118 protein-coding genes (2 of these 118 cut by a window edge) are annotated in these 114,969 nt (G+C 45.2%); 96 read left to right on the forward strand and 22 right to left on the reverse strand.

The features are described 5' to 3' along the window. The 12 genes from ACK1LH_RS01905 to rlmD form a co-directional block, all read left to right on the forward strand. Window positions 1-1,539 carry the 3' portion of a beta-galactosidase gene (locus ACK1LH_RS01905; RefSeq protein ID WP_029566458.1) on the forward strand. The gene continues 414 nt to the left of window position 1, outside the view, so only the last 1,539 of its 1,953 coding nucleotides appear in the window; its start codon lies off the left edge, out of view; its stop codon occupies window positions 1,537-1,539. Then, entirely contained in the window at window positions 1,536-2,717 is a 1,182-nt protein-coding gene (locus ACK1LH_RS01910) for a galactokinase (RefSeq protein ID WP_029285524.1), read from the forward strand. Before ACK1LH_RS01905 ends, ACK1LH_RS01910 begins: the two co-directional genes overlap by 4 nt. Continuing rightward, window positions 2,714-3,712: a UDP-glucose 4-epimerase GalE gene (galE, locus tag ACK1LH_RS01915; RefSeq protein WP_029285526.1), complete on the forward strand. Its 999-nt coding sequence runs from the start codon at window positions 2,714-2,716 to the stop codon at window positions 3,710-3,712. The genes ACK1LH_RS01910 and galE overlap by 4 nt, the downstream gene beginning before the upstream one ends. Beyond that, window positions 3,709-5,262: a UDP-glucose--hexose-1-phosphate uridylyltransferase gene (galT, locus tag ACK1LH_RS01920; protein WP_411334335.1), complete on the forward strand. Its 1,554-nt coding sequence runs from the start codon at window positions 3,709-3,711 to the stop codon at window positions 5,260-5,262. The genes galE and galT overlap by 4 nt, the downstream gene beginning before the upstream one ends. Continuing rightward, window positions 5,213-6,250 carry an aldose epimerase family protein gene (locus ACK1LH_RS01925; RefSeq protein ID WP_203289430.1) on the forward strand — a complete coding sequence of 346 codons (1,038 nt, stop codon included), beginning with the start codon at window positions 5,213-5,215 and terminating at the stop codon, window positions 6,248-6,250. The genes galT and ACK1LH_RS01925 overlap by 50 nt, the downstream gene beginning before the upstream one ends. Before the next feature lie 36 nt (window positions 6,251-6,286). Beyond that, the gene (locus ACK1LH_RS01930; RefSeq protein ID WP_029566454.1) at window positions 6,287-7,279 is read left to right on the forward strand and encodes a LacI family DNA-binding transcriptional regulator; all 993 of its coding nucleotides are present in this window, start codon (window positions 6,287-6,289) and stop codon (window positions 7,277-7,279) included. 323 nt (window positions 7,280-7,602) lie between these two features. After that, a complete protein-coding gene (locus ACK1LH_RS01935; RefSeq protein WP_411334336.1) occupies window positions 7,603-8,526 on the forward strand; it encodes a glycerophosphodiester phosphodiesterase in 924 nt (307 codons plus the stop codon). 97 nt (window positions 8,527-8,623) lie between these two features. Continuing rightward, the gene (gatC, locus tag ACK1LH_RS01940) at window positions 8,624-8,914 is read left to right on the forward strand and encodes an Asp-tRNA(Asn)/Glu-tRNA(Gln) amidotransferase subunit GatC (protein ID WP_203289432.1); all 291 of its coding nucleotides are present in this window, start codon (window positions 8,624-8,626) and stop codon (window positions 8,912-8,914) included. Between the two features lie 17 nt (window positions 8,915-8,931). Continuing rightward, window positions 8,932-10,389, forward strand: a complete 1,458-nt coding sequence (gene gatA, locus ACK1LH_RS01945) for an Asp-tRNA(Asn)/Glu-tRNA(Gln) amidotransferase subunit GatA (protein WP_203289433.1) — start codon at window positions 8,932-8,934, stop codon at window positions 10,387-10,389. 12 nt (window positions 10,390-10,401) lie between these two features. Then, window positions 10,402-11,832: an Asp-tRNA(Asn)/Glu-tRNA(Gln) amidotransferase subunit GatB gene (gene gatB, locus ACK1LH_RS01950; RefSeq protein WP_203289434.1), complete on the forward strand. Its 1,431-nt coding sequence runs from the start codon at window positions 10,402-10,404 to the stop codon at window positions 11,830-11,832. Between the two features lie 171 nt (window positions 11,833-12,003). Further along, window positions 12,004-12,915 (forward strand): diacylglycerol kinase, encoded by a 912-nt coding sequence (locus ACK1LH_RS01955; protein ID WP_203289435.1) that lies wholly within the window; start codon window positions 12,004-12,006, stop codon window positions 12,913-12,915. A gap of 81 nt (window positions 12,916-12,996) precedes the next feature. Next, complete coding sequence (gene rlmD, locus ACK1LH_RS01960) at window positions 12,997-14,382, forward strand: 23S rRNA (uracil(1939)-C(5))-methyltransferase RlmD (RefSeq protein ID WP_411334337.1); 1,386 nt, start codon at window positions 12,997-12,999, stop codon at window positions 14,380-14,382. Window positions 14,383-14,471: 89 nt separating this feature from the next. Here the strand turns inward: rlmD and ACK1LH_RS01965 are convergent, their stop codons facing one another. After that, a complete protein-coding gene (locus ACK1LH_RS01965) occupies window positions 14,472-14,597 on the reverse strand; it encodes a hypothetical protein (protein ID WP_411334338.1) in 126 nt (41 codons plus the stop codon). Between the two features lie 388 nt (window positions 14,598-14,985). Here ACK1LH_RS01965 and ACK1LH_RS01970 point away from each other — a divergent pair, with 388 nt between their 5' ends. Then, a complete protein-coding gene (locus tag ACK1LH_RS01970) occupies window positions 14,986-15,984 on the forward strand; it encodes a tRNA dihydrouridine synthase (RefSeq protein WP_411334339.1) in 999 nt (332 codons plus the stop codon). A gap of 145 nt (window positions 15,985-16,129) precedes the next feature. Continuing rightward, window positions 16,130-16,525, forward strand: coding sequence for a VOC family protein (locus ACK1LH_RS01975; RefSeq protein ID WP_203289438.1), 396 nt, complete (start codon window positions 16,130-16,132; stop codon window positions 16,523-16,525). 44 nt (window positions 16,526-16,569) lie between these two features. Here the strand turns inward: ACK1LH_RS01975 and helD are convergent, their stop codons facing one another. Further along, complete coding sequence (gene helD / locus ACK1LH_RS01980; RefSeq protein WP_411334340.1) at window positions 16,570-18,903, reverse strand: RNA polymerase recycling motor HelD; 2,334 nt, start codon at window positions 18,901-18,903, stop codon at window positions 16,570-16,572. 737 nt (window positions 18,904-19,640) lie between these two features. On the opposite strand from helD, the gene abc-f reads away from it, so the two are divergent. From abc-f to ACK1LH_RS01995, 3 genes are all read left to right on the forward strand, one after another. Beyond that, window positions 19,641-21,533, forward strand: coding sequence for a ribosomal protection-like ABC-F family protein (gene abc-f / locus ACK1LH_RS01985; protein ID WP_411334342.1), 1,893 nt, complete (start codon window positions 19,641-19,643; stop codon window positions 21,531-21,533). A gap of 121 nt (window positions 21,534-21,654) precedes the next feature. Then, window positions 21,655-22,131, forward strand: coding sequence for a DUF1456 family protein (locus ACK1LH_RS01990; RefSeq protein ID WP_411334343.1), 477 nt, complete (start codon window positions 21,655-21,657; stop codon window positions 22,129-22,131). A gap of 2 nt (window positions 22,132-22,133) precedes the next feature. After that, entirely contained in the window at window positions 22,134-22,841 is a 708-nt protein-coding gene (locus ACK1LH_RS01995; RefSeq protein WP_411334344.1) for a M48 family metallopeptidase, read from the forward strand. Window positions 22,842-22,966: 125 nt separating this feature from the next. On the opposite strand, the gene ACK1LH_RS02000 is transcribed toward ACK1LH_RS01995, so the two are convergent. Further along, window positions 22,967-23,932, reverse strand: a complete 966-nt coding sequence (locus ACK1LH_RS02000; protein WP_411334345.1) for a quinone oxidoreductase family protein — start codon at window positions 23,930-23,932, stop codon at window positions 22,967-22,969. Between the two features lie 136 nt (window positions 23,933-24,068). Here ACK1LH_RS02000 and ACK1LH_RS02005 point away from each other — a divergent pair, with 136 nt between their 5' ends. Next, window positions 24,069-24,521, forward strand: a complete 453-nt coding sequence (locus tag ACK1LH_RS02005; RefSeq protein WP_411334346.1) for an SRPBCC family protein — start codon at window positions 24,069-24,071, stop codon at window positions 24,519-24,521. Between the two features lie 53 nt (window positions 24,522-24,574). On the opposite strand, the gene ACK1LH_RS02010 is transcribed toward ACK1LH_RS02005, so the two are convergent. After that, window positions 24,575-25,543, reverse strand: a complete 969-nt coding sequence (locus ACK1LH_RS02010) for a M20/M25/M40 family metallo-hydrolase (protein ID WP_411334347.1) — start codon at window positions 25,541-25,543, stop codon at window positions 24,575-24,577. Between the two features lie 171 nt (window positions 25,544-25,714). Here ACK1LH_RS02010 and ACK1LH_RS02015 point away from each other — a divergent pair, with 171 nt between their 5' ends. Continuing rightward, the gene (locus ACK1LH_RS02015; RefSeq protein WP_411334348.1) at window positions 25,715-26,041 is read left to right on the forward strand and encodes a hypothetical protein; all 327 of its coding nucleotides are present in this window, start codon (window positions 25,715-25,717) and stop codon (window positions 26,039-26,041) included. Window positions 26,042-26,090: 49 nt separating this feature from the next. On the opposite strand, the gene ACK1LH_RS02020 is transcribed toward ACK1LH_RS02015, so the two are convergent. Continuing rightward, window positions 26,091-26,867 (reverse strand): hypothetical protein, encoded by a 777-nt coding sequence (locus ACK1LH_RS02020; RefSeq protein ID WP_411334349.1) that lies wholly within the window; start codon window positions 26,865-26,867, stop codon window positions 26,091-26,093. 92 nt (window positions 26,868-26,959) lie between these two features. Between ACK1LH_RS02020 and ACK1LH_RS02025 the strand changes: the two genes are divergently transcribed. Then, window positions 26,960-27,562, forward strand: coding sequence for a vWA domain-containing protein (locus ACK1LH_RS02025; protein ID WP_411334350.1), 603 nt, complete (start codon window positions 26,960-26,962; stop codon window positions 27,560-27,562). Between the two features lie 57 nt (window positions 27,563-27,619). On the opposite strand, the gene ACK1LH_RS02030 is transcribed toward ACK1LH_RS02025, so the two are convergent. Continuing rightward, entirely contained in the window at window positions 27,620-28,507 is an 888-nt protein-coding gene (locus ACK1LH_RS02030; RefSeq protein ID WP_411334351.1) for an endonuclease/exonuclease/phosphatase family protein, read from the reverse strand. A 219-nt stretch (window positions 28,508-28,726) separates the two neighbouring features. On the opposite strand from ACK1LH_RS02030, the gene ACK1LH_RS02035 reads away from it, so the two are divergent. Next, window positions 28,727-28,903 (forward strand): amino acid transporter, encoded by a 177-nt coding sequence (locus tag ACK1LH_RS02035; RefSeq protein WP_411334352.1) that lies wholly within the window; start codon window positions 28,727-28,729, stop codon window positions 28,901-28,903. Between the two features lie 19 nt (window positions 28,904-28,922). Then, window positions 28,923-29,534 carry a DUF2441 domain-containing protein gene (locus ACK1LH_RS02040; RefSeq protein WP_411334353.1) on the forward strand — a complete coding sequence of 204 codons (612 nt, stop codon included), beginning with the start codon at window positions 28,923-28,925 and terminating at the stop codon, window positions 29,532-29,534. A gap of 50 nt (window positions 29,535-29,584) precedes the next feature. On the opposite strand, the gene ACK1LH_RS02045 is transcribed toward ACK1LH_RS02040, so the two are convergent. After that, on the reverse strand, window positions 29,585-30,247 hold the full coding sequence (locus tag ACK1LH_RS02045; RefSeq protein ID WP_411334354.1) for a YesL family protein: 663 nt from the start codon (window positions 30,245-30,247) through the stop codon (window positions 29,585-29,587). Between the two features lie 221 nt (window positions 30,248-30,468). Between ACK1LH_RS02045 and ACK1LH_RS02050 the strand changes: the two genes are divergently transcribed. From ACK1LH_RS02050 to ACK1LH_RS02095, 10 genes are all read left to right on the forward strand, one after another. Further along, entirely contained in the window at window positions 30,469-31,398 is a 930-nt protein-coding gene (locus ACK1LH_RS02050; RefSeq protein ID WP_203289462.1) for an ABC transporter ATP-binding protein, read from the forward strand. Further along, complete coding sequence (locus ACK1LH_RS02055; protein ID WP_203289463.1) at window positions 31,395-32,483, forward strand: ABC transporter permease; 1,089 nt, start codon at window positions 31,395-31,397, stop codon at window positions 32,481-32,483. Before ACK1LH_RS02050 ends, ACK1LH_RS02055 begins: the two co-directional genes overlap by 4 nt. A 231-nt stretch (window positions 32,484-32,714) precedes the next feature. Continuing rightward, window positions 32,715-33,776: a cyanophycinase gene (locus ACK1LH_RS02060; RefSeq protein ID WP_203289464.1), complete on the forward strand. Its 1,062-nt coding sequence runs from the start codon at window positions 32,715-32,717 to the stop codon at window positions 33,774-33,776. A 163-nt stretch (window positions 33,777-33,939) separates the two neighbouring features. After that, a complete protein-coding gene (locus ACK1LH_RS02065; RefSeq protein WP_029566426.1) occupies window positions 33,940-34,362 on the forward strand; it encodes a GNAT family N-acetyltransferase in 423 nt (140 codons plus the stop codon). Window positions 34,363-34,377: 15 nt separating this feature from the next. After that, window positions 34,378-34,803, forward strand: a complete 426-nt coding sequence (locus ACK1LH_RS02070) for a DUF1801 domain-containing protein (protein ID WP_411334355.1) — start codon at window positions 34,378-34,380, stop codon at window positions 34,801-34,803. Window positions 34,804-35,106: 303 nt separating this feature from the next. Further along, complete coding sequence (gene lepB / locus ACK1LH_RS02075; protein WP_342825666.1) at window positions 35,107-35,649, forward strand: signal peptidase I; 543 nt, start codon at window positions 35,107-35,109, stop codon at window positions 35,647-35,649. Window positions 35,650-35,781: 132 nt separating this feature from the next. Then, window positions 35,782-36,600, forward strand: a complete 819-nt coding sequence (locus tag ACK1LH_RS02080; protein WP_411334356.1) for an SDR family NAD(P)-dependent oxidoreductase — start codon at window positions 35,782-35,784, stop codon at window positions 36,598-36,600. A gap of 139 nt (window positions 36,601-36,739) precedes the next feature. After that, window positions 36,740-37,180 (forward strand): DUF2243 domain-containing protein, encoded by a 441-nt coding sequence (locus ACK1LH_RS02085; RefSeq protein WP_411335057.1) that lies wholly within the window; start codon window positions 36,740-36,742, stop codon window positions 37,178-37,180. Window positions 37,181-37,182: 2 nt separating this feature from the next. Next, window positions 37,183-37,971, forward strand: a complete 789-nt coding sequence (locus ACK1LH_RS02090) for a cytochrome c oxidase assembly protein (RefSeq protein ID WP_411334357.1) — start codon at window positions 37,183-37,185, stop codon at window positions 37,969-37,971. Between the two features lie 13 nt (window positions 37,972-37,984). Next, a complete protein-coding gene (locus ACK1LH_RS02095) occupies window positions 37,985-38,821 on the forward strand; it encodes an NAD(P)H-hydrate dehydratase (RefSeq protein ID WP_411334358.1) in 837 nt (278 codons plus the stop codon). Here ACK1LH_RS02095 and ACK1LH_RS02100 read toward each other — a convergent pair. From ACK1LH_RS02100 to ACK1LH_RS02110, 3 genes are read right to left on the reverse strand one after another with little or no spacing between them, the layout of a single operon-like run. Next, window positions 38,818-39,024, reverse strand: coding sequence for a hypothetical protein (locus tag ACK1LH_RS02100; protein WP_411334359.1), 207 nt, complete (start codon window positions 39,022-39,024; stop codon window positions 38,818-38,820). The two genes, ACK1LH_RS02095 and ACK1LH_RS02100, sit on opposite strands and share 4 nt — an antisense overlap. Next, complete coding sequence (locus tag ACK1LH_RS02105) at window positions 39,021-40,013, reverse strand: sensor histidine kinase (protein ID WP_411334360.1); 993 nt, start codon at window positions 40,011-40,013, stop codon at window positions 39,021-39,023. The genes ACK1LH_RS02100 and ACK1LH_RS02105 overlap by 4 nt, the downstream gene beginning before the upstream one ends. Window positions 40,014-40,025: 12 nt before the next feature. Continuing rightward, entirely contained in the window at window positions 40,026-40,724 is a 699-nt protein-coding gene (locus ACK1LH_RS02110) for a LytR/AlgR family response regulator transcription factor (RefSeq protein WP_411334361.1), read from the reverse strand. A gap of 190 nt (window positions 40,725-40,914) precedes the next feature. Between ACK1LH_RS02110 and ACK1LH_RS02115 the strand changes: the two genes are divergently transcribed. The 5 genes from ACK1LH_RS02115 (at window position 40,915) to ACK1LH_RS02135 (ending at window position 46,347) form a co-directional block, all read left to right on the forward strand. Beyond that, complete coding sequence (locus ACK1LH_RS02115) at window positions 40,915-41,664, forward strand: ATP-binding cassette domain-containing protein (protein ID WP_029566416.1); 750 nt, start codon at window positions 40,915-40,917, stop codon at window positions 41,662-41,664. Beyond that, window positions 41,654-42,811, forward strand: a complete 1,158-nt coding sequence (locus ACK1LH_RS02120; RefSeq protein WP_411334362.1) for an ABC transporter permease — start codon at window positions 41,654-41,656, stop codon at window positions 42,809-42,811. Before ACK1LH_RS02115 ends, ACK1LH_RS02120 begins: the two co-directional genes overlap by 11 nt. 258 nt (window positions 42,812-43,069) lie before the next feature. After that, window positions 43,070-43,912, forward strand: coding sequence for a pyrroline-5-carboxylate reductase (gene proC, locus ACK1LH_RS02125; RefSeq protein ID WP_029566414.1), 843 nt, complete (start codon window positions 43,070-43,072; stop codon window positions 43,910-43,912). Between the two features lie 28 nt (window positions 43,913-43,940). Continuing rightward, a complete protein-coding gene (gene proB, locus ACK1LH_RS02130; RefSeq protein ID WP_411334363.1) occupies window positions 43,941-45,062 on the forward strand; it encodes a glutamate 5-kinase in 1,122 nt (373 codons plus the stop codon). 19 nt (window positions 45,063-45,081) lie between these two features. After that, complete coding sequence (locus ACK1LH_RS02135; protein ID WP_029285646.1) at window positions 45,082-46,347, forward strand: glutamate-5-semialdehyde dehydrogenase; 1,266 nt, start codon at window positions 45,082-45,084, stop codon at window positions 46,345-46,347. A gap of 219 nt (window positions 46,348-46,566) precedes the next feature. On the opposite strand, the gene ACK1LH_RS02140 is transcribed toward ACK1LH_RS02135, so the two are convergent. The 3 genes from ACK1LH_RS02140 to ACK1LH_RS02150 all read right to left on the reverse strand — a co-directional run bounded on the left by ACK1LH_RS02140 (window position 46,567) and on the right by ACK1LH_RS02150 (window position 48,340). Then, a complete protein-coding gene (locus ACK1LH_RS02140; RefSeq protein WP_029285648.1) occupies window positions 46,567-47,181 on the reverse strand; it encodes a TasA family protein in 615 nt (204 codons plus the stop codon). Between the two features lie 72 nt (window positions 47,182-47,253). Then, window positions 47,254-47,799, reverse strand: coding sequence for a signal peptidase I SipW (sipW, locus tag ACK1LH_RS02145; protein WP_411335058.1), 546 nt, complete (start codon window positions 47,797-47,799; stop codon window positions 47,254-47,256). Next, window positions 47,768-48,340: a DUF4047 domain-containing protein gene (locus ACK1LH_RS02150; RefSeq protein ID WP_029285652.1), complete on the reverse strand. Its 573-nt coding sequence runs from the start codon at window positions 48,338-48,340 to the stop codon at window positions 47,768-47,770. Before ACK1LH_RS02150 ends, sipW begins: the two co-directional genes overlap by 32 nt. A gap of 234 nt (window positions 48,341-48,574) precedes the next feature. Here ACK1LH_RS02150 and ACK1LH_RS02155 point away from each other — a divergent pair, with 234 nt between their 5' ends. From ACK1LH_RS02155 to ACK1LH_RS02280, 26 genes are all read left to right on the forward strand, one after another. Next, window positions 48,575-50,287: a M4 family metallopeptidase gene (locus ACK1LH_RS02155; RefSeq protein ID WP_029285654.1), complete on the forward strand. Its 1,713-nt coding sequence runs from the start codon at window positions 48,575-48,577 to the stop codon at window positions 50,285-50,287. Window positions 50,288-50,480: 193 nt separating this feature from the next. Then, complete coding sequence (locus ACK1LH_RS02160) at window positions 50,481-51,728, forward strand: helix-turn-helix domain-containing protein (RefSeq protein WP_029285656.1); 1,248 nt, start codon at window positions 50,481-50,483, stop codon at window positions 51,726-51,728. A 137-nt stretch (window positions 51,729-51,865) separates the two neighbouring features. Further along, complete coding sequence (locus ACK1LH_RS02165; protein ID WP_235728249.1) at window positions 51,866-54,268, forward strand: carbohydrate binding domain-containing protein; 2,403 nt, start codon at window positions 51,866-51,868, stop codon at window positions 54,266-54,268. Window positions 54,269-54,634: 366 nt separating this feature from the next. Next, window positions 54,635-54,955, forward strand: coding sequence for a WXG100 family type VII secretion target (locus ACK1LH_RS02170; protein ID WP_029285660.1), 321 nt, complete (start codon window positions 54,635-54,637; stop codon window positions 54,953-54,955). Window positions 54,956-54,972: 17 nt separating this feature from the next. Continuing rightward, the gene (locus ACK1LH_RS02175) at window positions 54,973-55,140 is read left to right on the forward strand and encodes a hypothetical protein (RefSeq protein ID WP_161781225.1); all 168 of its coding nucleotides are present in this window, start codon (window positions 54,973-54,975) and stop codon (window positions 55,138-55,140) included. 372 nt (window positions 55,141-55,512) lie between these two features. After that, entirely contained in the window at window positions 55,513-56,742 is a 1,230-nt protein-coding gene (locus tag ACK1LH_RS02180) for a hypothetical protein (RefSeq protein WP_029285662.1), read from the forward strand. A 21-nt stretch (window positions 56,743-56,763) separates the two neighbouring features. Beyond that, complete coding sequence (locus ACK1LH_RS02185; RefSeq protein WP_411334364.1) at window positions 56,764-57,531, forward strand: hypothetical protein; 768 nt, start codon at window positions 56,764-56,766, stop codon at window positions 57,529-57,531. Between the two features lie 14 nt (window positions 57,532-57,545). Then, a complete protein-coding gene (locus tag ACK1LH_RS02190; RefSeq protein WP_029285666.1) occupies window positions 57,546-58,106 on the forward strand; it encodes a DUF5381 family protein in 561 nt (186 codons plus the stop codon). Window positions 58,107-58,162: 56 nt separating this feature from the next. Next, window positions 58,163-58,711, forward strand: coding sequence for a DUF5381 family protein (locus ACK1LH_RS02195; protein ID WP_029285667.1), 549 nt, complete (start codon window positions 58,163-58,165; stop codon window positions 58,709-58,711). Window positions 58,712-58,735: 24 nt separating this feature from the next. Further along, the gene (locus tag ACK1LH_RS02200) at window positions 58,736-59,308 is read left to right on the forward strand and encodes a DUF5381 family protein (protein ID WP_051865737.1); all 573 of its coding nucleotides are present in this window, start codon (window positions 58,736-58,738) and stop codon (window positions 59,306-59,308) included. A 436-nt stretch (window positions 59,309-59,744) separates the two neighbouring features. After that, window positions 59,745-60,011, forward strand: a complete 267-nt coding sequence (gene gvpA / locus ACK1LH_RS02205; RefSeq protein WP_029285673.1) for a gas vesicle structural protein GvpA — start codon at window positions 59,745-59,747, stop codon at window positions 60,009-60,011. 40 nt (window positions 60,012-60,051) lie between these two features. Next, window positions 60,052-60,543, forward strand: a complete 492-nt coding sequence (gene gvpT, locus ACK1LH_RS02210; RefSeq protein ID WP_411334365.1) for a GvpT/GvpP family gas vesicle accessory protein — start codon at window positions 60,052-60,054, stop codon at window positions 60,541-60,543. A 25-nt stretch (window positions 60,544-60,568) separates the two neighbouring features. Further along, window positions 60,569-61,057 (forward strand): gas vesicle protein GvpQ, encoded by a 489-nt coding sequence (gvpQ, locus tag ACK1LH_RS02215; protein ID WP_411334366.1) that lies wholly within the window; start codon window positions 60,569-60,571, stop codon window positions 61,055-61,057. A gap of 3 nt (window positions 61,058-61,060) precedes the next feature. Then, window positions 61,061-61,321: a gas vesicle protein GvpJ gene (gene gvpJ, locus ACK1LH_RS02220; RefSeq protein WP_029285679.1), complete on the forward strand. Its 261-nt coding sequence runs from the start codon at window positions 61,061-61,063 to the stop codon at window positions 61,319-61,321. 76 nt (window positions 61,322-61,397) lie between these two features. Continuing rightward, a complete protein-coding gene (gene gvpO, locus ACK1LH_RS02225) occupies window positions 61,398-61,661 on the forward strand; it encodes a gas vesicle protein GvpO (protein WP_029285681.1) in 264 nt (87 codons plus the stop codon). 22 nt (window positions 61,662-61,683) lie between these two features. Continuing rightward, complete coding sequence (gene gvpN / locus ACK1LH_RS02230) at window positions 61,684-62,595, forward strand: gas vesicle protein GvpN (RefSeq protein WP_029566401.1); 912 nt, start codon at window positions 61,684-61,686, stop codon at window positions 62,593-62,595. A 19-nt stretch (window positions 62,596-62,614) separates the two neighbouring features. After that, on the forward strand, window positions 62,615-63,382 hold the full coding sequence (locus ACK1LH_RS02235) for a GvpL/GvpF family gas vesicle protein (RefSeq protein ID WP_411334367.1): 768 nt from the start codon (window positions 62,615-62,617) through the stop codon (window positions 63,380-63,382). Window position 63,383: 1 nt separating this feature from the next. Continuing rightward, window positions 63,384-63,647: a gas vesicle protein GvpG gene (locus ACK1LH_RS02240; RefSeq protein ID WP_029566399.1), complete on the forward strand. Its 264-nt coding sequence runs from the start codon at window positions 63,384-63,386 to the stop codon at window positions 63,645-63,647. A 3-nt stretch (window positions 63,648-63,650) separates the two neighbouring features. Further along, a complete protein-coding gene (locus tag ACK1LH_RS02245; RefSeq protein WP_282034400.1) occupies window positions 63,651-64,454 on the forward strand; it encodes a GvpL/GvpF family gas vesicle protein in 804 nt (267 codons plus the stop codon). Window positions 64,455-64,475: 21 nt separating this feature from the next. Next, window positions 64,476-64,745: a gas vesicle protein gene (locus tag ACK1LH_RS02250; protein ID WP_029285691.1), complete on the forward strand. Its 270-nt coding sequence runs from the start codon at window positions 64,476-64,478 to the stop codon at window positions 64,743-64,745. Next, window positions 64,717-65,001, forward strand: a complete 285-nt coding sequence (locus tag ACK1LH_RS02255; protein WP_029285693.1) for a gas vesicle protein K — start codon at window positions 64,717-64,719, stop codon at window positions 64,999-65,001. Before ACK1LH_RS02250 ends, ACK1LH_RS02255 begins: the two co-directional genes overlap by 29 nt. A 21-nt stretch (window positions 65,002-65,022) precedes the next feature. Beyond that, a complete protein-coding gene (locus tag ACK1LH_RS02260) occupies window positions 65,023-65,355 on the forward strand; it encodes a gas vesicle protein (protein ID WP_320155011.1) in 333 nt (110 codons plus the stop codon). Window positions 65,356-65,370: 15 nt separating this feature from the next. After that, a complete protein-coding gene (gene gvpT, locus ACK1LH_RS02265; RefSeq protein WP_411334368.1) occupies window positions 65,371-66,129 on the forward strand; it encodes a GvpT/GvpP family gas vesicle accessory protein in 759 nt (252 codons plus the stop codon). Window positions 66,130-66,156: 27 nt separating this feature from the next. After that, the gene (gene gvpU / locus ACK1LH_RS02270; protein ID WP_029566395.1) at window positions 66,157-66,570 is read left to right on the forward strand and encodes a gas vesicle accessory protein GvpU; all 414 of its coding nucleotides are present in this window, start codon (window positions 66,157-66,159) and stop codon (window positions 66,568-66,570) included. Between the two features lie 321 nt (window positions 66,571-66,891). Further along, window positions 66,892-67,548 carry a 5-bromo-4-chloroindolyl phosphate hydrolysis family protein gene (locus ACK1LH_RS02275; RefSeq protein WP_234703388.1) on the forward strand — a complete coding sequence of 219 codons (657 nt, stop codon included), beginning with the start codon at window positions 66,892-66,894 and terminating at the stop codon, window positions 67,546-67,548. Continuing rightward, entirely contained in the window at window positions 67,548-68,561 is a 1,014-nt protein-coding gene (locus ACK1LH_RS02280) for a toxic anion resistance protein (protein ID WP_411334369.1), read from the forward strand. The genes ACK1LH_RS02275 and ACK1LH_RS02280 overlap by 1 nt, the downstream gene beginning before the upstream one ends. A 54-nt stretch (window positions 68,562-68,615) precedes the next feature. On the opposite strand, the gene ACK1LH_RS02285 is transcribed toward ACK1LH_RS02280, so the two are convergent. The 6 genes from ACK1LH_RS02285 to ACK1LH_RS02310 all read right to left on the reverse strand — a co-directional run bounded on the left by ACK1LH_RS02285 (window position 68,616) and on the right by ACK1LH_RS02310 (window position 75,862). Next, on the reverse strand, window positions 68,616-70,067 hold the full coding sequence (locus tag ACK1LH_RS02285) for a carbon starvation protein A (protein ID WP_029566392.1): 1,452 nt from the start codon (window positions 70,065-70,067) through the stop codon (window positions 68,616-68,618). A gap of 155 nt (window positions 70,068-70,222) precedes the next feature. Beyond that, window positions 70,223-70,954, reverse strand: coding sequence for a LytR/AlgR family response regulator transcription factor (locus ACK1LH_RS02290; protein WP_029566391.1), 732 nt, complete (start codon window positions 70,952-70,954; stop codon window positions 70,223-70,225). After that, window positions 70,947-72,692 carry a LytS/YhcK type 5TM receptor domain-containing protein gene (locus tag ACK1LH_RS02295; RefSeq protein WP_411334370.1) on the reverse strand — a complete coding sequence of 582 codons (1,746 nt, stop codon included), beginning with the start codon at window positions 72,690-72,692 and terminating at the stop codon, window positions 70,947-70,949. The genes ACK1LH_RS02290 and ACK1LH_RS02295 overlap by 8 nt, the downstream gene beginning before the upstream one ends. 111 nt (window positions 72,693-72,803) lie before the next feature. Next, window positions 72,804-73,193: a hypothetical protein gene (locus ACK1LH_RS02300; RefSeq protein WP_411334371.1), complete on the reverse strand. Its 390-nt coding sequence runs from the start codon at window positions 73,191-73,193 to the stop codon at window positions 72,804-72,806. A gap of 103 nt (window positions 73,194-73,296) precedes the next feature. Further along, window positions 73,297-74,811, reverse strand: a complete 1,515-nt coding sequence (locus tag ACK1LH_RS02305) for a UDP-N-acetylmuramoyl-L-alanyl-D-glutamate--2,6-diaminopimelate ligase (RefSeq protein ID WP_411334372.1) — start codon at window positions 74,809-74,811, stop codon at window positions 73,297-73,299. 88 nt (window positions 74,812-74,899) lie between these two features. Beyond that, window positions 74,900-75,862: a D-2-hydroxyacid dehydrogenase gene (locus tag ACK1LH_RS02310; RefSeq protein ID WP_203289480.1), complete on the reverse strand. Its 963-nt coding sequence runs from the start codon at window positions 75,860-75,862 to the stop codon at window positions 74,900-74,902. A 160-nt stretch (window positions 75,863-76,022) separates the two neighbouring features. On the opposite strand from ACK1LH_RS02310, the gene ACK1LH_RS02315 reads away from it, so the two are divergent. From ACK1LH_RS02315 to nadE, 8 genes are all read left to right on the forward strand, one after another. Next, the gene (locus ACK1LH_RS02315; protein WP_139015485.1) at window positions 76,023-76,316 is read left to right on the forward strand and encodes a hypothetical protein; all 294 of its coding nucleotides are present in this window, start codon (window positions 76,023-76,025) and stop codon (window positions 76,314-76,316) included. A 128-nt stretch (window positions 76,317-76,444) separates the two neighbouring features. Further along, window positions 76,445-77,788 carry a DUF6612 family protein gene (locus ACK1LH_RS02320; RefSeq protein WP_203289481.1) on the forward strand — a complete coding sequence of 448 codons (1,344 nt, stop codon included), beginning with the start codon at window positions 76,445-76,447 and terminating at the stop codon, window positions 77,786-77,788. A 45-nt stretch (window positions 77,789-77,833) separates the two neighbouring features. Further along, a complete protein-coding gene (locus ACK1LH_RS02325) occupies window positions 77,834-78,064 on the forward strand; it encodes an excisionase family DNA-binding protein (protein WP_029285714.1) in 231 nt (76 codons plus the stop codon). 421 nt (window positions 78,065-78,485) lie between these two features. Next, a complete protein-coding gene (locus ACK1LH_RS02330; RefSeq protein ID WP_029566387.1) occupies window positions 78,486-79,259 on the forward strand; it encodes an NUDIX hydrolase in 774 nt (257 codons plus the stop codon). A 54-nt stretch (window positions 79,260-79,313) separates the two neighbouring features. Further along, window positions 79,314-79,862 carry a cysteine hydrolase family protein gene (locus tag ACK1LH_RS02335; RefSeq protein WP_411334373.1) on the forward strand — a complete coding sequence of 183 codons (549 nt, stop codon included), beginning with the start codon at window positions 79,314-79,316 and terminating at the stop codon, window positions 79,860-79,862. 16 nt (window positions 79,863-79,878) lie between these two features. Continuing rightward, window positions 79,879-81,354, forward strand: coding sequence for a nicotinate phosphoribosyltransferase (locus tag ACK1LH_RS02340; protein ID WP_029285717.1), 1,476 nt, complete (start codon window positions 79,879-79,881; stop codon window positions 81,352-81,354). 27 nt (window positions 81,355-81,381) lie between these two features. Beyond that, window positions 81,382-81,996 (forward strand): nicotinate (nicotinamide) nucleotide adenylyltransferase, encoded by a 615-nt coding sequence (gene nadD, locus ACK1LH_RS02345; protein WP_411334374.1) that lies wholly within the window; start codon window positions 81,382-81,384, stop codon window positions 81,994-81,996. Window positions 81,997-82,008: 12 nt separating this feature from the next. Then, complete coding sequence (gene nadE, locus ACK1LH_RS02350) at window positions 82,009-82,830, forward strand: ammonia-dependent NAD(+) synthetase (RefSeq protein WP_411334375.1); 822 nt, start codon at window positions 82,009-82,011, stop codon at window positions 82,828-82,830. 645 nt (window positions 82,831-83,475) lie between these two features. Here nadE and ACK1LH_RS02355 read toward each other — a convergent pair. Further along, window positions 83,476-85,146: a glutamine--tRNA ligase/YqeY domain fusion protein gene (locus ACK1LH_RS02355; RefSeq protein WP_029285722.1), complete on the reverse strand. Its 1,671-nt coding sequence runs from the start codon at window positions 85,144-85,146 to the stop codon at window positions 83,476-83,478. Window positions 85,147-85,478: 332 nt separating this feature from the next. On the opposite strand from ACK1LH_RS02355, the gene ACK1LH_RS02360 reads away from it, so the two are divergent. The 17 genes from ACK1LH_RS02360 (at window position 85,479) to ACK1LH_RS02440 (ending at window position 104,762) form a co-directional block, all read left to right on the forward strand. Then, complete coding sequence (locus ACK1LH_RS02360) at window positions 85,479-85,802, forward strand: hypothetical protein (RefSeq protein ID WP_029285724.1); 324 nt, start codon at window positions 85,479-85,481, stop codon at window positions 85,800-85,802. Between the two features lie 42 nt (window positions 85,803-85,844). Beyond that, window positions 85,845-87,167, forward strand: a complete 1,323-nt coding sequence (locus tag ACK1LH_RS02365) for a hypothetical protein (RefSeq protein WP_411334376.1) — start codon at window positions 85,845-85,847, stop codon at window positions 87,165-87,167. Then, window positions 87,160-87,564: a hypothetical protein gene (locus ACK1LH_RS02370; protein ID WP_029285728.1), complete on the forward strand. Its 405-nt coding sequence runs from the start codon at window positions 87,160-87,162 to the stop codon at window positions 87,562-87,564. Before ACK1LH_RS02365 ends, ACK1LH_RS02370 begins: the two co-directional genes overlap by 8 nt. Beyond that, window positions 87,561-87,947 (forward strand): SseB family protein, encoded by a 387-nt coding sequence (locus ACK1LH_RS02375; RefSeq protein ID WP_029285730.1) that lies wholly within the window; start codon window positions 87,561-87,563, stop codon window positions 87,945-87,947. Before ACK1LH_RS02370 ends, ACK1LH_RS02375 begins: the two co-directional genes overlap by 4 nt. A gap of 321 nt (window positions 87,948-88,268) precedes the next feature. Next, entirely contained in the window at window positions 88,269-90,965 is a 2,697-nt protein-coding gene (locus tag ACK1LH_RS02380; protein WP_411334377.1) for a GTP-binding protein, read from the forward strand. A gap of 628 nt (window positions 90,966-91,593) precedes the next feature. Next, window positions 91,594-92,355, forward strand: a complete 762-nt coding sequence (locus ACK1LH_RS02385; protein WP_029567161.1) for a threonine/serine exporter family protein — start codon at window positions 91,594-91,596, stop codon at window positions 92,353-92,355. Between the two features lie 14 nt (window positions 92,356-92,369). Continuing rightward, complete coding sequence (locus tag ACK1LH_RS02390; RefSeq protein WP_029285736.1) at window positions 92,370-92,816, forward strand: threonine/serine exporter family protein; 447 nt, start codon at window positions 92,370-92,372, stop codon at window positions 92,814-92,816. A 254-nt stretch (window positions 92,817-93,070) separates the two neighbouring features. Beyond that, window positions 93,071-93,682 (forward strand): glycerol-3-phosphate responsive antiterminator, encoded by a 612-nt coding sequence (locus tag ACK1LH_RS02395; protein ID WP_411334378.1) that lies wholly within the window; start codon window positions 93,071-93,073, stop codon window positions 93,680-93,682. Beyond that, window positions 93,669-94,781, forward strand: coding sequence for an ABC transporter ATP-binding protein (locus ACK1LH_RS02400; RefSeq protein WP_411334379.1), 1,113 nt, complete (start codon window positions 93,669-93,671; stop codon window positions 94,779-94,781). Before ACK1LH_RS02395 ends, ACK1LH_RS02400 begins: the two co-directional genes overlap by 14 nt. Next, window positions 94,778-95,710: a carbohydrate ABC transporter permease gene (locus ACK1LH_RS02405; protein ID WP_203289488.1), complete on the forward strand. Its 933-nt coding sequence runs from the start codon at window positions 94,778-94,780 to the stop codon at window positions 95,708-95,710. Before ACK1LH_RS02400 ends, ACK1LH_RS02405 begins: the two co-directional genes overlap by 4 nt. Further along, window positions 95,707-96,519 (forward strand): carbohydrate ABC transporter permease, encoded by an 813-nt coding sequence (locus ACK1LH_RS02410; protein ID WP_029567160.1) that lies wholly within the window; start codon window positions 95,707-95,709, stop codon window positions 96,517-96,519. Before ACK1LH_RS02405 ends, ACK1LH_RS02410 begins: the two co-directional genes overlap by 4 nt. A 23-nt stretch (window positions 96,520-96,542) precedes the next feature. After that, complete coding sequence (locus ACK1LH_RS02415) at window positions 96,543-97,886, forward strand: ABC transporter substrate-binding protein (protein WP_407656393.1); 1,344 nt, start codon at window positions 96,543-96,545, stop codon at window positions 97,884-97,886. A gap of 87 nt (window positions 97,887-97,973) precedes the next feature. Beyond that, complete coding sequence (locus tag ACK1LH_RS02420; protein ID WP_411334380.1) at window positions 97,974-98,705, forward strand: glycerophosphodiester phosphodiesterase; 732 nt, start codon at window positions 97,974-97,976, stop codon at window positions 98,703-98,705. Between the two features lie 208 nt (window positions 98,706-98,913). Then, window positions 98,914-100,413: an alanine/glycine:cation symporter family protein gene (locus ACK1LH_RS02425; RefSeq protein ID WP_051827397.1), complete on the forward strand. Its 1,500-nt coding sequence runs from the start codon at window positions 98,914-98,916 to the stop codon at window positions 100,411-100,413. Between the two features lie 215 nt (window positions 100,414-100,628). Further along, on the forward strand, window positions 100,629-102,371 hold the full coding sequence (locus ACK1LH_RS02430; protein ID WP_411334381.1) for an ABC transporter ATP-binding protein: 1,743 nt from the start codon (window positions 100,629-100,631) through the stop codon (window positions 102,369-102,371). Continuing rightward, window positions 102,352-104,175, forward strand: a complete 1,824-nt coding sequence (locus ACK1LH_RS02435; RefSeq protein WP_411334382.1) for an ABC transporter ATP-binding protein — start codon at window positions 102,352-102,354, stop codon at window positions 104,173-104,175. The genes ACK1LH_RS02430 and ACK1LH_RS02435 overlap by 20 nt, the downstream gene beginning before the upstream one ends. 65 nt (window positions 104,176-104,240) lie before the next feature. Continuing rightward, window positions 104,241-104,762 carry a type 1 glutamine amidotransferase domain-containing protein gene (locus ACK1LH_RS02440; RefSeq protein WP_411334383.1) on the forward strand — a complete coding sequence of 174 codons (522 nt, stop codon included), beginning with the start codon at window positions 104,241-104,243 and terminating at the stop codon, window positions 104,760-104,762. Between the two features lie 56 nt (window positions 104,763-104,818). Here ACK1LH_RS02440 and ACK1LH_RS02445 read toward each other — a convergent pair whose 3' ends face one another. Next, window positions 104,819-106,024, reverse strand: coding sequence for an MFS transporter (locus ACK1LH_RS02445; protein ID WP_411334384.1), 1,206 nt, complete (start codon window positions 106,022-106,024; stop codon window positions 104,819-104,821). A gap of 215 nt (window positions 106,025-106,239) precedes the next feature. On the opposite strand from ACK1LH_RS02445, the gene ACK1LH_RS02450 reads away from it, so the two are divergent. From ACK1LH_RS02450 to ACK1LH_RS02465, 4 genes are all read left to right on the forward strand, one after another. Further along, window positions 106,240-106,572: a DUF485 domain-containing protein gene (locus tag ACK1LH_RS02450; RefSeq protein WP_029567156.1), complete on the forward strand. Its 333-nt coding sequence runs from the start codon at window positions 106,240-106,242 to the stop codon at window positions 106,570-106,572. A gap of 15 nt (window positions 106,573-106,587) precedes the next feature. Further along, window positions 106,588-108,114 carry a cation acetate symporter gene (locus ACK1LH_RS02455; RefSeq protein WP_411334385.1) on the forward strand — a complete coding sequence of 509 codons (1,527 nt, stop codon included), beginning with the start codon at window positions 106,588-106,590 and terminating at the stop codon, window positions 108,112-108,114. A 220-nt stretch (window positions 108,115-108,334) separates the two neighbouring features. Then, window positions 108,335-108,865 (forward strand): RNA polymerase sigma factor, encoded by a 531-nt coding sequence (locus ACK1LH_RS02460; protein WP_029567155.1) that lies wholly within the window; start codon window positions 108,335-108,337, stop codon window positions 108,863-108,865. Then, window positions 108,855-109,892, forward strand: coding sequence for a DUF4179 domain-containing protein (locus tag ACK1LH_RS02465; protein WP_081870234.1), 1,038 nt, complete (start codon window positions 108,855-108,857; stop codon window positions 109,890-109,892). The genes ACK1LH_RS02460 and ACK1LH_RS02465 overlap by 11 nt, the downstream gene beginning before the upstream one ends. A 121-nt stretch (window positions 109,893-110,013) precedes the next feature. Here the strand turns inward: ACK1LH_RS02465 and ACK1LH_RS02470 are convergent, their stop codons facing one another. Continuing rightward, the gene (locus ACK1LH_RS02470; protein WP_051827396.1) at window positions 110,014-110,202 is read right to left on the reverse strand and encodes a hypothetical protein; all 189 of its coding nucleotides are present in this window, start codon (window positions 110,200-110,202) and stop codon (window positions 110,014-110,016) included. A gap of 201 nt (window positions 110,203-110,403) precedes the next feature. Here ACK1LH_RS02470 and ACK1LH_RS02475 point away from each other — a divergent pair, with 201 nt between their 5' ends. The 4 genes from ACK1LH_RS02475 to ACK1LH_RS02490 all read left to right on the forward strand — a co-directional run. Beyond that, a complete protein-coding gene (locus ACK1LH_RS02475; protein ID WP_411334386.1) occupies window positions 110,404-111,657 on the forward strand; it encodes an ATP-binding protein in 1,254 nt (417 codons plus the stop codon). A gap of 108 nt (window positions 111,658-111,765) precedes the next feature. Continuing rightward, window positions 111,766-113,841 carry a carbon starvation CstA family protein gene (locus ACK1LH_RS02480; protein WP_411334387.1) on the forward strand — a complete coding sequence of 692 codons (2,076 nt, stop codon included), beginning with the start codon at window positions 111,766-111,768 and terminating at the stop codon, window positions 113,839-113,841. After that, window positions 113,834-114,037, forward strand: coding sequence for a YbdD/YjiX family protein (locus ACK1LH_RS02485; RefSeq protein WP_029285770.1), 204 nt, complete (start codon window positions 113,834-113,836; stop codon window positions 114,035-114,037). The genes ACK1LH_RS02480 and ACK1LH_RS02485 overlap by 8 nt, the downstream gene beginning before the upstream one ends. Window positions 114,038-114,634: 597 nt before the next feature. After that, window positions 114,635-114,969, forward strand: the beginning of a protein-coding gene (locus ACK1LH_RS02490; protein WP_411334388.1) for a helicase C-terminal domain-containing protein. It continues 1,945 nt past the right edge of the window; 335 of the gene's 2,280 nt are visible here — the first part of the coding sequence; the start codon lies at window positions 114,635-114,637; its stop codon lies beyond the right edge, outside the window.

A 114,969-nucleotide genomic window follows, 5' to 3' on the forward strand; every position in this document is an offset into this window, starting at 1 on the left:
ATTGATAACGAGCTTGGCCATGAAGGCAGTGACATGTGCTACTGCGGCGAGTGCAGAGAAGCCTTTCACCGGTTTCTTGAGAGAAAATATGAAACGGCTGAGGAGCTGAACAAACGCTGGGGCACGATTTTCTGGGGGCAGACGTACAACGCATTCGATGAAGTCCCTGTCCCGAAACCGACAATTACGGTTCATAACCCGGCTATGATGCTTGACTGGGCAAGATTCAGAAGCGAATCTCTCAGCAGCTTCGCGAAAATGCATCTGAATCTCGTAAAAAAGCTGAAAGGCTCACATCAGGAAGTCACGACGAATCTTCCTGGCGGCTTTTTCGGAAAATGGTTTGACCATAACGAGTTTTCAAGAGAACTTGATTTCGTTTCCTATGACAACTATCCAGTATGGGGAGGACTGACGAAACCGGTATCGCCTGCTTTTCTGTCATTCACTCTAGGATTTGTCCGCGGCATCAAGCGTGAAAACTTCTGGATCGTTGAGCAGCTGATGGGTGCACAGGGACATGATATCATCGGCTACCTGCCAAGACCCGGCCAGGCGCAGCTTTGGTCCTATCATGCATTCGCACACGGGTGCAGCAACATGCTTTACTTCCGGTTCCGCGGCATGAACAGAGGGGCTGAGCAGTATTGCCTCGGCATTCTTGATGCAGACAACACGCGTTCCCGCAAATTTTACGAGGTGCAGGAAGTATTCAAAGAAGTCCGTAAGCATGAAGAGGTATTCCATGCGCCGATTGAGGCAGATGTTGCCGTTCTTTATGACTTTGACAACGTTTGGTCAATGCGCATCCAGCAGCAGAGCTCGCAGCTTGAATTTACAAACGAACTGATGAGGCTCTATCAGCCTTTCCATGATGTAAATGTACCGGTTGACGTCCTGCGGTACGATCATGATTTTTCATCCTATAAAGTTGTGCTCGTCCCGGTGCTCACACTGGTTGACGACGAACTTGCCGCAAGACTGAAAGCTTTTGCTGAAAACGGCGGAACGGTGATTTTCTCCTTCCGTGCAGGCATGAAAAACAAAGACAACAATATCCCGTTCGGTGAAAAGGCACCTTATCAGCTGAAGGATCTGCTTGGAATTGAAATCGATGAGGCTGAGTCGCTTCACGGCGGCCAGCACGTCTCCATTGTTTCAGCCGACAGTAAAACAGAAGCGTCAGGCAGCGTATGGAGAGACCTTGTCCGTCCGGCAGCAGCGGAAACCCTGTATACCTACAGCGACCGTTTTTATAAAAACTATGCCGCTGTTACGGTGAACAAATTTGGGGAAGGAAAAGCCTATTACGTCGGAACCGGTGCAGAAGAAAAGGTGCTGGGTGAGCTTGCATTATCTGTTTTGAACGAGTCCGGCATCTCCTATATCGAATCAGCTCCTGGTGTCGAAGTGGTCATCAGAGGAGAGCATGCCATCGTCATGAACCACAATGATGAAGATGCGGTCTTTGAAGGAGAAGTGCTGGAGCCGTTTGAGACGAAAATTCTGGCACGGTCAAAAGGGGGACACACACAATGAATGCGGCTGAACTGGAAACATTATTCCAATCGACATTTGGAAGCGGGAGCTACCGCAGTTTTTTCGCTCCGGGACGCATTAACCTGATCGGGGAACATACGGATTACAACGGCGGACACGTCTTTCCATGTGCGATCACGTATGGAACGTATGCCCTTGCGGCAAAGCGTTCAGACCGAATGATTCGCATGTACTCCGTGAATTTTCCTGACAAAGGCATTGTGGAGTGCCCGCTTGACGATTTAGCTTACAGGTCCGAAGACGATTGGGCGAACTATCCGAAAGGCATGATAGCAGCCCTTAAGGAACGCGGATACGCCATCGAAGAAGGGCTGGACCTTTTAATCTACGGAAACATTCCGAACGGGGCAGGGCTTTCTTCATCCGCATCGGTTGAAATGGTCACAGGCGTCATGCTCGAAAAACTGTTCAATTTGAAAATCGACCGGATTGACATGGTGAAGCTTGGGCAGGTCGTTGAAAATCAATATATCGGAGTCAACAGCGGCATCATGGATCAGTTTGCCATCGGCATGGGGAAAAAAGCGTGCGGGATGCTGCTTGACTGCCAGACACTGAACTACCGCTATGCACCGATTGAGCTCGATCACCACGTAATTGTCATCATGAATACGAACAAACGGAGAGAGCTTGCTGGTTCAAAATACAATGAACGCCGCGGGGAATGCGAAGAGGCACTCCGTATTCTGCAGGAAAAAGTGCCTGCGCAGTCACTTGGCGAACTATCAGCTGAAACGTTTGAACGCTATGCATCCGCAATCAGCAGTGAGACCGTCCGTAAGCGCGCGCGTCATGCTGTGAGCGAAAATGAGCGGACGATTCAGGCTCTCGAAGCGCTTGAAAGGAACGACCTGTATACGTTCGGCGAGCTCATGAACGCGTCCCACCGCTCCCTTCGCGATGATTACGAAGTAACGGGAAAAGAGCTTGATGCATTAGTGGAAGCTGCCTGGAAACAAAACGGCGTCATTGGCGCGCGGATGACGGGAGCAGGCTTTGGCGGCTGTGCGATTGCCATTGTAGAGAAAACGGCGGCTGAAGACTTTTTAAGAGAAGTAGGCCGTGCATATCTCTCTGAAATCGGCTACGAAGCGTCCTTTTACATCGCAAACATCGGGGACGGAGCATGCGAAATCGAATTGGGGGTTCACATATGAGCGTATTAGTTCTTGGCGGGGCCGGCTACATCGGCTCCCATGCCGTCTACCAACTCATCGGCCGGGGGATCGACACGGTTGTGGTCGACAATCTGCAGACCGGGCACAGAAAAGCCGTTCACCCTGAAGCAAGCTTTTACGAAGGGGACTTAAGAGACGAATCCTTTTTAAACAGCGTTTTTGAAAAAGAGACTATCACCCAGGTGCTGCATTTTGCTGCAAGCAGCTTAGTGGGCGAATCAGTGGAAAAGCCGCTCAAATATTTCCGGAATAACGTTTACGGGCTCCAGGTCCTGCTTGAAGTGATGCAAAAGCACGGTGTAAAAGAGATTGTCTTTTCGTCTACGGCAGCTGTTTACGGCGAACCGGAGACTGTTCCGATTACGGAAACCGAACCGGCAAACCCGACAAATCCGTACGGCGAATCCAAGCTGATGATGGAGAAAATGATGCGCTGGTGCGAGCAAGCATACGGCATCCGTTATGTGTCTCTCCGCTATTTCAATGTGGCGGGCGCGCGGGCAGATGCTGAAATCGGCGAAGATCACACACCTGAAACACACCTGGTGCCGATTATCCTGCAGGTGGCGCTCGGACAGAGAGAGCACATCTCGATCTACGGAGATGATTACCCGACGCCTGATGGCACATGCATCCGTGATTACGTTCACGTAGAAGACCTGATTGATGCACACCTTCTTGCCTTGAACTATTTGAGCAGACAAGGGGAGAGCACCATTATCAACCTCGGCAGCAGCCGCGGCTTCTCAGTCAGCGAGATGATTCGGGAGGCGCGCGAAGTGACGGGCCATCCGATTCCTGCTGCCGCCGCACCTCGCAGAGCAGGCGACCCGAGCACGCTCGTCGCTTCATCCGGTAAAGCAAAAGCCATTCTCGGCTGGGAGCCGGCGCGAACAAACATCAAAACGATTTTGCAGGATGCGTGGAACTGGCATCAAACAAAACCACACGGATATGGAGAGGATTCCAGATGAACATGTCTTCATTCGTCAATCAATTAACAGAGCAAGCCATCCAGAAAAAATTCATCACAGACAGAGACCGCGTGTACGCACGGAATCAGCTGATCGGACTGCTTGGGATTGATGCCTATGAAGAATGCGGTCTGCCTGAGACTCTATTGACAGTTCCGGATCTCCTGGACGTTTTGGTTGAAGACGCAGCCAGACGCGGGGTGGTTGAGGGAACCTTTGATGAAAAAGAAAAACTGTCTGCAGGCCTGATGAATGTCTTTTTAGATAAACCATCCCACATTCAGCAGACATTCGAAGAATACTACAGCCTGTCGCCTGAAATTGCGACCGATTACTTTTATAAACTCAGTCAGAACAGCAATTACATCCAGACAAAACGGATTGCGAAAAACATCCATTACAAAACCCCAACTGAGTACGGGGAGATTGATATCACCATCAATCTCTCAAAACCGGAAAAAGACCCGCGCGACATTGCAAGAGAGAAGGCTGCCAAAAACGATGCAGCCTATCCGAAATGCCTCCTTTGCGCAGAAAATGAAGGGTACGCGGGGCGCATAGGCCATCCGGCACGCGCCAATCACCGGATTATTGAACTTTCGCTAGAGAGCGAGAAGTGGTATTTCCAGTACTCTCCGTATATTTACTACAACGAGCATTCCATTGTTTTATCAGGAGAGCACCGGGACATGAAAATCAACGGGGACGCCTTCAGGAGGCTGCTTGCGTTCGTTGAGCAGTTCCCGCATTATTTCATAGGTTCAAACGCAGATCTTCCTATTGTCGGCGGCTCGATTCTATCGCATGACCACTATCAGGCAGGGCGCTATTCATTTGCGATGGCGGAGGCACCGGATGAAGCAGTATTTGAAATTCCGCATTTTCCTGATGTGTCGTTCGCAAGAGTAAAATGGCCAATGTCTGTGCTGCGTCTGCGTTCTGCGGACAAAGCCCCGCTTGTTGAGGCAGCAGAGCACGTGCTGAATACGTGGAAAACGTACTCGAACCGTGAGGCGGATATTCTGGCCTTTACAGGAGATGAACCGCACCAGACGGTCACACCGATTGCCAGAATGCGCGGCGGCGAGTTTGAGCTTGATCTTGTTCTGCGCAACAACCGAACGAGCGAAGAGCACCCGATGGGCATTTTCCATCCGCATGCGGACCTCCATCACATCAAAAAAGAAAATATCGGCCTGATTGAAGTCATGGGACTTGCTGTCCTTCCGGAGCGGCTGAAAAACGAACTTCAGCAGATCGAAGCTCACCTGCTTGGTGAAGGCGGTTCTGTTCCTGAACACCACCTCCAATGGGTCAATCAGCTGCAGGCCAAATACGGAACTTTTGAAAAGAAAACGATCGATGCTGTCCTGAAAAAAGAAGTTGGCATAAAATTCAGCAGGGTTCTGGAGGATGCGGGCGTTTTTAAACGAACTATTGAAGGGAATAAGCATTTTAACCACTTTATAGAGTGTTTAAAAACAGAGAGGAACGATACGCATGAACATCCTTCACGAAACGATTCTCAAGCATCCGCAGCAAAACATTGAGAAATACACCCTTGAAAACAGCCAGGGATACTCAGTCAGCTTCCTGAACCTCGGCGGGACCATCACATCCATTATGGCACCAGACAAAAACGGAACCTTTGAAAATGTTGTTCTCGCATATGACCACGCGGAACAGTATCTCGAAAATCCGTATTACCTCGGTGCTCTGATCGGTCGCGTTGCCGGCCGCATTCAGGACGCGCAGCTTGGTCCTTACAAGCTTGAGGCAAACGAGGGGGAGCACCAGCTGCACGGCGGTCCGCACGGTTTTCACAGTGTTTACTGGAACGTCAGGACGGAAAAGCGGGATGATGCAGCTGTTGCTGTCCTTACACACTTCAGCAGGGACGGAGAGGGCGGATATCCCGGCAACCTTGACGTGCAGGTGACCTACACGCTTGACTGCGACAATACGTTTACGATTGACTATGAAGCACGGTCTGACAAGGATACGTGGTTAAGCCTGACAAATCATGCGTATTTCAATCTGTCTGCAGACAGCGGGCGGGACGTGCTCGGCCATGCGCTGCAGCTGAATGCAGAAGGCATCGCAGAAATGGACGAGGATCAGCTCCCGACAGGAAAGTGGATTCCTGTAAAAGACACCCCGTTTGATCTGAAAACTGGTAAACTGGTAAGAGAAGCAGCAGAGTCAGACAATCGGCATATTATTAATGCCGGAAACGGGTATGATCACCTTTTTCTTCTTGAACAGCGCGACCTTAACCAAATCATCGTTCAGGAAGAAGAAAGCGGCAGGAGGATGACGGTGCAGACGTCAGAGCCTGCAGCGGTCATTTATACGGCCAACAAAATGGACACAGTGCATCCGCTGAAGGCGGAACAGGCTAAAGGGCCATATGCGGCAATCTGCGTTGAAACGCAGCGGATTCCGGAATCACTTCTAGTGCCGGGGCTGCATACTCACAGGCTTGCAGCACATGAAGCGTACAGATCCAGAACATCATTTACATTTGGACTGGTTTAAACAAGAAGATATTGAGTGAACAAAGGGGTAAGGTATATGGCGGCTACAATTAAAGATATAGCTGAAAAAGCGGGTGTTTCCATTGCGACAGTTTCAAGGGTGCTGAATTTCGACGAAACGCTGTCTGTCGGGGACGAAACAAAAAAACGCATATTCGAAGTGGCCGAGGAACTGTCTTATAAAAAGCGGAAGACAAAAAAAAGCCTCGTGCCGAAGATTGCAATCGTCCACTGGTACACAGCCCTTGAGGAGCTGAATGACCTCTATTACATGTCAATCAGACTTGGCATTGAGGAGCGGGCGAAGCATCACAACCTTCAGCTTGCGACTTACTTTTATGATGACTTTGAAGAGATCAATCAGGACCAGCTGCAGGGCATCATTGCAGTAGGCAAGTTCAGCAGGCAGCAGGCAGAGGAATTCAAAAAAGCGGCCCGCAACGTCGTCTTCGTCGATTCAAGTCCGGATTCAGAACGCTTTGATTCGGTCATCGTTGATTTCGAGCGGGCAACGGAACGCGTCCTCGATCACTTTATCGCAAAGGGCCACACGCAAATCGGCTATATCGGCGGCCGCGAAACCTACCGTGAGCATACAGAAAAGCTTGACGATCAGCGTGAGGAAACGTTCATCAAGTACATGGGAGAGCGGAACATGCTGCGCGAGGACGCCATCTTCATCGGTTCCTTCACCGTTCAGGACGGCCACCGCATGATGTCAGAAGCCATCGCAAAGCTTGGCGACAATTTGCCGACCGCCTTCTTTGCAGCCAATGACAGCATTGCCATCGGCAGCATCCAGGCCCTGCACGAAAAAGGCATTCGCGTGCCCGAGCAGGTCAGCATCATTGGCGTCAATGACATTAGTGTATCAAAATACATTTTCCCGTCACTGACAACTGTCAAAGTCTACACTGAAGTCATGGGCGAAACTGCCGTAGACCTGATGGTCGAACGCATCACCGAGCGCAAAATCGCCAAACAGGTGACGATCGCAACAAAGCTGAAGCTGCGCCAGAGCTGCAGATAAGACGTTTAATTAAACGTTTGTTTAAAAGGGAAAACACCGCGTGCGGTGTTTTTTTATTGTAAATCAAAAGAATGTACGAGTATATTGGATGCGTTTGGAAATTTTCAAGTGAATATTCCTAGCCGGCAAGTAACCTCGTGTAAGCGGCAAGTAAATTATAATAACTGGCAAGTAAATCTATAAATGAGGCAAGTAAAGTGTGAAAATTCTCAGATAAACCGCACACCGCCGATAAAACCGGGCGGAATTTAACCAAATTTTAATACATAATCAAAGCTCCTCCATGATATAAAGAAATGACAACTACAATGGAGGTCCAGCCCATGCAACCAATACCTCAGCCCGACAGGAAAAAGAAAACCGCACTTCCTATATCCGCTGTCGTCCTCATCACCGCACTGCTCTTTTTTGTCATCATTCAATTCATCCCTGTCACTCAAACGGAAAACCAGACGTTTCTCAAAAAAGGAAACCGGCCCCTCATCATCGCTCACCAAGGAGGTGCCGGCATGGCGCCCGGCAATACGATGGCTGCTTTTTCGCTGTCTGAAAAGCTCGGAGTGGATATGCTGGAAATGGATGTTCATCTCTCTAAAGACGGGGAGGTAGTCGTCATTCATGATGACACTGTTGACAGAACGACAAACGGTACGGGGGCTGTCAAAGACATGACGCTAAATGAACTGCAGAAACTCGACGCAGGCTATCATTTCATCGGTCCGGACGGAAGCTACCCTTACCGGAACAAAGGCATTACAATTCCTTCCATGGATGAAATCTTCAACGCGTTCCCCGGCTATCCCATGACGATTGAGCTCAAAAAGGACGATCCGGCATTAGCAGACAAAATGGCAGATCTAATTAGAAAGCACAACATGAGCGATAAAGTAATCATCGCCTCCTTTTACGACGATGCACTGGAGTACTTTATTGAAGCAACGGACGGGACGGTCCCTGTCAGTCCTGCCCAAGGAGCCACGCGGAATTTTGTCATCGCCCACAAACTTTACTTAGACCGCATCGTTCCTATGGAAAAATACACAGCCGTCCAGATCCCGATGGAGGCAAGCGGTATGAACCTTGCGACAGAACGCCTGACAGAATCTCTCCACAAGCGCGGCATCGCGGTCCAGTACTGGACAATCAACGACGAAGACAGTGTCCGGAGGCTTGTGGAGATCGGTGCAGACGGCATTATGACAGATCATCCGAACATTGTGAAGAAGGTGCTCGATCAGGAACTGTAGAAAACCCGAATAATCACGGCCTTTTGTTGCTTTAATGCAATGACTTTTGTTATCATCAGAGTATTGTTTACACGAGATTTATCGGAGGTGGAGCCCCATGTCACGCATTTCAAAAGAAGAAGTGAAGCACGTTGCAAATCTTGCACGTTTAGCGATAACAGAAGAAGAAACGGAAATGTTCACAACGCAGCTTGATGCGATCATTTCGTTCGCCGAGCAGCTGAATGAGCTCGATACAACTGGCGTAGAGCCGACAACACACGTCCTTGAGATGAAAAACATCCTGCGCGAGGACAAAGCAGAAAAAGGATTGCCGGTTGAGGACGTTGTGAAGAACGCTCCTGACCATAAAGACGGATACATTCGCGTACCGTCGATCTTAGAATAGGGAGGGAAGCAGCCGCTATGCCATTATTTGACCAGAAACTTTCAGAACTGAAAGCAAGTTTACATAAAAAAGAAATCACGGTCTCAGACCTTGTAGACGAATCCTACAAGCGCATCGGAGCTGTCGACGGAAAAGTGAACGCGTTCCTTGCATTAGATGAGGAAAAAGCCCGCGCATACGCAAAGGAACTCGACGAAGCCATCGGCACCCGCGATGAATTCGGCCTTCTTTTCGGAATGCCGATCGGGATAAAAGATAACATTGTGACGAAAAACCTGCGCACAACTGCTGCGAGCAAAATTCTTGAAAACTTTGATCCGATCTATGACGCAACCGTTGTGCAGCACCTGCAAAAAGCAGAAGCAGTCACAATCGGAAAGTTGAATATGGACGAGTTTGCCATGGGTTCCTCTACGGAAAACTCAGGCTACAAAGTAACGAAAAACCCTTGGAACCTTGAGACTGTGCCAGGAGGATCAAGCGGCGGCTCTGCTGCGGCCGTTGCAGCACGCGAAGTGCCGTTTGCTCTTGGATCTGACACAGGCGGCTCGGTCCGCCAGCCTGCAGCCTATACAGGTGTCGTCGGCTTAAAGCCTACATACGGCCGCGTCTCCCGTTTTGGCCTGATTGCCTTTGCCTCATCTCTTGATCAAATCGGACCGCTCACAACAAGCGTGGAAGACAACGCATTCCTGCTTCAGGCCATTTCCGGTGTGGATCCAATGGACTCCACGTCTGCGAACGTTGAAGTGCCTGACTTTTTATCAGCATTGACAGGTGACGTGAAAGGGCTGAAAATCGCTGTACCGAAGGAATACCTCGGAGAAGGCGTAAACGAAGAAGTAAAACAGTCAGTCCTTGATGCCCTGAAAGTGCTCGAAGCACAGGGCGCAACGTGGGAAGAAGTCTCTCTTCCTCACAGCAAATACGCGCTTGCAACGTACTATCTGCTGTCTTCATCTGAAGCGTCAGCAAACCTTGCACGCTTTGACGGCGTCCGCTACGGCTACCGTTCAGACAATGCGAAAAACCTGATCGAGCTGTACAAGCAGTCCCGTTCCGAAGGCTTCGGCGATGAGGTCAAGCGCCGCATCATGCTTGGAACGTTTGCGCTGAGCTCCGGCTACTACGATGCCTACTACAAAAAAGCGCAGCAGGTCCGTACTCTCATTAAAAAAGACTTTGAAGATGTTTTTGAAAAATATGATGTCATCGTTGGACCGACAACTCCGACGCCGGCCTTTAAAGTTGGCGAAAAAACGGATGACCCGCTTACGATGTATGCAAACGATATTTTAACCATCCCTGTAAACCTTGCAGGCGTCCCTGGAATCTCCGTTCCGTGCGGATTCTCAAACGGACTGCCGCTCGGCCTGCAGATCATCGGAAAGCATTTTGACGAAAGCACTGTATACCGCGTTGCCCATGCATTCGAGCAGGCAACGGATCATCATAAAGCAAAACCTGAACTGTAAGGGGTGAAAACCATGAAGTATGAAACGGTCATTGGACTTGAGGTCCACGTAGAGCTGAAAACAGAGTCAAAAATCTTCTCAAACGCTCCGAACCACTTCGGCGCGAATCCGAATACAAACACAACCGTGGTTGAGCTCGGCTATCCGGGTGTTCTGCCGGTTTTAAACAGAAAAGCCGTTGATTTCGCCATGAAAGCTGCAATGGCACTGAACTGCGAAGTTGCGACAGACACGAAATTCGACCGCAAAAACTATTTCTATCCCGACAACCCGAAGGCGTATCAGATTTCCCAGTTTGACAAGCCGATCGGCGAGAACGGCTGGATTGACATCGAAGTAAACGGTGAAAAGAAACGAATCGGCATCACGCGCCTTCACCTTGAAGAGGATGCGGGCAAGCTGACGCATACGGGCGACGGCTATTCCCTTTGCGACTACAACCGCCAGGGCACGCCGCTTGTCGAAATCGTATCAGAACCGGATATCCGGACGCCTGAAGAAGCGTATGCTTATCTTGAAAAGCTGAAAGCGATCATTCAGTACACAGACGTTTCCGACTGCAAAATGGAAGAAGGCTCACTCCGCTGTGACGCCAACATTTCCCTTCGTCCCGTTGGACAAGAGGAATTCGGAACAAAGACGGAGCTTAAAAACCTGAACTCCTTCAACTTTGTCCGTAAAGGTCTTGAGCACGAAGAAATCCGTCAGGAAGAAGTGCTCCGTGCAGGAGGCGTCATCGACCAGGAAACACGCCGCTTTGACGAAGCAACAGGCAAAACAATCCTGATGCGCGTAAAAGAAGGCTCTGACGACTACCGCTACTTCCCGGAACCGGATCTTGTGTCCCTCTACATTGATGATGAGTGGAAGGAGCGCATCCGTGCAACGATCCCTGAGCTTCCGGACCAGCGCCAAAAACGCTACACTCAAGAGCTCGGCCTGCCTTCTTATGATGCTCAGGTACTGACTCTGACAAAAGAGATGGCAGACTTCTTTGAAGCAACTGTGGACAAAGGCGCCGATGCGAAGCAGGCGTCCAACTGGCTCATGGGTGAGGTGAGCGGCTATCTGAATGCAGAAAGCAAAGAGCTTAAGGATGTTGCTCTTACTCCGGACGGACTTTCCGGCATGATCAAGCTGATCGAAAACGGCACAATCTCTTCAAAAATAGCAAAAAAAGTATTTAAAGAACTGATTGAAAACGGCGGTGATGCCGAGACAATCGTCAAAGAAAAAGGTCTTGTCCAAATCTCTGACGAAGGCACGCTCCGCACGGCAGTCAATGAAGCAATCGATGCGAACCCTCAGTCTGTTGAAGACTTCAAGAGCGGAAAGCAAAAAGCGATCGGCTTCCTTGTCGGCCAAATCATGAAAGCAACAAAAGGCCAGGCAAACCCGCAGCTGGTCAACAAACTGCTTCAGGAAGAACTTCAAAAACGTTAATACACAGACGGCGCCGCGACTGATTTCAGGAAGGGCGCCGTTGTTTTTGCCGTGCTTTGGCTATACTGGTTCTATGGTTTGCGTATCGGACAAAAAAGGTGTAGACTAATCCTTGGCTTGTACGATACAACAAATCATGGAAATACATTCTGACATAGGATGATGGGGAAAATGAAAAGAGCAAGAATAATCTATAATCCAACATCAGGCCGAGAAGCCTTTAAAAAACAACTTCCAGAGGTTCTGGAGAAATTTGAAATTGCCGGTTACGAGACATCCTGCCACGCCACTACGTGCGAGGGGGATGCTGTTCAGGCTGCCCGTGCAGCAGGCCTCCGCGGCTTTGATCTTGTTGTCGCAGCTGGAGGAGACGGCACAGTCAATGAGGTCGTGAACGGCCTTGCTGAACTTGAAGAACGGCCTCAGCTTGCAGTCGTTCCGGTCGGTACAACAAACGACTTTGCCCGTGCCATCGGCATTCCGCGCGACAACATCCTGACTGCAGTGGATGCCATCCTTGCAGGCGAAGCAAGAGCCATCGACATCGGACGCGTCAACGGCCACTACTTTGTCAACATCGCAGGCGGAGGACGTCTCACCGAACTCACATATGAAGTCCCAAGCAAGCTTAAAACAGTCCTCGGCCAGCTCGCCTATTACTTAAAGGGCATCGAAATGCTTCCGTCCATCCGTCCCGCAGAAGTCGAGATCGAATACGACGGCAAGCTATTCAAGGGCGAAATCATGCTGTTTCTCGTCTCCCTGACAAACTCTGTCGGAGGTTTTGAGAAGCTTGCCCCTGACAGCAAGCTGAATGACGGCATGTTCGATCTGCTGATCCTGAAAAAAGCAAACCTTGCCGACTTTATCCGGGTCGCAAGCCTTGCGCTCCGCGGCGAGCACATCAGCGACAGCAACATCATCTATACAACGGCCAACAGAGTAAAGGTCACATCCGCTCAAAAAATGCAGCTGAACTTAGACGGCGAATACGGCGGCGATCTGCCGGGCGAATTCGTCAACCTGTACCGTCATATTGAAGTCCTCGTGCCGCTTGCAAAAGCCCAGCAAATGGACGAATAGAAACTTGGCCCTGCGCCAAGTTTTTCTTATGTCTTCAGTGTGGTAAAATGAACAAATCAGTAACTATAAAGGAAGATTACCATGACAAAGGCAATTGCGCCTGTACAAAAAAATGAATACTACGACGTGACCTTTGAAGACCTGACGCATGACGGATCAGGCGTTGCGAAAATTGAAGGATATCCAATTTTCGTTCCTAACGCCCTGCCAAACGAAAAAGGCCAGATCAAAGTCACGAAAATAAATAAAGGCTACGCATTCGGACGCCTTGTCGAGCTGCACGAGGAAAGTTCAGAGCGCACCGATGCGCCGTGCCCGATCTATAAACAATGCGGCGGCTGCCAGCTGCAGCACTTAAGCTATCAGGGCCAGCTTGACTTTAAGCACAAGCAGGTCAAAGAAGTGCTCGCACGAATCGGCAAGCTGAATCTCGACAACGTTACGGTCCACCCGACACTCGGCATGAATGATCCGTGGAACTACCGCAACAAAGCACAGGTCCCAGTCGGAGAACGCGAAGGCGGGCTCATCGCCGGCTTCTATCAGCAGCGCTCCCATGAAATCATTGATATGGAACAATGCCTGATCCAGCAAAGCGAAAACGATGAAGTCGTCGCAGCCGTGAAAGAAATCGCAAACCGCCATGGCATCCGCGCCTACGACGAACAGAAAAACAAAGGCTGGCTGCGCCACATCATGGTCCGCCGCGGCACCGTGACAAATGAAATGATGGTCGTCTTCATCACCCGGACATCTGATTTTCCGAACAAAAAAGCCGTCATTGAAGACATTACGGCCCAATTCCCGGCCATCAAGTCCATCGTTCAAAACGTTAACCCAAAACGCACCAATGTCATCTTTGGCGATAAAACAACTGTGCTATGGGGAGAAGAATACATCTACGATTACATCGGCAACATCAAATTTGCCATCTCAGCGCGATCCTTCTTTCAGGTAAATCCTGAACAGACAAAAGTACTCTATGAAAAAGCACTGGAATATGCCGATCTGAACGGAGAGGAATCTGTCATCGATGCATACTGCGGCATCGGAACCATTTCCCTGTTCCTTGCTCAAAAAGCCAAAAACGTGTTCGGCGTTGAAATCGTTCCTGAAGCCATTGAAGATGCCAAGCGCAATGCCGAACTGAACGGAATTGAAAATGCAGACTTTGCAGTAGGTGAAGCTGAAGTTGTCATTCCGAAATGGTATGAAGAAGGAAATGCAGCCGACGTCATCGTAGTCGACCCGCCGCGCAAAGGGTGCGATGAAGCCCTGCTGCGGACAATCCTTGATATGAAGCCGAAGAAGGTTGTCTATGTAAGCTGCAATCCTGCGACTCTTGCTCGTGATTTGAAAGTGCTGGAGGATGGCGGATACGCTACGGTGGAAGTGCAGCCGGTGGATATGTTCCCGCATACGACGCATTGTGAAGCGGTAGCTTCTTTAAAATTGGTCTGTAACTAGCCAAACACCAAAAAAGCTTGGGATGTCCCAAGCTTTTTGTTATTAGCTATGTATGATGAAGTTGATTATTTATATATCTTAGAAAAAGATTACCTCGAAGCTAAATCATATAGATAATTAACCACATCACCCATTCGCCAAGCAATAATAGCCAAACTAATTGCTATAATCGCTAAGCTTACAACCTTAATTAGTTCTAACGCATATTTCCCCATTATATATCTCTCCTTAAAATAAAATGAATCCGATTTTTCATAACCTTTGAGTATGTTTCACCACATAATGTTAAAAATCCTTGAGCTTTCTGGTTACCGTTTAAAGCGGCATCTCAAATGACAAGTGAAATAGCACTTGCCATAGCCTTTTTCATTTTAAGTAAATTGAAAAAGGGGGGAATAAGGCGTAAGGAAAGGGGAAAAAGAAACGGGAAAAGAAACCTAAATAAAAAGCAGCTGTGATAGAATCATTCTATTCCATCTGCTTTTTATTTAGTTTTCCAAAATTTTATAACAGGCAGAGATTGATAAACAGTCAGGAAACATGTTATAAGTGTAAAAGAATAATTTTTACGGAAGTTTCAAATTGAGAGGATTTGAGTTTGGCATGACCAACAATTTTTGGCGTGATCTGCCGAAGCCATTTTTCGTACTTGCCCCAATGGAGGACGTGACAGATGTTGTGTTCCGTCACGTAGTCAGTGCAGCCGGCCGTCCAGATGTATTTTTCACCGAGTTTACTAACTCGGACAGCTACTGTCATCCAGAGGGCCTGAAAAGTGTGCGCGGCCGATTGACGTTTACAGAAGATGAACACCCGATGGTTGCACATATATGGGGAGACAATCCCGACTATTTCCGTCAAATGAGCATCGGCATGGCGGAAATGGGCTTTAAAGGAATCGATATCAATATGGGCTGTCCGGTTCCGAACGTGGCATCAAGAGGAAAAGGCAGCGGCCTCATCCTCCGCCCGGACGTTGCGGCAGAACTTATTCAGGCTGCAAAAGCAGGCGGACTGCCTGTCAGCGTGAAAACAAGACTCGGGTTTAAAAAGATAGACGAATGGGAGGACTGGCTTGGCCACATCTTGAAGCAGGACATTGCTAACATTTCCATTCACTTGCGCACAAGAGATGAAATGAGCCAGGTCGATGCGCATTGGGAGCTCATCCCGGAAATCAAAAAACTGCGTGACCGCATCGCACCGGACACGACGCTGACCATCAACGGCGATATCCCAGACCGGCAAACAGGTCTTCAGCTTGCAGAACAATACGGCATTGACGGCGTCATGATCGGCCGTGGGATCTTTAAAAACCCGTTTGCCTTTGAAAAAGAGCCGAGAGAACACAGCAGCAAAGAATACCTCGACCTTCTGAGACTGCAGCTTGACCTTCAAGATCAATATGCAGAAGAAGTACCGCGCGCTGTTACCGGCCTTCACCGCTTTTTCAAAATCTATGTCAAAGGATTCCCGGGAGCTGCAGAGCTGCGGAGTCAATTGATGAACACGAAATCGACAGATGAAGTGAGGGCAATGCTTGAGAGGTTTGAGGAAAAACAAGCAGCAGAACGGTTAAACGAAAAGCAGGAAACCTTATAAGGGTTCCTGCTTTTTTGTGCAGATAATATCAGTAAATAAAGGATTTTTTCTTTTCATAGAGGGTTTATAGCAGGTAAAACAGAAATACATTCCTGTACCAATTTAGAAAAAATAATAAAAATACATATGCAAATAGGAGGCTCACATGGGCAGATTAGTACACTTTGAAATTCACGTAAATGAAATGGAGCGCGCAAAGACGTTTTATGGAGAGGTCTTCGGCTGGACATTCCAGGACTGGAGTGAGTATGCAGGCCTTCCGTATTTCGGAGCAGTGACAGGAGATGAGAATGAACCAGGTGTCAACGGGGCTTTGATGCAGAGACAAGGTCCTTCTCCTGAGCAAAACCAGCCGTTAAACGGGTTTTCCTGTACGATGGGCGTTGAAAACTATGACGCAGCGGAAGCGAAAATCCTTGAGTGCGGAGGCAAGGTTGCATTGCCGAAATATGCCCTTCCCGGAATGGCGTGGCAAGGGTACTACCTTGATACGGAAGGCAACATCTTCGGCATTCATCAGCCTGACGCGAACGCAAAATAAAAAGGAAGGAAAGGCGGTGAGGCAGCCTTTCCTTCCTTTTTTAGTCAACTCCAAATCAAATTCTCCCGCGGTACCTCCTGTAAAAATCCGCACGGCTCTCCGGCGCTGTAAATCTGCAAGAGATGCAGCGCGCGCGTGCAGGCCGTATAAAACAATCTGCGCAGGCTCGCGTCTCCATAAACTTGAGCCGATGCGTCATAGATAATGACAGCGTCGAATTCAATGCCTTTAGCCAGATAGGCAGGGATCACAACGATGCCCTGCTCATATTCAGCCGAGCCGCTTTTTACAAGCTTAATGTCCGGAATATGACCAAGCGCGCCAAAAGCTTCGCTGCTTTCGGCAGCGGATTTGCAGATGATGGCAATGGAATGGTGCCCCTGCTTTTGGAAGTCTGCAACTTTGGATGCGATGCGCCGGTGCAATTCGGTCCGGTCTGATACGGCAGTCAGAACAGGCATCTCGCCGCCGCGCTCAAAAGAGACAATCTGATCACCGTTAGGAAAAAGTTTCCGAGTGAAATCCGTTATCGGCTTAGTAGACCTGTAGCTTCGGTTTAAGAGAATGGCTTCTGTTTCATGGGGGCCATATAAGCCCATTAGCGGGTGGAAATCGGACAGGCCGCTTGCGTGAACGAAGATGGCCTGGTTAAAGTCCCCGAGCACGGTCATCTTTGCCATAGGAAACAGCCGTTTCAAAAATTCAAATTGAAAAGGAGAATAATCCTGTGCTTCGTCTACAAGAACGTGCTTAATCGACGTGTTTGTCTGAAAGCCCTGAATCTGCTCTTTCAAGAATAAAAACGGAGGAGCATCTTCATAAAACAGTCTTCCTTCATCAAGCATGTTCATCGTCATCCTGCAAATATCCGCCCACTCTTCAGGCGGTTTCTCAGTCATCCAATTGCTTATGTTCGAAGGGTCTGAAAAAAGCTGTCTGTATAAAGCGGTAAAATCGACGAAGCGGATGCCCTGCACCCATTTTCTGAGTGGCTTCAGCTTCCTCCGCACAACCATCCTGCCGAGCACCTTGATCTCTTGTTCGTAATCATCAAGATCTTCCTCAGAGTCCTTTCTTTTCTCTAAATAAGAAAAAGCCTTTTGATACTCATCTTTGCTCAGAAGCTCAATTTCTTCCTGGACCCAAGGTTCGTTCAGCTCGGCTTTTTCCGTTTCATCGATTTTTGCGTTCAGCCATTCCTGCAGCTTCTCAATTCTGTTCGAAAAGCGGATGGAAGTATCCGTGCCGTAAAATCTTTCTTCCATTTGTTTGCCGGAGACAAATGGTTTTCCTCTGAATTTAACCCCTTTAAATACCATGCCGGATTCTTCAAGGGAGTGGCTGTACGCTTTTACCGTCTCGAAAAAGGAAGTGGAAGCCTTGAACCGGATACTTGCCGTTCTTGTGCGGCGGGCAGGTTCATCAGCCGCGGTCAGTACATATTCCAACTGTTCGTAGGGATCCTCGACTTTAAAGGAGCCGCTCAGCCTGTGGTACATATATTCCTGGAACGTAACCTGCTGCATGTTCTCTTCGCCAAGCTCAGGCAGGACATTGGATACGTAGCTGTTAAACATGGAATTAGGGGAGAAAAGAATAATTTGATCAGCTTTCAGACGGTCCCGGTACTTATAGAGGAGGTAAGCAATCCTTTGCATAGCTGCCGAGGTCTTGCCGCTTCCTGCTGCTCCCTGAACAATCAGCAGTCTGCCCGATACGTGACGGATGATCCGGTTTTGCTCCTGCTGAATGGTCGCCACGATGCTGTGCATGTGTTTGTCTGTCCCTTTGCCAAGCACTTCCTTTAAAATCTCATCTCCAATGGTAAGGCTCGTATCAAACATCGACTCGACCATGCCCCCGCGGATGAGATATTGCCACTTTGTCTCCAGATTTCCTTTAATCACGCCTCCTGGAGTCGTGTATTCAGCAGGGCCTGGGGGATAGTCATAATAAACGCTCGAAACCGGAGCGCGCCAATCATAGACCAGAAAATCCTCGCCGCTTGAATCTGTGAGAGTTGAAATGCCAATATAGATTTTTTCGGGTTCCTTTGTGCCTTCCTCGGTGAAATCAATCCGTCCGAAATAAGGTGATTTTTGCATGCGCTCAAGGACAGACAGCCTGGTTTTGGCATGCCTGTGGGTGCTCTGGCTGACAGTCAGGGCCTGCGCCTGCTGCCTTAAACCGATGATGGTCTCAAGATAGTCGTCAAACGTATCTGTATTTACCTTGACTTCATCCCAAAAGTGCCTTTGAATATGGGTAACTTCACTCCGGCGCCGGCCGGCTTCATCCGCAAGCTTGCTCATCTGCTCCGTAATAGTCCCGGTCACCAGATCCAGTCGTTCCTGCTCCTGCCGAAGGTCATTTTTCATTCAAAGCACTCCTTTAAAAAAAGTTTGATAAAATGGGTTGACTGAGAGAGAGGTTTTGATGTAAGATTAAGATAAGGATAAATATATGGTGTTTAACTATTAGGTTTTGTGTTTCTAAAGTAATATATCATGGCGGTATTTATTTATCAATGACTTTTTAAGATATAAATACTATTTGTTTTTTAATATACGTTAAACAAAGCGGGCAGAGAAAATCTCTGGCCGTTTTATTATCGCCTTAAATCCTTTATGGAATTTTGTTTATTGATAGCAAGAACACGATTGAATTCTGAATCGATTATTTACATATTTACCTAAAAATGAGACAATAAAACAAATCTTAGGAGGAGGAAAGTAACTATATGATGCCATCTTATTGCTAATTCATTTCCAGATAAAATTCATACGAATTTTATAACGAGTATAAAAATGTGCCTGATTACCAGGTTTATTTGGTTATGCTCTTTATGGAATGTTGGCAATACAGAGGATCGCTTACTTTTCTAAAACCTGAGATGATGAAGGCTGGCTGTTTTTATCAGTAACGCTGATAAAGGAATGTTCTGTGCATTATGCAGACGCCTGCTTATTTAAGCTGACCCCAATCATAATTTCGGACGATTTTAGGCTGTAGGAAGAGATATCTTCTTGCGGCCTTTTTGCATGTGAAAGTAACTGACTTCTTTGCCCTGTCCATAGACGGCATAACTCACACAATGATGAAAGAAGGGGATTTTGTGTTTGAGTTGACGCTGCAGGGTGTGAAGAAATATATGGAGGCTACCCTTGTGCTGAGGAATATCAGCTTCGAGGTGTATGCCGGAGATAAGGTTGGGATTGTCGGCGCGAACGGAAGCGGGAAGAGTACGGTGCTAAAGCTGATTGCCGGTATTTTGAAGATGCATTACTATCCGGGTTATCCGCAGACTTCGAGCCCGGGGTATGATGAGGGGCTGATCCACCGGCCAAGGGGTGCGACCATCGCGTATTTGGAACAGATGCCGTCTTTACCTGAAGGTCTTAAGGTAATGGATGTGCTGAATATGGCGTTTGAGGATGTTCATAAGATTGAGGAAAAGATGCGTGATTTAGAGGAGCAGATGCAGACACTTACGGATGCTGCTCTTGAGAAGGCCCTGATGAAATACAGTGTGCTTGTCCAGCTGTATGAAGGCAAGGGCGGCTATGAGATTCAGGAGAAGCTGGGGAAGGTGTGCACGGGGCTGAAATTCAGCGATGCTTTTTTGAATCAGGACTTTGATTTGCTTAGCGGCGGGGAGAAGACGACAGTCATGCTTGGGAAGCTATTAGTGCATGATCCGGACATTCTTCTGCTGGATGAGCCGACAAATCATTTGGATATGGAGGCTCTTGAATGGCTTGAAGGTTATTTGAAAAGCTATAAGGGAATCGTCATCATTGTCTCGCATGACCGTTATTTTCTCGATCATGTCGTGACGAAAATTGTGGAGATTGAGGACATGGAATCCATCACGTATAAAGGGAACTATTCTTCCTTTGTAAGTCAAAAGGAAGAAAACATGCGGATTCAGTTTGAGCATTTCCGGGAGCAGCAAAAGAAAATCACTTCCATGGAAAGCACCGTAAAAGATCTCAGGGACTGGGCGATGCGTGCTGACAACACCAAGTTTTTCAAACGGGCAGCGAGCATTCAGAAAAAGCTTGCGAAGATGGAGCGGATTGATAAGCCGGTTTTTGAAAAACGGAATATGAGGCTGAACGTCAAACAGGCAGAACGGTCCGGGAATGAAACGATCAAAGCTGCCGGTCTTTCTAAAAGCTACGGAGATAAGGTGCTGCTTGAAAATGCAGACCTGATGATCCGCTACGGGGAACGGGTCAGTCTGATTGGAGGGAACGGCAGCGGAAAAACGACTTTTTTGAAAATGCTGCTTGGAGAAGAGAAGACGGATGCAGGGGTGGTAGAGGCTGGAGCAAATGTGAAGGCTGCCTATCTGCCGCAGACGATCACTTTTAACAACGAACAGCATACCGTACTTGAATGCTTCAGGGAAGACATCTCGATTCCGGAGGGCAAGGCTCGGGAGTATTTGGCTAAATTTATGTTTTATAAAAATACGGTCTTCAATAAAGTGAATCAGCTGTCAGGGGGAGAGCGGATCAGGCTTAAGCTCGGGATGCTTCTGTTTCAGGATGTGAACTTGCTGATTCTGGATGAACCGACAAATCATCTGGATATTGATTCAATTGAAACCCTTGAAGAAGCACTGGAAGAGTTCACAGGAACCATCTTCTTTATCTCGCATGACCGTTATTTTATCAATAAAATCAGCCAGCGGATCGTTGCGCTTGAGGACTTTGCGTTTAAAAGCTACTTTGGAAACTATGATGAGTACAAGCGGCAGAAGGTGAAGCAGATTCCGGCACAGGAAATTGTTAAAGAGAAAAAACGAGTGGAAACTGTAAAGCGAATAGAAGCGGCTGAAACTGCTCTTGCGAAGGTGGAGCGGCTTGAAAAGGAACTCGTTCAACTCGATTCCTTAATGGCGGCTGAACTTGACTATGAAAAGCTGGGCGGGCTGCATGAACGGAAGACGAAAATCACGGCAGAACTTGATGAAGCATTGGAAGAATGGCTGAAAGAATAACGCGTGAGCCTGTCCTTTCGGGGGCAGGCTTTATTATTGTCCGTCTACCCTTTATAATGAACAAAGCAATCACGCAAACACCCGCCGGTTATTAGGTAACTGACGGACAGGAGGTCATATAATGGATAATAACGATATTTTAATTCGCTTACGATATGCACTGGACTTAAAAAATGCAGAGATGGTCGAGATTTTCAAGCTTGGCGGGATCGAAGTAAGTCCCTTGGAGCTGCCGCTCATTTTGACAAAGTCTGACTCAGAGGAAGAAAACATCACGTGCGACAACGTGATGTTCGAGTCGTTTTTGAATGGACTGATCACCTTTAAACGCGGTCCGAAGCCTGGGGCAGAGACTCCGGAACTGACGCTTGGCAGAAGCACGAACGTAAACAATCATCTTTTGAAAAAAGTGAAGATTGCTCTTGCGCTCACAACTGAGGAAATGATTGAGATTTTTGACCTGGCAGGGTTGCAGGTGACTAAAGGAGAGCTCGGTGCTCTCCTCAGAAAAGAAGGCCATAAAAATTACAAAGCGTGCGGAGATAAGTTTGCCCGGAACTTTTTAAAGGGACTGGCTGTAAAATACCGGGGCGCGTAAAGATGATTCACACATATGCAGGAGAAACAATCCGGTTTGAGGTGACGCATAAAAACCGCACCTCTATCGGGCTGCGCATGGACCAGTACGGAATTGTGGAGGTCCTGGCTCCGAAGGGCACAAGCGAAGAGCAAGTGCATAAGGTGCTTGAGGCAAACTGGGCACTGATTCAGGAAAAGCTGAAGGAAATGCAGACCAGGATGCAGGGTGCGCTGAAGAAAACCTATGAATACGGGGAGACCTTTCTATATTTGGGAAAGGCGTACCCCATTAGCATTACGCACGATGAAACCATCCAAAAAGACCATGTGGTATTTGACGGGAAAACCCTGCACATTCAAGTAAAGCAGCAGGAGGATGCCATCATCAGACAGGCACTCAAACGCTACTATTACCAGCAGTGTAAAGCCATCGTGGAAAAGAGCATCAAGTCCCATCAAGCCCATTTCAAAATGAAGCCCCGCTCTGTCAAAATTGTCGACAGCAACAAGAACTGGGGGACGTGCAACGGAAACCTGGAGCTCACCTTCAACTGGAAACTTGCGATGGCGCCCCAGGAGGTAATCGACTATGTTGTCGTGCACGAAATGTGCCACATGGTGCATCTGAATCACGACCGGTCGTTCTGGAGATTAGTCGGGAAGATTATGCCTGATTATAAAGAGCGGGAGGCCTGGCTTGCTGTGTCTAGTTGGAGGATGACGGTTTAGGTATTGTATGCAAGCAACATAGACAGGGAGAAAATGACCAGACTAACATCTGGTCGTTTTTTCATTCCGATGATTTTGCCTTGCATTCGTCATCTATGTCTATTCAACTATTAAATCATCCATCTTTATATCTTGATTAAAATTTTCCCTTCATAATTGCGGCTTTCAATTAATCTATGAGCCTGTGCCGCCTCGCTTAATTCAAACACTTCGGCGATAGGCAGGGTTATTTCTCCTGAGGCAAATAATTTTAAAGCTCTTTCTGCAACAGGCGCTAGTTTGGCTGGGTTGTGTTTTCTGGTAGTGCCCAGGCTGAACCCTTTAATGTTTCTGCAGCTGCTGTGAACATCACTTGTTTTAAAAGTGCCGGGTTTGCCGCTGCTGTTGCCGAATTGAACGAGAGTGCCATACAGTGCCAAACACATCAAACTTTGACTGGTGACTTCGCCGGCTATGGAGTCAAAAATAACATCAGCCCCAAGATGATTCGTCTGTTTCAGCACTTCCTCTGAAAAGGTTTCGTAGGTGTACACGAAATCTGCACCCAAATTCTTTACGTAGTTCTCTTTATCTAAACTGCCAACCGTCCCGATAATTTTCTGAACACCCTCGAGCTTTGCAAGTTGAATGAGCATAGAGCCTACCCCGCCGGCTGCGCTGTGTATCACAATGGTATCTTTCTTTTGTACTTGTCCGATTTCAAATAAGAGCAGGAAACTTAAAATAGATACTGTGGGCATTGCTGCCGCCTGTTCAAATGACAGGTTTTCCGGAATTTTAAAGACTAATTGTTCATTTGCTGCAACAAATTCTGCATACGAACCGTTTTTAGGGAAAGCTATTACACGGTCTCCTATGGAAAAAGATGAGCCAGCGGGTGCCTCTTCAATTGTTCCGGCAACATCCAATCCAAGCGTTAGAGGAAAACTCCCTTTCTCTTTATTTCCTAACCGCTTTTTAATATCTGCATAGTTAACACTTGTATAAGCCGCTTTAATTAATACTTCGTTTTTTCCTATTTCGGGTACCTCAATATCTGAATATGTAAGGACACCGGGATCCCCAAACTCATATTGTACTACTGCTTTCATTCTCTGCATCTCCCCGTATACTTCTGTTAAATACCATTTAATTTTAGCATAAAATGTAAAATGGAGATCGCCTTTCTTGTGTGCTAGTCAGCCGTTGCTTACAATTGGTGTATCCGATAGATGAGAGGTCCCTGATATGCCAACAATTAAACACGAAGTTTATATCCATGCCCCCATTGAAGTTTGTTTTGACCTTGCGCGCAGTGTAGATGTGCATATGGAAACAACAAGCAGAACTCAGGAAAAAGCGGTTGACGGCGTGACCAGCGGCCTGATGGAACACGGAGATTCAGTCACTTGGGAAGCTGTTCATCTTGGAGTAAGACAGAGATTAACAGCCAGGATTACTGAGATGGAAAGGCCCTATCAATTTTCAGATGTAATGGTTAAGGGAGCTTTTCGTTCATTCACTCATACTCACGAATTTAAAGAAAGCGGAACAGGAACAATCATGAAGGATACCTTTTCCTATGAATCGCCTTTTGGCATTTTTGGAAAGGTGGCCGATCTTTTATTTCTGGAAAGGTACATGAGGAACTTTATTGCTGCTCGAGCATTGGAACTGAAAAGGATTGCTGAGAAGATGTAATGATATATAGGCAAAACAAAAAGAAAGGCATCAGCCTTTCTTTTTTAGTTCTATTAGTTTGATAGACTTGGGTTATTCATATGCTTCAAAAGTTCAGTCAGCACCTGGCTGTAAGAGGATAAGCGTTCCTCTGTTCTGCCTGGAAATGCTTCCTCAATGAAAGCAAGAGTATCGTTTTCTGTATGCCAGATTCCGCCGTGCTCTTCTGTTTGCTCGTAGCCATCAAGGTCACCGATTTCCCAGTTGGTAGATTCAAAGTAAGCAAAAGGAATACCGAGCTTATCAAACGGAGCATGGTCGCTCCAGTCTCCAGTTGTGCCTGCCGGGTATTCAGGGTTTAATCCTGGGTTGATGCCGATATTGAGCTTTTTCTTTTTGGAAATATTCATCGCCTGGTCGCGAATGAACCCATCTTCGCCTGCACTGCCATGGACATACATTTTGTCGCCTGCAGCAAGGCTGTCCAGGTTGATCATGCCGACTGTGTTGTCAATTTCTTTAGCTGTCATTTGCTTTGCATAATGGTTTGATCCATTTAATCCGCCTTCTTCAGCGCCGAAGGCAACGAATACGATCGAGTATGGGGTGGATACTTTGTTCAGGACTTCAGCAACTTCAAGCATTACGCCTACTCCTGATGCGTTATCATCGGCTCCTTTGATTTTTTCAACAGAATCATAGTGAGCGCCGACAATTATTTGCTTGCTTGATTTTCCCTGCTTAAAGGCAAGTACGTTAGCTGATGATAAATTTGTTCCTCTTCTTTTAAAAGTGAAAGGTTGTTCAGCGGTTTTGTATCCCATGCGCTTAAATTGATCATGAATATACGTTTTCGCTTCAGTTTCACCAGAAGTACCCATCAAACGAGGTCCTATTGTTTCAGACAGGTACTTCGTATGCTGATAGGCCATGGCGCTTTTCTTATGTACCAATGATGGTGAATATGTGACAGCCGAGGCTGCGCCTGCAGATGAGATTAGCAGAACTAGAATGGTGAGTATAGAAAAAAGTTGTTTTCGCATAATAGTCTCCTTGTTTATTAAAATTCATTTACTTGCATAATTATAAATATAAATTCATAGATTTTCAATCCCTTTTTTACGGGGGAGATTAAGATTTTTCCCTCTTGCAGGGAAACGAGGCTTAATGGAAGAATAGATAATGATCATAGAAAAAATAGTCAGGAGATCAACATGAACGAAATTTTCAGCCAGTATAGATTTAAACTAACAAAAGAAACCGCAAAAGCAAACGAGTACGAGCATATGATCAGCCGAGACATCATCTATACTCAAAACACGAAAGCAACCAACATTGTTCTGCACCCCGATACGGCAGAGTCGCTCCGCTTGGTCCAAAAAAGCGGCGGTCCTGTACATAGCACGGCGCTAAGCGCATATCCGAAAAGGCTGAACGGGGGAAAAACACCCATCCATTATGGCTATTCATTCAAGTTTCAGTCAGAGGAAGAGTTGGGTCAGTTCTTAAAAGGGCTGGATGACTTATTCTGCTGCAGATAAAAAAACGATCAGCATATATGCTGGTCGTTTTTATTTTCTCTAATTTTTCTTATCTGCTTAAAAACGCAATATCCGATTTTACGTGCTTAATAACCTGTTCAATCGTAGTAATTCCAAGTTTATTCCTTGAAGTCCAGGATCCATTTTTATAAAGAGTGAAGTACGTGCCTTCAGGAGATATATCCCCAATGACATTCTTACGGCGATGGTGAGGCTTCCTTGTTACACATTCGCCGTTCTGCATATTGCTTTTTACGTGCTTATTGAGCTGAAGGCCTGGAATGGTTTTTAAGGTTTCTAAAAGAACGGCATTACTCGTCAGCGGATTTTCAGTATGTTGTTTTTTAGGGATGAACCTGTCAAATGCTTCGTGTAGTTCGTCGATATCATATCTTTTTTTCTCGAGAAAGAACTTAATAATAAGATCTTGTGTGTCGCTGTTTGAGAGTGAATAACCAGCGGTTTCTAAGAAGCTGTCAAACTCATCTTCACTTAACTTCAATGCGAATGCAATGGATACAAGCGTGTTTTTCTTAGGCTTATAGGAAGGATTTGTTCTTATTTTCGAAAACAGCTTTCTGTCTAATCCGGCCTTATTGTACACTTGTGCATCAGTAAGGCCCCGTTTATCAATCAGGTCAAATAATACCTGGTTTAAAACAGGCTGTCGGTTATTGCCGATGTAATCTTCGATATCCTGAGAAATGATTTCAGGCGAATACACCAGAATATCTTCTGATGCCGGTGAATAGCAAATAAAATCTGAGGAAAATAGTGCGTTGTCTATGTAGTCTTTCAGTTCATCTAAAAATGTTTGAGTAAGCAAATGACCGCCTCCAAATGTCGCTTTCAAAGCGACCATTATATGGATAATTCTTGTTAAGATTATATCATGAATATGTATGGAGGCTGATGAACATGAATCATAAGTTAACTGAAATTGTGTTTTTGCTGGACCGCAACGGATCAATGGGCGGCCTTGAACAGGATGTTATTGGAGGTTTCAATTCTTTTGTTGAAAGCCAGTGCAGGTTTGAAGGAGATACAGCGCTTACCGCTGTATTATTCGATGATGAATATGAAGTGCTCTGGAAAGGGGAAGATGCAAAATCCATCAAACTGACTGTGGAAGAATACTATGTCAGAGGGATGACGGCCCTTTTAGATGCCATTGGGAAAACAATTACCGATGTGGGCAGCAGACTTTCAAAGACCTCGAAAGAACTGCGGCCCGGCAAAGTGATTTTTGTTATTACAACGGACGGACAGGAAAATGCCAGTAAAGAATTCTCATATAATAAAGTCAATGAGCTCATCAAACATCAGCAGGAAAAATACAGCTGGGAATTCATTTTTATGGGAGCGAACATCGATGTGGCAAAAGAAGCTGAGAATATTGGGATTAGAAGCGCAAATGCATATTCTTTTGAAGCGTCGGAGGCCGGAATGCAGGAAATGTATGATGTTGTTTGTCAATCTGTGAATCAGATCAGGATAGAGCTTCCAATTGAAAAGGAATAAAAATCGCAGTTAGCAGTAAAAAAAGGCAGAAAAAACATTCGTTTTTTCTGCCTTGCCTTATCTTTCTACAATCCGAAAATCCGCCACAACCGGAAAATGATCACTTGGAAACTGCCCGTTTTCATAATCATTCACAATTTTCACAGTGTCAGCAAGAACATTCCCCTTGGTCAAGATCCAGTCAATGCGGCGCTTTGGACCCTCGCCTGTTGGATCTTTAAAGCGGTTTAAGGTGCCGAGGTTTTTGTTTATGCGTACAGCTGCCGTTTTCCATGAATCCTTGAATGCACCTTCCTGTGTCAATATTTGATAAGGTGGACTGCCCGGAGCAGCATTAAAATCACCGGTCAGCACAACAGGAAGAGAGGAATCAAAATTCTTGATCTTCTCAAGGACCAATGCGGCACTTTTTTCCCTGGCTTCTGCAGAAACATGGTCGAAATGAGTATTTATAACATAGAAGGACTGATTTGTTTTTCGGTCTGAGAATTTCGCCCACGTCGCCATCCGCGATATGACATTACCCCAATTCTTTGATCCAACCGTCTCAGGTGTGTCCGATAACCAGAAGTAATTGTACTCAAGCAGTTCATATCTGTCAGACCTGAAGAAAATGGCGGTATATTCCCCGCTGCTGCCGCCTTCCCTTCCAATTCCAACCCAGTTGTACTCAGGCAGAGATGCATCAAGATCCTGGATTTGCTGATACACAGCTTCCTGCGTACCAATAATATCCGGATTCTTCTTTTGAATAAGCTTCACAATGGCAGGAAGCCTCTCTGCCCATGTATGAGGGGAAGGGTCGGAGCTGTTCAGATATCGGACGTTGTAGGTCATCAGCCGCATCGCTGTGTCGGTTGGCGCTGCTGTAATGGGCTTGATGATTGTGCTGGGCAATAGCATGAAAGCGAGAGAAAGGATTAGCAGGATGGCTGTTTTTTTCACTAAACGTAGACCTCCGTCTTAAATAGCCTTACCTTTAGGTTGTCGTGTTTGTGAGGGGAGTATGTATGGGGTCTGCCCGTTCTTAGGAAATACGTCTGTGAAAGAGGTTTTAACAGCTTTTGGTGGAATTATAGATGAATATGAATGGTGTTAGAGAAGTGAAGATGTGGTTATGCAGCGATAAGAAGTTTCGTGCAATCTTTTGGAGGAGGGCCCAAGATGTCCGATCAAAAACCATTCAACAATGCTGTGGAGCACATGAAAAGAATCGAGGGACTGCCTTCGCAGACCGATATGAAAAAGCTTCCCAGGCCAATCCGTTACTTCGGATACTTTTTTCTTGGCTTTTTTGCTGTTTCCCTTCTTTTTATTGTGCTTGGGGTTTTAATAACATAATCAGCAACAGGAGGAACCTATGAACAAACCGTTTTACGTTTACCATCTAGTAACAAAGAAAAAAAAGAGTCCCGGTCAGATTATATCCTTCGACAAGAACGAGCATAACTCTTTGTTCCGCTTCTTTTTCGAAACAAATATCTTAAATGCAAAAGGTGAAACAGTTGACCGGATTCTTCAGAATGGAATATGTGATGATGGTTTAAAATTGAATAAAAATGATGCAGAAACAACAATGAAATATATGGACAAAACAATGAGGGCTGTCAGGGAAGCGGTCGTTGAAATGGTCAGATTACAAGATTACCCTGATTACCCTTCACGGCTTTCATGTTTATATGCAGCGAAAACGTATGAGGATATTCTGAGTTGGAAAAAAATCTTTGACTCTTATAACCGGGGAGTCTTGCAGATTGTGAAACTCAGGGTAGAAGGCAGCTGCTTTGAAGGCAACGGCAGCCTGCTGCCAAAGGAAGACTGTGTTCCATTTTCAGATAAGATGAAGCAGGCAAAGGCATATTGGGAGAACCGCGAAGAAAATGAGCTGCCGGAGCTTTTAGTCAATGGGAAGATAGAAGTCGTTGAAATAGTAGATGAGTTTGAACAGAATTTCATAGCCTTACATACTTAAAAAACTCGCCATACAAAATGACGAGTTTTTTCACGTGCATTAAAACCAACTCAAACAGCCCTTGAAAACAGATAAAACGCAACCCACGCCGTCAAGCTCCCTAAACCCAGCAGGATAAGAAGAGGAAAAACGCTCGTGCTGACATAGAACAGGGCACCGACTCCTGCTGCAATCCCGATTGTGTGCACGGGCTTTCCGATTGAAAGCAGCATCGAATTTTTAAGCGATTGAAGCAATGTCAGATGAAAGTGCACGGTGTTTGAAAAGAAATGCATGGTGAACACGAACATAAATATACCGATTGCCAGAAATAGATAATACAGCGGCGAGCCGGATTTTGCGAAATAGAAGTAGTCGATGACAAGGATGATCCAGACTGGGACGATCAGCAGTCCGCCCGTCATGCTTCGGGTGTAGTTTTCCTTGTAGAGCTTCCAATAGGAGCGAAGCAGCGAAACCCCGCTGTCTGCAGTCACCCATTTCCGCGTGATGCCGAAAAGGGCGGCAGTCGCAGGGAAAAGGATGAAAGGTGTAAAAATAGCGATTGTCAGCCCATTTACTAGTAAGCCGGCCGGATCTTTGACGGCAAATAGATTAAAAGATAAGTAGACAATTGGCAGACTGAAGAACAGCCAGACGATGTTGGCTGTAAAGATTCGTGTGATCCATTCGGTTGCGGTGTAGAGCTGCTGCACCAATCCTCCTGTATTCATGGCTTTCCCCCTGATGTTTGAAAACGTTTTTTCGTTTTATTCTTATCATAGCATACGAGTTTTATTTGTGAGTTCTTTCTATTTGAATAATAGATGACACACAATCTGCCAGCTTTGTTAACTTGAATGACTGGAGAGGGATAAATTCATGTCGTGCAGAATACATAACCATAGAAGAAATTTGAGGCAGCACCAATCTGCCTCCTTTTGGAGTGTGAAAAATGTTTGAACAAAATCAGATGATCAGCGTGAACGGGTTAATCAAGACGTATGGGGACTTTACGGCAGTGGACGGCATTACGTTTGAGGTTTTCAAGGGCGAAGTGTTTGGCGTGCTCGGCCCGAATGGAGCGGGAAAAACGACGACACTTGAAATGCTTGTCGGCTTGCGGAAGCCTGATGGCGGGTCGGCTGATATTGGAGGCTTTGATGTTGTCAGGGATTTAAAGAAGGTCAAAGAGGTTATTGGCGTCCAGCTTCAGTCTACGACTCTTTTTGAACTTTTGACAGTGGAGGAGATTCTGCAGCTGTATGCCAGTTTCTACAAGAAGCATGTCCCTATCCATCCGCTGATTGAGGATATGCTGCTGACTGATAAAACGAAGAGCAGAATTAAGAGTCTGTCTGGCGGACAGAAGCAGCGGCTTGCGATTGCTCTTGCCCTTGTGCATGACCCGTGGATTATTTTTCTGGATGAACCGACGACGGGACTTGATCCGCAGGCGAGAAGAACGCTGTGGGATATTATTTTTAAGTTGAAGGAAAGAGGCGTGACAGTCGTTCTGACCACCCACTATATGGATGAGGCGCACGTATTATGCGACAGGATTGCGATTATGGATCAGGGGAAACTGATTGCCCTTGATACTCCGGCTCAGCTTGTCAGAAATCTTCACTCTGAAAATGCGGTGGAGTTTCGCTTTGAAGCAGAGGGGGCTGAGGTTGATTTCAGCCGGATTCAAGGAGTGAAGCAGGTCGGAAGCCAGAAGGATGCAGTTATTCTTTATACAGATGATCTGCAGGCAACGCTGACGAGCCTGATTGGGACATCGGCAGAACAGGGGCTGAAGCTTGCTGATCTGCAAATACGCACGGCGACTCTTGAAGATGTCTTTATTCATATGACAGGAAGGAGGCTGAGGGAGGCATGAGAGCTTATTGGCAGCTGACGTTAACCCAGCTTCGCATTTTCATGCGGAACCGGCAGGTGTTGTTCTGGACTCTGCTCTTTCCGATTTTTCTCATGGTGATGCTTGGCTCGTTTCTGGGCGGCGGAAACAATATGTCTGTAACCGTCGGCGTGGTGGACCAGGATCAATCAGATGAATCCAAGGTTTTGGTGACAGCACTTAAGAAAAACCAGGCAATGAAGGTCCAAGAAGAAAGCAAGGAAGACAGTGCACTCGGCAAAGTGAAAAAAGGAGATCTTCAACTTGCAATTGTAATTCCTGAAGGTTACGGGAAGAACACTGGAGACGAAACTCCAGCCTCACTTCCGGTTTACTACGATGAAACAAATGCAGCAGTCTCTCAAATCGGCCTTCAGCTCGTAAATGGGGCGGTCGATCAGATCAGCAAAGAAAAAGTCGGGTATAAGCCCGCTGTCGTAACAGAGGCAAAAGGGATTGAAACCCTCAATCTGCAGTATATCGATTTTCTGGTTCCGGGCATCGTTGCCATGATGATTATGAGCAACAATATGAACGGAGTAGCAGGGCAGATTGCTGCCTGGAGAGAGCGGGGGATTTTGAGGAGAATGCAGGGAACAACGCTTAAAGCCTCAACATTTATTGCCGCACAGATTACGGCCCGGCTGATGCTGAACGGCCTGCAGGCACTGCTTGTCCTTGTTATTGCCCAGCTGATCTTCGGGGTGGATGTGCGGGGATCCTGGCTCACGCTGATTGCGTTTGTGGTGCTTGGCACTCTCGCGTTTATGGCAATCGGATTTATCATTGCCGGCATTGCAAAAACGCCGGAAAGTGCAGCGCCAATTGCCGGATTTTTATCCTTCCCGATGCTGTTTTTGGGAGGCGTCTTTTTTCCCATCAGCAACATGCCTGATTTCCTTCAGCCGGTCGTCTACGCGCTTCCGATTTCCCATCTGAGCCATGCACTCAGAGAGGTCATGAATGTCGGAGCACCGGTACTTGCACTCGGAACGGAAATGCTGATTTTAGTTTGCTGGGCAGTGGGAGCGTTTATTGTAGCCAGCTTTACATTCAGGTGGGAATAAAAAAAGGGGTCAGTCCCGCTGTGCTTTAACGTGCAGCGGGACTGACCCCCTTTTTGTTAGAAAATGGAATATTATTGGTCGTTTTGGGTTTATATTAGGATCTTCTAACAGCCTAAATCGCCCAATCAATGGTGATGGAGAGCTGCAGCCCTTGAAAGGACAGGCTTCCTGTGAGTTGGCACACAACTTGCATGTAGTTATTTGAATTTTCGAATAAAAAGGAGGCTTTTTATGAAGAGGTTAAAAGCAGCAGGAAAAAAGGCAATGGTATGTGCAGCTTTAGTCGGCGGTCTTGTGTCGTTTTCAGGAGTAAATGATGTTGAAGCAGCGTCTTCGTATACACTGTATACGACAGGAAGCACCACAGATAAAGTGACAACTGCATCGTTCGGCCAGGTATACATGGGCGGAAGCACGGATGTGGATAAAGCGATGGAATGGATGATCCAAAAGGCCAATGGGGGAGACTTCCTCATTATCAGGGCAACAGGTTCCAACGGCTACAATCAGTATCTTTACGATCTTGCACAATCTATCGGAAAGCCGCTGAACTCAGTCAATACAGTTGTAGTGACGAATTTAACCCAGGCAGGCTCTGATTCTTCGCTGATTGACCGCATAAATAAAGCAGAGGCCATTTTCTTCGCCGGCGGAAACCAGGCAGATTACGTGAATTTCCTTGAGGGATCGCCAGCTTTAACTGCGCTGAACAGCCGGATACAGAATGTGCCGTTTGGCGGCACAAGCGCAGGTGCCATGATTCAGGGAGACCACATCTATGATGCCATATCCGCAGGTTCAAAAACACTGGACTCATTAACTGCTCTGAGAAACCCGTACAGTTCTCTCATTTCTTTCACGGATTATCTTATCCAGACCCCTCACAACAATAACATTCAGACTGACACACATTTCGAGCAGCGAGACAGGATGGGAAGACTGCTTACGTTTATGGCCCGTAATATTCAGGACGGGGAAGAGACAGGAACCTCTGCCAAAGGCATCGGCCTGAATGAGCAGTCGGCGCTGCTTGTTGAAAAAGACGGAACAGCAAAAGTTGTAACCCAGCCAGGGGCTGTGAATGCAGCGGTCTACATGGCAAAATCAAACCAGGCGCCAACCCGATGTGTGAGCGGAAGTTCGCTTACATACAACAATATCTCCATCTATAAACTGAAAGACGGAAACACCTTCAACTTATCAACCTGGACCGGTTCTGGCGGGCTCTCGTATACGCTGAACGTTAATAGCGGAACAATCAGCTCGTCAACTGGGAAAGTATACGGAAACTAAAGGGGAATCCCCCCTTCTGCTTTAATGCTGTAATGAAAAGAGGGTCAGTCCCCCAACACGTTAAAGTGACAGGGGACTGACCCTCTTTTTTGTGGTAAAATGAAGGAAATTATACGATTAACACGAATGTAGTTAAGACATTAAGTAAATGGGGAGACAGCATATGGGATTTATCATTTCAAAAGAAAACAATCAAACGTACAAAAACTTTGTGAATCAAAATCTTTATGAGTATAACGCGATGCATTTTCCTGAGGATCTCAACGGGCGGTATGAGGAAGTAAATGTGTACCTCAAAGATGAAAGCGGTTTAGTTCGCGGCGGTATCCTGTGCGAAATTTGCTGGAACTGGCTTGAGATTCATACGCTGATGATTGATGAGGATCTGCGCCACTCGGGGTATGGTTCACAGCTTCTTGCCGAGGCGGAGAAAATTGCTTCCGAGAGAGATTGTGACTTTGTCAAGGTGGATACACTGAGTTTTCAGGCGGTTGATTTTTATAAAAAGCACGGGTATGAGGTGTACGGCACACTCGACGGGGTCGGACGCGATTTCAAGCACCATTACTTGAAAAAAGACCTGTAAAAAGGAGCGAATCAGATGGCCTATGAACTGAAAACAAAGGAAACAGATCACAGCGTTGTGGAGTTTATTGAAGGAGTCGAATCTCCAAAAAAGCGGGAGGACGCTTACAGGCTTCTGGACCTTTTTACAGAAACAACGGGATATGAAGCTAAGATGTGGGGGCCGAGCATTATTGGGTTCGGCTCATACCATTACAAGTATCCTACAGGCCATGAAGGAGACGCACCGCTTGTCGGATTTTCCCCCCGCAAAGCGAAAATCAGCCTTTATTTTGCAACGGGAGACCCGGACCGGGAAGAGCTTTTGAAACATTTCGGAAAGCATACTTCCGGAAAAGCATGCGTCTATATAAACAAACTCGCTGATGTGGATGAAGAAGTACTTAAGCAGTTGATTGTTCAGTCTGTTTCGTTCTTAGAGAAAACGTATCCTGGTCAATAATGCTTTTCTGCGGTACCTGCTGGAACAGGTGCCGCTTTTTCTTATTAAAAAGATAAGTAACTAATTGGAGAAACAATTCGTCTAATGATTGGCGGCTTAAGATAAGACAACTCTTCATGAATGTGGCATGATAGACATATACTTTCTTTCAGTGAAACTTTTCGTCAGAACTCTTCGTAGAGTATACTGGACTGGAATATTAACCCCGCGACTTTGTCTAACAGAATAAAAAAAGTTCTTTGTCTAGGACATCCCATATAGTGTTTTATGTAAAAAACAGGCCTAACCATTGGAGGAATCGCGATGAGCACACATGAAAAAACCAGCAATACAAGAAAAGAAATATGGAGCTGGATTAAATCCATCCTTTTGGCACTGGCCATTGCGGTCATTTGCAGGGAGTTTTTATTTGCTCCTGTGGTGGTTGAAGGAAAATCAATGCAGCCAACGTTTGAGGATCAAAACCGGCTGATTATCTCAAAACAAAGCGGCATTGAGAGGTTTGATATGATCGTCTTTCATTCACCTGAACCAGGACGGGATTACATCAAGCGGGTGATTGGTCTGCCAGGCGATCAAATTGAAATGAAAAAGGATGTTCTGTACATCAACGGAAAGCAGTTTGAGGAACCCTATTTGGCAGCGAATAAAAATATGCTGGGCTATGGGGAGCAGCTGACAGAAGATTTTCAAGTCACAGTGCCGGACAACTCCTATTTCGTCATGGGAGACAACCGCCGCCAGAGCAGGGACAGCCGTGAAATTGGCTCCATAGCAAAGGATGAAGTGATCGGAGAAGTGAAGCTTCGCTTTTTCCCTTTTGATAAGGCAGGCATTCCTGAATAATATGAGAAACCTCCATTGTTGGAGGTTTTTTAATTGTGACGGTTTCAGCAACAATCCAGGTATTTTGTCTCACGCGCTTAATCCTCCTATATAATGAAATTGTGGGTAAATATTCCAATTGGAGGAATGTGCATGGATGAGGTCAAAAAGGTTGCGATTGTGACAGGCGGGGCTTCAGGAATTGGCAAAGCTATTTGCCGCGAGCTTATCAAGAATAAAGTATTTGTCATTATTGCGGATGTGGATGAAATGGAAGGTAAGACAACAGAAGCAGCATTTAATGAACAAGAGATTTTATCAAGATATGTGCATGTGAATATAAGCGAATACAATTCTGTTGAACACCTCATTTCTGAGACGTTCCGGGAATTTGGCAGGCTGGACTATATGTTTAATAATGCCGGCATTGCCATGTACGGCGAGCTGTACGACATGTCTATAGACCACTGGAAAACAATCATGGATGTCAATGTCTGGGGCGCAGTGAACGGCACTCAGGCTGCCTATCCTCTTATGAAAAAACAGGGTTTTGGACATATTGTCAACACCGCATCTGCAGCAGGGCTCGGTCCTGCACCTGTCTCTGCCGCCTACGCTGCCACTAAGCACGCAGTTGTCGGCCTCACTACATCCCTGCATTACGAAGCGGAGGAGCACGGGGTAAAAGTAACGGCTCTCTGTCCCGCCTTCGTGGATACTCCCATTTTTAATAAAGCAACTGCCATCAACATCGACAAAGATAAAATGAGCAGCCAGATGAAAAAGCAAAAAATGATGACACCTGAAAAGATTGCGAAGCTTGCCATTGACGGCGTTCACCGGAATCAGCCTGTTATTTGCCCCATGCCCCTCAGAAAAACGATGGATGCTTTCTTCCTCCTGGTTCCTGTCGCGCACCGGGCGCTGATGAGGCTTGTCTGCAAGGTGAGCAGGGAGGCAAGGATTGAATGAGAAAACCGCCATTACGGCGGTTTTTTCTTTTTCTGCTTCCATAGAAAAAATCATCCTAAAGCCCTGCGCTCACTTCGTTTACATTTAAATGGTGAAGGGAAATTTGATTAACAGAATCTTTATTGGAGAGGGGATACATATGACAGCGCGCAGGAAGAATCTTTTGTCAGGCATTCTTTTCGGATTTGGGCTTGTCGCTTTTATAGATGAAACCATCTTTCATCAGCTGCTTCATTGGCATCATTTCTATGATAAGGCAACGACGGATATCGGGCTCGTTTCCGATGGGCTGTTCCATGCATTCAGCTGGTTTGCGACAATCGGAGGATTATTTTTGTTTGCTGATCTGAGAAGGCGGCAGTCACTCAATGTGATGAGATGGACGGGAGGCGTTCTCGCAGGCGCAGGGGCGTTTCAGCTGTACGACGGCACCGTTCAGCATAAGCTTATGGGGCTGCATCAGATAAGGTATGTCGAAAACGTTTATATCTATGACTGGATTTGGAATATAACAGCTGTCCTGATGCTCCTTTTAGGAGTGTATTTTATTCTCCGTGAAAAAAGAAAGCAGGCGGGCTAAAGATGCATCATGCTCATTACACATTAAGTTCAGGCATTCAATATGCCATGGCTGCGCCATTTGTTTTGGCAGTCGTTCTATATGCCGCAGCCGTGGTTTATTCAAACAGACAGTACCGGAAATGGCCTGTTTACCGGACGGCATCCTGGCTTGCGGGAAACCTGTGTGCAGCCGCTGCTGTTTTTGGTCCGCTCGCTGAAAAGGCGCACGGCCACTTTGTTTATCATATGGCCGGCCATTTGCTGCTGGGTATGCTTGCACCTCTTTTAATGGTTTTAGCTGCACCTGGAACGATATTGTTGAGAACGCTTAATACTGACCGGGCAAGGCGTGTAACGGGAATTCTAAAGAGCCGGCCTTTTTTCATCCTGTCGCATCCAGTCACGGCAGCGGTCTTAAATGTCGGGGGGCTTTGGCTGCTTTATACATCTGATTTGTATCACATGATGCATCAGTCGGCTTTTTGGCATACAGTCGTTCATTTTCATGTGTTCCTTGCGGGATACCTCTTCACGGCGTCTCTGCTCTACATTGATCCTGTTTTTCACAGAGTAAGCTATTTATATAGGTCTGCGGTATTGCTCGTGGCGCTTGCCGCCCATGGCATCCTGTCCAAGTATTTGTATGTGCGCCCTCCTGAGGGAGTGCCGCTCAATCAGGCAGAGCAGGGAAGCATGCTGATGTATTACGGCGGAGATGTGATTGACGTGCTGATTATCATCATACTTTGCTGGAAATGGTATCGTTCTGTAAAACCGGGATTAAATCAACAGAGCGTTAACTCATACTGAGAGGTGATAAATGGTGGAGGAATGGACAGAAGATCATGTAAGAGCAACACTTCCGGAAAGAACGAAATCCGGCCATAAAGGCACCTATGGAACCGGTCTTCTTCTTGCAGGAAGCAAAGACATGCCTGGGGCTGCTTTGCTTTCAGGGATTGGAGCCATGCGCAGCGGCATCGGCAAGCTTGTAATCGGGACTGAGGAAGAGGTCATTCCCTATGTTGTGCCGGTGCTTCCGGAGTCGACGTATTTGCGGAACGGCCTAAAAAAGGCGGCGGACGGAGAAGTGAAGACAGCAGAGTATAAAGCCATTGCTGCGGGCCCGGGTCTTGAGCCGAACGAGGAGACCGAAAAGGCGGTACAGCACCTTCTTCAGGGGAATTGTCCTATTATCCTGGATGCAGGTGCGCTGTCAGAGCGCACTTATGAAATGAGAAAATCTCCTGTTATTCTGACTCCGCATCCGGGAGAATTTGCCCGGATCACAGGTGTTAAAGCAGATGAATTGGCCGAAAACAGGGCTCATTTTGCTTCACAATGGGCAAAAAAGCTCGGAGCTGCAATTGTATTAAAAGGAAATGGCACGGTAACGGCGTTTCCGGATGGCAGTGCCTGGACCAATCCGACCGGAAACAGCGCCCTTGCAAAAGGCGGGACAGGAGATACCCTTACAGGAATGATGCTCGGGATGCTCTGCTGTCACAAGGACTGGAAAAATGCCGTTTTAAACGCCGTTTATCTTCACGGCGCCTGTGCGGACAGGTGGATAGAGAACAGATCGGCTCATACAATGCTCGCGCATGAATTGACCGATTTGCTTCCTGAAGTATGGAAAGAAAAAGAGCAGAGGGATTAGTCCTTCTGCTCTTTTTGTATGTCAATGAAGCGGGGGATATCGCGGAACATCTTCATTAAGTCATGTCCACAATCCTCAATCGTATAACCCCCATTGCCGTTAACCGCGATATCAAGCCTCGAATATGCCAGTTTCAGCAGTGATTTTGCGTGACCTTCCTCTAAATCTTTTATTCCCTCTAAAATGCGTTCAAACTCATTCATAAATGGTCTCCTGTTACCGCAGGTATTTTGATCTTCACTGTAAATTGTTCATCTTTATGGACAAAGTCGAGATATCCCCCGTGTTTATGGACAATATCTTTTGCGATTTTTGTCCCAAGTCCATCATGTTCTTCGCCTTTTGTAGTGAGTCCGTCAACTTCAAACAGCCGGTCAACGATATTTACGGGCAGCGGCATGGTTGTGTTTTTTACGGTAAGAAGATATAGCCCGCTTTTTTTATAAAGCTGCATGGACACTTCAGCCTGTTTGCCTCTTGCAGCTTGCCATTCTTCTGCAGCATCTATGCTGTTTGAGAGCAGGTTTCCGGCAAGGGCTACAATGTGCCTGTCAGGTAAAGGAAGGGCTGATACAGGGAGGTCAAGGTCATAAACAAGCGTTATTCCTGCTGTTTGAGCGCGTTTGTACTGCTGATGAAGCATTCCTGCGACAATGCCGCGCTCTCCTTTTATAGAAAGATTCGTCTGCTCATATTCCCCGACAAGATCATCCAAATAGTCTTTAGCCTCCTCATGCTTTTGATGCTCAAGCAAAAAGTGCAGGGCAGATACATGCTTTAAAAAGTCATGCCGTTCATTCCGCACCGCTTTAAACGTTTCGTTCAGGTGCGCCTGCTGCTTTTCAGCCTGTTCAAGCTCATGAGAGAGAGCATAAAACTTGTTTGCAGCAGCCAGTCTGATTGTTTCTGTCCCGGCAAAAAGGAAAAGTGTCATAAAGTGTAAAATTACCGGCAAATCGGCGAACGACAATGAAACAACAGCGAGCTGAAGAATCGTTAATAACAGATGCCATTTTCCGCTTAGTCCAGTCAAATGAAAGACGGTTTTCCGGCTTAGAATAAGTCCCGCTCCTCCTGCAATCAGCCCGGCTGCATAAGCTGAAAAGGAAATGGAAAATTTCTCAAGAGCCATGTAAAGAGGAACCGCTCCAATTAAGGATGCCAGAACCCAGTATATTTTTTCATTGATCATTGGTACCCCGCCTTAAAAATAATGCTTCTGCAGATAATCCACTTTTTCTTTTGTGATCATCGCCTGGCCGTCCAATCCCTCGAAGGTAACAACATAAGAATTTTTGGCGTAAAGCGAGAAGTTTTTGACAAAGTGAATGTTGATGATAAAGGACCGGTGTGAGCGGATAAAGTCCCGCTCTCTAAGTTCGCCTTCAAGTTCATTTAGTGTCAGATATGTTTTAACGGCGCCGCTCTTCGTGTAGATCGTCGTCGACCGGCCGGAACGTTCAATGAAGATAATATCCTTTTTCTGAAGGATGTGAATATCGTTTTTCTGCTTGAGGTAAAGCCTGCCGGCAATATCCGCAGATTGTGTCTTTTCCTTAAGCCGTTCAACAGATTTTATGAGCCTTTCTTTCGGATAAGGCTTCATAATGTAATCATGGACATTAAGCTCAAAGGCATGAACAGCATAGCCGCTGTTTCCGGTCACAAAGATGACAGAAATATTGAGTGCATGCGAATGAATCACATCTGCCAGTTCATAGCCGGACAGATTGGGCATTTCAATATCTGCAATCAGCACATCCACCGCTTCTTTTTTTATATACTCATAGGCTTCTTCCGCAGATTGTGTAGAAAACACAATCTCAACATCCGGAATGCCTGAAAGGATGCCGTTCAGTTTATCAAGGTCAATAAACCGGTCATCTACTAATCCAACTTTCATGCGAAAATCTCCTCTGCGTATAATACTGAACTTCATAATGAAGGAAGATTCACTTTATTTTACCATCTTGAAGGAGCGTTTTGGCATTTTCGCGACATGAAAAGAACATTTCGCGACATAAGTGCAGATTCTCACTTCAAAGGTTTGTATGATAAAGACATCAAAAAGAACGCATACGAGGTGAAGAAAAATGATAAACGTTCAGGCGGTATCAAAAACATTTAAGGATAAGAAAACATTTGTCACTGCTTTGAAGCATGTGTCGTTTTCAATGAAAGAAGGCGAGGTTACCGGACTCCTTGGAGAAAACGGAGCTGGAAAAACCACGCTGCTGCGGATGATTGCCACACTCCTCACACCTTCAGAAGGCAATGTTACAGTTGCGGGCTTCGACACAGTTAAGAATTCTGCAGCGATTAAGAAACAGATCGGCGTCCTGTTTGGAGGAGAAACTGGTTTATACGACCGGCTGACAGCAAGGGAAAATCTTGAGTATTTTGCGCGTCTTTACGGAATGAGCAAGCATGAAACAAAAGTAAGGATTGATGAGCTGGCGAAAATGTTCGGTATGAGGGATTACCTGGATAGAAAAGTCGGCGGTTTTTCAAAAGGCATGCGGCAAAAGGTGGCCATAGCGAGAGCCATCATCCACAATCCGCAGATTATTCTGTTCGATGAACCTACCACGGGCCTTGACATTACCTCGTCCAATGTCTTCAGACAGCTTGTCCACCAGCTGAAACGTGAAGGGAAAACGATTGTGTTTTCAAGTCACATTATGGAAGAAGTCTCGATGCTGTGTGACTCTGTTGCGATGATGCATAAAGGGGAACTTGTGTATCAGGGAGACCTTGAAGGACTCTATAAAGAAGAAGGCAGCCGTGATCTGAATTACATTTTCATGAGCAAGCTTGTGAGGAGAGATGAATATGCTTCTTAATTGTTATTTAAAAGAGATGAAGGATTGTTTTCGCGACAGCCGGACACTGATCCTGACCGTCCTTCTGCCGATCATTCTTATGACGGGACTGACACTGTTTTATGAACGCATGGTTTCAGACGGGGGAGAAAACACGTATACGCTTGCTGTAGAAGAAACGATAAGTCAGGCGGAAGCGGAATTGTTCACCCCTCTTAAGAATGTGGAGCTGGTCAAGACCGGAAATCCTGAAGAGGCTGTCAAAGAGGGCGATGCGCAGGCCGCTGTGATTCTTGAGAGTGATTTTAATGCGAAAATTGAGGATGGAAAAACAGCTGCCATTACTATGATCGGCGACTCCTTCAGCCAGAATTCATCGACGCTGATGACGCTTGTGTCCGGAGTCTTGACTGCCTATGAAAAAACGGTTGTAGGGGAGCGCCTGGCTGAGAATGGTACAGATCCGTCGCTGATCCAGCCGCTTGCCATTGAGCAGAAGGAAATGTCACAGGAAGACCCGACCATTAACCTCGTGGCTTTATTAGTGCCGATGATTCTTGCACTTGCCATCGGGATTGGCGCAAGTCCGGCAGCATCCGATCTTTTTGCTGGAGAAAAAGAGAAGAAAACAATGGAAGCACTTCTTATGACACCTGTCAGCAGAACGACTCTGCTTTTCTCAAAGTGGCTGGCCATTTCTTCTCTTGGAGCCATTACCGGCCTGATTACACTTGGTGTCGTCTCACTTGAAGTTGCCTTTTTAACAGAGAACCTTCGAAAAGCTGTATCATTCGGAAGCGATGCACCCATCATCATCGGCATAGCTCTCCTGATATCTGTCGTTTATGCCATGTTCATGGCATCTGTTCTGATGCTGACAAGCATCATTGGCAAGACTGTAAAAGAATCTCAAAGCTACAGTTCTCCGGTGTTAATGATTGGAACCATCCCTGCATTAACGACTACGAGCATTGGAATCAATGAATTTGAGCTCCACCACTTTGCGATTCCGGTACTGAACTTGTTTACGATCTTAAAGGAGCTGCTGTTTGGCATCGTCGAGTATGACCATATTCTCCTTGTCCTTGGAAGCAACCTGGCTGTTATTGTGATTGCTTTAATCATTGGAAGAATTCTGTTTTTAAAAGACAAATGGGTGATGAATTAGGATAAAGCTGCGGGCAATTACATTGCCGGCAGTTTTTTTGCATCTGCAAATATCGCCATATTTCCGCTTAAAACCGAATTAATCAGGATTAAACGGATTTGCTGAAGGCAAACCGCTTGATGATAGCGCTTCCTTTCACTATCTCGGCCGTATCCTCACGAATGTCCTGTTATCCCTTGAATCTGCTTCTCAGCATGTTACGATAGTAACCGTTGAAAAAACGAACGGAACATAAGCGAACGCAGAGGGGGCAGCATTATGCTTAGAGAAAAAAGAGTAGCGTTTTTAGGTGCGGGATCGATGGCAGAATCGATGATTGCCGGGATTGTACAAAAAGAAATTATTCCGGCTGATCAACTGTATGTGACAAACAATAGCAATCAGATGAGGCTTCAGCAGTTGAATGCAAAATACGGTATTCAGGCGCTGACTAAAGACGCATTGCCTTACGGTGAAATTGACTTATTTATTCTCGCAATGAAACCTCAGGGTGCAGCGGATGCACTCGGTGAACTGAAAGACAAAGTAAGGCCGGATCAAGTTGTGATCTCCGTTTTGGCCGGAATTTCGACTGAATTCATGGAAGATCACCTGAAGGACGGACAGCAGACGATTCGCGTCATGCCTAATACATCGAGCATGATCCAGGAATCTGCGACGGCTTTAAGTCCGGGAAGGCATACAGACATGGACAGCGTTTTGCATGTAAAAGAACTGCTGAGCTGCATGGGAAAAGTCTTTTTGATTGAAGAAAGCCAGATGGATATTTTCACAGGTCTTGCAGGAAGCGGACCGGCCTATTTCTACTATTTAATGGAGCACATGGAGAAAGCAGGCGTCGAGAAGGGCATGGACGAAAACATGGTGCGCGAAATTGTTGCCCAGACAATTCTCGGTGCGGCCAAAATGATTCTTTCAAATGATGAAGCACCGTCAAGCTTGAGAGAAAAAGTAACGTCTCCAAATGGAACGACGGCATCAGGGCTTGAAGCATTGCGCAAAAACAATGGAGGAAAAGCCATTTCAGAAGCAGTCTATCATGCTGCAAAACGTTCGAAGGAGCTGAACGAAGAGATGGCCGGAGCGTTGGTGACGTCTTAGCCCGTCTTAAAAAATCAGGAGGGATAAGATGGTAAACGAAGAAGAGAAACAGATAAAAAGAGTTGTTATTAAGATTGGAAGCAGTTCACTGACAAGTATGCACGGCGAAGTAAGCCGCAGAAAGCTTGAAAAGCTGGCAGACCAGATTGTTGAGCTGAAAGATGCAGGCTATGAAACTGTCGTGGTGTCGTCAGGAGCTGTTGCAGCAGGCTACAGGAAGCTTGGCTGCATTAACCGGCCATCAGACCTTCCGGAAAAACAGGCAGCAGCCTCAATCGGACAGGGCCTGCTGATGGAATCTTATTCAGAGCTCTTTTTATCTCACGGATATGTCGCTTCCCAGCTCTTAATCACAAGAGGCGACTTTTCAGATGAAACACGATACGGAAACATGAAGAACACGATGGAGGTTCTGCTTCAGCGCGGGATCATCCCAATTGTGAATGAAAATGACACGATCACAGTCGACCGTCTGAAATTCGGAGACAATGATACACTTTCAGCTAAAGTTGCAGCTCTCATTGGAGCTGATCTGCTGATTATTTTATCCGACATCGACGGACTCTATGATGATAATCCTAACAGCAATCCAGATGCCAGGCTGCTTGAAAAAGTGGATGCCATCACGCCGGAAATTGAAGCAGCAGCCGGCGGTTCGGGAAGTGCGGTCGGTACGGGCGGCATGAAATCCAAAATTGCCGCATTTAAGATTGCCATGGCTTCAGGCATTCAGTCATTCCTTGGTAAATCCAGCACAAGAGATATTTTAATGGATGCTGTAAACGGAAAGGCGAAAGGGACGTATTTTGAACCGAAAGCCAATGCCTTTAACCTTGACCGCAAGAAACAATGGATTGCATTTCACTCAGGTCCTGAAGGCAAAGTCATGATCTCGAATGATGCAAAAGCAGCGATTATAGATAAACGGAGAAATATTGACGCGCTTGATATTCAGGAAGTGATAGGACGCTTTAACGGCGGGGCAGTTGTCACGATTTTAGATGAAGACGAAGAAGAATTCGGCCTTGGCCGCATCAATTTTTCTTCAGAACAGCTTAAAGATGTGAAGAAAAACAATGAATCGGCAGCAGCGATTGATCAAGAGACGTTTGTCTGCTCTCTGGATTTCTCGATGAAGGTGCCGAGCTAATTAAACAGGAGGCGTTTTGATGAGTATTGCAGCTCTTAAACCGATGACGGTGGAAGAACAGGCAATCACAGCGAAAAAAGCAGCGAAAACATTAAGCATGTTAACAACGGAAGAAAAGAACGAGGCCCTTAGAATCACGGCAAACGAGCTTGAGCGTTCTTATGAAGAAATTTTAAAAGCAAATGAAGAAGACCTCTCAAAAGGAAAAGAAAAAGGATACGACAAAGCATATATGGATCGCCTTGCGCTTACACAGGAGCGCATCGGGGACTTTGCAGAGGGGCTGCGCCAGGTTGCAGACCTTCCCGATCCAACAGGAGATGTCTTATCTGAATGGACGCTTGAAAACGGGCTGAACGTGCAGGAAGTCCGTGTGCCGCTTGGTGTCATCGGCATGATTTACGAAGCGCGTCCAAATGTGACGGCAGATGCTGCGGGGCTTGCGCTGAAATCGGGCAACGCGATTGTGCTTAAAGGCGGTTCTTCCGCTCTTTCTTCTAATAGAAAGATTGTAGAAGTCATGCACCGTGCACTTGAAAAAACAAAAATCCCTAAAGAAGCCGTTCAGTTTATTGCGTCGACAGACCGCGCTGCAACCCAGCAGCTCTTTACCATGAAAGAACACATCGACGTGCTGATTCCGAGGGGCGGTGCTTCTTTAATCAATGCAGTGGTTGAAAATGCAACTGTGCCGGTGCTTGAAACAGGAGTTGGAAACTGCCACATTTATGTAGACCGCAAGGCAGATGTGGAAAAAGCGCTGAACATTATCATCAATGCAAAAACAGACCGCCCTGCAGTATGCAATGCAGCCGAAACCCTTATTGTTCATAAAGACTGGCTGAAAGAAAACAGTGACCAGCTTGCAAAAGCTATAAAGGATCACGGTATCACTCTTCACGGAGATAAAATGGCTGCAGATGCTCTTCCGAATGTTGTTCCAGCCGGTGAAGAAGACTGGGCAAACGAATACTTGAGCCTTGATCTTGCTGTGAAAACGGTCGGTAATTTGGAAGAAGCCATTGATCACATTGATCAATACGGAACAAAGCATTCAGAAGCAATCATCACAGAAAACGCGGAAACCGCTAAGCGCTTCATGCACTTAGTCGATGCAGCAGCCCTTTATCATAATGCTTCAACAAGGTTTACAGATGGCAGCGCGCTTGGATTCGGCGCAGAAATCGGCATCTCCACCCAAAAGCTCCATGCACGCGGACCGATGGGATTGCCGGCGCTGACAACGATAAAATATATGATGACGGGAAATGGACAAGTAAGGTAAATATCGAATAGCACTAAAAACGCCCGATTTATAATTGGGCGTTTTTACTTGCCGCTAACCGGTCTCTTCCAGGTTTTTGAGCATTTATATAACCGTTATGATCACCTGCGAGCTTTGAGTAACTTAAAAAATGTTAGAATAACAAAAAGGATACCATATGCAATTTGGTATCCTTTTTCATTTTCGCTTTGAATTTACCTCTAAGGTTTTTACCTTTAATTAGTTATTGCTCTCATCTGTATCATCATAATAAGTTCCTGCGCCTTGCTGTGCATTGAAGTTCCAGTTAACTTGAAGCTTGTCGCCCTGGAATTGATTTTGATCCTGTCCGTTGTCTACAAACTCAAACAGAACGAAGATTTTTTCTTTGCCGCCAGCAGGTATGCCGTCAGGTTTTGTTGTGCTTCCGACGAACGAATCAATTTGAGTTAAGTCTGGTGTCTGGTTTTTAAGATCGGCAAGAGTTGTTTCCACGACTGCATTTGTTGCGCTGCTCGTGTTGTACATAATCGTAACTTTAATGTGTTTGGCGAGATCATCTGTGTTGTCGCCTTTCCAGTCTTCTACAGCATACTGAGTATTTAATAGGACTTTATGGATGTCTAATGTCCCGTTGTTTTCAAGAGTGAACTCACGGTACACTTCATCTCCTGGTTTAATATTGTTTACGTTGACGACAAGGTTCGGGTTAACCCCAAGATCCAATGTTCCTGCAGCAAAAGTATTTTTCGTTTCTACTGTGTCACTGAAGTACGCAAAGGTTCCTCCGCTGACTAAAGATAGTCCAAGTGCTGCCGTCATAACCCCGCTGCTTATCTTCTTAACAAAACTCATTTCTTCATCCCCTTTAAATTGTTATGTAAGCAAAATTTATTAAACTCATATGTATTGTGATACATAGGAGATCTAACCGGCTTTTGTCAGTTCCATTTCCTTTACAGCAGTGTAAATCGTGCGCATGGCAGAGAGTAACAGCAGGGCGCCAGGAACGATTAATAGAAGAGCTGATCCCGCTTTTGTGTTTGCAAAATTCATGGCGTATCCTGCATAAGGAATTGTAAATCCGCTGTATTCTCCAATGATTTGTCCAGGCTGCACAGTCCACATATCAGGGCCGTTATTATTATCACCCTTTGTTTGATACGCAGCTTGTCCATATTGATCCATAACGTCGATGACTCTGTGTGTAATCAGCTTCTCGCCCATTCGAAAGGTAATAATATCGCCTTTTTTATAAGTAAAAGGATCTTTTCCAAGTTTAATGGAGATGACAGACCCTGTTTGGAACACAGGCTCCATCGATCCTGATAAGACAGCTTTCAATTGATTGCCCATAACTGCGGGCTCTCCGCCGGTCAAGCGGGAAGAAAGAACGATGAACGCCAAAGAGCAGATGATCAGGATGAATAACCCGCTCAAACTATTTTTCACTAGTTTCGTTATCACTTTCAGCTGCCTCCTTTTGGACGAATGGCTGATTTTCCATCTCTTTTATCTGTTTAACAAGAGAAGTTTGAAAATCTTTTATCCGCTGATAATCAATGAACTTTTCTGTTTCTTTTATAATTTTGCCGACGGCTTTCACCCCTTTTGCCGCGTAGTCAATCGGTTTGCCGTTTTCTGAAGCGGACTGCTGCTGATAGGAGAGCAATTCTATATAGAGGTTGTCCAGTTCTTCCTGTCCGGCACCCAGTTCTTTTTCAATGGCTTCAAGCTCGGTAAGCGTTCCATGTAATTCTTCGAGAGTGCCGCCTTCTGACTGTTTAGGGACGCGATTGTATGATTGAATCATCTTCTCTCCGATTTGCCGGGCTTGTGTTTCCATTAGCTGAACACCCTCAGGAAAAATGACGGCTGCCGAAATGGTTAGCGGAGCTGGTGCAGTCTGGCTGGTGAAAGCAGCTTCTGTTTCGCCAATGAGCTGTGTGCCAGCATAAAATCCGATACAGCACATGCATGGCAGCGATAGTAGTTTGGGCAGTATTCCTTTCATTTCCGAAACCTCCAGGACAAGCGTTTTGCATCTGCCTTAATTATTACTGAATGATCCGAAAATTGTTATGGGGTTATTTTTACAGGAAAAGAACATAGGATTTTGTCGTTTTTCATCATTTCTTGGGAAATAGCGCAAAAACAAGGCAAAAAAATAACCCAATTGACTTAAATGAGAATATTCCCAATAATTCAAATTGTTACAGCAGCTCAATTCGAATAAGGGGTGAAGGATTTGAAAAGGAAAAACAAAGGGAAAAAAGCCGTGATACCAGCAGTATTAGCTTTATCCGTTGTGCTGGGCGGGATCGCACTGCCGACAGCAAATGCACACGCCGCTGAAACAACGGTTCTGTTTGAAGCAGAAGGGTTAAGTAAACATGCGGTTGTCAAAGCATTTCTTCAGTCTAAAGTAGCGGATTCCGGGGCTCGTTCAGCAGCGACAACCGGCGAGCAATTCAAGATTATCAGCGAACAGGCAGATCCGGCGACAAATACATATCACGTGCGTACGGTTGAGCAATACAATGGCATTCCTATCTATGGATCTGGCCAAAGTGTTGCCCTTGATGCAGAAAACAACGTGTTTGCTTCGTTTGGAGATGTTACGCAAAAATTAGCCCGTGCAATCATTCCGACTGAGCCTGTCTTATCAAAAGAGGAAGCAGTGGAGATTGCAAAAGAAGGCGTGGAATCGGAAATAGGGGAAGTTAAGGGTTATGACGGCATTGATTCTGAATTAACGATCTACAAGCAAGAAGGAAAATACTACTTAACTTACTTGGTCAAAGCTTCTACTTCCATTCCTGCTCCTGGTTATTTCCATTACTTCGTCGATGCTTTAACAGGAGATGTAGTGGAGAGTTTTAATGCTGTTCATGAAGCGGATCTGCCGTCTGTTTCTCCGGTGAATTCAAGAGGCCTGGATGTTACTGGTACGATGCATTCATTCCCTGCTGTGAAGGATATGGCAAGTGGTACAAGCTACTTGTACGGGGCTATTGCTTCTGGAGGGAATGTGGTTGACGTTCACACTTTCAGCGCGAAGAGATTGGGGGAAACTCCGTTTCTACTACTCTCTGCTCTTTTTGGATATACAGGCCAAGAGGTCACAACAAAGACCAGCTTCTTTGCAGATCCAGCCGCTGTATCTGCACATGTCAACTCGATTAAAGTAAATAATTACTATCAAACCATGCATAAGCGCAACAGCTTGGATGGCAATGGCATGAAGCTTGTCAGCACTGTTCATATTGGGGAGAAATGGAACAATGCTGCTTGGAACGGAAAGCAAATGCTGTACGGAGACGGTGACGGCGTTCAGTTCAGCTCGCTTGCAGGAGGACTTGATGTGGCAGGGCATGAAATGACACATGGTGTGATATCTAAAACAGCAAACATGACGTATCAGGATGAATCCGGAGCCATCAATGAATCTATTGCAGATATTTTCGGGGCATTGGCAGAGATGCATGCAAGTGGTTCCGCAAGCGCACCTGAATGGGAGATGGGTGAGGACATCTTCACACCCAATATACCTGGAGACGGTGGCCTGCGCTCACTAAGCGATCCGACGAAAACAAAGCTGAGCACAGCCTATCTGCCTTCAGGCCATTATCCTGATCATTACAATGACCGCTACTTAGGCACTTTAGATAAAGGCGGAGTCCATATTAACAGCAGCATCAATAACAAAGCAGCCTACCTGATCTCTGAAGGCGGCGAGCACTATGGAATTACTGTAACAGGCATCACTCGCCAAAAAACAGAAAAAATCTACTACCGTGCTTTAACGAAATATCTCACTCCATCATCAGGCTTCAAAGAAATGCGCCAGGCTGCAATTCAGTCAGCAAGAGATCTTTATCCAGACCGCAATGGCCAGCCATCTGCTGAAACAAAAGCTGTCATAGCAGCATATGATTCTGTTGGAGTTCCAGCTGAATAATTTTTTGAAAAAGCCATGGACTTCTGTCTATGGTTTTTCTTTGTGTAAATTATGGAAATTCGTTAGTGTGATGGTCATGTTCAGAAGTTTTCAAAGATGTGTCTAAATCCTCATCCCTCAAGTGTGAAAAACGTCGTAAAATTGTTACATTTATATAGATATTTTTTACAGACGGGGATAGGGAGAGATGTTCATGCTGGAAGGAGAAATTATCAAATTTTACCGAAAAAGAGCAGGACTCACACAAGAACAATTAGGTAAAGATATCTGCACTGCTACACACGTAAGTAAAATCGAGAGGGGGCATACCCAATATTCAGAGGAAATCATTGATTTATTTTCTGCCCGCTTACATATTGATATTAAAAAAGAAATCGAAAACCTCCAAAACATAGAGAAAAAGCTCCACCAATGGCATGCTTCCATCATCATGCTGAGAAAGAAAGAAGCGGACAAAATCAAAACAGAACTCGAACGGCTGCCCTTTATCAGCTCCTCAAATCATGGCGTCTTCTATCAATTGCTGCTTGCAAGATATTACATTTTGAACAAAGAAGGGGAAAAAGCATTTACAATCGTTCAGAATATTCAAAAGGAAAATCCCCAGTCTTCACCCTACGAGAGAAATCTTCTTCAGCACGTGATCGGATTGTGCTATCTGGAAAAGTACAACAATTTTAGCAGTGAAAACCGGAATAAAGCAATCGAAGCGATGAAAGGCATTCAGCCGGATGACTACCCGAACAGAGAATACCATTATCATTTGGCTGTCGCGTATCACTGGGTTGAATCTAAAACGATGGCCTACCTGCATGCTGAAAAAGCCCTGCATTTTTTTAAAGAAACAAATAATTTTTTCCGTGCGATTCAATCTGAAGCTGTTATGCTATTGCAAAAAGAAAGTGCGACCAAAGCTGAATTAGACCTTAAAATAGCGCGTTATCATCAATTGATTGAGGATTGCGATGCGATTTCAGCTGATGAAATCAAAGCGATGCTGCTCCACAATGCCGGACTTGAATGCTTTAAAAGAAAAGAATATGCTTCTGCGCATCCATTTTACAAAAGGGCTCTTAAAATGGCGGATAAAAACAAGGTTATTTATCTGAACCGGCTCTACAATTATGCAGACAACTGTATGGAGGGCAAGCTCATTCCTCAAAAATCTTTGCTTAAAATGGCTGAAGACGGGCTTGACTCAGCGAAGAAAATGAACAGCACGCTGTATAAAATTCTCTTTACCCTCCTTTGCTACAAGATAAAGAATGCCTTTAAGGAGTATTATTTATATATTGAAGAGAGCGGTCTGCCTTTTTTTCAAACGAACAATCAAAAAACAATGATTGATAAATTCGGAAAACAACTTTATACCCATTACACAGAAACAGAACAGTATGAAAAAGCAGTCCGGATTGCGGATGGCTTTATTCAGCAGCAGTAAAATTGAGGAGCCCGCGCAGCTCCTTTTTTTATTTCTAAAATTTTGCGCCCTTATACATAATTTAAAGTCTGAAGAATGAAGAAAAGTCACGCTAAACTAGGTGTATGTTCATCATTTTTAAGAGGAGGGAAACGAATTTGAAAAAAGGAATGGCGATCATGATGTGTGGCCTGCTCATGCTTTCAGGCAGTATTTATGCTCAGGCAGGAGAAACGGAAGAGAAAAAAGGAGAAGCGATGAAGAAAAAGCAGTGGTCACTTGTTTGGTCAGATGAATTCAGCGGAACCGAGATTGACAGAAGCAAATGGAACTTTGATATCGGCAACTGGATTGTGGATGGAAATGGAAACCCAATATCGCCAGGCTGGGGAAATAATGAAAAAGAGTATTATACGGACTCTAAAGAGAACGCTTACATAAAAGACGGTAAGCTCATTTTAAAAGCAAAAAAGGAGCAAACGACTGATCAGTTCGGCACGTACGATTATACGTCTGCCAAAGTGAAAACAAAAGGACTCTTCAGCCATAAATACGGACGCTATGAAATTAAGGCAAAGCTTCCTTCGGGTAAGGGAATATGGCCTGCTCTCTGGATGCTTCCTGAAGAAGATAAATATGGTACATGGGCAGCTTCCGGGGAAATCGACATCATGGAATCATGGGGAAGCAAACCAAACCTTGTAGCCGGTACGATTCACTACGGGGAAGGATGGCCGAACAACAAATATACAGGCAAAGATTATGAATTTAAGGATGGCTCGACAACGGAAGACTGGCATACGTATGCGCTTGAATGGGAACCCGGTGAGCTTCGCTGGTACGTAGACGGTGAGCATTATCAAACACAGAACAAATGGTACTCAAAAGGAACCGGAAACGCTGCAAATTTCAGCTACCCTGCACCTTTTGACCAGAACTTTTACTTAATCATGAACCTGGCCGTAGGAGGATGGTTTGACGGGGACCCGGATGCATCAACTGTCTTCCCTAAGCAAATGGAAATTGATTATGTGCGCGTCTTTGATTTGAAAAACGGCAAATATAAGACACCGACAGAGCCTGCTGATGAACCTGCCGTTCTTCCAGCTGATGCGAAACAGCCTTTAAGCGACGGCAATTATATTTACGATGCAGCATTTGAGCAGCCTATTACCGATGTGGATTCTGGAGACGATGTTTTCAGCCACGATTATTGGAATTTTGTCCATCTCCCTGATTTTGGCGGACATGGCGCAATTTCAGTGGATCAGAATTTAGCGAAGATAACGGTCGCAAACCCGGGAAGTCAGCTCTATTCGCTGCAGCTGATTCAGAATCTTTCTCTCGCCGAGGCCGGCACATACAAAGTGAGCTTTGATGCAAAGTCTGATTCAGCCAGAAATATCATGGTGAAAACGGGTGCCGGCGCTGAAAGAGGCTGGGTAAAGTACTCGAATGAAGAAGTTTTCGCTCTTACGGAAGAGCTGAAATCCTACTCCTATACTTTTACAATGGGCAATGAAACAGACATCCTGTCCAGGCTGGAATTTAATCTTGGCGGAAACGGCACAAGTCCAGTTTGGATTGGAAATGTGCGCGTGGAGGATATAACAGGAGAGCCGCTTGATGAAAATGCTTCAAAACCAGTACTTTCAAATGGAAATCATGTGTACAACGGCACGTTTGACCAGGGAAACATAGACAGGCTGACTTACTGGAACCTTCATACAGAAGGTGCAAAAGCAAATGCAAGCGTCAAAGAGGACACCAGAGAAGCACGATTGGACATTAAAAACGGCGGAAAAACACCGGGTGCCATCCAGTTTTCCCAAAAGGGCCTTCAGCTTGTAAAAGGAAATGAATATACCCTGACCTTTAAGGCAAGAGCTGCAAAACCAAGAACCATTGAACTGAACGTGACTAATCAGGATGGAAGCATCAGTTATTCAAAGCCGCAAACAATTGATCTGACACCTTCTATGGAAGAAAAAACAATCGTCTTCACGATGACTGAAGAAAGTGACATGGAAGCCCAGCTTCTTCTGAACGCTGGAGGATCAAAAGAAGATGTGTACCTCGATGATGTCGTTCTTTTAAAAACGAAAGACGGCAACGTGGATCAAAATCCTTTGAAGAACGGAGACTTCAGTACGGGTTTAGCCCCGTGGACCAATTACATCCATTACGATGCAAATGCAGGCATAGCAGTTGAAAACGGTGAAGCGAAGATCAAGGTAATAAACGAAGGAAATGAACCTTGGAGTGTCCTTCTCGAGCAGGGTAATATGAAGCTGTCCGGGAACGCAACTTACGAGGTATCTTTCAAAGCAAAATCAAGCAAGTCGAGAGAAATGGAGCTGACGATTGAAAATGCCGCGTATACCCGCTTCCTCAGCGAAAAACTTGCCCTTACAGAAGAAATGCAGACATATAAGTATGAATTCCTCATGCCTGCAGAGGAGACAGCTGCTTTAAAATTCCTGATGGGAAAAGTAGCCATATCACCGGTTGGAGAGCATGAAATAGTGATTGATGATGTGATTCTTAAAGTAAAACAATAGTGCTGATCATGAAACTGAAAGAACGAAATGAAAGCCCGGAGACTTCTCCGGGTTATTTCAATTGGAAATTTTTACAGAATTAGGTTTGAAAGTACGTGGGTATGTGGTATCAGATAAATGGGATAATTTTCTTTTGTTTAACCATCTGATAGTCCTGTTAAATAACACTATTCTTTCAATGTGTGGTAAAAACATGACTTTTACCATATGAAAAGCTGAACAAACAGAATCAGAATTTGTTACTGGGGACTTATGGAAATTGGAAGTGCATTCTAGTAATATTTTCTTATATGTTCAAAACGTGTAAATCTTGATGAAAAAAGACGAAAGTACATAGAAAATGTCAAAAAGCCAGAGGTGAAAAAAATGAATTCTGAACAAGTCAGAGCCCTTGCAAAAGTTTTTCAGCAGGCATCTGATTCCGTCAAAGACCAGGAATCAAAGCTTATGCAGGAAACAAACGAAAAAGCAGCAACATGGAGCGGCAAGGCCCGCGACAAATTCGATTCCGCCATGGACGAAGCCAAGATCCTCTTCCAGCGCCACTCAGACAACCTGTATGACATCAGCCGCGAACTAGAAGCAGCAGCAGACTCCGTCGACCGCGTGCGCGAAGAGATTGAAAGACAGGAAGAATTAGAGAGAATGGAGCGCATATTGAGGCTTAAGAAGCTGGATGTGCAGTAAGAAAGCGGGAATTTGATATGAGCCATCGTTATGACCACGATCCAAACTATAACCGGAAGAAAAAGAAGAAAGAAGTTGACGGGAAGCAGGGAATGAATGATGGCTGCGTTCCCGGCTGTGTTGATTTCTTTATCATCCCATTGCAGATAGGCATTGTTGCTTATCAGTTGATGCAGATTGTGTGAGAAACTCTGAGGTGTAATATGAGAAATGATCACAGATATGACCATGATCCAAACTACAATCGCAAAAAGAAGAAAAAGGATATTCCAGGAGACGATGGCTGTATGCCGAGCTGTTTGGATTTTTTCATTATTCCTCTCCAGCTTGGTGTATTAGGTTATCAACTGCTGAATTTAATTTGAACGATGAGGTGTGTATTTTGACAAACAAGAAAAAAAACAACCAAGATCCTAATGATGCTGCAAGAGGAGGGTGTGTACTTCCAGGCTGCGTAGACTTTTTTATTCTGCCTATTCAAATCACAATATTAGGATATCAATTCTTTCAGATGATTTGAGCGCAATATTTAAAAATGGAAATGAGGTTTTATTCTTATGAGCAGCAAAATTTCAGTGGATCCTAATAAACTAGATGAACTTTCAAATGAACTGGTCTTTAAGTTGACAGATATTGATGAAGAATCAAAACAGCTTCATAGGTCGCTGGCTAGTTTAATATTGAGCGCTCCTCCAGAATATGCTCACTGTTTTTATTCAGTTGGAGACCCATGGCATACAGGCCAGGCTCTTTCTGATAGATTAAGTGAAATTGAACAAGATGTAAGAATGACTGCGAATAAATTTGCAGAAAAAGATGACTTGCTTGGCAGAATGTACAACATCCATAACAAATATGGAACAATGGTTGCAATGGGAGGGTTAGTTTCAAGACAGCTTGCATATTATGGGCTGGGAGTAACTCAATTTGCAAAAAACGTGGATGGAGCATATTCTTTCAGGCATTTAAGTACACTTGGCAAGTTGTCTGACGTAGTAGACGCTTCTAAATACAAGCGTTTTGCAAAAGGATTGCTTAGTCCTACTTTCATTTTTAATAAATACAAAGACACGCCTTTCGCTGATTTAGTTCATAAAAAATATGCAAAATATTTGCCAGGTGATGTTGTTAATTATAGCAACAGCTCAAAAGCTTTATGGGGAGATTTATCTAGAGGTCAGGTTAAATCATCGGTATTGAAAAATTTTGGTGATGATCTCGTGAAATTCGGAAAAACAAATGTAGTAAGCACTTTAGTGATAACAGGAGCTACTGAAACTGTAGGAATGGGATTGAAAATCTCTGAAAACTACGCCAAGTATGGAAATATGCCTGATGTATTGAAAAGAGAAAATGCTAAAGCGGTTGGAAATGCAGTAAATAAAACTGTATTTGTTTCTGGAGGAGCAATTGGTGGGGCAGTAGTTGGTGGTGCCATTGGAAGCTTAGCAGGGCCGGTTGGTACTGTAGTTGGAGCTTCAGTAGGTTCTTTTGTTGGAGGACTTGCTGGTGAACAAGTAGCTAAAATGACAGCAGGATTTGCTGAGAAAGCAGCCATTGTTTTTGAAACACCAATTCAAGCTACTTTGGATTTTGGGAAAAGTGGAATTGAAGCAGCTGGTCAGGCAGTTGAAGGCTTTAATAAATTGAAAGACAAAGCGAACGAACAAATAAAAGAGACCTTAAATAATCCAATTGAAAAAGTTAAAGAAATTGGTGAAGGTCTTTCAAAAGCTAAAGATACAGCGAGTTCTTTATTAAAAGGGGCTAAAAGTATTTTTGGTTAATAAATTTTAAAAGGAGGATTTATGACTACGATTAAATTAAGCGTTGAAGAGCTGATTTTTGCTTTTTACAGTGAAGGTTACTATGAACAGGGTATGTCAATTAAAGATATGTATTTCCCTGATATGACAGAAGCAGAATTAAGACAGCAGTTAGAATCTTCAGCTAGGTCTCTACTTGCAAAGGATATGGTTACTGAGGAAAAAAACAGGTATATTTTGAAAGAAGAATACAAAGAATTTGTAGAAATTCTTATATATGCTGATAAGACAGTTAAAGCTTCTAAATTTACCGATACAATGAGTGAAGAAACAATCTCTTATCATTTTAGAGGTGATTATATTTATTCGCATAAACTCTTGTATGATAATCAAGTGCACCAAGTTAGTAAATCTTCCCTAGAAAATGTTTCAGAAAATATACAGAACTTTTTTGAACTTATTGACATCGCTTCTGATAAACAGGTGTTCGAAATTGAAAGAGAAGAATTTGAGAGTTTGTTAGAATCAGTCAGCGATAAGAAAACAGAAATCGGTTCTAGTATAAAATCTGTTGTAGGTAGCGAGTTCATTGAAGATTTAACTAGAAGAGAGGGGAAAATGAATAGCTTAGTCTATTTAGAATATGATCAAGAAAACACTCCTGATTTATTGGACGTGTGTTTTATAATTCCAGGTATGAAGAGATCTTGGTTAATAACCAGGACAAAGAAAGATGGTTATAAAGTAGAAAATTATAATCAAGGTATATTAAATCATTTTATTAATAAAAATGAATATTCTTTACTCTAAAGGAGCTGTATTGGTTGTCTTCTCTAACATCATCAGATAAAGATGCCATCAAAATAAAAGGAAATTTTGTTATGTATATATGGATGTTTCTGTTTATTTTTGGTGGTTTAATAGCATGTGTTGTCTTAATACAAAATGGATTAAAGTTTGAATCAAATTACGCTCTGATTTATTTAGGTGGAGGGTTGCTATTCTTCCCTTTTTTCTTGTACGAAGCAATTTGGGCACTGCCAAGTCTTGCTCCTGGTAAAGTCTTGTTTACTATTATTCCAGGAGAAAAGGGTAAAATCGTTTCAAAAAAAAGAGAAGTGCAATTTAGCAATATCAAAAATATAGATTATAAAAGAAATCCTATAAATTTGTTTAACGAGATTCATATAGAAACCTTTGACAACAAAAGAATTAAATTTATAACATATAATCTTCTTCACGAAGTCAACTTTTATGATATTTTTGACGAACATGTATACCCGCATTTGGAGGAAAACGCAAAAAAGGTCTGGGACCGGAAAATTACAAACGATCAACTTCTAAAAAGCATGGAGTATGAAAGAAGAAATCATGATATAGATTGATAATCATTTTAGTGATGTTCTCCAAGGCGTCGCTTAAAAAATAGGGTGATTTCAACTTGCTTAATCTTACAACAAATCACAACATAGTCCACATCAAAGGCTCCAAATTCATGTACGTCTGGATGCTGCTGGCAACGTTCGGCGGTCTCGCAGCATGTGTTTTCCTTATCGCAAATGGTTTGAAATTTGATTCAAAGTATTCATTTTTCTACCTTGGCGGAGGCATTTTGCTGTCTCCTGTTTTTCTCTATCTGACATTATGGTCGCTTCCGGGCTTTGTTCCGGGGAAGGTTCTTCTGAGTTTAACTGAGGGTCCGAATGGCAGTGTGAAAAGTAAAAGCAAGAACATACCTTTTACAAGCATAAAAAATATCAGGTTTGTAAGGAATCCCCTTAATTTGATTAATGATATTGTTATTGAAACATATGATGGTAAAGTCGCTAGAATCAGAACATACAATCAGCTTGATGATACTGACTTTGCTGTTTTAGTTGACCAGTATATTTACCCGCATATGAATCAGGATGCTAAAACAGTGTGGGACCGGCATGTTAATCTGGATCAGCTGTTCGAAGATGCAAAGTATGAAAGGAAAGCAGAATAACCTTTACAGAGGAGTTCTCCCATAATGAAAACATCAAATACCATTGATATTAAAGGCAGCCGTTTTTATTATTCAATCTTGTCCGCTTTCATTATCGGAGGCTTGCTGGGCACAGGTTATTTACTAATTGAAGTGTTTAAATTCAACTCTGGTTACTCATTCATATGGCTATTTGGCGGACTTATTTTCTTTCCGGTTTTCCTCTATTTGTTTTGCTGGTTTCTTCCTGGCCTCATACCGGGAAGAAGCCTTTTTTCGATTGTTCAGGGCCCTGGAGGTTCTGTCACATCGAAAAAAGGGGACATATCGTTTGCAGCTGTTAAACACATAGAATTGAGACGGAATGGCCTAACGTTAGTAAATAGTATATACGTTGAAAGTATTGAAGGGAGAACGTTCCGGATTCCCACATACGATCTTATTGATGATACTGACTTTTCTATACTGGTAGATCAGAACATTTATCCCTATATGAATGTGGAGGCAAAAGCAAGGTGGGACGGACAAGTGAACTTGAAGAAATTGTATGACGATGTTGGGTATGAAAGAAAAGCTGAAAGTAATCCACTAAAGCAATTGGAGACAGAACTCCCCTAGTAAATCAGCAGCAATCAGTTATTAAAAGATTTTCAGTATCAAAGAAAAAATAGCATCATGAGCTGTTGCCCAAAACCAGATAGTGTCCACAGAGTTTCATAACTGAAAATTTGTAAAATCACCAGCCCCGCATCCAACATGCGGGGCTTTTTCACGTCCATAACGAAATAAATCCTCTCCTGGATCACCATGTCATCATCTTGTAACAAAACTGTTTTAATTGTCATATAACTCTTTGAAATCTTCTGAAAATCCATTCGTTTCAGGCTTTTTTGAAGACGTTTTCGAAATTTGGAACGGAAATACTGGAAAATCAAGGAATCTTATTTCTACTATTATCCAAGTCATGTTTTAAGGGGCGTTTTAGAAGGTATATCCCAAGTAACAAAGCGATAAGGGCACGCCTCTATCGTCAATGAAAGGAGCTTGTTAGTCAGTGAGTATTCAAAAAAGTACGGACAGTTCCAGCTTGGCAGAAGTCATTGACCGGATTCTTGATAAAGGGATCGTCATTGATGCATTTGTCAGAGTGTCGCTTGTGGGAATCGAGATTTTAACAGTAGAAGCGAGGGTTGTCATCGCGAGTGTTGATACATGGCTTCGCTATGCAGAAGCAGTTGGTCTTCTCCGGGACGAAGTGGAGGAAGAGGGTCTTAAGAGCCAAAAGAATGAGCGGGGCAGCCAGTCAGCTTTTACATTTTAATAGAGAAAACTATAAATCTATGGAGAAATGAGGATGAAACATGGCTAAAGAAACTAAAGAGAAAATGGAGAATCAGGAAGAAACGGAACAGCAGAATCAAAGCGAAGAACAGGATGACAGGCAGCAGAATCAAATCAATATGGCGATTCTCGGCGGTGTTGTTGGAGCGGGAATCGGGCTGCTTTCAAGTCCTGAGACGAGCAAAAAGGTGTTCGGAAGCCTCAGCCAGTCTGAGATTGTAAGATCGGCAGGCAAAGAGCTCAGAAGAACAGCACAGGAGATTATTGCAGAACAGGCGATGACAGCGCTGCGCCAGACGGCAACAGGATATTTGGACAAAGGCAACATTGCGAGTCTTTTGGCCCCTAAAAAGAAGAGAGACAAAGAATCAAATTCAGAAAAGGATTCAAGCAGCGAGAATGAATTGAATTCTTCTCAATATAATGAGCTGAAAGAAGAGAACAAGAATATGAACGACCAGCTGCAGCGGATTGAAGAGATGCTCAATCAACTGATAGAAACTAAGAAATAGCAGTTTGCCCTGAAAGGGTGATGGCATGGCTGACATGAAAAAGGCGCTTTTTAAGGCAGGCAAGAAAATCTTTGACAAGAGTCCCGAACCTGTAAAAGAGAAGATAGAAGAAAAGGTGAAGGAAAAGGCGAAAGAAAAATTTGTCGAGGCAACAGAAGAAAAGCTTCAGGGGAAAATGAACGAAGCTTCTGAAAAGCTTGGCCGTGCCAAAGATGAAAATGCCGAAAAAGTTCACGGCAAAGCGGAGGAAGCGAAGGAAAAAGTTCAGGATGTCCTGCTTTCTGTAAGAGATAAACTCGGCAATGTGAAAGAAGCCGGTGATGAGTTTCAGAAAAAGATGTCATCTTCTTCATCGTCAGATAAGAAAAAGGTTAAAGGGTATAACGATATCAAGAGCGCAAGGAAAATAAAGAGCTCGACTGACATTAAAAGCTCGGTGAAAATCAAGAGTTCAAATGATATTAAATCGTCTTCGAGTGTCAGGACAATGGGTTCGGGGCCGAAAGGAGAATGAAGAATGGCTATTCAAAAAAGTACGGACAGTTCAAGTCTGGCAGAGGTTATTGACCGGATTCTCGACAAGGGGATTGTCATTGACGCGTTTGTCAGAGTGTCTGTCGTAGGAATTGAAATTCTGACTGTTGAAGCGCGCGTTGTCATCGCGAGTGTGGACACTTGGCTTCGCTATGCAGAGGCTGTTGGCCTGCTGCGTGATGAGGTGGAAGAAAAAGGTCTTCCGTCTCAATCAAATGAGCGAGGCGCACAATTCAGCGTTTAATCAAGATAATCGGCATGGAGCCGGAGGGCTCCTGCTTATTTCGAAGCAACGGCGGAACAATCGGAGGCGACTTTAGGTGTCTATTAAAGAGATTATGAAAAATGTGAATGATTTCTTCAGTGAGCATGTCGCACCGCCCCATAAAATTACCTCTGTTGAAGCAATGGACGAGGGGTGGCGGGTGACAGTTGAAGTGATAGAGGAAAAAGAGTACATGAAACGGTACGCAAAGGATGAAATGCTTGGAACCTATGATTGCCAGCTTGATAAAGAGAAAGAAGTAGTTTCTTTTAAAAGGCTTGATATCAGATACAGAAGTGCAATAGGAACCGAACAGTGAGGCTGCTTGGAGGGAAGATAAGATGACGGTCCTAAAAGAGAAAATGAAAAAAGATGCCAGAACCCTCATACAGGATGATGAGACGAAACAAATTCTCAAGAGGTCCCTTCATTACTTGAAATCGGGCTATTCCGTTCATTTTACGGGACCCTCCGGTGCAGGAAAAACCTCGCTTGCCCTGGCTCTTGCCAAAAAGAGAAAACGGCCGGTTATGCTTATGCACGGGAACCATGAATTAAACAACAAAGACTTAATTGGTGATTTTACGGGCTATACAAGTAAAAAAGTGGTGGATAATTATGTTAGGTCCGTTTATAAAAAGGATGAAAGTGTAAGCGAGATGTGGCGGGACGGAAGGCTTCTCGAAGCAGTGAAACACGGATATACGCTGGTTTATGATGAGTTTACGAGATCCAAGCCTACTACGAATAATATTTTTCTATCAATCTTAGAAGAAGGTGTACTGCCCTTATACGGTTCTAAATTGACCGACCCTTTTATAAAAGTCCACCCTGATTTTGCCGTCATTTTCACAAGCAATCCAGCTGAGTATGCAGGTGTTTATGATACTCAGGATGCGCTTCTTGACCGTCTCATCACGATCTTTATTGATTACAAGGATGTTGAGAGGGAAACGAAAATTGTCGCAGAGAAAACAGATGTGGATGAAGATGAAGCAAGAATTATTACTACTCTAGTTACGAATTTGCGGGATGCATGTTCGAATCAGAAAAACAATGGTCCAAGCTTAAGAGCTTCAATCATGATTGCAAAGCTTGCATCAGAGCAGGACATTCCGATTGACGGGGAAGATTCAGATTTTCAAAGCTTATGCATCGATGTTCTGTGCCATCCGATCAGCAGGTGTCTCGATTCGGATAACAAACAGGAAGATGCAACCAGGCTGATTATAGATGAATGCAGCAAACTGTAGTGTGCAGAGGGAGTGTTTGATGATGAGTGAACAGGAAATGGGTATTTATCTTTTTTGCGGAATCCAATTAACAGAAGAGGAAGATTTCGGGAAAGCGGAGATTGAAGGAGAAGAAACAGACCTCTTTACAATCCGGTACAAGGATGCAGCAATGGTAGCAGCTGAAGTGCCGATGAAAATCTTCCATCCAAACAGGCAGAATCTGATGATGCATCAGCAGACAGTCTCAAAGGTTATGGAAAAAAACGACACGGTTATTCCGATCAGCTTCGGGAATGTGTTTAAAACAGAAGACGATATCAAGGTTCTTCTTAAAAATCTATACCCGCAGTTTGAAAAGCTCTTTCCGGCCATCAAAGGAAAGATCGAAGTTGGATTAAAAGTCATCGGCAGCAAAGAGTGGCTCGAGGAAAAAGTGAACGAAAATCCTCAGGTTGGAAAAATGTCTTCCTCCGTGAAAGGCAAATCAGAGGCAGCAGGCTACTACGAACGCATTAAGCTTGGCGGCATTGCCCAGAAGGTGTTTGAGGATCTTCAGAATGAGCTGAAGGCTGAAGTGTTCACACCTCTTCAAGAAGCGTCAGAAGCGGCGAAAGCGAATGAGCCGACCGGTGAAACGATGCTGCTGAATGCGGCTTTCCTCATCGATCGCGACAAAGAACAGCAATTCGATGAGAAAGTGAACGAAGCTTATGAAAAATGGAAGGATAAAGTGAAATTCCATTACAGCGGTCCGTGGCCGGCTTATAACTTCGTTAATATCAGGTTAAAAGTGGAGGAGAGCTGATATGCTTCACAAATTGGTGGCAGCGCCAATTAACCTTGTGATTAAAATCGGGCAGAAGGTTCAGGAGGAAGCAGAAAAAGAATTGTACGATCTCCCGACGATCCAGCAGAAACTCATTCAGCTTCAAATGATGTTTGAGCTTGGCGAAATACCGGAAAAAGCGTATCAGGAAAAAGAAGATGAGCTTTTAATGCGGTATGAAATGGCCAAACGAAGAGAGATGGAAGAGTGGGAGAAATTGACCAAACGGGGAAATGAGGGATAGCAGATGGACGATTTGATTTATTTATACGGGTTGATTCCTTCTGATGAGGCAGACCATCAATCGTTTCCATCTTTTAAGGGCTTTGATGGTGAGAAAAATATTTACACCATCCCAGCTGGCGATGTCACCGCAGTTGTTTGCAGACTGGATTCTGAGCAGTTTTCAGAAGAAGCCATAAAAGACAAAATCGATAATGATATGGAATGGCTGCAGGAAAAAGCGTTCCATCATCATGAAACGGTTACGGCACTTTATAAATCTTTTACAATCATTCCACTTAAGTTCTGCACCATTTACAAGAGCGAAGAAAGCCTTAAGCAGACGATTGAGGCAAGCGGGCCTAAAATCAGCGAAACCCTGCAGTCGCTAAAAGGCAACGAGGAATGGAATGTAAAGATTTACAGTGATGACCCGGTGCTGAAAAAGAAGGTTGGCGAAACCCATCCTGCAGTAGAAGCAAAATTGCAGGAAATCAGCGTGCTGCCTAAAGGCAGGCAGTTTTTTGAAAAGAAGAAGATTGACAAGCTGATTGAGGATGAGCTGGAAAATGAGAAGAATCGAGTTTGTGAACAGCTGCATGAACAGCTGAAGCAATTTGCCCTTCATGCAGCTATTAAAAAGAACTGGAACAAAGATGTTACAGGCTTGAAAGAGAACATGGCCTGGAACAGTGTTTTCCTCCTTCAGTCGGAGAAGGTGGAAACGTTCCTTGAAGAGATGAAGCAGGCGGATGAAAAGCTCGGGGGAACCGGATGGAGAATTGAAGCAACCGGCCCGTGGCCAGCTTATCATTTTTCCAGTTTTTAAATGAAATGAGGGATTTTCCGGATGTCTCTTAGAGAGTCAGTTGAAAACAAAGATATTGCCCTTATTGATATATTGGATGTCATTTTGGACAAGGGTGTTGCTATCAAGGGAGACTTAATCATTTCGATAGCAGGCGTGGATCTGGTGTATCTGGATTTGAGAGTTCTGATTGCATCTGTTGAAACCCTTGTTCAATCAAAAGCGGGAAACCGAAAACCTGTCACAAGCGAACAATTTGACAGACAAAGGGAGGAATTAATCGATGCAACAGGCCAGCCAAACAAATGGTAGAATCCAGCTTGATCCTGACAATGCCGAGCACGGACTGGCACAGCTGGTCATGACGGTGATTGAGCTTCTCAGGCAAATTGTCGAACGTCATGCGATGAGGCGGGTGGAGGGTGGAACGCTGACGGACGAGCAAATCGAAAATCTTGGAGTAGCCCTTATGAACCTTGAGGAAAAGATGGAAGAACTGAAAGAGGTCTTCGGCCTTGATGCCGAAGATTTGAATATAGATCTCGGCCCGTTAGGCAGCTTGCTTTAACGGCCACTGGAGGGACAAGCTATGGCAGTCCAAACGACTGGGCAATCGAGCTCAATTGTCGATGTGCTTGAAAAGATATTAGACAAAGGAGTCGTCATCGCAGGTGATATTACCGTAGGAATTGCCGATGTCGAACTGCTTACCATCAAAATCAGACTGATCGTCGCTTCTGTCGATAAAGCGAAAGAAATCGGCATGGACTGGTGGGAGAACGATCCTTATCTCAGCTCCAAAGCGGAGAACACCAACACTAAAGCGCTAGAAGAAGAAAACCGCAAATTGAATGAACGATTAGAGCTGCTTGAAAATCAGCTTGGCTCAAATCGTTTAAATACTTCAAACCAACTAAAATAATCGGAGGGATTCACAATGGCAGAACAAAAATTAGACAATACGCAGGCAGAAAGCACAAAGGAAAATAAACAATCAGAAACGAATACACAGGAAAAATCATCAAGACGAAGCATGCCGATCAAACGCACGGTTGCAGGAGGACTCCTTGGTGCGACAGTAGGCTACCTGGCAACACCTGAAAACGGGAAAAAAATCTTATCTCAAATTGATACCGACGACTGGAAGAGCAAGGCAGCCGATTTCGGTAAGGCTGCGAAGGAAAAGTCATTTAAAGGCGCTTCAAGCTTAAAAACGTCTGCTGGCAAGCTTTTCAAAAAGGATCAAAATCAAACAGATGATACAGAACAGGATGAATCACCATCAGCCGAATCAACGTCTGAAGATTATGAAGCATTAAAGCAGGAAAACCAGACGCTTCAGGAACGTCTTCAGCAGCTTGAAGAAAAAATGAATCAGCTGACTCAGACAAGCTCTGATGATACAGATGATGATGATGAGGAAGAAGAGGAACAAGAGGAAAATCAAAGCAAGAATAAATCGGGCAAATCAAAAGCGGCATCAGAAGAGGATTCTGAAGACGACGATGAAATCGAAGAAGACGAAGAAGAAGAGGAAATGATGGACGACGGCAAAAATGAAGTGAAAAAGCCGAGAAAGCCTGCACGCAAGAAATCAAAAACGGCAAAAGCTTCAAAAGCGAAAGATGAAAAAGAAGAGGAAGATGAAGAGTCAGAAGATACTTCTCTAAGCAGTGACGACGACACTTCATCATAAACGGTGTGAAGAGGAGGAGATGTGGAAATGAGTACGGCAACAGCCTCATCCAAAGACAGTGTTCTTGAATTTTTTGTACAGGCCTCAAACAAGCACGGTTTTGCGCTTGATATTACGCTCAATATGAACGGCGCTGTTATTTCAGGCACGATGATCTCAGCGAAAGAGTACTTTGACACGCTGAGTGAAACGTTTGAAGATGGCAGCGAAGTCGCACAAAATTTGAGCGAACAGTTATCCCGGGCAAGTGAATCCATTGAAGAAAACGGAAGCGGGGAAGCTCATTTCATTCACCTGAAAAACACGAAAGTGTACATTGGTGACAGCAAATCCACCCCTTCAAAAGGTCAGATTATCTGGCGCGGCAAGCTGAGCGAAGTAAATGGATTCTTCCTCGGGAAAATATCAGATGCAAAGCCGGCAGCTAAAAAAACGGAATAACACAACACTTGAAAACCGGAAGAGAGTCTTCCGGTTTTTTCTGCTGTCTACTTCCCCAAGCGGGCTGATTTCAGCATGCTTGGATAAAGTTTAATGGAACAAATCCTGCTAAACCAGAAAACAGCGCTTCCCTTTTTTAACATACTCCATCTAAGCCTCAAGTCTTATCTCCTGTACATTCACCGGCCAATAGAAAAATAGGCGGGGATGCTGTATAGTAAAAAGAAAGGCCTTTTTTTCCAGTTTACTGGCACAGGACTGAAACCCCGCATGTGCTACATACGTATAAACAGGCAGAATTTTTATGTTAGGAGTCGATTGATGATGAATCCGTTTGTGGCATTCAGTGTCCGGATGATGGCTGCGCTACCTGCTGCAGGGACAGCGGGAACAATCAGCCTGATCGGATTTGATCAGCCTTTAATAGCGGCCGCCGCCTATTCAGTTGCAGGCGGAGCTTCCGCCTATTCAATTGCTTCTGTGACGATGAAGTCACGTTTTTTAAAGAAAAATGCTCTTACCCGCAAAGACTATAAATACATTAAAAAGCAGCTCGAGGAAGCAGCACCCAAGATGGCGCGCCTTCAGAAGACCCTTCTTACGATCAGGCATCTTCCATCTTTAAAAGAGCGTGCAGATCTTGTCCGTGTAGCGAGAAGAATAGTTGCCCTGACAAAAAGAGAACCGCGCCGTTTTTATCAGGCGGAGAAGTTTTATTTTTCCCATCTGGATTCGGCCGTCCAGCTCAGTGAGAAGTATGCCTTTTTATCATCACAGCCAAAAAGAAATTTCGAGCTTGAGAAATCGCTGAATGAGACCCGCAGAACGCTGTCAGATTTAAAACGGCTGATTGAACAGGATCTCTTCAATATGGTTCAGGATGACCTGGATGATCTGAATCTTGAGATTGACGTTGCCAGGCACTCGATTCAAGCAAACAAGGATAAAAAATCTCTTGATGAAAAGTGGAAAATGTAATGAACCGCGACCTTTTTAAAGAGGGTGAAAACCTTCTCCAGGCTGAAGAAAAAGAGAAGGTTCTTCACCTTGTCAATCAGCTCAGCCCAAAGAACCACGCCATGCTCGTATCATACGGTCTTCCTGCTCAATCCAAGCTCCTTGCTTTTTCAAACACCATGCTTGATCAGGTGCAGCGGAAAGATATCGGACAGATCGGAGACACTCTGGATGAGTTCATTAAAAGCCTTAGTGATGTAAACCCGGAGGATCTCATGCAGGATGAGACCTCTTTTTTCGGCAGGCTGTTCGGCAGAAAAAAACGGTCTGTGCAGGAAGTGCTGTCAAGATTTCATAAAGCAGGGGTACAGATTGACCGAATCAGTGTCAGACTTGAACGCAGCAAAAACGTTCTTCTTTCGGATATCGTCATGCTTGACAGGCTTTATGAGACAAATAGAGAGTATTTTCATTCGTTAAATACTTACATCGAAGCAGCAGAGTTAAAGCTTCACGAATTGCACAACGAGACAATACCCGCCCTGAAAAAAGCAAATGAATGCTCAAGCGATCCGATGAAGCGGCAGGAGGAAGAGGACCTGCTGCAATTTGCAGACCAGCTGGATCAAAGACTTTACGACCTGAAAGTCAGCAGGGAGCTTACCATTCAAAGTGCACCGCAAATCCGCATGATTCAAAAAACAAACCAGAAGCTCGCAGAAAAAATTCAGGCATCCCTTATGACCGCCATTCCTCTGTGGAAAAACCAAGTGACTATAGCCCTTACACTGCTGAGGCAAAAACATGCTGCTGATGCGGGCAAAACATTGACCAGTTCTGCGAATGATCTTTACCAAAAACAGGCCTCCACGCTTGGGAGAAACCAGTTTGATCTGCAGACATTGAAAGAAATACAGGAAAATCTGCAAATGGCCATCAAAGAAACGCTTACCATTCACAAGGACGGGAAACATACCCGGGAAGAAACCGAAGCAGCATTACTCGACATAGAACAGAAAAAACTCCAGGCATAAAAAACAGGAATCGGATGGTCCGATTCCTGTTTTTTTAGCTTAGTGCTGTTGTTCTTATGAAACCTGTTTCCAGCCTGAAACATCATCTTCGAGAGGAAGGTTGTTTTCTCTGGCTTTTTTCGCAGCTGCATAGAAGATGACAATAACAGCGATTGTTGCAATGGCTGCTCCAATATAGGAGACGGTCATGGATAACCCAAATCCTATAGGTGCATTAAGAATATACGTTGTCGTTACCATGGTCATAAAAATGCCAGGCACCATGGCAATCCAGTAATTTTTCTTCGCGATGAACAAGTACATCGCTCCAACCCACAGGGCAATTACGGCTGTGGATTGGTTTGCCCATGAGAAGTATCTCCATAGAATCGTAAAATCGATTTTTGTCAGGGCAAAGGAGATAACGAACAATGGAAGAGCAATCCAAAGGCGGCTTGCAACCTTTTTTTGTGAAATGTTGAAGTAGTCGGCAATGATCATGCGCGCGCTTCGGAATGCAGTATCTCCGGATGTAATAGGAAGAATGATAACCCCAAGAACAGCAAGTGTTCCGCCGATTGCACCAAGCATAAGAGTGGAAGCTTCGCTTACTACAGCGCCGGGTCCGCCTTCAGCAAGAAGGGCATTCAGTCCAGTGCCTCCATCAAACAGGCTCATTGCTGCTGCAGCCCAGATCATAGCAATAACACCTTCTGCGATCATCATGCCGTAGAAAATTTTACGGCCTTGCTTTTCATTTTGAGTGGTTCTTGAGATGATCGGTGTTTGTGTCGCATGGAAGCCGGACAGAGCTCCGCAAGAAATCGTCAGGAACAATAACGGAAAGATCGGCACATTGTCAGGATGAAGATTTGAAAGCGTCAGCTCAGGAATAGGAGCCCCGGTAATAACAAGGCCTCCGCCGACACCAATCGCGCTGATCAGCAAAAGCGCACCGAAAATCGGATAGAATCTTCCGATGATTTTATCAATAGGGAGAAGAGTCGCAAGAATATAATAAATAAAGATGGCGCCTAAAATAAGTCCCATTGTAGCCCAGCCATTCATCAGGCTGAAGAGAAGACCTGCCGGAGCTGTAACGAAAACAGTTCCAACTAAAAGCAGCAGAAGAATCGCAAATGCGTTTACGACATGCTTCATAAATTTACCGAGGAATTTACCCGCAAGCTCAGGCAAATGCGCACCGCGGTTTCGGATTGAAATCATTCCTGTTAAATAGTCATGGACAGCACCTGCAAAGATACAACCGAGTACAATCCACAGGAATGCGACAGGTCCGTACAGGGCTCCCATGATCGGACCAAAAATCGGGCCGACTCCGGCAATATTGAGAAGCTGGATCAGCGAGTTTTTCTTCGTGTTCATCGGGAGATAATCGACACCATCCTGGTGCGTGAATGCAGGCGTTGTTCTGCCTTCATTCACACCGAACACTTTTTCAACAAATTTTCCGTACGTAAAGTAACCAACAATTAAAAGGACAACCCCGGCTAAAAAAGTATACATGATAACCCTCCTTGTTTTGTATGCGTTTACATAAGTATAAAGCACTACAGGGGATCGTGGAGGTTTTACAAACAAGATGCAGAAATCCGGGGATAAGATGCAGATACAGGGCTGTGACCTGCAAAAGGAAAAACACCTGGGAATGCCAGGTGCTGTTAATGGATTTCAAGCCGTTCTCTTAATGCTTTCACATAGTTTCTGCTGACTCCAAGGACTTCTTTTGTGCCTGTAAGCTCAAGCTGGTAAGCGCCATTGAACCAGGGGGTAAGCTTTGCCGCATACTCCAGGTTAACGAGATAACTTTTATGAATTCTGAAAAAACGGAAAGGAGCAAGCTTTGCTTCCAGGTCTTTGAGCAGTGTCTTCGTATAGTAGCTTTCGTTTTTTGTTACCACTTTTGTCGCTTTTTCATCACGGTATATGTACAGAATGTCTTTTGGATCCAGATAAAAAATCTCGCCCTCTGTTTCAATCGCAAGCTTAGCAGGAAGAGCTGAACCGATATCTGAACCGGCGGGCTGAACAAGCCTTTGGATTCTCTGCACGGTCCGCTTCAGCTGTTCTTCATCATATGGTTTCAGCAAGTAATCAATCGCTTCATATCTAAAAGCTTCGGCAGCAAATTGAGGATAGGCCGTGGCGAAAATGATCAGCGGAGGCTTTTTTAGTTCCATCAGTGACTTGGCTGCTTCCATTCCGTTCATCTTCGGCATTTCTACATCTAAAAAAACGGCGTGCGGCTGATGTTTAAGAGCTTTCATGACTGCGCCTTCACCGTTATCCGCCTCGTCTGCAATTTCTATACACGTGTACTCACTGAGAAGATGCCTAAGTTCCTCCCTGCTGTACCTTTCATCATCTGCAAGTATGATTTTAATTTTATCCACGTTTGTTTTCCTCCGAATCAGGGATGAAAAATTGAATTTCTGTTCCTGCACCGGGAGAGCTCTTTACATTTAGGGCAGAGCCTTGTCCAAAGACCATCGACAGCCTGCGGTTTACATTGTAAAGGCCAAGTCCGGTTCCGCTTTCAGAATGCACGGCTTCTTTTCCAAGCTTTCCTAAGCGATTTGACGCTATCCCGTTGCCATTGTCTATCACACTGACGTGGGTTCCATCCTGCTCCCTTTGAACAGACAGCTTAATCAGGCAATCCTTTTCTTTCTCTTTAATGCCGTGTTTCACTGCATTTTCTACGATCGGCTGCAGGCTCAATGGAGGAAGCATTACCATAAGGGCTGCTTCGTCTATCTCATAAAGAACAGTCAGTTTATCAACGAACCGCGTTTCTTCAATCGCAAGATAAGCCTTAATATGCTCAAGCTCCTGTTCGAGCGTGGTCATCGTTACGGTCGTCGCATTAAGGTTTGACCGCAGAAAGTGAGAAAGGGAGATGAGAAGCTTCCTTGCTTTAGAAGGGTCAATCCGAATAAGAGAAACAATGGTGTTAAGGGAATTGAACAAAAAATGAGGACTGATCTGTGCCTGCAAAGCCTTAATTTCTGCTTCTTTGGCAAACTGATATGCCTTCTCCGCTTCAGCCAGCTCCAGCTGGTTTCCGAGCAGGCTGCTCAGACCCGATATCAGTTCCATGTTCACGTCGGTAATTTCTTTTTTTGACTGAAAATAAAATTTAAGGGTGCCGATTGTTTCTCCTCTTTGTTTCAGCGGGGCAATAACAGCAGCGCCGAGAGGACAATCTTTATGAATGCAGTGAATGGCTCTTTCTTCCGCCACAACGAGTTTTCCTTGTTGGATGACGTCTTTCGTCATTTGAGTCTGGATGGGACTGTTTGCTGTGTGATGATCATTTCCGAGCCCTGTGTGAGCAAGGATTTCAGTTTTGTTGGTCATGGCGACAGCACTAGTCTTAATTTCTCTATGCAGGATTTCACATACTTCGCGGGCAGATGTGGTATTCATGCCGCTTCGCAGGTGAGAAAGAGTCTGGTTAGCAATCCTGAGAGTTTTTTGAGCCTGCAGAGCCCCTGCTTTTTCTTCTTCGTTCACGACATTTTTAATGATCAGGAGAAAGAGCGCAGATCCAAGGCCATTCGCCAGAATCATAGGGAGGCCAATCATCTCGACAAGTGCAAGCGCTTTGTCAAATGGCTTTGAGACAGCGAGAATGACGAGCATTTGAACGGTTTCAGCAAGAACTCCGATTATAAAAGCGGACGACAGCTTTACATGAGTATTTTTCCGGTAAAAGGCACCTGCAATCAGTCCTGCTAAAATAGCAGCAAGGCCGCATGAAAGGGAGGTGAATCCCCCGAGAGTAAAGCGGTGAACTCCCGCAATTAATCCCGCGCCAATCCCAACTTTATATCCTCCAAGAAGACCGGCAAGGACAATTCCAATGACCCTCGAATTGGCAATAGCCTCATCCGCAGCGAGTCCCGATGCAAAACGGCCGAATTCCATCGTTTCCGTACTCAGCGAAAGACCCGAATAGGTTCCTGTAATGCCAAAGAAGCCAAAAAACAAAATGGCCTTATACTGCTGGCTCCGGTCAAGCCTGTCCTGATACATCATGCTCCTGAAGAATCGGAATCTCGTTAGTATAAAGGCAATCGTTACAATAATGCCCAGGCGTTCGAGCATGGTGATGAGAAGTTCAAACATATGCCCGCCCCTTTACAATTGATTATATCGTTTATTGTAATCGAAGGCGGGTGAATAAGAAAATAGGATTGGAAAAAGCAGCTTTTTTAGGGCTGCTTTAGGTTTTGCTATTTAAAACCCATCCTCAGCCGCAAACGGAATGTTCAGTCTGTTTTCGACTGCTCTCAGGCGCTGGTTTAAACGGTTTAGTCTTCTTGTGTGGCGTTCGACAACTTGGTTCAGCCGTGTGACTTCCTGGTTTGTCTGGTTGAGTTCGCGGCGGAGGTTGCGGATTTCCTGATTTTGACGGTTTATTTCTCTGGACTGCTGCTCGTTTTGTCTTTCAAGCTGGTTAATCCTTCTTTCGAGTGACTGAAATTGAAACGGCTGGCGGTCTGGGTCCAATTGATCCTGCTGAAACTGATCCTGCTGGTATTGAGGCTGATAGGGATTGTATTGATAGTTCATGTAATAGTCGGTTTGCTGAGGCACATAGCCTTGATAAATATGGTATGGGTTCATAGGTTGAAGTCTCCTTTTTATTAGTGAATCCTTCATTAGCCTATGCGGTTCTGCCCATGGTGACAGGGCGGCTGCCCAATTGCGCGCAAAAAAGCCATGGGCTTTAGGCTTCAAGCTCATGGCGTACTTCTGAATATGAATCGTAATGGGACTGAATAATCTCTTCATCTGAGTGAGGGATTTCCATTCCTTTGACGATTTGGGCTCCGTTGATGCAGCCGCTGGTGAGAAGGATGATATCATCCGGTGCTCCAGCTGCAAGTGAAGCCATAACCCCTTCTTTGCGGGTAAGCGCTGCTTTGATATTCGGGGACTTTGGTTCGGTAAATCCCTTCATCACCTGATCAATGATGATTTGCGGATCGTGGTGTCCAGGGTGGTCCACGGTGACGATCACTTCATCCGCGTGCCCTTCTATGGCAGCAGCCATTTTCGGCATTTTATTAAAATCCCTGATGCCGATTCCGGCAATCATGACGATCAGACGGTTGTACTTCATTTTTTTGACCTCTTCCACTAGACGTGTCAGTGCAACAGGTGTATGGGCGTAGTCCAGGATGATTTTCTTGTTGTCAGGGCCTGTGATGACTTGAAAACGGCCTTCTGGACTTTCCAGCATTGGAAGGACCTGAAGGATATTCGTTATTTTGTATCCGAAAAGAAGGGCAGTTCCAACGGCAGAAAGAGCATTGGCGATATTATAGGTACCAAAAACCGGAACGGAAGCATGGTGGCGCTGGCCCTTGTAAATCAGTGTGAACGAACTGCCGACATCTGAAAACGAAATGTCCTCTGCGCACAAATCGGCTCCGCTTCCCGGTACGAGACTGTATGTAATCTTCTGTCCCGAAAATGTTTCTGCAAGTTCTGCGCCCATTTCCATGTCGTCAATGTTGATGACGGCTGTTTTAGATTGTTCAAAAAGAGCAAGCTTGCACTTTTTATAGTGTTCCATCGTTTTATGGTACTCCAGGTGCTCTTCAGAAAAATTGGTTAGAATGGCTGTATCAAACTCCATGCCGTGAACCCTTTTCTGGTCCGTTGCTATGGAGGATACCTCCATCACCGCCGCTTTGTCTCCGAGCTCGAGGAGGTCATGGAAAATTTGGTGAAGATCGGTTGATTCAGGTGTAGTAGGCGTGCTTTTTTTATAAGATAGCTTATGGGTTGAAGCCCAAATGCCTGTTGTTCCTACCGAACCGGCAGGAAGACCCAGCAGTGTCAGGAGGGAGCGTACGTATGCCGCAACGGTTGTTTTTCCGTTTGTGCCGGTTACTCCGACGGTTTTCAGCTTTTCATCTGAGCAGCCATAAAACATTTTTGCAAACTGTGCCATTGTTTCACGGACATTGTCTGCAAGAAGAAAGGTATGCTCAGGGTAATGTTTGCTCAGTGATTCAAGCTTTTCATGGCTGGTTCCGACTACAGCAGAAGCACCGCGCGAAATGGCCTCGTCGATGTACTGGTGCCCGTCATGCTCGCCGCCGACAATACTGAAGAAAAGTCCACCGGGTTTGACTTGTTTAGAGTGAAAGGACAGGCTTGTGATTTCCTGTGAGGCTTGTCCGAAAATCTGTTTAAACGCCACGTTTTCCAGATCATTAAACTGTATGTTCATGTAGGTTCCTCATTTATGAATCCAGATTTGTATTCGTTTTTTTATTTTCCAATACAAGCGCTCTTCCTATACTTAAAATTTCAGACTGTCAGTATCCTTTTTTGTAATCGACAAAATTTACAGATGGGACGCGATCTGACAGGTAGGTTTTCAAGTTTGGAATCAGGATGTTCTCTGTAAGGCGCTCGTTGTAAAACTCCGTTGATCCGGAGGTATGGGGGGTGATAATGACATTCTCAAACTCCCACAATGGACTTTTTACCCCAAGCGGCTCGTGTTCAAACACATCAAGGCCTGCTCCTGCAATTTCATTTTCCGCAAGAGCCTGTATAAGCGCTGCTTCTTCAACCACTTCACCGCGGCCAATATTGATGAAGTAAGCAGAAGACTTCATCTGTTTAAATTGTTCATATGTAAAAAGGCGTTCTGTGTCTGACGTCAGCGGCACGGTCACAGCTACATAATCACATCTTGGCAGAATGGTGCTGAGGTCACCCTGGGTATACATTTCATCCACAAAATCTGCGGGTTTGCCTGAATGCCTCACGCCAAGAACAGTCATTCCGAAAGCTTTTGCGATTTTGGCTGTTTCCTGCCCGATTGCGCCAACACCAATCACACCAAGCGTTTTGCCGTGAATTTCAAGCTTCATGTTCTCATGGTGCCATTTTTTCTCGCTTTGATTGCGGACATAGGCATGAATTTTCCTTGTTAATCCGAGCATAAGAGCAAAAATGGTTTCGGAAATGGGGTTTGCATGAACGCCGTTTGCACTTGTAAGAAGCACTTCTTTCTTTGCCAAAGCTTGAAGCGGCATGCTGTTTACCCCGGCACTCCATGACTGCACCCAGCGCAATTTGGATGATTCATGGAGGCATGTCTCCTCCATCCCCTTTTTCCAGCCGGCAATAATCTCAGCGTCAGCCAGATGGCTCCTCCAAACAGACTCATCCCGCCCGGCGATTACCTCCCAGCCTGAAGCAAGCTCCCTGATCTCAGTAAGATGTTTCTCCTGCAAATCTTGTGCGATAATCATTTTTCTTTTAGACACCGTCATTCCTCCCTTTATCAATAGGTTTATCTTAACAGAATTTTTTGTTTTTTATTTCTTGTTTTTCTCGTTAGGAATGTGAAAAACTGGGTAAATAAACCTGTAGATATATGCTGCTTAGTGGTATCGAACTATATTTCAAGGGGTGGACTTGCTTGCTATGAAAATTCTTCAAGAACGGTTTTACCCGAGTGCCAGAAGGGTTTTGGCGCTTGCAGGGGAAAAGGAAGATGCCCCGGAGTACCTTGTCGGCTATGATGTAGATGGGAATCAGGTGTTTCATGTGCCAAGTCCTGAAGGCTACTCATTTCTTTATTTATGTTCTCATACGATGGCAGAAGCCGCTGTTGTCTGCGGATATAAGGAGGCAGATGCTGACGGATGCTGGCCGGACTATTATTTTGCAGTGGATCATGAAAGCGGAAAGCTCAACCGGATCTGCAAGGCGAGATAATGATGAACCCCGCTTTTTCAAGTGAGGGTTTTTTTATGGAAAAAATAGTTTAATTATTGGAAAATAAGTGTAAATACTTACTAGTTCACATGGTAAAATTGGAATCTATGAAAACTGGGAGGATTGACATGAAAAGAATGACAGGGTGGCTGGTCGTTGCAGGGATGGCACTATTGCTTGCAGCGTGCGGGGGGAAAACCGCAGAAGAAGCGTCTTCTGATATGGAAAAAGCATATAAAGACGTGAAAACGATGGAGATTAAGTTTAAAGAAAAAGCAGCCTCACCTGATGACTACGATCTGAAAGGAACCAGGCAGCTGGATCTTGAAAAGGGCCTTTCCTATTCGGAATATGACGACGGGGAGCGAATCACTAAAATCTCATCGGGCAAAGATGGAGTCACCTTTGATGATGGCACGAAAAAAGAGGTGCTCGAAGGAAGACTCAGCGATTATATGCTCTATGTCGAGCAGTATGAGTTTGACCTGCACAAAAATCCGCTTGCCTTCTATGAAAAATACGATCCCGATTTTTCGGAAAAATTGAAGCTTAAAGAAACAGACAGTGAATACATCCTTACATATGAAGGCTCATCAGAAGAAGCGAAGAAACTGATGAGTGATTTGACGAAAGATTACTATACCGGAATTCAAAAAGAAGCAGGCATATCAGAAGTGGACATCTCATCCATAAAAGGAAAAGGGTTTGAGCTCGAGGTGACGGTTGATAAAGAAACATCTCGTGTGAAAGAAATGAAAAGAAACCACGCATTTTCTCTTGAAGTAAACGGGAAAACGCAGGAGCAGAGTGTGAACAAAACACACGCGTATGCTTATAACACGATTGACAGCATCCGAGCGGTCACGGCTGAGGCCAAACCAGAGGCAACACCTGAACAGGAAGCATCAGCTCAGGAAGCAGCCGAATATGTCGATGCACTGATCCAGGCAACGGTTTATCAGAATACGGATGAGTTTATGAAACGTCACCCTGAGGCACCTGATCAGGAAGCTGTTAGAAAAAGAGGAGACTTCCAGAAGTCTGCTTTTGTAGAAATCTATAAATCCAATACGGCGAATAACTTTCAGGGCTTGCCTGCTGCCGTTTCGGAGGACCAAATCAATCTCTACACAGAAGGATTCCTGGCGGCAATCAAGCAAACCAAATATAAAGTGAATGGTGCAGTCTATAATCCTGGCTCCGACTCATATACGGTTGATCTTGAAATCCAGGGCTTCAGTGAAAACCGTCTTCTCGCAGAAGCTGTGCAGCCGGTCATGCAAAAGCAGCAGAACGGCGAGCTGACAAACGAAGAATTTGTGGATGAGCTGATAACAGCATCAGCGAATCGCTTCAAAGGACCGGTTCCGCTTGAGCCGCCTGTAAAGGCATCTGTTAACGTCATCAAAAACGGAGAGGGCCATTATGAGGTGCTTTTGCAGGATGAATACCTTCTTTCTTTTGTTCAGTAATCTTACTATAATAGGGGATAGCTGAAAGAGAGGTCGGAAAATCACATGTACCTGACGATAAAAGAAACCGCAGAGCATCTGTCCATGCCTGAAAACTACATCGAAGCGCTGATTCTTCAGAAAAAAATCAGAGCCGTGCATGACGGTGAGCAGTACCTGATCAATAAAGACCAGTTCACCACCCATCTCGAGCAGATGGAAACATACAAAGAACAGCTTGACGAGTGGCTCAGCAAGCCAATCCCTGAAGACATCGACATCAAGGATGAAGACTAGGAAATGCATACTGTGCATTTCTTTTTTTGTGTAAGTGCGTGAGTTTAGCAGCAGAAGCTGGGAAGCGTGTTTGGTAGAAAGTGTTGTAAACGAGAGTTAGCAGCAGAAACTGGTAAGCGTGAGCGGTTGAAAGTGTTGTAAAAGTGAGTTAACAGCAGAAACTTTGAAGCGTGTGGGGCAGAAAGTGTTGTAAACGAGAGTTAGCAGCAGAAACTGTGAAGCGTGAGCGTCTGAAAGTGTTGTAAAAGTGAGTTAACAGCAGAAACTTTGAAGCGTGTGGGGCAGAAAGTGCTCTAAAAATCGCCTCCAAAGTTTTTTTTATTTTCCGCACATAATCCATTGACACATTCCGAAGAATAGAGTATAAATAAATTAACAATTAACAACTTGTTAATTATAAAAACCGAAGGAGTTTGTATAAATGTCCAATGATGAAGCTCTTAAGAAGTACGATATAAAAAAATACAGAACTCCTGATGGGTATACGTCCGATATTTGTGTGTTTACGATTGTGTCTGAGTTTGACGGGGAGTATAAACCGCCGCTGATGGATCTGAAGCTTATGCTGATTCAGCGTGCTGCACTGGATGCAGAGGGGAATCCGAACATTGAGGCGAGCAAGTGGGCGCTTCCAGGAGGGTTTGTTCAGGAGGATGAGTCAGCGTTTGAAGCAGCCAAGCGGGAGCTTGAAGAAGAAACGAGTGTTTCCGGGGTGCATGTGAAGCATTTCGGAGTGTATGATCAGCCCGGGCGCGATCCGCGCGGATGGATCATCTCAAATGCCCATTATGCGATTGTGCCTGAGCATTCTCTTTCATTGAGAAAGGCGCAGGATGATGCGGCCGAGGTTGAGCTGTTTTCTGTAAAAGAAGTGCTGAAGCTCGATCTGGCATTTGATCACCGCAAGATTATTGAGGATGCAATCAATGTCATTACAAATGATCTTTTGCAGACGACTGTGGCGAAGAATTTTCTTCCTGAATTTTTTACTTATTCTGAGCTGCAGGCAGTACTTAAAACGGTCACGTATGATCCGGCGATCGTAAGCGAGCAGTCCTTTTCGCGGAAAATCAAAACACTGCCATTTATTAAAGAGGCAGAGGGGAAGACTTCGAGAACTTCAAAAAAGCCTACTCAGCTTTATACGTTTATTGAAATGGATGTTGTGAAACCGATTTATACAGCGCGTTATTAGATTTGATAATTAACAATTCATTAAGTGTTAAATACTATAGGGGAGTGGACATTGATGAAAAGAGCGTTAATTAACATTGACTATACGGTGGATTTTGTAGCGGATGACGGAGCTTTAACTTGCGGGAAGCCGGGCCAGGCAATAGAAGAGGAGATTGTAAACGTAACGAAAGACTTTCTTGCAGCGGGTGACTTGGTTGTTTTCGCAATTGATATGCACGAGCAAAATGATCCTTTTCATCCTGAGACAGCTTTGTTTCCCCCTCACAATCTAAAAGGAACAGACGGCCGCAAGCTTTTTGGGAAGCTTGAAGAGGTTTATGAACAGAATAAAGAGCAAAGTCATGTACAATGGATGGATAAAACAAGATACAGCGCGTTTGCAGGAACGGATCTTGAGCTAAAGCTTCGCGCAAGAGGTATAACAGAGGTTCATCTGGTCGGGGTTTGTACAGATATTTGTGTGCTGCATACAGCTGTAGATGCTTTTAATAAGGGATTCGGCATAACGGTTTATGAAAAAGCAACGGCAAGTTTTAATCAGGATGGGCATGCTTGGGCGCTTTCTCATTTTAAACATAGCATGAATGCGAAGGTTGAATAGATAGATGGAGGTTCCAATGATGAAATACACAGATGACAGCTTGATGCTTCATACAGATCTTTACCAGATTAATATGGCAGAAACCTACTGGGAAGACAATATGCATAACCGCAGGGCGGTGTTTGAGGTTTTTTTCAGAAAGCTGCCTTTCAGCAACGGCTATGGGGTTTTTGCAGGTCTTGAGCGGATTGTTGAATACCTGCAGAATTTCTCTTTTACAGAGAGTGATATAGAGTATCTTCGTGATGAGCTTGGTTATAGAGAAGACTATTTGGAGTATCTAAAAGGAGTGCGTTTCACGGGTAATGTAAGGTCGATGGTTGAAGGAGAGCTTGTTTTTGCGAATGAACCGATTCTCCGGATTGAGGCACCGCTTGCTGAAGCGCAGCTTGTTGAAACAGCGCTGCTGAACATTGTGAATTACCAAACATTGATTGCAACAAAAGCTTCACGTATTAAGCATGTGGTCGGGGAGCAGAGCGCAATGGAATTCGGAACGCGCCGGGCGCATGAGATGGACGCAGCTATCTGGGGAACGCGTGCTGCCTACATTGGCGGATTTGATGCAACATCAAATGTCCGCGCAGGGAAAATGTTCGGCATTCCGGTTGCAGGGACGCACGCTCACGCTCTGGTTCAGGCCTACCGCGATGAGTATACTGCTTTTCATAAATATGCGCGCCGCCATAAGGATTGCGTGTTCCTAGTTGATACTTACGATACGCTGAAATCAGGCGTGCCGAATGCGATTAAGGTTGCAAAGGAGCTCGGCGATAAGATTAATTTCAAAGGCATCCGCTTAGACAGCGGCGATCTTGCGTACCTCTCAAAAAAAGCAAGAAAGATGCTGGATGAGGCGGGATTCACTGAAACGAAGATCATTGCTTCAAACGATCTTGATGAAAATACAATCATCAACCTGAAGTCACAGGGTGCAAGAATTGATTCCTGGGGTATCGGCACGAAGCTGATTACCGCTTACGATCAGGCTGCTCTAGGTGCTGTGTACAAACTTGTTTCAATTGAAGATGAGAATGGCAAGATGCAGGATACGATAAAAATCAGCGGAAATCCGGAGAAAGTGACGACACCCGGCATTAAGAAGGTCTACCGGATCATCAACACCCTGAACCATAAATCAGAAGGGGACTATATTGCTCTTGAGGATGAAAATCCTGGAGAAGAAAAGCGCCTGAAAATGTTCCATCCGGTTCACACGTTTGTCAGCAAGTTTGTGACAAATTTTGAAGCAAAGGACCTTCACCAGGATATCTTTGCAGATGGAAAGCTTGTGTATGAGCTGCCTGAACTTCAGGACATCCAGCAATATGCGGCAAGCAACATGGAAGTTCTCTGGGATGAGTATAAGCGGACGATGCACCCGGAGGAGTATCCGGTTGACTTGAGCGAAGCGTGCTGGGAGAACAAAATGAGAAACATAGAAGAAGTAAAAACAAAGGTTAAAGAAATGATTGAAGAGGGAAACAACTAAACAGAAGCTTGATGGGAGAGAAGCAAAATGGGGAAGATCGGAATTTACGGATCATCATTTGATCCGGTTACAAATGTTCATTTGTGGACAGCAAGTACAGTAGCACACCGCTGCAGGCTGGATAAGGTCATTTTTCTGCCGTGTTCAGGTAAAAGGAAAGACAAAGCAATGAAAACGTCCGATCTTCACCGCTGGAATATGCTTCAGCTTGCACTTGAAGGAAATGATAAGTTTCTCGCCGATGATTATGAGATTAATCAGGAGGCTTGGAATGTATACACCTACTATACACTTGAGCACTTTAAAAAGAAGTACCCGAATGATGAAATTTATTTTATCATGGGGGCCGACCTGCTTGTGGATATTGCGGACGGCAAGTGGAAGTACGATCAGGAGCTGGTCGCAGGCAATAAATTCATCATCATGGCAAGGGAAGGCATTGATATGCTGCGGACCATTTCCCGGTCGCCTCTTCTCAGAAACCATGATGACGGGTCCACTTTTCATCTGATTGACAAGGGGCTTGCAATGGAAATCAGTTCTACATACATCAGAGATGAGTTTTCAAAAGGCGGAGAGCCGCGCTATCTGCTGCCTGATGCCTGTTACGAATACATCAAAAAACATTCTTTATATCAATAGGAGGCAATGAAGATGAGCATGCAGGAGAAAATTAGAAATGACTTGAATGTAAAACCTGAAATTGATCCGAAGGCAGAAATCAGAGAACGCATCGACTTTTTAAAAGCCTATGTGAAAAAAGCACATGCTAAAGGATTCGTCCTTGGCATAAGCGGCGGTCAGGATTCTACGCTTGCAGGGCGTCTTGCGCAGCTTGCAGTGGAAGAATTGAGAGAAGAAGGCATGCAAGAGGCAAAATTCATTGCGGTCAGACTGCCTCATGGTGTGCAGCACGATGAAGATGATGCACAGTTTGCCCTTGAGTTCATTAAGCCGGACCAATCCGTCACATTTGACATTAAATCAACAGTTGAATCTTTTGAGAGTCAATACGCTCAGGCAGCTGATGACAAGCTGAGCGACTTTAACAAAGGGAATGTGAAAGCAAGAACACGCATGATCACACAGTACGCAATCGCCGGACAGGAAGGATTGCTTGTCATTGGAACAGATCATGCAGCCGAAGCGGTAACAGGCTTCTTTACAAAATACGGAGATGGCGGTGCCGATCTGCTTCCGCTTTCCGGACTGTCCAAACGTCAGGGCAGAAGTCTGCTTAAGGAGCTTGGTGCGGATGAAAGACTGTATCTGAAGGTGCCGACAGCCGATCTGCTTGATAATAAACCGCAGCAGGCAGACGAGACTGAGCTTGGCATTACCTACGATGAGCTGGATGATTATCTGGAAGGAAAGCCGGTTTCAGAAGAAGTTGCTTCTAAAGTAGAGAAGCGCTATGTGATGACCGAACACAAGCGTCAGCTGCCGGCGAGCAAGTTTGATGGATGGTGGAAATAAGAAGCAGACATTAAGAAAGCAGCCGGAGGGTATCCGGCTGCTTTTTAGGTTGTTATCGAAATTATAAAGAATAAAAGGCTATGCATAACATAACAAAGTTATCCTCGGCAAGCGTAAGCGCCTAGATCCTCTGTCAGAACAAATCCGTCAAAAAAGTCAACCCCGGACTTTTCCGACGGATTCTTATCTGCCTATCGGATCTGACCAAGGCACTTCCGCTTTTGTTCTTCGGCAGGGCATACTGGAATCCCCGCGCTAAATACAGCTATTTCATTATTTTTTCACCCGGTGGCTGACGGCCTGTAAAATGAACTGTTTTTCCTTCGCGCTGAGCATTCTCCAGCTCCCTGCCTTGATCTTCATATCTCACGTTCCTCCCTTCGAATAATTATGTATTTGGGCAATCGTTTATTTTCTTTGTTAGTACGTTTATACCGCATTCCGAAATATGTAAAACCACACAATGTTCATCAAAGTTCGGGGCGCTGATGGGGAAATGGGCAGAATCACAGGTGCATTCGACTTCACCTGTCATGAAGCGACAGGTTTTAACATGGACCGCTGACGAAAGATGAAGAAATGTTTTGAATAAAAATAGGAAAAAGACCTGATTTCAGCTCGTGAAATCAGGTCTTTTCAGGTTTATTATAATTTAAACGAACTCTTAAGCGATACGATTCTGTTGAAGACCGCTTTTTCAGGAGTCGAGTTTTTAGGGTCAACGTTAAAGTATCCGTGTCTGAAAAACTGGAACTTGTCGTGTGCCTTTACTTCTTTCATGTTTGGCTCGACAAAGCCTTGCGCCACTTCCAGGGAGTTTTCATTGACGAAATCGAGGAATGTTTTTTCCTCTGCTTCTTCTTCGCTTTTTTCAGCTTCAAGGTCTGCATCGCGGATTAGCGGCTCGTACAGGCGGAATTCTGCTGGAACGGCCTGCGATGCTTCCACCCAGTGGATGGTGCCTTTTACTTTACGGCCTGTAAAGCCGGTGCCGCTCTTAGTTTCCGGATCATATGTGCAGCGGAGCTCAATGACCTGGCCGTTTTCATCTTTGATGACTTCTTCACATTTGATGAAGTAAGCATGCTTCAGACGAACTTCGTTGCCAGGGAAAAGACGGAAATATTTTTTCGGAGGATCTTCCATGAAATCATCCTGTTCGATGTAGATTTCACGTCCGAATGGAATTTGGCGCGAGCCCATTTCAGGTACTTCCGGATTGATTTCTGCATCGAGCATTTCCGTTTGTCCTTCAGGATAGTTGGTAATCACGACTTTAAGTGGCTTGAGCACGCCCATTGTACGTGGTGCTTTCAGCTTCAGATCCTCGCGCACATAGTACTCGAGCATCGCCTCGTCAACCGCGCCGTACCCTTTTGATACGCCTGTTTCTCTTACAAAATTGCGGATGGCATCAGCCGTGTAGCCTTTTCTTCTTAAACCGGATACAGTCGGCATGCGCGGGTCATCCCAGCCGTCTACAAAACCTTCATCCACAAGCTGTTTCAGTTTGCGCTTGCTCATGACCGTGTTTGTGATATTCAGGCGTCCAAACTCGATTTGCTGCGGTTTCGTTTCCATTTCACATTCTTCAACAACCCAGTTATAGAGAGGGCGATGGTCTTCAAACTCGGTTGTGCAGATGGAATGAGTAACGCCTTCAATCGCATCTTCCAGAGGATGGGCAAAGTCATACATCGGATAGATGCACCAAGCATCACCTGTGTTATGGTGAACAGCGTGTGAAACGCGGTAGATGACCGGGTCGCGCATGTTCATGTTCGGCGACGTCATGTCAATTTTAGCGCGGAGCACTTTAGTTCCTGTTTCGAATTCGCCATTTCGCATCTTCTCAAACAGGTCGAGGTTTTCTTCCACAGAACGGCTGCGGTACGGGCTGTCTTTTCCCGGCTCAGTAAGGGTGCCCCGGTATTCGCGGATTTCATCAGGCGTAAGGTCATCCACATAAGCTTTTCCTTTTTTAATTAGCAGAACCGCACGATTGTACATTTCCTCGAAGTAGTTGGATGCGAAACGAAGCTCGTCCCATTCATACCCCAGCCACTTTACATCCTCTTTAATGGAATCAACGTATTCCTGATCTTCTTTGAGAGGGTTCGTGTCATCAAAACGGAGATTTGTTCTGCCGCCGAAATCATCGGCAAGTTCAAAATTGATGAGGATCGATTTTGCATGTCCGATATGAAGATAGCCGTTTGGCTCGGGAGGGAAGCGTGTGATGACAGTCGAATGCTTGCCGCTTTCCAGATCTTCTTTCATGATCGTTTTAATAAAATTTGACGAGTTATTTTCCAAAATGTATCGTCCTTTCTTCTATGTAACCTTCATTATATCCATAAATCATCAGTTCATTTTACAATTATAAGTTTCCCGCGGCATTTATTCAAATGAATTCAGCTGTTTCTTGGCTTGCGGGGCTTTTTTGTATAAAATAAACCTTTAAAGGAAGGAATAAACTGTACGGAGTTTTCTATATATTCTAATAGTAGGAAAGGTGAATCGGGTTTCTAGTCATATTCACCTATATGCAAAAATAGTTTAATAGATAGTTGTACGAATCATCCCCATATTTTAACATAACTAGTAAGATGCTTCTAAAACAGGAAGAAGGACGTGGAAAGAACTTGTTGGATACGATCGAGGACTTCTTTGAAGACTTGGAGAGGAAAAGAAAACAGGCTGAGTACAACCGGGATGCAGATGAACTTGAAGCGTATCTTGCTGCCATCAAAAATGCCATGGGCACGTTTGATGACGGGGTGTTTCATTTTGAAACGAGCCATCAGCAGTATGCAGATGAATGGACAGGGCAGGCAAAGCTTGCCTATGAAAGCATCCATGCGGAAATCCGTTCTGTTGCTTTTCAAATAGATGATGTCAAAGATGAGCTGTACCAGGAACTGAGAGGGGAAATTGCAAGACTCAGACATCTTGCAGATACTTTCGCATAAAGAAAGATCCGCATTCACGGGATAAAGGAGAGGTAGCTATTCATGGAAATAAAAATCAGACCGGAAGAACTTGAAACATTCGCAAGCCGAATTGACAGGTCCCGCTCTTATACCGGTGATGCATTGGATCTTTTAAGCTGGGAATCAGCAAGGCTGCGCTTCACATCTGTCGCCAGAGTGAGCACAGCTCTCGATCTTCAGGAAGAAATCAGGCACTTGGTCAATCGTTTTCATACATTAACCGAAGATGCCAAGAAACATATTGAAAATACTGCGTCGGGCATGAGGGAAGCAGATGAGGCCGCAAAAGCATCTGCTTCTTCGGGCTGGGGCGGTTTTTTCTCGGGGCTGTGGGACGGAGCAAGCAACGGCCTCACAGATGCATGGGACGGGCTTGTGTCCCTGTTTGAATGGGAAACGTACGAAGCGATGTGGGAGGCGATTATCCATCCCCTTGAAACCCTTGAAACGATGTGGAACACGCTGACTGAAGCGTGGGAGACAAAAGTGATCAATGGAGATGTGTACAGCCGGACGGAATTTTTTACATATGGGATTGTCTCCATTGGGCTTGGTCTTCTTGGAGGAAAAGGAATTGACAAGCTCGGCAAAGCTGCCAAGCTTACTAAAGTGCCTGACGAGGCGCCGTCTGCCCCCAAAGTTACAACTGTCACTCACGGCATGGACACAAGTTTTGATTTTGCGAAGCTTCCGCAGGGAAAAGGGTTTGCTGCAGAGATTGGCGGGGTGCTGGATGAGGCTGGACTGACGAAGGATGAGTTTTTAGACCTACAGTCATCCTACTATAAAGATCTTACGCCTGAAGAACTGGACAGCATGCATCGTGTGCGGGAGGCGGTTCCGCCTGTCACAAGCACGACTGTCCTGCAAAAAGTCATTGACGGGGACAAGCTTGCTTTATATTTATCCGGTGATATAACAGATGTCGGCGGATGTATTGCCAAAATGGAAGATGTCAGCGATATAGTTTCATCTGACGATATGTACCATTCTCTTAGAATGGACTATCCGAATACTCCGTTTGCGCCGGACAAAGAATATGCCGTTATCCGATTTACAACGGATCAAAGCGACCGGCTCAAGATACCTTATGCGGAGGAAATGAACAGTCCTCATGCAGCCAAACCGAACGAATACATCAGCTATCCGCAGACAGGCCATGGATTTACAGCTGCCGAGAACGGGAAAATAGTGCCTGAATACGAAACCATTTACGGCAATAATGCTCGTCCAAGCGCCGCAGAAATTTATATTGTAAGGGACGGCACAGAAGAACTTGTCGGCATGTACGATAAATATGATCAGCGATTTTATAGCATAGAGGAGTTAACCAGCGATGATTAAAAAAGGAGAATACGGGATTTACAAAGGCGAGGAATACTCGATTATTCCCGAAGGAAGCGGAAAAGTGACTCTTCGGACGCGTGATAAAGCTTCTGCTCAGAACGGATTTCAGGCAGCGGGGCTAAAAAAGAACGTATTCATTAAGCAAATTGACCAGTCAGAGCTTGAAAATGCGTATGAATACAAGCTGTCTGCCAACTACCGCGGCCAGGAATTTGCGATTGAAGGTGTAAACGAAGAGAACGGAACGATTATCCTCAAGTCGATGGACCCTGAGTCTGTCGACAAACTCGGCTTTTCTTCGTTAGGCAAATATGAATACATCAAAAAAGTAAGCGTGGATGACGTCCAGATTCAAGAAAAGAAAAGTCCGATTCTGGGATTCGGCGAAAAATGAGCACACCATTCAACACCTTAGAAAAAGCATTGATTGATGCCATGAGCAGCAATGAGAAAGTCGCCGGTTTTTACGACGTTTTAAAAGACAGCAGCGTTTGGCTTGTCCAAAAGCAGGGCCTCCAAAAGAACAGTCCATTTTCCCTGGATCACGTCCACATCATGGAGAAGAAACAAAAAAAACTTCTTCCGGTCTTCTCATCGGAATTCCCCATCCGGAAAATGTTTCAGAAAAACACGGCTGTTCAGGTTCCGTTCAGAGAGCTTCTGCAGATGCTTGATGATCAGACGGGAATCATCCTGAACCCTGATACTCCCCTCTCAAAGCTTCTCATTCCGCAGGAACTCGGAATGATGAAGAGAGGGCAAAACTATTTTAAATAGCATTCAGCCAAAAGAGAGAGGAATCTCTCTTTTTGTTTTTATAAGAAAACGGCTAAAACAAAATAAGTCTTTCGTATGATGATCTTCACAAACGGCAAAACAATTCAGCGGGTATTTTCTAATTTCAGCCAATTATGTCGGCGTAAAACCCGTATTCATCGTATTTGCTGTGCTGTTTTTGGATGAATATCCCACTAACTAGATCGATAGTCGGTGTGAAACCCTCAGAAAAGGGGTAACACAAACTAAGCCATATAGGAGAAAGTTTTGATAGAATAGATCATTATATAAGTTTCTAGCGTACGTTAGGTGGAGGATACTATGACAAACGATAAACAGCTGATTCATAAATCATATTTCGAACGTTTTATGGAAGACAGAACGGAACAGCCTGTTCAGGTTCTCGGTGAGCTTCACTTTGAGGAGCAGGCAAAAGAAGTGATCGATCTTTCCTATATCCGTTATGCCCAGGGCGAGATTTATTTTCATAACAAAGACTATGAAACAGCGATTTTTAAATGGGAGAACATCAGCAATGAGCTTGAACCGTGGGCGAGAAAAAATATTGCCGATTCCTATTATGCGCTAGGCCATCTTTCTGCAGCCGAAGATATTTATACGGGCATTAAAAGCGACTCCAAGACGTTAAAGATGGAGGTCGCGCTGGAGCTGTTTTCTCTCTATCTTCTGAGAGAGAAAATCGAGCTTGCCTATAAGGTTATTAAAAAAGCTCTTGATCTGGATCCCGATTATCCGAATGTCACCGATCTTGCCCGGTCGTTTTATGAAGACCAGCAGGACTGGAAAATGGCTGCAGAGCTTGCTGTTAATGAAGGCCTGCGGACAGAGGAGCCGGAATGGTTCGAACTGCTTGATGAATATGTTCAGGCGGGCTACACAAAATCATTCGACCCGGAATTTTTCTATCAGCCGCTCATTTCTCTTTACCGCAAAAACCAGAAACTGTTCCAGCGTGTCACTGCCTCTCTTTGGGACAGCTACCGGAACGGAGAGTTTTATCTTTCATGGCTGAAAACGGTCAATACGATTTTCCTGAACGTGGAGGTTCAGCCGTTTGAGAGCTGGTCAAAAATGTCTGATATTCATCAGAATACCTATTTAAGCATCATAAACGGCACGTATCTTGTGAAAGAACTGGAGGACATCGTCCCTGTTCTTCTTTCAAACTGGCAGAAGCTTGCCAATCAGTCGAAAGCTTTGTTTGCAGCTACGGCAGTGCTTGCCTGGAACGAGATTTTTCCTGCCTCCATGGATGCAGAATCACTGAAAACAGCAGAAACATTAATCTTTGATTCAGAGCACGACAGCGTCAGATTTGACTACAGCCTTGATTTGTTCAAGTCACTCGTGGCATGGGCTGAAAATAACCACTTAGAGGTCGGTTATCAGAGTAAATGGCTTGTTTCCGAGCTTGCAGATTTAAACACCTCTCATGTTCTTGTCAGCGGAACACCTGAAGGCGAAAAAGCTGCATTGATTAACCGCATCCTTGGCGAAAACCTTGTAACAGAAACACGTTCACCTGTTTTCGTCCGCTCGGAGGGTGATATCGCTGAGATGAACCAGATTACAGATACCGGAACAGAAAAGCGCTCCGATCAGTCGGAGCTGATCAATTCCCCGGATGTCTGGACTGAAGTGAAGTGGCCTGCAGAACTGCTTGAATTCAACCGTCTGACCCTCCTGCATACAGCTGAAATCAGCCGGAACAGTGACATCGCTCAAACGGCAGAGTTTCTGCCGCTTTCAGATGGAATGCTGTTTGTTCTTGACAGAAACACGCCTTTTAATGAGCAGGAGCTTGAAATTTTAAGGCAGCTTCAGGAATATGCGCTTAACACGCCGTTCCATTTTATCCTGAATACGGCCGAATGGAGAGCTGCAGAGGATCTTCAGGGGACCATTCATCAGTTTTTCCCTCAGTCCCAGGTATTCGCCTTTTCATCCGGAAATATGAAAGGACTGGGTGAATTCCTTTCAACTGTATTCAGCGCGCGCGGAGCGAAGCATGAAGAGAAACGCACAGCGAAACTGCTGCATTATATCCGCAGAACGCTTACTGACCTCTTGAACAAGCGTGTGCAAACAGAAAACCACCTTGTGGAAACCGTCAAGTGGAACGAAGATATTTTAGTGAGACTTAACGGATTTATGAATCATTTAAGAGACGTCGAGCAGGAAAAAGCAGCAGCAATTACGGCTTCATACCGCGAAGCAACAGCTGAAATGAAGCGTGACCTGAAGCTCGAGCTTCCAAAAATCCTGCGCGGCTGCTCAGCTCACATTAAAGAGGACAGCGACTTCAGCCAGCTTCACATTACGCTGAACCGAAAAATGAACGAGGAAATCGGGACATATGTCCATGACAATCTGATTCCTAAACTACAGACAGCCCTTCGCGAATGGCTTGCCCGGACAAACGAAGAGCTCAATGAAAGCCAGGGCTATCTGAACGAGATGAGCACATCATTTAACGGCCTGTACGGCGAAGAAAAAATGAAGCTTGTCTGTGACTTTAAGGTATTAGAAGACTGGAGAAGGGACCTGAACCGGATGACGAGCAGAGCAGACGTTGAAGAACAAAACATCCTGCTCCGGTTCAAGCCGACAGAATTCCTCCTGAAAAGTGCAGGGAAACTGTTTGCTGCCCTTCCGCAAAACAAATCTATGCTTTACACACAATATAAAAAATATGTGGAAAGCAAAAACTATGAAGAAATCACAGCGGAGATCTCAAAGAAATTCTTCCTGGAATTTGATCTCTTTGAAAAAGCGCTCAAATCCGACATCGTGATCTTCTATCAGGACCCGATTCTTTACGTAGATGAAACAATCCGGGAGTCAGAAACAAGCATCTCAAGCAGCAAAGCTGCGCTTGAAAAAATGAAATCAAATCCGGAAATTTACTACGATCCATTGCGCCTCTTCGAAGTAAGACTGCTGCAGTCTGAGTTTATGGTTAAGGCGAATGAAGAGAGTGCTTATATTATAGGATGAGTGAAAAGAGACCTTCTATTTTAGAGGAGGTCTCTTTTCTTTGGATGAGGATAAGAACCCTCAAAACACGGAAAATAAAGTTTGATGGTACTCAACAAGCGGATAAGAACCATCAAAGAACGGAAATGGAAGTTTGGTGGTCCTAAACAAGCGGATAAGAACCATCAAAGAACGGAATTGAAAGTTTGGTGGTACTCAACAAGCGGATAAGAACCATCAAAGAACAGAATTGAAAGTTTGATGGTACTCAACAAGCGGATAAGAACCATCAAAGAACGGAAATGGAAGTTTGGTGGTCCTAAACAAGCGGATAAGGACCATCAAAGAACAGAATTGAAAGTTTGGTGGTACTCAACAAGCGGATAAGATCCCTCAAGAGACGGAAATGGAAGTTTGGTGGTACTCAACAAGCGGATAAGATCCCTCAAGAGACGGAAATGGAAGTTTGGTGGTCCTAAACAAGATGATAAGAACCCTCAAGAGATGGAAAACAAAGTTTGGCTGTTCCAAACAGGAAGTTCAACCCCCGCCTCCCCCATATTTTCATACAAAAATTGATAATCCCCAAAAACTCAGCTAAACTGGAACCTAACATCAAAACTAAAAGCCTATTGGAGAGAACGGATAGATGGAGACGCAGCAAAATTATTCTTATGAAATTATGGAGGTTTGCCTTCTGGCGGGGAAGATTATGCTGATCAGCGGCGCGGAAACATACCGGGTGGAGGATACGATGATGAGGATTGCAGCCTCATACGGTGTAAGGAACTCACACAGCTATGTGACGCCGACAGGCATTATTTTCTCCATTGAAACGGAAGAGCCGACGAAGACGAAGCTGATTCGGATTATGGAACGGACGACGGATCTGGATAAGGTGACGAAGGTAAATGCCATTTCCAGGAGAATCAGCAGCGGCGAGCTTAATGTGGATCAGGCCTATGACCTTTTAAAAGAGATTGAAGAGGCGAGTTCCACTTATTCTCTTGGGCTGCAGGTGCTTGCAGCAGCAATAGCGAGCGGCTGTTTTTTAATTATGTTCCAGGGGCAGTGGTCTGATTTTATGCCTGCGGTTTTTGCGGGCGGTCTGGGATTTATTTCTGTGATTTATTTTCACCGCCTTGTGCCGATTAAGTTTTTCTCTGAATTTCTGGCATCCTTCGTGATAGGGCTGTTTGCCTATTTGTTTGTGAAAACGGGTTTTGGCTCAGAGATGGATAAGGTGATCATCGGCTCAGTGATGCCGCTTGTTCCGGGTCTGCTTATTACAAATGCAGTCAGGGATTTGATGGCCGGACATTTGATTTCAGGACTTTCAAAAGGAGCGGAAGCGTTTTTGACGGCATTTGCGATCGGGTCGGGGATTGCGGTTGTATTTTTACTATTTTAAAGGAGCAATGAATGATGTGGGTAATTGGACAGCTGCTGACAGCGTTTATATCGACTGCTGCTTTCGGCATTATTTTTCAGGCGCCAAAACCGTCTCTGGTCAAATGTGGACTCGTCGGGATGTGCGGGTGGTTTATTTACATTTCAGTCGTCGGGCTCGGATATGACGCAGTGCCTGCGACGGTCATCGCTGCTGTGTTTGTGGCGGTTGCAAGCCAGATGTTTGCCAAGATCTACAAGACGCCGATCATCATTTTCAGCGTTGCCGGAATCATTCCGTTGGTGCCGGGGGGAATGGCCTATGATGCGATGCGCAATTTTGTGGAAAATGACTACAATACGGCAATTACACTTGCAGCAAAGGCCTTTATGATTTCCGGTTCTATTGCAATCGGTCTTGTCTTCTCAGAAGTGATCAATCAAGTGATCAGAAAATCCCAGCTTCGGACAAAAGTGAAATAACGTTAACCTTCCGTTTTTTGAGCGGGAGGTTTTTTATTGTTTTACAAATACCTTACACTCCCTTCACACAAATCCACATCACCTTCACACGCGCTTTACGTTCGGCAGGTAAGATTGGAGTTGTGAAGGACAAGTGAATAAACTTCGGTTGAGAATATGAGAAACCATAAAAAAACATAGGTGTTTTTAGAGAGCCCGCGTTTTTTTATGGTTTTTGTTTTGCCTATATATGAAAAAAGGGAGCTGAAAAAGCATTGGATACGCATCAGGAATTTATCAGCCGGCTGCATGAAGACAGGCTTATTGCAGCTATTAAAGATCCCAAAAGCTTTGACCGCTTCCTTGAGACGGATATTCAGTCTGCTTTTCTGCTGATGGGGAACATCAGTGTCATTAAGCGGTATGTGGATCTTCTGAAAAAAAACGATCGTCATGTCTTTTTGCACCTTGAAAAGATACCCGGGATCAGCTATGACAGGGAGGGGCTGAGGTTCATTGCTAAGTTTGTCAGGCCTACAGGAATTGTGACTACGAAAAGTTCTTTGATTCAGCTGGCTAAGAATGAGGGACTGCTGACCATTCAGAGGCTGTTCCTGATTGATTCAGACGCACTGGCAAACGGACTGAAAGCGGTGAATGAAATTGAGCCGGATGCACTTGAGATTATGCCGGGACTGATCCCTGAAATGATCAGAAAAGTAAAGCATGAAACAGACGTCCCCATCATTACGGGAGGCCTGATCCAGAATACGGGGCATATTGAAGAGGCGCTTGAAAGCGGAGCTCTTGCGGCCTCAACGGGCAGAGCATGGCTTTGGAAGAAATATGCGCAGAAGGAAAGGATGACGGCAGATGAAAAAAGTTGAACTGAAAAACGTCTCGAAATCTTATGATTCGAAAACGGATGTTATAAAAGAAATCAGCGCAGTGATTGAACCGGGCGAATTCTTCGTCCTTGTCGGTCCGTCCGGCTGCGGGAAAAGCACGATGCTCAGGATGATCGCAGGGCTTGAAGATGTGACAGGCGGAGAGCTTGTCATTGGCGGGAAAACGGCGAATGCTCTTCCGCCGAGCAAGCGGGACCTGTCGATGGTCTTCCAGAATTATGCGCTGTATCCCCATCTTTCGGTTGAAGAAAACATCACCTTCGGTTTGCATACGAAAAAAATAAAAAAGGCGGAGCAAAAGCAGCGATGCCTTGAGGCTGCCGAGATGCTCGGGTTATCTGACCTGCTTAAACGTAAGCCAAGACAGCTGTCAGGCGGTCAGAGACAGCGTGTTGCTCTTGCAAGAGCAATCGTCACTCATGCGCCTATTTGTCTGATGGATGAGCCTCTTTCCAATCTCGATGCCAAGCTGAGAGCGAAAATGCGGTCAGAGATCCGCCAGATTCAGCGCAAACTTGGCATTACGATGATCTATGTCACGCATGACCAGACGGAAGCGATGACGATGGCAGATACGATGATGATTTTAAATAACGGAGAAATTCAGCAAATTGGCAGGCCGCTTGAGATTTACAACAATCCTGCAAATGAATTTGTGGCATCGTTTATCGGTGCGCCCCCTATGAATCTCGCGCCGGCAGATATCACGGGCAGTGCGATCATGGTTGAAAATCAGCATACCATTCCGGTTACAGGCAGTCTTCCGGCTTTTGAGCGGAAGCTGACTGCGGGAATCAGGCCTGAGCATATTCAGCCTGCTTCAGGTAAAACGACCTTTTCTGCTGAAGTGGCAAATGTCGAAATTCTCGGCACGGAAACACTTATTTCATTCTTTATTGGCGGAAACAAGCAGTGGCTTGCGAAATGGAATGGCCAGTGGGACGTGAAGGTGGGTTCGATGCTTCCGTTTTATGTAGCTGAGCAAGATGTGTTTCTTTTTGACAGACAATCCGGTGAATGCCTCCTTTCACATCCGAGGGAGTCTGGCCGGGTGCTTGGACAGGAGGCCTTCATATGAACGTGAATGAAGCTCCTGCTGCTTTAGCGCGCGGGGAAGTCCGGCAGGAAAAGAGGATTCAGCTGCGTTCATTTGGAGAAGGCATGCTTTATCTGCTTCCTTCCATTGTGCTGTTTTCGGTGTTCTTGTTTTATCCCATGTTCAGAACGATTTATTTAAGCTTCTTTTTGACAGACGGACAAGGAGTGCCGATAAGCTTTACCGGACTTGAGAATTATGCGTATCTCCTGCAGTCTCCTGCTTTTCAGAACAGCATGAAAGCAACGCTGCTGTTTGTGGTGTACACCGTGCCTGCAGGTGTTGTCCTGTCCCTTTTTCTGGCGCTGATTGCCAATGAAAAGCTCAGGGGCATCGGCTTTTTCAGAACGCTCTTCTCTTCGACAATGGGAATGAGTGTGGCCGCATCATCTGTCATTTGGATGTTTATGTACAATCCGGCCATCGGTGTGATCAACAAAGTTGTAGGGACTCTTGGTTTTACAGAGGTTCAATGGCTGCTTGATCCTAAATACGCCCTGCTTGCCGTCTCGGTATCCACCATCTGGATGAATGCCGGTTTCTCTTTTCTCATTCTATTGGGAGGCCTTCAGAATATCGATGAGCAGCTTTACGAGAGTGCGAGAATATCAGGGGCGGGCTATTTCTATCAGCTCAGAAAAATCACGATTCCAATGCTTTCTCCAACGCTCTTTTTCGTCATTACGGTTTCGTTCATTAATGCATTTCAGACATTTGGACAAATCGATATTTTGACGAAGGGCGGACCGATGGAATCAACAAACGTGATTGTGTATTCCATCTATAAGGATGCTTTTATTAATTACAACATCGGCTCAGCGAGTGCCCAGGCGGTTATTCTCTTCCTCGGCATACTTGCTATGACCATTCTTCAGTTTAAGATCGGTGAAAGGAAGGTGCATTACAGATGAGTGCAGCTAAGAAATTCCTCATGTATGCTTTGCTGATTCTGGCAGCCCTTCTGATGATGTTTCCGATTATCTATGCCTTTTTAATCAGCTTCATGCAGGGAGGAGAAGTGCTTCAGGGCAAGCTGCTGCCGGAAAAAGTGACGCTTGATAATTATACGGCAGCCTTTGAGAAGGTTCCGCTTCTTCAATTCCTCTGGAACAGCTTCTTTGTTTCGGTCATTGTCATGATCGGCCAGCTTGCTGTTTCGAGCCTTGCCGCCTTTGCCTTTGTGTTTATTCCCTTTAAAGGGAGAAATCTGCTGTTTATGGTCTTCATCTCAACGATGATGATTCCGTGGGAAGCTACGATGGTCCCGAACTTCTTAACGGTTCAGAAGCTTGGATGGATCAATGAGTACTCGAGTCTGACGATTCCGTTTTTTGCGCTGGCTTTCGGTACTTTTCTCCTTCGGCAGCAATTTAAAACCATTCCTCTTGAGCTCTATGAAGCATCCCAGGTTGCAGGCATCAGCCGGTTCCTTTTTTTCTGGAGGGTCGTTCTGCCTGTATCTAAAACAAGCTTGATCACGCTTGGGATTTACAGTTTTCTAACAACGTGGAACATGTATCTGTGGCCGCTGCTTGTGACAAACAATGAAAAAGTCAGAACCGTTCAAATCGGGCTGAAGCAGATGCAGTCGCAGGAAATCTCTTCTCAATGGGGGGTGGTGATGGCAGCAGCCGTAGTCGTGATTCTGCCGACGCTAGTACTGTTATTTGTCGGGCAAAAGCATTTCCAGAAAGGCTTAACTCAAGGTGCAATCAAATAAAAGGAGCGAGTAAATTGAAGAAACTGGCAGTTATTTTATCCTCTATTCTCTTAATCATTCTTGGTGCATGTTCCAATTCTGCAGGTACAAACGGCGAAGGTAAAGCATCTGGTGAGAATGAAGCCGGAAAAACGGAAGTGATTTTCTGGCATGCCATGAGCGGAGAGCTTGAAACTGTTTTGAACGATTTAGCCGCAGATTTTAATGAATCACAGGACGAGGTAGAAGTGAAACCTGTGTTTCAGGGAACGTATGAAGAAGCACTGACAAAATTCAACACGGTTGCGGGCACAGAAGAGGCGCCTTCCATCATGCAGACATTTGAAGTTGGAACGAAATACATGATCGACAGCGGGAAAATCCAGCCTGTCCAAAAGTTTATCGATGAAGAAAATTTTGATACAGCTCAATGGGAAAAGAATATCTCAAATTACTACACTGTTGACGGCACGCAGTATTCAATGCCGTTTAACTCTTCAACACCTGTTCTTGTTTACAACAAAGATGCCTTTAAAAAAGCAGGCCTTGATCCTGAAAAAGCTCCGATGACGTATGACGAGCTGAAAGCTGCTGCTGAAAAACTGACGGTTAAAGAAGGTTCAAATACGTCACAGTATGGATTCTCAATCTTGAATTACGGATGGTTTTTTGAAGAATTGCTTGCTGCACAGGGCGGCGAATACGTAGACAATGAGAATGGAAGAAGCGGAGATGCTGTAAAAGCAACGTTCAATGACGAAAAAGGCTTAAACGTATTTAATCTGATCAAAGACATGTACAAAGACGGAACGTTCTACAATGCCGGACAAAACTGGGACGATATGAGAGCGGCATTCCAGTCAGGCAAGATGGCTATGTTCCTTGATTCTTCAGCAGGCGTTAAAGCCCTTGTTGATAATGCGCCGTTTGAAGTCGGAGTTTCTTACCTGCCTGTACCGGATGAAGCAGAACGCGAGGGTGTTGTCATCGGCGGTGCTTCTCTTTGGATGTCTAAAGACATAAGCGAAGAAAAGCAAAAGGGTGCATGGGAATTTATGAAGTATCTTTCTACACCTGAAGTACAAGCGAAATGGCACGTTGAAACAGGATACTTTGCAATAAACCCTGCAGCTTACGAAGAGGAAATTGTGAAAGAGCAGTGGGAAAAATACCCGCAGCTGAAGGTGACAGTTGACCAGCTTCATGACACGAAAGCAAGCACAGCTACACAGGGCGCGCTCATTTCCGTTTTCCCTGAATCAAGACAAAAAGTCGTTTCCGGAATGGAAAGCCTGTATCAGGGCATGGATCCTCAAAAGGCGCTGGACCAGGCAGCGGCTGAGACCGACCGTGCGCTTGAAACAGCAGGTAAAAAGCAAGGGAAATAAGGGGAGAGAACTGATGATTGCATGCAGAATCATCAGTTCTTCTTTTCCGTTTTATTATAGAGACCGCAGAAGGGAGCAGAAAGGTACATGGAGATTTTTGCACACAGAGGCTGCAGCGGAGAGCATCCGGAAAACACGATGGCGGCATTTCGGGCTGCCTGTGCAGCAGGCGCAGACGGTATAGAGCTGGATGTTCAGCTCACTAAGGACGGCGAAGCGGTTGTGATTCATGATGAAAGAATCGACAGGACGACAAATGGCATCGGTTTTGTCAAAGACTTCAGGTATAAACAGCTGAAGCTGTTTGATGCCGGGAGCTGGTTTAACAGACGGTATTCCAGAGAGACAATCCCTGCCCTTCGGGATGTTCTGGACTATATTAAATCTGAAATGCCGGATATGAAAGTGAACATTGAGCTGAAAAACGATGTGTTTCCATATGAAGGGCTTGAGAAGAACGTGCTGCAATGCATTGAAAGATCGGGTATGGAGAAATCGGTGATCCTTTCATCTTTTCAATTCAGCAGCATGGGGAAAATCCGTGATTTCGCTCCTGATGTTGAAACGGCGCTCCTCTTTCAGGGGATCCCGTCCAACATGATGGAGGAAGCAAAAAGAGTGCGGGCGAGCGCCCTTCATTGTGAAAGCGCGTATGCAGCGTCTCCGGCAGGCAAGCGCGCGGCAGAAGCGGGGTACGCGCTGAGAGTTTATACGGTAAATCAGACAGATCAGCTGGAGGCCTTTAAAAAAGCCGGTGTTTCAGCCATCATAACCGATTACCCCGATCTATTTCTCGGGAACAAAAGTGTGCCTTTATAGGCGCACTTTTTTAAATGACGTTAATGTAAGGTTTTTTAACATCGTGTGTAAGAAAAAATAAGCCGTTTTTACAAGGTTGTTTCCGCTTACAAGAGAATTAAGCACTACATATGGCACATATTCTATCAAAATAGTGATTGTACAGTCCTGGTTTATCCCTTATAATCTAAAAAGAAAGAAAATTCTGTTTTAAAGAGGGGGATTTTGATTGCAGGCGTTTGTTGATAGCTTAAACAGTGTTCTGTGGAGCACACCCGTGATTTACATTTGTTTGGCTGTAGGATTGCTTTTCTCCATCTTGACCCGATTTTTGCAGGTGCGGCATATCAAGGATATGGTGCTTCTGATGTTTCAGGGCAAAAGCTCTGAAGCGGGAGTTTCTTCTTTTCAGGCTTTATCGATTGCATTGTCCGGCCGCGTAGGTACAGGTAACATTGCCGGTGTTGCAACGGCTATCGGTTTCGGCGGACCGGGTGCTGTTTTCTGGATGTGGGCGATTGCCTTCATCGGAGCTTCAAGCGCTTTTATCGAGTCCACTCTGGCTCAAATTTATAAAGTCAAACAGGACGGACAGTATCGAGGCGGTCCGGCTTACTATATTGAAAAAGGGACAGGAATGAAATGGTACGGCATTACTTTTGCATTTGCCGCCCTCCTTGCAATGAGCCTGCTCATGCCTGGTGTACAGGCCAACTCCATCGCTCTTGGTCTTGATAATGCATTTGGAATTAACCCTGTCATAACAGGACTTGGACTTATTGTACTTTTAGCCCTTATTATTTTCGGCGGTGTAAAGCGGATCGCTACTGTTGCACAGGTTGTCGTCCCTTTCATGGCAGTTGGCTATATTCTTGTTTCACTCGTTATCATTGCTTTTAACATTACTGAACTGCCGGGTGTCATCGCCCTTATTTTCAAAAGTGCCTTTGCACTTGATTCTGCTTTTGGCGGAATTGTCGGTATGGCGATTGCATGGGGTGTAAAACGCGGAATTTACTCCAATGAAGCTGGTCAGGGAACAGGTCCTCACCCTGCAGCGGCTGCAGAGGTTTCCCACCCTGCGAAACAAGGTCTTGTCCAGGCTTTTTCTGTTTACATTGACACGCTGTTTGTCTGTTCTGCGACTGCCTTCATGATTCTTTTCACAGGCATGTACAATACGCAGGCACCTGATGAAACGTTTATCGTCAATCAGCTTGGTGCAGATGTTGAGCCGGGGCCGGTGTTTACACAGGCTGCCGTTGAGTCGGTTATTCCGATTCCTGGTTTTGGTTCGGGGTTTGTGGCCATCTCTCTTCTATTCTTTGCTTTCACAACGATTATGGCTTACTACTACATCGCTGAGACCAACATTGCGTATTTAACAAGAGGAAAGAGCAACAAGATTCCTATGTTCCTTGTAAAAGTCGTCCTTCTTGGAGCAACGTTCTATGGATCTGTTAAAACGGCAACCCTTGCATGGGGACTCGGTGACGTTGGGCTTGGAATCATGGTCTGGCTGAACCTGATCGCCATTCTAATTCTGGCAAAGCCGGCCCTTCTTGCTCTAAAAGATTACGAAGAGCAGAAGAAGCAGGGTCTCGATCCTGTTTTTGACCCGGTTAAGCTCGGAATAAAAAATGCGGATTTCTGGGAGCATGAATATAAGCACGAGGACTCTCCGAATCCTTCTGTTTTAGGTAAAAAAGATCAAAACCTGAATTCTTAATCATTGGGACTTCCCGTCAATGCGGGAGGTCCTTTTCTATGCCGTTTGTCCTTTGGTGTTACAATAATTTACAAACTTATAGGGCGGGTTTAAAATAAATACTATCTTTCTATCGACTAAATATTCAAAATGTTAGGATTTAGGAGTAGAATTAAATGAATAGAATTCGAGATATTAGATAAGCTAAATGATTTGCACCGCAGGGAGGCAACTGTATGTCAAACGTCTTTTCTTTACTTAAGCCATACCGCATAGCAGTTGGTGTGGCCTTAACCCTCATGCTGATTGAGCTCGGGGTGGAGCTGCTTCACCCTTTTCTGATGGCGAAAATCATTGATGAAGGCATTTTGAAAAATGATTTATCTGTTGTGATTTATTGGGGGAGCATCATGGCGGGTATTTCACTTGCAGCATTCGCAGCAGGTGTGACCAATTCCTTTTATGCAGCCCACGTCAGTCAAAGCTTTGGATTTGATATCAGGAAAAAGCTTTTTGAGAAGGTCCAGTCCTTTTCTTTTGCAAACTTCAGCCTGTTTCCGGCATCTTCTCTCATCACCAGGATGACAAATGATGTGACACAGCTGCAGAACACCATTTTCATGAGTCTTCGGATCATGCTCAGGGCGCCGCTGCTGATCATCGGAGGCACCATTATGGCTCTGATCGTTAATTTCAGGCTTGCTCTCATTCTGCTTATTTCTATACCGCTGCTTGTCATCTTTTTGCTTTGGATGATGAAAAAGGGAGGAGGGCTTTTTAAAGCGGTACAGGAGCGCCTTGACTCAGTTAATGGTGTCATGCAGGAAAATCTGACAGGCATGAGAATTATTAAAGCGTTCTTGAGACGGAATCACGAAATGACCCGCTTCTCAAAATCAAATGAGGAGTTGAGGGAAGACACAGTTTCAGCTCTCAGACTGATGGAAATTGTGATGCCGATTCTGCTTTTCGTCATGAACATCAGCATTCTGTCCATTCTTTGGTTCGGAAGTGCACGGGTCGGAGCAGGTGATGCAAAAGTAGGCGAAATTGTCGCCATTGTCAACTATGCTCTGCGGATTTCATCTGTTCTCTCGATTTTCTCCTTTATTATTATGGCGTTTTCGCGTGCGAAAGCATCTGCAGGACGGATAAAAGATGTGCTTGAGACAGCGGCTGATTTAACGGATACGGCCGGTTCCTCAGAGAAACACGTGATTAAACAAGGAGAGATTGAGTTTCGGAATGTCTCTTTTTCATATCCCGGATCGGATGCGAATGTACTGAGAAATTTATCTTTTCAAGTTTCCCCTGGGCAGACAGTCGCGCTTATGGGAGCGACCGGTTCAGGAAAATCGTCCATCTTCACATTAATACCGAGACTTTATGATGTATCGTCCGGGGCAATTACGATTGACGGAGTAAGCCTGCAGGATATGAAGCTGAAAAGTTTAAGAGGCAAAATCGGCTTTGTTCCCCAGGAGTCGCTGCTGTTTACAGGCTCGATCAGAGAAAATATTGCCTGGGGGAGGGAACATGCGTCACTTGATGAAATAAAGGAAGCGGCGATGCATGCTCAAATTCATGAAACGGTTGAAAAGCTGCCAAATGGATATGACACACGCGTCGGCCAAAAGGGAGTAAACCTTTCAGGCGGACAGAAACAAAGGCTGTCAATTGCAAGGGCCCTCGTCCGGAAACCGAAAATTCTTCTTCTTGATGACAGTACGAGTGCGCTTGACCTGAAGACAGAAGCTAAGCTTTTGAAGGCTTTGAAAACCTATGAATGCACAACCTTCCTGATCACCCAGAAAATCAGCACCGCCATGGAAGCAGAAAAGATTCTTCTGCTTGATGAAGGGGAAATTCTCGCACAGGGTTCACATGATGATCTGATGGAATCATCATCTCTTTACAGAAAAATTTATGCTTCGCAGTTTGGAGAGGAGGCCGTGCAGCATGTTCAAAGAGCTAAGTAAGCCATTTTCATACCCGAGGATTAAGCCGGAAAACGTTCCGCCGAAAAAGAAGAAGGAAAAACCGAAAAACTGGTTTGGAACGATCACTCGGGTATGGTCCTATCTGTCTTTGAAAAAAGGGCTCCTCATACTGGTTCTGCTCATGGTCGTACTGAGTTCTTTTCTTGGACTGCTGGGTCCTTATCTGATTGGGATGGTTATCGATGATTACATTGTCACGAAGGAAAGCGGCGGGTTTATTCAGCTCCTGATTGCCCTCGCGTTCATCTATCTTATTCAATCCGCCGCGCTGCTTTTGCAGAACGTATGGATGATCGGGATTGCGCAGCATACGGTCTTTACGATGAGAACCCAGCTTTTCAGGCATTTCCACAGCCTGCCGATTTCATATTTTGACAAACGGCAGCACGGGGAGCTGATGAGCCGGGTGACAAATGACATTGAAAATGTGAGTTCTACTTTAAACAGCTCCGTCATTCAGATTTTCTCAAGCATCCTGACGCTTGCTGGGACGATAGGCGTCATGCTTTGGCTGAGTCCGCTCCTGACCCTGATTACGTTTGCAATCATTCCAATTATGTATTTTGGAATGAGGTGGATCACAAATCGAACCGGAAAACTGTTTAAAGAGCAGCAGCGCAATCTCGGTGACCTGAACGGGTTTATTGAAGAAACCATTTCAGGGCAGCGGATTGTGAAGACCTTTTCTCAAGAGGAGCGGGTGATTTCCGAGTTTCTTGAAAAAGGGAAACGCCTGAAAGCAGCCGGATTTTGGGCTCAGACGATATCGGGATTCATACCGAAGCTGATGAATATGCTGAATAACCTGAGCTTCGCAGTCGTTGCTTTAGTTGGCGGCATCCTTGCTTTAAACGGTGCAGTGACCATTGGTGTTATTGTTATTTTCACCGAATACTCCAGACAGTTTACCCGCCCGCTGAACGAGCTTGCCAATCAGTTCAACACCATTCTGTCGGCAGTTGCCGGAGCTGAACGTGTATTTGAGATTTTGGATGAAGAGGAGGAAGTCTTCGATGAAAAAGAGGCGGTCAATCTTAAGGATGTAAAAGGAGAGGTCGTTTTTTCGGACGTTTCCTTTGCTTACGAAGATGACCAGCAGACAATTGAGCATGTGAGCTTCCGCGCTTCTCCGGGGGAAACAACGGCGATTGTCGGGCCGACCGGGGCAGGGAAAACCACGATGATCAATCTGCTGTCCAGGTTTTACGACCCGGATTCAGGCGAGATTCTGATCGACGGAACACCGAGCACTACCATCAGGCGAAGCAGCCTCAGAGAGCATATGGCCTTTGTCCTTCAGGATCCTTTTCTTTTCAAAGGCACCATTATGGAAAACATCCGCTACGGACGCCTCGATGCGTCGGATGAAGAAGTCATGAACGCCGCAAAAGAAGCAAATGCCCATACATTTATCATGAAGATGAAAGATGGTTACCAGACTGTTCTTACACAGGAAGGCAGCGGCATCAGCCAGGGACAAAAGCAGCTGCTTTCTATTGCGAGGGCCATTCTTTCAAGCCCGGTGATGCTTGTGCTAGATGAAGCAACAAGCAGCATTGATACCATCACTGAGCTGAAAATCCAGGAAGCCCTGCAGCGGCTGATGAAGGGGAGAACGAGCTTCGTCATTGCCCACAGGCTGAACACGATTCAGAAGGCTGATCAGATTTTAGTGCTCGAAAACGGAGCTCTGATAGAAAGCGGCAGCCATGAGTCTTTATTAAAGCAAAAAGGATTTTATTACGGGCTGTATCACAGCCAGCTGAAGGAGGAAACGGGCTGAGCTTAGTTCGGCCTGTTTTTTCATTCATCAAAAGGACATGCTATACTGATGGTGGAGGTGGTTCGATGCGTTTAGCAAATAAAAAAGTGATTGCTCTTGTCAGCGCAGAGTTTGAGGATCTGGAACTGTGGTACCCTGTGCTTCGCCTGCAGGAAGAAGGGGCAAGGGTGCATCTTGTCGGTGAAAAAGCAAACGAGACGTACATTGGAAAGTATGGAGTCCCTGCTACATCGGACTATGCATTTGGAGGCATCAGGTCTGATGATTATGATGCCATCCTGGTTCCTGGAGGCTGGTCGCCTGATAAGCTTAGAAGGTATCCTGAAGTGCTTCAGATGGTTAAGGACATGCACGAAAAAGAAAAGCCGATCGGCCAAATTTGCCACGCAGGCTGGGTGCTAATTTCAGCTAAAATTCTTGAGGGCAGAAATGTCACGAGTACACCGGGCATTAAAGATGATATGGAAAATGCAGGCGCCATCTGGCATGACGTGCCGGTTATTGTGGACGGCCACATTGTCTCAAGCAGAAGACCGCCGGATCTGCCGCCTTATGTGAAGGCATTTGCGGATGTTCTTGCTGATTGACTTTAAATAAACAGATAAAAACCTTCCGGAGCTGCCGGAAGGTTTTTTAGCGTTCTTTAAGAAAGAACTTTTGCCTTTGTTTCTTTTCCGAGAACGATAACAGCAAGGACTCCAATCAAGATGGAGGCGCAGAAAATGGTGAAGATGGACGTAATGGATGCTTCGGCCGCCACTAAATAGCCGACAAGTAGCGGACCGAGTATTCCGCCGATCCGTCCAAACGATGCAGCCATACCTGCACCGGTTCCTCTTACGGCAGTCGGATACTGTTCTGGAGTATACGCATAAAGTGCACCCCATGCCCCCAGGTTGAAGAATGAAAGAAAGATTCCCGATGTGAGCAGAAGCGCAAGAGATTCAGCTGTTCCGAAGAAATACGCGCTTACGGCCGTTCCTGTTAGGTACGTGGTCAGCACAAATTTCCGGCCGAACTTTTCAATAAACCAAGCTGCGGTAAAATAACCCGGAAGCTGGGCGAGGGTCATGATAAGAACGTACTGGAAGCTTTTAATCAGGCTGAACCCCTTCAGCACCATGACGCTCGGCAGCCAAAGGAACATGCCGTAATAAGAGAAGACGACACAGAACCATAAGATCCAAAGCATGGTCGTCTGACGGACATATTGTTTTGACCAGACCGTTTTCATATTTTCAAGCACAGAAGGCCGCTGTTCTTTCTTAGTGGCAAGGAATTGCGGTGAGTCAGGAAGCTTCAGCCGCAGGTAAAGAGCGTAAAACGCAGGCAATGCACTTAACAGAAGCGCTGTTTGCCAGCCGTACGACGGTATAACAAAGTAAGAAATAAGGGCAGCGATCAGCCAGCCTGCAGCCCAGAAGCTTTCAAGCAGGACGACGATTCTTCCTCTCTTTTCAGGTGCAACGCTTTCCGACACAAGGGTAGATGCGACAGGAAGTTCTCCGCCAAGCCCCATGCCGACAAAAAAGCGCAGGATCAAAAAGGCAGTAAGAGTCGTTGTGAAGGCAGACAAACCGCTGCCGATAGAAAATAGAAGTAGAGTAATAATAAATACCTGTTTCCGGCCGATTTTATCTGAAAGCAGCCCGAACACGAGGGCGCCCACAGCCATGCCGATCGAATTCATGCTCCCGATCCAGGCCATTTCCTTTACACTGAGTCCCCAGTCAGACTGAAGAGCCGCGATAATGAACGACAGCATGCCGACATCCATTGCATCAAACAGCCACCCGAGACCGGCGATGCCAAGCAATTTCCTGGTCGGAAGGGATTGGTTCTTCTCCATAATATCCTCCTGTAAAAAAACGTAATTCAGTAATCCTTTTTATTTTAGTCTACCTAGCCGAGATTATCTATCTTTGTATGATTCGAAAGATGCTAATTTTAAAAGTTAAGATTTCTGAATTTACATACTTTTCAGGTAACTATATAATGAGAGTGTGAAAATATGGAAGGAAAGGAAGGTTAACGGCCAGATTGTAACCTGAGGAGGAATGTAGCGTGAACGATGGAAAAAAACAAGTTAAAGCGGCCCCATCTGCAGTCGATTACACAAAAATTGTACAGTCCGAGTCCTTTCAGAAGCTGCTTCAAGCCAAGCGGAGTTTTATTCTCCCGATGACCTTATTCTTTTTGGCATTTTATTTTACGCTGCCGGTCCTTACGGCGTATTCCGATGTTTTAAATCAGCCTGCAGCAGGACCCGTCAGCTGGGCGTGGGTATTCGCATTTGCACAGTTTATCATGACGTGGGCTCTTTGTATGATGTATTCCCGCAAAGCAAGGAAATTTGACGAGATCGTAGAAACAATCAAATCAGAGTCAACTAGGTAAGGAGGAAACCGAACCATGAATATGCTGGCATTCTCCCTCTTTTTAGGGATCGTCATTATGACCTTATTCATTACTTATTTCGCCTCAAAGCGCACGAAGACAACGAGTGATTTCTATACAGCAGACAGCAGTCTCACCGGGTTTCAGAATGGACTGGCTATAGCAGGAGACTACATGTCTGCGGCGTCCTTTTTGGGTATCGCGGGAATGATAGCGCTTTCTGGATTTGACGGCTTCTTTTACAGTATTGGTTTTCTTGTGGCCTACCTTGTCGTGTTGTACATAATTGCTGAGCCGCTCCGCAATTTGGGCAAGTATACGATGGCGGATATGATCGCAGCAAGGTTTAACAACAGCAAGGTACGCGGTGTGGCAGCCCTTAATACCATCTCCATTTCGATATTTTATATGATTGCGCAGCTCGTAGGTGCAGGCGGCCTCATTCATCTCCTGCTTGGCATTGATTATGTGTACTCTGTCCTGATCGTAGGAACGCTGATGACGATTTACGTTGTGTTCGGCGGTATGACCGCAACGAGCTGGGTTCAGATTGTTAAAGCCGTTCTGCTGATGATTGGGACGTTTATTATATCTGTTATTGTATTTGCAAAATTTGATTTCAGCATTGCGAAAATGTTCTCTGAGATGCAGACAGCTACTCCGCTTGGAGAAAGCTTCCTGAATCCGGGGAACAAATTCACAAATCCGCTTGATACGATTTCCCTGAATCTTGCGCTTGTCCTGGGTACGGCAGGACTTCCGCATATCCTGATCCGCTTTTTCACAGTAAAGGATGCGATTACGGCCCGGAAATCAGTTGTGTATGCAACATGGATTATCGGCGCTTTCTATGTAATGACGGTCTTTCTTGGCTTTGGCGCTGCGGCGTTTGTCGGCTATGACAACATTGTGGCTGCAAATGCGGCAGGAAACATGGCGGCACCGCTTCTCGCTGAAGCGATTGGCGGCGACTTCCTGTTTGCATTCGTATCGGCTGTTGCCTTTGCGACGATTCTTGCAGTAGTGGCCGGTCTCGTGCTTTCAGCGGCTTCCGCTTTTGCGCATGATTTTTACAGTCATATCCTCCGCCGCGGGGAGGCAACAGAGAAAGAACAGGTTGTGGCAGCAAGATGGGCTTCAATCGGAGTGGCTGTTCTGTCCATTCTATTGGCTCTCTTTGCTCAAAATATGAATGTCGCCTTCCTCGTAGCGCTTGCCTTTGCGGTTGCTGCGAGTGCGAACCTTCCAATTCTAGTTCTGACTATTTTCTGGAGGAAGTTTAACACGGCAGGTGCCGTAACGGGAATGCTGACAGGCCTGTTCAGCTCTTTGTTTCTGGTTGCCATCAGTCCTAACGTATGGTCGCCTGAAGGAGCGGCAATCTTAACGGGAGAGCCGCTGTTCAGCCTCTCAAACCCGGGCATTGTATCCATACCGCTTGGCTTTTTAGGAGCATACATCGGAACGATTGTGTCGAGTAAAAAAGAAGATGCAAAGAAATTTGATGAAATCCTCGTAAAGGCGAATACGGGAATGAAGTGATATAGAAAAATGAAAAGGCGGCAGCCCTTCTTTTATGGAGGGGCTGCCGCCTTTTTTTGGTATTCTATCATAGAGCTGTTTCAAGAATCTAAGAAATTATGAAGCTAATAGCATACATAGTCAAACAAATGAAGGACAGTCGATAAATTTATGCAACCAATTGATGTGGTGCCTTATCTAATCTATAGAAAAACAAAACAATCGGTAAGGGGGTGCCTGAATGGGATCATTGAAAGCTTTAGTAAAAAAGGCAAAAAAGGGAGATGGCGAAGCATTTGTTTTACTTGTCAGACAATATGAAGATGTATTGTACAGAACGGCGAGCAGATTATTAAACAACGATGAAGATGTGGCGGATGCAATGCAGGATACGATCATCTCGGCTTATGAAAAACTCCATACGTTAAAAAATGACGAGTATTTCAATACATGGATCTGTAAAATCCTGATCAATAGATGCAACAGTCTGCTGAAAAAGAACAAAGGCGCTGCTGTTTTTCACGATCATCTGCTTCCGGCGGAAAAAAATGATGGATACGGGAAGCTTGAATTGGAGGACGCACTTAACAGTTTAAATGATGTGTACAGATTAGCACTTATTTTATATTACATTGTCGGATTGAATGTAAAAGAAATCAGTGAATTTTTAAAAGAGCCGGAAGGGACGATTAAATCGAGACTCTCCAGAGCTAAATCAATTTTGAGAACGACTTATTATAAAACCGAAGGAGTGATGGTACATGAAAGATAATTTCGAAAATGAGATGAATCAGGCGATGAACAAAGAACGGGAGATTCCCGCTAAAGTAAGACAGTCTATAGAGCAGTCTTATGATTTAATCCGCGTCAAATCAAAGAAGAAGAAAGTCAGCTACATTTGGAAACAAGCTGCAGCCGCCGCTTGCGCTCTATTCATTACGGGGGCTGTCCTATCCAATGAGCATGTAATGGCTGGAGTGAACGAATTTTTTTCCTTTGGAGATAAAGGGATCGAGCAAGCTGCAGATCATGGATTTATACAAGAAAATACTAGTACAGCAGCCGATCAGAACATTAACATAGCACTGTCCCGCTATTTCTCGGATAAGAATAAAGCAGGAATGAGCTTTGAACTTACATTTGAAGATCCGTCCATTCTGGTTGGCGCACAAGAAGTAACGATGGATTATCGGGTTAAAAACGGGAATGGTGAATATATCGCAGAATTTATTCCGGATACAAAGGCTTTGAAGGGAAACAACAGTCACCTGTTTATATCCGATTCAAGAAATCCGCTGATGGATAAAGAGTCAGGGGAAATCCAGTACGATGTCATTGGTGAATCCCATAAGGGGCAGATTCCAGCCTTGAAGGGAGCTGTTGTAGAAGTAGAAAGCGTCAACGTCTTTTACGGAACGAATGATATGAAAAAAATTGACGGGAAGTGGGAATTAGCTGCAGCGGACAGCAATATGCTGAAAGAAAATTTTAGCGTTCAATATGTAATGAAGGACGGGACATCTGCGATTAACGTTTCTAAAGCTGAGGCAAATCCAACTTCACTGAATCTGATCTTTTCTTTAGAGGGGGAATATGAAGATGAAAATCTTTTTGCGCACCGTATGAAAATGATTGATGAAGATGGAAATGAATACAAGGCAGACAGCGGCTTCAGCATGGATAGACAAACAAACAAAACCATTATTTCAACAAACTTTCCCGTCACTTCTTATAATCAGTCAACCAAGCTTAAACTGATTATCGAGGGAATTGGCGAAGCAGACCTGGCAAGAAAATAGATGGAAAAAATCCCGAATCATCTTATTTACGATAAGAATGATTCGGGAATTTTTTATTTGTCGCGGACAGTGATTACAATGCCATCAAGTGAGGTTTCTCTCAAACGGCTCTGCTCGTTATTCACTCTTCACTGGAAGATTTATTTTTCGTTTTATGTTTATTCTTCTCATCTTCTGCATTGAGCTTCAGCTCCTGCAGCGGAACGGGATCTGTGTTCAAATCATTTTTCTGCTCAAGAATGGTCTTACCGTCCCTGCCTGGAATTTGTTCGGGGTTGTCCTGTTTCAGCTTTTCTTTGCGTTGTGTCAAGATCATCACCTCCATATGGTAAAAATACCTGATATAAAGAGGATTGAAACCTTAATCAAACGTTTGTTTAAAAGAATTTCTGCAGTCTGTACAGGATTAAGAGCGTTAATTAAAAAAAGCGTCCTATTAAAAAAGGAAAGGAATTTTGCGCTTTTTGTCGAATACAACCATACTATATAAAAAATAATTGGGGAAATTGCGATGCTTGCAGAGAAACTTATGCTTCATATCTTGATTGTGCTGGTTCCGGTCCTGATTTATTCTGTCTTTTTTGAAAACAGGCGGATGGTCACTTCTCCTTACTTTTCAGGAATTCTATACGGAGCAGCATCTTTTTTGTGCATGATTTTTTCATACTATGAATATGGGCTTTACTGGGATCTGCGCTATGTTCCCATGGTGCTTGCGATGCTGTACGGCGGACCGGGTGCAGGTCTTATCTCATTCGGGTTTATTCTGGCCGCAAGAACATATCTCGGAGGAGATGCTCTTTGGTTCGGCTATTTGAGCGCAAGTCTTTCCCTGATTGTTCCTTTCTTATTTTCAAAGCGCTTCAGAAAATATAAGCCCAGAAAAAGAGTGCAGTTATCCATCATTATCGGCTTTTGGCCAACCATGATCCAGCTGTCCATTCTGCTTGCCTATTTGCTCGCAAGCACCATGGAAACCGGAAACGAGCTTTTCATTTATGTATTTATCTTTGGCTTCCTCCAGGTGATGGCGATTGGGGTATCCTCAAAGGTGCTTGAAGCGGGAATTGAACGCAAGATGATGAAGCATGAAATGATCCGTACGGAAAAATTAACGACGATAGGCGAACTGGCTGCATCAATCGCACATGAAGTCAGAAACCCGCTGACAGTTGTGAAAGGGTTCCTGCAGCTGATGGGCAAAAATCAAAAAAATGATGAACAGTACATGCACCTGATCATGAGTGAACTTGGAAGGGCCGAGAGTATTCTTACCGACTACCTGAATTTCGCTAAACCAAAGCTTAAGCAAATCGAAGAATTTCAGCTTTCAGAACTGATTATGGAAGTCGTCCGGCTGCTGCACCCTCTGGCAGCTAAGCGAGGTGTCATGCTTTCCCATCAGCTGAAGCCGGGCCTTTATATCGAAACAGACCGAAGCCAGCTGAAGCAGGCGCTGGTTAATCTCCAAAAAAATGCGATTGAAGCCACACCGGCAGGCGGCAGCGTACGGGTTCAGCTATACTCAAAAAATATGAGCGCCTTCACCGTGATTACGGATACAGGGAAGGGAATGAACGCTGAGCAGCTGTCAAAGATCGGGACTGTTTTTTATACAACAAAAGACGATGGCACCGGCCTTGGAACCACGGTGTCAATCCGCATCATTGAAACAATGAAAGGCAGGGTCGCCTATAAGAGTGAAGTTGGTCTTGGAACCGAGGTCACGATGATTCTGCCGCTGAAGTACATAAAGAGCAAATAGAGCCCCGCTTGGCGCGCAAGCGGGGCAAAAACAGGTCAAAAGATATTTAAAAATTCTGAATAAAGCACTTATAATAGAGCTTGTACATAAAAGAGGGGGCGGGTAATAATGAAAGCGCTTAAGTCAATTTTAATCTGGGGGATCGTTTCTGCTCTCGGGGCTGCAGGATTCGGTGTCATTGCCCTCAGCCAGGGAGAAAGCATCAATGCCATTTGGCTGCTTGTGGCAGCGGTTTGTTCATACGCTGTCGCCTACCGGTTTTACAGCAGATTTATCGCAAAAAAAGTGTTTGAGCTTGATGATAACCGCGAAACACCAGCAGAAACGCATAATGATGGAAAAGATTATGTGCCGACAAACAAATGGGTGCTGTTTGGCCACCATTTTGCGGCGATTGCCGGAGCAGGTCCGCTTGTAGGACCGATTCTTGCCGCGCAAATGGGGTACTTACCCGGAACAATCTGGATCATCGTCGGGGTTATTCTTGCCGGAGCTGTCCAGGACTTTATCATCCTGTTCGGATCCATGCGCCGAAAAGGAAAATCATTAGGGGAAATGATTAAAGAAGAAATTGGCCCAATAACGGGTATTATTGCGATGGTTGGAATTCTTGGTATTATGATTATTCTTTTAGCTGTTCTTGCCCTCGTTGTTGTAAAAGCGCTCGTTGGAAGTCCATGGGGCATGTTTACGATAGCAGCCACCATTCCAATCGCCATTTTCATGGGAATTTATATGAGATATATTCGTCCCGGAAGAGTAGGGGAAGGGTCTATTATCGGAGTGATCCTGCTGCTGCTGTCGATCTACTACGGCCAGCATGTGGCAGAAACGCCGGAGCTTGCCAAGATGTTTACATTCAGCGGTGAAACAATCGCCATTCTTATGATCGCATACGGGTTCATTGCCTCAGTTCTTCCTGTTTGGCTCCTGCTTGCACCGAGGGACTACCTCAGCACGTTTTTAAAGATTGGCACCATCCTGGGCCTTGCTGTGGGAATTATTGTTGTGGCGCCTGATCTGCAGATGCCGTCCGTGACGCCTTTCATAGATGGCACAGGGCCTGTCTTTGCCGGGAATCTGTTTCCTTTCCTGTTTATTACCATCGCATGCGGAGCTGTCTCCGGTTTCCATGCACTCGTTTCTTCAGGAACGACTCCGAAAATGATAGAAAGAGAGTCACACGCCCGTCCAATCGGCTACGGTGCCATGCTGACCGAGTCATTTGTAGCCGTTATGGCCATGATTGCCGCATGTGTGCTGACACCGGGTATTTATTTTGCCATCAACAGTCCGCCTGCTTTAATTGGCACAGACGCCGTTCAGGCTGCATCGGTTGTTTCAAGCTGGGGATTCACGATCACGCCTGATGATTTAACCGGACTTGCTGATGATGTGGGAGAAGAGACCGTCCTCTCAAGAACAGGCGGTGCGCCGACTCTTGCCATTGGCATGGCCTATATTTTTTCAGAAGTCATCGGCGGCAAAGCGCTTATGGCCTTCTGGTATCATTTTGCCATTCTGTTTGAAGCCTTGTTTATCCTGACAACTATAGATGCAGGAACCCGAGTCGGCAGATTTATGATTCAGGATCTCCTTGGACATGTGTATAAGCCGCTTGCAAAAACGGATTTCCTGCCTGCCAACATTTTAGCTACAGCCCTGTGCGTGCTTGGCTGGGGATATTTCCTTTATCAAGGTGTCATAGACCCGCTAGGGGGAATTAATACGCTGTGGCCGCTGTTTGGAATTGCAAACCAGATGCTTGCCGGAATTGCGCTGCTTCTTGGCACAACGATCCTGTTCAAAATGGGCAAGAAAGCATATGTGTGGGTTACGCTTATTCCGACTACATGGATCCTCATTGTGACCATGACAGCGGGATGGCAAAAGCTCTTTCACGAAAATCCAAAAATCGGTTTCCTTTCCCATGCGGAACTGTTCAAAGGGGCACTGGATAAAGGCGAGGTGCTGGCGCCTGCTGCAAATGCAAACCAGATGAAGCAGGTACTGATCAACGATTACGTTGACGCAGCCCTTTGTGCCATCTTTATGATTGTTGTCATTGCTGTCCTGATCGCTGCTGTCCGCATCTGGATACAGGTACTGACAAATAAAAAAACGACCCTCCATGAGGCGCCGTATATTACAAGGTCTGATGGAGGAGTGAGCACCCATGTTTAAAAAACTGACGGAAATTCTGGCCCTGCGAAAACAGTTTATAAGCTTACTTGCAGGGGTTCCAAGCTATGAAAAATACGTAGAGCACATGACAAAGCATCATCCCGATCAGCCGGTTCAATCGAGGAAAGAATTCTTCTGTGAAGCGCAGGACGCACGCTACAATGCAAAGGGAGGAAAAGTGTCGCGCTGCTGCTAATGGAATACGTGCCGTTCATCTTCGTGATGGGCGGTTTTTTCATTCATAGCTGTGCTAAACAGGCGCTTCCGCGGGGTTAAGAACACAAAGTAGAAGGTGAGTCTGAAGGAAAGTGCGATTAGGCGGAGTTAAGAGCACAAAGTGAAGCGTGAGCCTGGAGGAAAGTGCGCTTAAGCTGGGTTAAGAGCACAATGTGGAGGGGGAACCTGGAGAAAAGTGCGCTATAGCAGGTTTAAGAGCACAAAGTGAAGCGTGAGCCTAGAGGAAAGTGCGCTATAGCAGGTTTAAGAGCACAAAGTGGAGGGGGAACCTAGAGGAAAGTGCGCTATAGCAGGTTTAAGAGCACAAAGTGGAGGGGGAACCTGGAGGAAAATGCGCCATAGCAGGTTTAAGAGCACTATGTACAGTACTCCACAGTCAAAACAAAACAGGCGCTTCCGCTTTTCTCTATGTCCAGCTACAGCGCCTAGATCCTCTGTCAGAACAAAATCCCCCGAAAAGTCAAAACCGGACTTTACGAGTGATTTCTTATCTGCCTGTCGGAGCTAAACGGGCGCTTCCGCTTTTCGAGTGATAAAATAATATCAGGTGATAAAAATGAGAGAAATCCGAATTTCAGTCCGGTCTCTTGCTGAGTATGTTTTTCGGGCAGGCAGCATTGATGCCCGTTTTCGGACATCAGCGACGATGACAGAAGGGACGAAAGCCCATCAGGCCATTCAGAAAACATATGGTGAGCTCGACCAGAGCGAAGTCATGCTGAAAACGAGTTTAGCCCATAAAGACATTGTGTTCCTGCTTGAAGGAAGATGCGACGGCCTGCTGCTGTCAGAGAAAATTCCCGTCATTGATGAAATTAAATCAACTTCACGGGAGCTTTCAGAGATAGAAGAAGACGCGTATCCCGTGCACTGGGCACAGGCTAAATGCTA

Origin of the sequence: Metabacillus indicus (genome assembly GCF_046603695.1) — a bacterium.
GTDB classification, from domain to species: domain Bacteria; phylum Bacillota; class Bacilli; order Bacillales; family Bacillaceae; genus Bacillus_P; species Bacillus_P indicus.

Coding starts and splice junctions, on each gene's coding strand:
- ACK1LH_RS02315 (WP_139015485.1), top strand. CDS start 76,023: ATGAAAATTCTTCAAGAACGGTTTTACCCGAGTGCCAGAAGGGTTTTG.
- ACK1LH_RS02010 (WP_411334347.1), bottom strand. CDS start 25,543: ATGCGAAAACAACTTTTTTCTATACTCACCATTCTAGTTCTGCTAATC.
- ACK1LH_RS02485 (WP_029285770.1), top strand. CDS start 113,834: ATGTTTAAAAAACTGACGGAAATTCTGGCCCTGCGAAAACAGTTTATA.
- ACK1LH_RS02435 (WP_411334382.1), top strand. CDS start 102,352: ATGTTCAAAGAGCTAAGTAAGCCATTTTCATACCCGAGGATTAAGCCG.
- ACK1LH_RS02160 (WP_029285656.1), top strand. CDS start 50,481: ATGCTGGAAGGAGAAATTATCAAATTTTACCGAAAAAGAGCAGGACTC.
- lepB (WP_342825666.1), top strand. CDS start 35,107: ATGAGCACACATGAAAAAACCAGCAATACAAGAAAAGAAATATGGAGC.
- ACK1LH_RS02340 (WP_029285717.1), top strand. CDS start 79,879: ATGATGAAATACACAGATGACAGCTTGATGCTTCATACAGATCTTTAC.
- ACK1LH_RS01925 (WP_203289430.1), top strand. CDS start 5,213: ATGAACATCCTTCACGAAACGATTCTCAAGCATCCGCAGCAAAACATT.
- gatB (WP_203289434.1), top strand. CDS start 10,402: ATGAAGTATGAAACGGTCATTGGACTTGAGGTCCACGTAGAGCTGAAA.
- nadD (WP_411334374.1), top strand. CDS start 81,382: ATGGGGAAGATCGGAATTTACGGATCATCATTTGATCCGGTTACAAAT.
- ACK1LH_RS02040 (WP_411334353.1), top strand. CDS start 28,923: ATGAACAAACCGTTTTACGTTTACCATCTAGTAACAAAGAAAAAAAAG.
- ACK1LH_RS01955 (WP_203289435.1), top strand. CDS start 12,004: ATGAAAAGAGCAAGAATAATCTATAATCCAACATCAGGCCGAGAAGCC.
- helD (WP_411334340.1), bottom strand. CDS start 18,903: ATGAAAAATGACCTTCGGCAGGAGCAGGAACGACTGGATCTGGTGACC.
- ACK1LH_RS01970 (WP_411334339.1), top strand. CDS start 14,986: ATGACCAACAATTTTTGGCGTGATCTGCCGAAGCCATTTTTCGTACTT.
- ACK1LH_RS02460 (WP_029567155.1), top strand. CDS start 108,335: ATGGGATCATTGAAAGCTTTAGTAAAAAAGGCAAAAAAGGGAGATGGC.
- ACK1LH_RS02135 (WP_029285646.1), top strand. CDS start 45,082: ATGAGTATTGCAGCTCTTAAACCGATGACGGTGGAAGAACAGGCAATC.
- ACK1LH_RS02285 (WP_029566392.1), bottom strand. CDS start 70,067: ATGTATACTTTTTTAGCCGGGGTTGTCCTTTTAATTGTTGGTTACTTT.
- ACK1LH_RS02170 (WP_029285660.1), top strand. CDS start 54,635: ATGAATTCTGAACAAGTCAGAGCCCTTGCAAAAGTTTTTCAGCAGGCA.
- ACK1LH_RS02000 (WP_411334345.1), bottom strand. CDS start 23,932: ATGAAAGCAGTAGTACAATATGAGTTTGGGGATCCCGGTGTCCTTACA.
- ACK1LH_RS02255 (WP_029285693.1), top strand. CDS start 64,717: ATGCAACAGGCCAGCCAAACAAATGGTAGAATCCAGCTTGATCCTGAC.
- ACK1LH_RS02300 (WP_411334371.1), bottom strand. CDS start 73,193: ATGAACCCATACCATATTTATCAAGGCTATGTGCCTCAGCAAACCGAC.
- ACK1LH_RS02235 (WP_411334367.1), top strand. CDS start 62,615: ATGATGAGTGAACAGGAAATGGGTATTTATCTTTTTTGCGGAATCCAA.
- ACK1LH_RS02090 (WP_411334357.1), top strand. CDS start 37,183: ATGCATCATGCTCATTACACATTAAGTTCAGGCATTCAATATGCCATG.
- ACK1LH_RS02200 (WP_051865737.1), top strand. CDS start 58,736: ATGAAAACATCAAATACCATTGATATTAAAGGCAGCCGTTTTTATTAT.
- ACK1LH_RS02400 (WP_411334379.1), top strand. CDS start 93,669: ATGAAAAAAGTTGAACTGAAAAACGTCTCGAAATCTTATGATTCGAAA.
- ACK1LH_RS02180 (WP_029285662.1), top strand. CDS start 55,513: ATGAGCAGCAAAATTTCAGTGGATCCTAATAAACTAGATGAACTTTCA.
- ACK1LH_RS02295 (WP_411334370.1), bottom strand. CDS start 72,692: ATGTTTGAACTTCTCATCACCATGCTCGAACGCCTGGGCATTATTGTA.
- ACK1LH_RS02370 (WP_029285728.1), top strand. CDS start 87,160: ATGATTAAAAAAGGAGAATACGGGATTTACAAAGGCGAGGAATACTCG.
- galT (WP_411334335.1), top strand. CDS start 3,709: ATGAACATGTCTTCATTCGTCAATCAATTAACAGAGCAAGCCATCCAG.
- proC (WP_029566414.1), top strand. CDS start 43,070: ATGCTTAGAGAAAAAAGAGTAGCGTTTTTAGGTGCGGGATCGATGGCA.
- ACK1LH_RS01935 (WP_411334336.1), top strand. CDS start 7,603: ATGCAACCAATACCTCAGCCCGACAGGAAAAAGAAAACCGCACTTCCT.
- gvpJ (WP_029285679.1), top strand. CDS start 61,061: ATGGCTATTCAAAAAAGTACGGACAGTTCAAGTCTGGCAGAGGTTATT.
- ACK1LH_RS02045 (WP_411334354.1), bottom strand. CDS start 30,247: ATGAATACAGGAGGATTGGTGCAGCAGCTCTACACCGCAACCGAATGG.
- ACK1LH_RS01965 (WP_411334338.1), bottom strand. CDS start 14,597: ATGGGGAAATATGCGTTAGAACTAATTAAGGTTGTAAGCTTAGCGATT.
- gvpT (WP_411334368.1), top strand. CDS start 65,371: ATGGCAGAACAAAAATTAGACAATACGCAGGCAGAAAGCACAAAGGAA.
- rlmD (WP_411334337.1), top strand. CDS start 12,997: ATGACAAAGGCAATTGCGCCTGTACAAAAAAATGAATACTACGACGTG.
- galE (WP_029285526.1), top strand. CDS start 2,714: ATGAGCGTATTAGTTCTTGGCGGGGCCGGCTACATCGGCTCCCATGCC.
- ACK1LH_RS02035 (WP_411334352.1), top strand. CDS start 28,727: ATGTCCGATCAAAAACCATTCAACAATGCTGTGGAGCACATGAAAAGA.
- ACK1LH_RS02365 (WP_411334376.1), top strand. CDS start 85,845: ATGGAAATAAAAATCAGACCGGAAGAACTTGAAACATTCGCAAGCCGA.
- ACK1LH_RS02325 (WP_029285714.1), top strand. CDS start 77,834: ATGTACCTGACGATAAAAGAAACCGCAGAGCATCTGTCCATGCCTGAA.
- ACK1LH_RS02320 (WP_203289481.1), top strand. CDS start 76,445: ATGAAAAGAATGACAGGGTGGCTGGTCGTTGCAGGGATGGCACTATTG.
- ACK1LH_RS02105 (WP_411334360.1), bottom strand. CDS start 40,013: ATGATCAATGAAAAAATATACTGGGTTCTGGCATCCTTAATTGGAGCG.
- ACK1LH_RS02065 (WP_029566426.1), top strand. CDS start 33,940: ATGGGATTTATCATTTCAAAAGAAAACAATCAAACGTACAAAAACTTT.
- ACK1LH_RS02420 (WP_411334380.1), top strand. CDS start 97,974: ATGGAGATTTTTGCACACAGAGGCTGCAGCGGAGAGCATCCGGAAAAC.
- ACK1LH_RS01990 (WP_411334343.1), top strand. CDS start 21,655: ATGGATAATAACGATATTTTAATTCGCTTACGATATGCACTGGACTTA.
- ACK1LH_RS02335 (WP_411334373.1), top strand. CDS start 79,314: ATGAAAAGAGCGTTAATTAACATTGACTATACGGTGGATTTTGTAGCG.
- ACK1LH_RS01930 (WP_029566454.1), top strand. CDS start 6,287: ATGGCGGCTACAATTAAAGATATAGCTGAAAAAGCGGGTGTTTCCATT.
- proB (WP_411334363.1), top strand. CDS start 43,941: ATGGTAAACGAAGAAGAGAAACAGATAAAAAGAGTTGTTATTAAGATT.
- nadE (WP_411334375.1), top strand. CDS start 82,009: ATGAGCATGCAGGAGAAAATTAGAAATGACTTGAATGTAAAACCTGAA.
- ACK1LH_RS02080 (WP_411334356.1), top strand. CDS start 35,782: ATGGATGAGGTCAAAAAGGTTGCGATTGTGACAGGCGGGGCTTCAGGA.
- ACK1LH_RS02175 (WP_161781225.1), top strand. CDS start 54,973: ATGAGCCATCGTTATGACCACGATCCAAACTATAACCGGAAGAAAAAG.
- ACK1LH_RS01975 (WP_203289438.1), top strand. CDS start 16,130: ATGGGCAGATTAGTACACTTTGAAATTCACGTAAATGAAATGGAGCGC.
- ACK1LH_RS02455 (WP_411334385.1), top strand. CDS start 106,588: ATGAATATGCTGGCATTCTCCCTCTTTTTAGGGATCGTCATTATGACC.
- gvpN (WP_029566401.1), top strand. CDS start 61,684: ATGACGGTCCTAAAAGAGAAAATGAAAAAAGATGCCAGAACCCTCATA.
- ACK1LH_RS02445 (WP_411334384.1), bottom strand. CDS start 106,024: ATGGAGAAGAACCAATCCCTTCCGACCAGGAAATTGCTTGGCATCGCC.
- ACK1LH_RS02305 (WP_411334372.1), bottom strand. CDS start 74,811: ATGAACATACAGTTTAATGATCTGGAAAACGTGGCGTTTAAACAGATT.
- ACK1LH_RS02070 (WP_411334355.1), top strand. CDS start 34,378: ATGGCCTATGAACTGAAAACAAAGGAAACAGATCACAGCGTTGTGGAG.
- ACK1LH_RS02100 (WP_411334359.1), bottom strand. CDS start 39,024: ATGAATGAGTTTGAACGCATTTTAGAGGGAATAAAAGATTTAGAGGAA.
- ACK1LH_RS02385 (WP_029567161.1), top strand. CDS start 91,594: ATGGAGACGCAGCAAAATTATTCTTATGAAATTATGGAGGTTTGCCTT.
- ACK1LH_RS02185 (WP_411334364.1), top strand. CDS start 56,764: ATGACTACGATTAAATTAAGCGTTGAAGAGCTGATTTTTGCTTTTTAC.
- ACK1LH_RS02375 (WP_029285730.1), top strand. CDS start 87,561: ATGAGCACACCATTCAACACCTTAGAAAAAGCATTGATTGATGCCATG.
- ACK1LH_RS01910 (WP_029285524.1), top strand. CDS start 1,536: ATGAATGCGGCTGAACTGGAAACATTATTCCAATCGACATTTGGAAGC.
- ACK1LH_RS02120 (WP_411334362.1), top strand. CDS start 41,654: ATGCTTCTTAATTGTTATTTAAAAGAGATGAAGGATTGTTTTCGCGAC.
- ACK1LH_RS02110 (WP_411334361.1), bottom strand. CDS start 40,724: ATGAAAGTTGGATTAGTAGATGACCGGTTTATTGACCTTGATAAACTG.
- ACK1LH_RS02430 (WP_411334381.1), top strand. CDS start 100,629: ATGTCAAACGTCTTTTCTTTACTTAAGCCATACCGCATAGCAGTTGGT.
- gvpQ (WP_411334366.1), top strand. CDS start 60,569: ATGGCTGACATGAAAAAGGCGCTTTTTAAGGCAGGCAAGAAAATCTTT.
- ACK1LH_RS02150 (WP_029285652.1), bottom strand. CDS start 48,340: ATGAAAGGAATACTGCCCAAACTACTATCGCTGCCATGCATGTGCTGT.
- ACK1LH_RS02025 (WP_411334350.1), top strand. CDS start 26,960: ATGAATCATAAGTTAACTGAAATTGTGTTTTTGCTGGACCGCAACGGA.
- ACK1LH_RS02440 (WP_411334383.1), top strand. CDS start 104,241: ATGCGTTTAGCAAATAAAAAAGTGATTGCTCTTGTCAGCGCAGAGTTT.
- ACK1LH_RS02015 (WP_411334348.1), top strand. CDS start 25,715: ATGAACGAAATTTTCAGCCAGTATAGATTTAAACTAACAAAAGAAACC.
- ACK1LH_RS02140 (WP_029285648.1), bottom strand. CDS start 47,181: ATGAGTTTTGTTAAGAAGATAAGCAGCGGGGTTATGACGGCAGCACTT.
- ACK1LH_RS02055 (WP_203289463.1), top strand. CDS start 31,395: ATGAGAGCTTATTGGCAGCTGACGTTAACCCAGCTTCGCATTTTCATG.
- ACK1LH_RS02390 (WP_029285736.1), top strand. CDS start 92,370: ATGTGGGTAATTGGACAGCTGCTGACAGCGTTTATATCGACTGCTGCT.
- gatA (WP_203289433.1), top strand. CDS start 8,932: ATGCCATTATTTGACCAGAAACTTTCAGAACTGAAAGCAAGTTTACAT.
- ACK1LH_RS02240 (WP_029566399.1), top strand. CDS start 63,384: ATGCTTCACAAATTGGTGGCAGCGCCAATTAACCTTGTGATTAAAATC.
- ACK1LH_RS02330 (WP_029566387.1), top strand. CDS start 78,486: ATGTCCAATGATGAAGCTCTTAAGAAGTACGATATAAAAAAATACAGA.
- ACK1LH_RS02245 (WP_282034400.1), top strand. CDS start 63,651: ATGGACGATTTGATTTATTTATACGGGTTGATTCCTTCTGATGAGGCA.
- ACK1LH_RS02280 (WP_411334369.1), top strand. CDS start 67,548: ATGAACCGCGACCTTTTTAAAGAGGGTGAAAACCTTCTCCAGGCTGAA.
- gatC (WP_203289432.1), top strand. CDS start 8,624: ATGTCACGCATTTCAAAAGAAGAAGTGAAGCACGTTGCAAATCTTGCA.
- gvpT (WP_411334365.1), top strand. CDS start 60,052: ATGGCTAAAGAAACTAAAGAGAAAATGGAGAATCAGGAAGAAACGGAA.
- ACK1LH_RS02480 (WP_411334387.1), top strand. CDS start 111,766: ATGAAAGCGCTTAAGTCAATTTTAATCTGGGGGATCGTTTCTGCTCTC.
- ACK1LH_RS02260 (WP_320155011.1), top strand. CDS start 65,023: ATGGCAGTCCAAACGACTGGGCAATCGAGCTCAATTGTCGATGTGCTT.
- ACK1LH_RS02250 (WP_029285691.1), top strand. CDS start 64,476: ATGTCTCTTAGAGAGTCAGTTGAAAACAAAGATATTGCCCTTATTGAT.
- ACK1LH_RS02465 (WP_081870234.1), top strand. CDS start 108,855: ATGAAAGATAATTTCGAAAATGAGATGAATCAGGCGATGAACAAAGAA.
- ACK1LH_RS02475 (WP_411334386.1), top strand. CDS start 110,404: ATGCTTGCAGAGAAACTTATGCTTCATATCTTGATTGTGCTGGTTCCG.
- ACK1LH_RS02060 (WP_203289464.1), top strand. CDS start 32,715: ATGAAGAGGTTAAAAGCAGCAGGAAAAAAGGCAATGGTATGTGCAGCT.
- ACK1LH_RS02005 (WP_411334346.1), top strand. CDS start 24,069: ATGCCAACAATTAAACACGAAGTTTATATCCATGCCCCCATTGAAGTT.
- ACK1LH_RS01995 (WP_411334344.1), top strand. CDS start 22,134: ATGATTCACACATATGCAGGAGAAACAATCCGGTTTGAGGTGACGCAT.
- ACK1LH_RS02405 (WP_203289488.1), top strand. CDS start 94,778: ATGAACGTGAATGAAGCTCCTGCTGCTTTAGCGCGCGGGGAAGTCCGG.
- gvpU (WP_029566395.1), top strand. CDS start 66,157: ATGAGTACGGCAACAGCCTCATCCAAAGACAGTGTTCTTGAATTTTTT.
- ACK1LH_RS02275 (WP_234703388.1), top strand. CDS start 66,892: ATGATGAATCCGTTTGTGGCATTCAGTGTCCGGATGATGGCTGCGCTA.
- ACK1LH_RS02050 (WP_203289462.1), top strand. CDS start 30,469: ATGTTTGAACAAAATCAGATGATCAGCGTGAACGGGTTAATCAAGACG.
- ACK1LH_RS02380 (WP_411334377.1), top strand. CDS start 88,269: ATGACAAACGATAAACAGCTGATTCATAAATCATATTTCGAACGTTTT.
- ACK1LH_RS02410 (WP_029567160.1), top strand. CDS start 95,707: ATGAGTGCAGCTAAGAAATTCCTCATGTATGCTTTGCTGATTCTGGCA.
- ACK1LH_RS02085 (WP_411335057.1), top strand. CDS start 36,740: ATGACAGCGCGCAGGAAGAATCTTTTGTCAGGCATTCTTTTCGGATTT.
- ACK1LH_RS02115 (WP_029566416.1), top strand. CDS start 40,915: ATGATAAACGTTCAGGCGGTATCAAAAACATTTAAGGATAAGAAAACA.